Annotated in this window: 116 protein-coding genes, 2 pseudogenes and 1 riboswitch (1 of these 119 running past the window's edge); of the genes and pseudogenes, 72 read left to right on the top strand and 46 right to left on the bottom strand. The window is 64.3% G+C overall.

Annotation, left to right across the window (positions count from 1 at the left end; translation table 11 throughout):
- The 3 genes in view from EDE08_RS23290 to EDE08_RS23280 are tightly spaced (at most 58 nt apart) and all read left to right on the top strand, a layout consistent with a single transcriptional unit that may run on beyond the window.
- Positions 1–2161, top strand: the 3' portion of a protein-coding gene (locus EDE08_RS23290) for a PAS domain S-box protein (protein WP_131871268.1). 665 nt of this gene lie to the left of the window's left edge; the window shows 2161 of its 2826 coding nt (coding positions 666–2826); its start codon lies beyond the left edge, outside the window; its stop codon occupies positions 2159–2161.
- A 58-nt stretch (positions 2162–2219) separates the two neighbouring features.
- Positions 2220–3215, top strand: a complete 996-nt coding sequence (locus EDE08_RS23285; protein ID WP_131871269.1) for a P1 family peptidase — start codon at positions 2220–2222, stop codon at positions 3213–3215.
- 55 nt (positions 3216–3270) lie between these two features.
- Complete coding sequence (locus tag EDE08_RS23280; protein ID WP_131871270.1) at positions 3271–3483, top strand: KTSC domain-containing protein; 213 nt, start codon at positions 3271–3273, stop codon at positions 3481–3483.
- Between the two features lie 13 nt (positions 3484–3496).
- Here EDE08_RS23280 and EDE08_RS23275 read toward each other — a convergent pair whose 3' ends face one another.
- Positions 3497–4282, bottom strand: a complete 786-nt coding sequence (locus tag EDE08_RS23275) for an EF-hand domain-containing protein (RefSeq protein WP_131871271.1) — start codon at positions 4280–4282, stop codon at positions 3497–3499.
- Positions 4283–4532: 250 nt separating this feature from the next.
- Here EDE08_RS23275 and rpe point away from each other — a divergent pair, with 250 nt between their 5' ends.
- The 5 genes from rpe to EDE08_RS23255 all read left to right on the top strand — a co-directional run bounded on the left by rpe (position 4533) and on the right by EDE08_RS23255 (position 6502).
- Positions 4533–5234: a ribulose-phosphate 3-epimerase gene (rpe, locus tag EDE08_RS23270; RefSeq protein ID WP_131871272.1), complete on the top strand. Its 702-nt coding sequence runs from the start codon at positions 4533–4535 to the stop codon at positions 5232–5234.
- Between the two features lie 49 nt (positions 5235–5283).
- Complete coding sequence (locus EDE08_RS23265) at positions 5284–5844, top strand: hypothetical protein (protein WP_131871273.1); 561 nt, start codon at positions 5284–5286, stop codon at positions 5842–5844.
- Positions 5845–5975: 131 nt separating this feature from the next.
- Positions 5976–6110: a hypothetical protein gene (locus EDE08_RS39400; RefSeq protein ID WP_283810567.1), complete on the top strand. Its 135-nt coding sequence runs from the start codon at positions 5976–5978 to the stop codon at positions 6108–6110.
- A gap of 4 nt (positions 6111–6114) precedes the next feature.
- Complete coding sequence (locus EDE08_RS23260; RefSeq protein ID WP_131871274.1) at positions 6115–6294, top strand: hypothetical protein; 180 nt, start codon at positions 6115–6117, stop codon at positions 6292–6294.
- A 25-nt stretch (positions 6295–6319) separates the two neighbouring features.
- Positions 6320–6502: a hypothetical protein gene (locus EDE08_RS23255; protein ID WP_131871275.1), complete on the top strand. Its 183-nt coding sequence runs from the start codon at positions 6320–6322 to the stop codon at positions 6500–6502.
- A 26-nt stretch (positions 6503–6528) separates the two neighbouring features.
- Here EDE08_RS23255 and EDE08_RS23250 read toward each other — a convergent pair whose 3' ends face one another.
- The 5 genes from EDE08_RS23250 to EDE08_RS23230 all read right to left on the bottom strand — a co-directional run bounded on the left by EDE08_RS23250 (position 6529) and on the right by EDE08_RS23230 (position 10883).
- A complete protein-coding gene (locus EDE08_RS23250) occupies positions 6529–7968 on the bottom strand; it encodes a serine/threonine protein kinase (protein WP_131871276.1) in 1440 nt (479 codons plus the stop codon).
- A gap of 5 nt (positions 7969–7973) precedes the next feature.
- Positions 7974–8714, bottom strand: a complete 741-nt coding sequence (locus EDE08_RS23245) for a metallophosphoesterase family protein (RefSeq protein ID WP_131871277.1) — start codon at positions 8712–8714, stop codon at positions 7974–7976.
- 117 nt (positions 8715–8831) lie between these two features.
- The gene (locus tag EDE08_RS23240) at positions 8832–9437 is read right to left on the bottom strand and encodes a hypothetical protein (RefSeq protein ID WP_131871278.1); all 606 of its coding nucleotides are present in this window, start codon (positions 9435–9437) and stop codon (positions 8832–8834) included.
- Positions 9430–10116: a DUF2135 domain-containing protein gene (locus EDE08_RS23235; protein WP_061882936.1), complete on the bottom strand. Its 687-nt coding sequence runs from the start codon at positions 10114–10116 to the stop codon at positions 9430–9432. Before EDE08_RS23235 ends, EDE08_RS23240 begins: the two co-directional genes overlap by 8 nt.
- Positions 10113–10883: a MotA/TolQ/ExbB proton channel family protein gene (locus tag EDE08_RS23230; protein ID WP_131871279.1), complete on the bottom strand. Its 771-nt coding sequence runs from the start codon at positions 10881–10883 to the stop codon at positions 10113–10115. The genes EDE08_RS23235 and EDE08_RS23230 overlap by 4 nt, the downstream gene beginning before the upstream one ends.
- A gap of 199 nt (positions 10884–11082) precedes the next feature.
- On the opposite strand from EDE08_RS23230, the gene EDE08_RS23225 reads away from it, so the two are divergent.
- The 3 genes from EDE08_RS23225 to EDE08_RS23215 all read left to right on the top strand — a co-directional run bounded on the left by EDE08_RS23225 (position 11083) and on the right by EDE08_RS23215 (position 13528).
- Positions 11083–12450, top strand: a complete 1368-nt coding sequence (locus tag EDE08_RS23225) for a sensor histidine kinase (protein ID WP_131871280.1) — start codon at positions 11083–11085, stop codon at positions 12448–12450.
- A gap of 7 nt (positions 12451–12457) precedes the next feature.
- Positions 12458–13111, top strand: coding sequence for a response regulator (locus tag EDE08_RS23220; protein ID WP_131871281.1), 654 nt, complete (start codon positions 12458–12460; stop codon positions 13109–13111).
- 111 nt (positions 13112–13222) lie between these two features.
- Complete coding sequence (locus EDE08_RS23215; protein ID WP_061882940.1) at positions 13223–13528, top strand: hypothetical protein; 306 nt, start codon at positions 13223–13225, stop codon at positions 13526–13528.
- A 60-nt stretch (positions 13529–13588) separates the two neighbouring features.
- Here the strand turns inward: EDE08_RS23215 and EDE08_RS23210 are convergent, their stop codons facing one another.
- Positions 13589–14176, bottom strand: a complete 588-nt coding sequence (locus EDE08_RS23210; protein ID WP_165936127.1) for a TetR/AcrR family transcriptional regulator — start codon at positions 14174–14176, stop codon at positions 13589–13591.
- A gap of 580 nt (positions 14177–14756) precedes the next feature.
- Between EDE08_RS23210 and purB the strand changes: the two genes are divergently transcribed.
- Together purB and EDE08_RS23200 are read left to right on the top strand one after the other, a co-directional pair.
- Positions 14757–16064, top strand: a complete 1308-nt coding sequence (purB, locus tag EDE08_RS23205; protein WP_131871283.1) for an adenylosuccinate lyase — start codon at positions 14757–14759, stop codon at positions 16062–16064.
- A 171-nt stretch (positions 16065–16235) separates the two neighbouring features.
- Positions 16236–17408: a M20 aminoacylase family protein gene (locus EDE08_RS23200; protein ID WP_131871284.1), complete on the top strand. Its 1173-nt coding sequence runs from the start codon at positions 16236–16238 to the stop codon at positions 17406–17408.
- A gap of 193 nt (positions 17409–17601) precedes the next feature.
- Here the strand turns inward: EDE08_RS23200 and EDE08_RS23195 are convergent, their stop codons facing one another.
- Positions 17602–19509, bottom strand: a complete 1908-nt coding sequence (locus tag EDE08_RS23195) for an acyl-CoA synthetase (protein ID WP_131871285.1) — start codon at positions 19507–19509, stop codon at positions 17602–17604.
- A 229-nt stretch (positions 19510–19738) separates the two neighbouring features.
- On the opposite strand from EDE08_RS23195, the gene EDE08_RS23190 reads away from it, so the two are divergent.
- The 9 genes from EDE08_RS23190 (at position 19739) to EDE08_RS23150 (ending at position 27272) form a co-directional block, all read left to right on the top strand.
- Positions 19739–20821, top strand: a complete 1083-nt coding sequence (locus EDE08_RS23190; RefSeq protein WP_131871286.1) for a SecDF P1 head subdomain-containing protein — start codon at positions 19739–19741, stop codon at positions 20819–20821.
- Between the two features lie 256 nt (positions 20822–21077).
- Positions 21078–21884: a Crp/Fnr family transcriptional regulator gene (locus EDE08_RS23185; protein ID WP_165936126.1), complete on the top strand. Its 807-nt coding sequence runs from the start codon at positions 21078–21080 to the stop codon at positions 21882–21884.
- A gap of 108 nt (positions 21885–21992) precedes the next feature.
- Entirely contained in the window at positions 21993–22790 is a 798-nt protein-coding gene (gene murI / locus EDE08_RS23180; RefSeq protein ID WP_131871288.1) for a glutamate racemase, read from the top strand.
- A 63-nt stretch (positions 22791–22853) separates the two neighbouring features.
- Positions 22854–23627 (top strand): HpcH/HpaI aldolase family protein, encoded by a 774-nt coding sequence (locus EDE08_RS23175; protein ID WP_131871289.1) that lies wholly within the window; start codon positions 22854–22856, stop codon positions 23625–23627.
- Between the two features lie 320 nt (positions 23628–23947).
- On the top strand, positions 23948–24715 hold the full coding sequence (locus EDE08_RS23170; protein ID WP_131871290.1) for an acyltransferase: 768 nt from the start codon (positions 23948–23950) through the stop codon (positions 24713–24715).
- A gap of 286 nt (positions 24716–25001) precedes the next feature.
- On the top strand, positions 25002–25619 hold the full coding sequence (rpsD, locus tag EDE08_RS23165) for a 30S ribosomal protein S4 (RefSeq protein ID WP_131871291.1): 618 nt from the start codon (positions 25002–25004) through the stop codon (positions 25617–25619).
- A gap of 68 nt (positions 25620–25687) precedes the next feature.
- Positions 25688–25903, top strand: coding sequence for a hypothetical protein (locus tag EDE08_RS23160; protein WP_245524869.1), 216 nt, complete (start codon positions 25688–25690; stop codon positions 25901–25903).
- Positions 25896–26192 carry a type II toxin-antitoxin system RelE/ParE family toxin gene (locus EDE08_RS23155; protein WP_131871293.1) on the top strand — a complete coding sequence of 99 codons (297 nt, stop codon included), beginning with the start codon at positions 25896–25898 and terminating at the stop codon, positions 26190–26192. Before EDE08_RS23160 ends, EDE08_RS23155 begins: the two co-directional genes overlap by 8 nt.
- A 12-nt stretch (positions 26193–26204) precedes the next feature.
- Positions 26205–27272 carry a threonine aldolase family protein gene (locus EDE08_RS23150; protein WP_131871294.1) on the top strand — a complete coding sequence of 356 codons (1068 nt, stop codon included), beginning with the start codon at positions 26205–26207 and terminating at the stop codon, positions 27270–27272.
- Here EDE08_RS23150 and EDE08_RS23145 read toward each other — a convergent pair whose 3' ends face one another.
- The 3 genes from EDE08_RS23145 to grxD form a co-directional block, all read right to left on the bottom strand.
- Positions 27273–28535: a serine hydrolase domain-containing protein gene (locus EDE08_RS23145; protein WP_165936125.1), complete on the bottom strand. Its 1263-nt coding sequence runs from the start codon at positions 28533–28535 to the stop codon at positions 27273–27275. It lies immediately after the preceding gene.
- 110 nt (positions 28536–28645) lie between these two features.
- Complete coding sequence (locus tag EDE08_RS23140) at positions 28646–29215, bottom strand: O-acetyl-ADP-ribose deacetylase (protein WP_131871296.1); 570 nt, start codon at positions 29213–29215, stop codon at positions 28646–28648.
- Positions 29216–29218: 3 nt separating this feature from the next.
- Positions 29219–29545, bottom strand: coding sequence for a Grx4 family monothiol glutaredoxin (gene grxD / locus EDE08_RS23135; RefSeq protein ID WP_194393118.1), 327 nt, complete (start codon positions 29543–29545; stop codon positions 29219–29221).
- A gap of 237 nt (positions 29546–29782) precedes the next feature.
- Between grxD and egtB the strand changes: the two genes are divergently transcribed.
- Entirely contained in the window at positions 29783–31081 is a 1299-nt protein-coding gene (egtB, locus tag EDE08_RS23130; RefSeq protein ID WP_165936124.1) for an ergothioneine biosynthesis protein EgtB, read from the top strand.
- Between the two features lie 48 nt (positions 31082–31129).
- Positions 31130–32101 carry an L-histidine N(alpha)-methyltransferase gene (egtD, locus tag EDE08_RS23125; protein ID WP_165936123.1) on the top strand — a complete coding sequence of 324 codons (972 nt, stop codon included), beginning with the start codon at positions 31130–31132 and terminating at the stop codon, positions 32099–32101.
- A 9-nt stretch (positions 32102–32110) separates the two neighbouring features.
- Here egtD and EDE08_RS23120 read toward each other — a convergent pair whose 3' ends face one another.
- A complete protein-coding gene (locus tag EDE08_RS23120; protein WP_165936122.1) occupies positions 32111–33304 on the bottom strand; it encodes a low temperature requirement protein A in 1194 nt (397 codons plus the stop codon).
- A gap of 24 nt (positions 33305–33328) precedes the next feature.
- Entirely contained in the window at positions 33329–33565 is a 237-nt protein-coding gene (locus EDE08_RS23115; protein WP_008139419.1) for a BolA/IbaG family iron-sulfur metabolism protein, read from the bottom strand.
- 230 nt (positions 33566–33795) lie between these two features.
- On the opposite strand from EDE08_RS23115, the gene EDE08_RS23110 reads away from it, so the two are divergent.
- Entirely contained in the window at positions 33796–34155 is a 360-nt protein-coding gene (locus tag EDE08_RS23110) for a DUF427 domain-containing protein (RefSeq protein ID WP_131871300.1), read from the top strand.
- Between the two features lie 104 nt (positions 34156–34259).
- Here EDE08_RS23110 and EDE08_RS23105 read toward each other — a convergent pair whose 3' ends face one another.
- Positions 34260–34433 carry a DUF1328 domain-containing protein gene (locus EDE08_RS23105; protein WP_007612121.1) on the bottom strand — a complete coding sequence of 58 codons (174 nt, stop codon included), beginning with the start codon at positions 34431–34433 and terminating at the stop codon, positions 34260–34262.
- A gap of 175 nt (positions 34434–34608) precedes the next feature.
- Here EDE08_RS23105 and EDE08_RS23100 point away from each other — a divergent pair, with 175 nt between their 5' ends.
- Positions 34609–35799: an acyltransferase family protein gene (locus tag EDE08_RS23100; protein ID WP_131871301.1), complete on the top strand. Its 1191-nt coding sequence runs from the start codon at positions 34609–34611 to the stop codon at positions 35797–35799.
- Positions 35800–35937: 138 nt separating this feature from the next.
- Here the strand turns inward: EDE08_RS23100 and purL are convergent, their stop codons facing one another.
- Positions 35938–38148 (bottom strand): phosphoribosylformylglycinamidine synthase subunit PurL, encoded by a 2211-nt coding sequence (purL, locus tag EDE08_RS23095; RefSeq protein ID WP_131871302.1) that lies wholly within the window; start codon positions 38146–38148, stop codon positions 35938–35940.
- 184 nt (positions 38149–38332) lie between these two features.
- Here purL and EDE08_RS23090 point away from each other — a divergent pair, with 184 nt between their 5' ends.
- The 3 genes from EDE08_RS23090 to EDE08_RS23080 all read left to right on the top strand — a co-directional run bounded on the left by EDE08_RS23090 (position 38333) and on the right by EDE08_RS23080 (position 40336).
- Positions 38333–38812: a PaaI family thioesterase gene (locus tag EDE08_RS23090; RefSeq protein WP_131871303.1), complete on the top strand. Its 480-nt coding sequence runs from the start codon at positions 38333–38335 to the stop codon at positions 38810–38812.
- Positions 38813–38888: 76 nt separating this feature from the next.
- Positions 38889–39851 (top strand): DMT family transporter, encoded by a 963-nt coding sequence (locus tag EDE08_RS23085; RefSeq protein ID WP_131871304.1) that lies wholly within the window; start codon positions 38889–38891, stop codon positions 39849–39851.
- A gap of 59 nt (positions 39852–39910) precedes the next feature.
- A complete protein-coding gene (locus EDE08_RS23080) occupies positions 39911–40336 on the top strand; it encodes a GFA family protein (RefSeq protein ID WP_131871305.1) in 426 nt (141 codons plus the stop codon).
- A gap of 76 nt (positions 40337–40412) precedes the next feature.
- On the opposite strand, the gene purQ is transcribed toward EDE08_RS23080, so the two are convergent.
- The gene (gene purQ / locus EDE08_RS23075) at positions 40413–41114 is read right to left on the bottom strand and encodes a phosphoribosylformylglycinamidine synthase subunit PurQ (protein ID WP_131871306.1); all 702 of its coding nucleotides are present in this window, start codon (positions 41112–41114) and stop codon (positions 40413–40415) included.
- 169 nt (positions 41115–41283) lie between these two features.
- Between purQ and EDE08_RS23070 the strand changes: the two genes are divergently transcribed.
- Positions 41284–42300, top strand: coding sequence for a magnesium and cobalt transport protein CorA (locus EDE08_RS23070; RefSeq protein ID WP_131871307.1), 1017 nt, complete (start codon positions 41284–41286; stop codon positions 42298–42300).
- Positions 42301–42310: 10 nt separating this feature from the next.
- Here EDE08_RS23070 and purS read toward each other — a convergent pair whose 3' ends face one another.
- Together purS and purC are read right to left on the bottom strand one after the other, a co-directional pair.
- Positions 42311–42553: a phosphoribosylformylglycinamidine synthase subunit PurS gene (gene purS, locus EDE08_RS23065; RefSeq protein ID WP_025037302.1), complete on the bottom strand. Its 243-nt coding sequence runs from the start codon at positions 42551–42553 to the stop codon at positions 42311–42313.
- A gap of 14 nt (positions 42554–42567) precedes the next feature.
- A complete protein-coding gene (purC, locus tag EDE08_RS23060; protein WP_173015815.1) occupies positions 42568–43335 on the bottom strand; it encodes a phosphoribosylaminoimidazolesuccinocarboxamide synthase in 768 nt (255 codons plus the stop codon).
- 322 nt (positions 43336–43657) lie between these two features.
- Between purC and EDE08_RS23055 the strand changes: the two genes are divergently transcribed.
- A complete protein-coding gene (locus tag EDE08_RS23055) occupies positions 43658–43981 on the top strand; it encodes a DUF1476 domain-containing protein (protein ID WP_061882963.1) in 324 nt (107 codons plus the stop codon).
- A 133-nt stretch (positions 43982–44114) separates the two neighbouring features.
- Here EDE08_RS23055 and cynS read toward each other — a convergent pair whose 3' ends face one another.
- The 4 genes from cynS to EDE08_RS23035 form a co-directional block, all read right to left on the bottom strand.
- Positions 44115–44597: a cyanase gene (gene cynS / locus EDE08_RS23050; protein WP_131871308.1), complete on the bottom strand. Its 483-nt coding sequence runs from the start codon at positions 44595–44597 to the stop codon at positions 44115–44117.
- A gap of 14 nt (positions 44598–44611) precedes the next feature.
- Entirely contained in the window at positions 44612–45535 is a 924-nt protein-coding gene (locus EDE08_RS23045) for an ABC transporter ATP-binding protein (RefSeq protein ID WP_131871309.1), read from the bottom strand.
- Positions 45536–45540: 5 nt separating this feature from the next.
- Positions 45541–46383: a nitrate ABC transporter permease gene (ntrB, locus tag EDE08_RS23040; RefSeq protein WP_131871310.1), complete on the bottom strand. Its 843-nt coding sequence runs from the start codon at positions 46381–46383 to the stop codon at positions 45541–45543.
- 157 nt (positions 46384–46540) lie between these two features.
- Positions 46541–47923, bottom strand: a complete 1383-nt coding sequence (locus EDE08_RS23035) for a CmpA/NrtA family ABC transporter substrate-binding protein (RefSeq protein ID WP_131871311.1) — start codon at positions 47921–47923, stop codon at positions 46541–46543.
- A 160-nt stretch (positions 47924–48083) separates the two neighbouring features.
- On the opposite strand from EDE08_RS23035, the gene EDE08_RS23030 reads away from it, so the two are divergent.
- Complete coding sequence (locus EDE08_RS23030; protein WP_131871312.1) at positions 48084–50018, top strand: sigma 54-interacting transcriptional regulator; 1935 nt, start codon at positions 48084–48086, stop codon at positions 50016–50018.
- Between the two features lie 226 nt (positions 50019–50244).
- Here EDE08_RS23030 and EDE08_RS23025 read toward each other — a convergent pair.
- The 3 genes and pseudogenes from EDE08_RS23025 to EDE08_RS23015 form a co-directional block, all read right to left on the bottom strand.
- Positions 50245–51121: pseudogene (locus EDE08_RS23025) on the bottom strand (sulfurtransferase).
- A 63-nt stretch (positions 51122–51184) separates the two neighbouring features.
- Positions 51185–52297, bottom strand: coding sequence for an acyl-CoA dehydrogenase family protein (locus tag EDE08_RS23020; RefSeq protein ID WP_165936121.1), 1113 nt, complete (start codon positions 52295–52297; stop codon positions 51185–51187).
- 35 nt (positions 52298–52332) lie between these two features.
- Entirely contained in the window at positions 52333–52875 is a 543-nt protein-coding gene (locus EDE08_RS23015) for an OsmC family protein (protein WP_131871314.1), read from the bottom strand.
- 247 nt (positions 52876–53122) lie between these two features.
- On the opposite strand from EDE08_RS23015, the gene EDE08_RS23010 reads away from it, so the two are divergent.
- Together EDE08_RS23010 and EDE08_RS38550 are read left to right on the top strand one after the other, a co-directional pair.
- A complete protein-coding gene (locus EDE08_RS23010) occupies positions 53123–53776 on the top strand; it encodes a TetR/AcrR family transcriptional regulator (protein WP_131871315.1) in 654 nt (217 codons plus the stop codon).
- A 300-nt stretch (positions 53777–54076) separates the two neighbouring features.
- Positions 54077–54226, top strand: a complete 150-nt coding sequence (locus tag EDE08_RS38550) for a hypothetical protein (RefSeq protein ID WP_165936120.1) — start codon at positions 54077–54079, stop codon at positions 54224–54226.
- Positions 54227–54232: 6 nt separating this feature from the next.
- On the opposite strand, the gene EDE08_RS23005 is transcribed toward EDE08_RS38550, so the two are convergent.
- Together EDE08_RS23005 and EDE08_RS23000 are read right to left on the bottom strand one after the other, a co-directional pair.
- The gene (locus EDE08_RS23005) at positions 54233–54619 is read right to left on the bottom strand and encodes a DoxX family protein (protein ID WP_245524867.1); all 387 of its coding nucleotides are present in this window, start codon (positions 54617–54619) and stop codon (positions 54233–54235) included.
- A gap of 242 nt (positions 54620–54861) precedes the next feature.
- On the bottom strand, positions 54862–56070 hold the full coding sequence (locus tag EDE08_RS23000; protein WP_131871316.1) for a TrmJ/YjtD family RNA methyltransferase: 1209 nt from the start codon (positions 56068–56070) through the stop codon (positions 54862–54864).
- A 335-nt stretch (positions 56071–56405) separates the two neighbouring features.
- On the opposite strand from EDE08_RS23000, the gene EDE08_RS22995 reads away from it, so the two are divergent.
- Complete coding sequence (locus EDE08_RS22995) at positions 56406–57617, top strand: NADP-dependent isocitrate dehydrogenase (RefSeq protein ID WP_131871317.1); 1212 nt, start codon at positions 56406–56408, stop codon at positions 57615–57617.
- A gap of 80 nt (positions 57618–57697) precedes the next feature.
- On the opposite strand, the gene EDE08_RS22990 is transcribed toward EDE08_RS22995, so the two are convergent.
- Entirely contained in the window at positions 57698–58924 is a 1227-nt protein-coding gene (locus EDE08_RS22990; protein WP_131871318.1) for a cyclic nucleotide-gated ion channel, read from the bottom strand.
- Between the two features lie 6 nt (positions 58925–58930).
- Entirely contained in the window at positions 58931–61615 is a 2685-nt protein-coding gene (alaS, locus tag EDE08_RS22985; protein WP_165936119.1) for an alanine--tRNA ligase, read from the bottom strand.
- Between the two features lie 223 nt (positions 61616–61838).
- Positions 61839–61927, top strand: a riboswitch (glycine riboswitch).
- 146 nt (positions 61928–62073) lie between these two features.
- Here alaS and gcvT point away from each other — a divergent pair.
- From gcvT to gcvP, 3 genes are all read left to right on the top strand, one after another.
- The gene (gcvT, locus tag EDE08_RS22980; RefSeq protein ID WP_131871320.1) at positions 62074–63222 is read left to right on the top strand and encodes a glycine cleavage system aminomethyltransferase GcvT; all 1149 of its coding nucleotides are present in this window, start codon (positions 62074–62076) and stop codon (positions 63220–63222) included.
- Between the two features lie 10 nt (positions 63223–63232).
- Positions 63233–63601, top strand: a complete 369-nt coding sequence (gcvH, locus tag EDE08_RS22975) for a glycine cleavage system protein GcvH (protein WP_061882977.1) — start codon at positions 63233–63235, stop codon at positions 63599–63601.
- Between the two features lie 162 nt (positions 63602–63763).
- Positions 63764–66631: an aminomethyl-transferring glycine dehydrogenase gene (gene gcvP / locus EDE08_RS22970; protein ID WP_165936146.1), complete on the top strand. Its 2868-nt coding sequence runs from the start codon at positions 63764–63766 to the stop codon at positions 66629–66631.
- Positions 66632–66835: 204 nt separating this feature from the next.
- Here the strand turns inward: gcvP and EDE08_RS22965 are convergent, their stop codons facing one another.
- The 3 genes from EDE08_RS22965 to EDE08_RS22955 all read right to left on the bottom strand — a co-directional run bounded on the left by EDE08_RS22965 (position 66836) and on the right by EDE08_RS22955 (position 70462).
- Positions 66836–67753 carry a hypothetical protein gene (locus EDE08_RS22965; RefSeq protein ID WP_245524866.1) on the bottom strand — a complete coding sequence of 306 codons (918 nt, stop codon included), beginning with the start codon at positions 67751–67753 and terminating at the stop codon, positions 66836–66838.
- Between the two features lie 99 nt (positions 67754–67852).
- Positions 67853–68941 (bottom strand): recombinase RecA, encoded by a 1089-nt coding sequence (gene recA, locus EDE08_RS22960; RefSeq protein ID WP_131871322.1) that lies wholly within the window; start codon positions 68939–68941, stop codon positions 67853–67855.
- Positions 68942–69751: 810 nt separating this feature from the next.
- Positions 69752–70462, bottom strand: a complete 711-nt coding sequence (locus tag EDE08_RS22955) for an SGNH/GDSL hydrolase family protein (protein WP_245524865.1) — start codon at positions 70460–70462, stop codon at positions 69752–69754.
- A gap of 197 nt (positions 70463–70659) precedes the next feature.
- Between EDE08_RS22955 and EDE08_RS22950 the strand changes: the two genes are divergently transcribed.
- The 8 genes from EDE08_RS22950 to EDE08_RS38545 all read left to right on the top strand — a co-directional run bounded on the left by EDE08_RS22950 (position 70660) and on the right by EDE08_RS38545 (position 75914).
- Positions 70660–71892: a hypothetical protein gene (locus tag EDE08_RS22950; RefSeq protein WP_131871324.1), complete on the top strand. Its 1233-nt coding sequence runs from the start codon at positions 70660–70662 to the stop codon at positions 71890–71892.
- Positions 71893–71897: 5 nt separating this feature from the next.
- A complete protein-coding gene (locus EDE08_RS22945) occupies positions 71898–72482 on the top strand; it encodes a protein-S-isoprenylcysteine O-methyltransferase (protein WP_131871325.1) in 585 nt (194 codons plus the stop codon).
- A gap of 197 nt (positions 72483–72679) precedes the next feature.
- Entirely contained in the window at positions 72680–72880 is a 201-nt protein-coding gene (locus tag EDE08_RS22940) for a hypothetical protein (RefSeq protein WP_131871326.1), read from the top strand.
- Positions 72881–72968: 88 nt separating this feature from the next.
- The gene (locus EDE08_RS22935) at positions 72969–73667 is read left to right on the top strand and encodes a hypothetical protein (protein ID WP_131871327.1); all 699 of its coding nucleotides are present in this window, start codon (positions 72969–72971) and stop codon (positions 73665–73667) included.
- Positions 73668–74353: 686 nt separating this feature from the next.
- Positions 74354–74773 carry a Rap1a/Tai family immunity protein gene (locus tag EDE08_RS22930; RefSeq protein ID WP_131871328.1) on the top strand — a complete coding sequence of 140 codons (420 nt, stop codon included), beginning with the start codon at positions 74354–74356 and terminating at the stop codon, positions 74771–74773.
- Between the two features lie 58 nt (positions 74774–74831).
- Positions 74832–75224, top strand: a complete 393-nt coding sequence (locus EDE08_RS22925; RefSeq protein WP_131871329.1) for a hypothetical protein — start codon at positions 74832–74834, stop codon at positions 75222–75224.
- A 165-nt stretch (positions 75225–75389) separates the two neighbouring features.
- Complete coding sequence (locus tag EDE08_RS22920; RefSeq protein WP_131871330.1) at positions 75390–75590, top strand: hypothetical protein; 201 nt, start codon at positions 75390–75392, stop codon at positions 75588–75590.
- 153 nt (positions 75591–75743) lie between these two features.
- The gene (locus tag EDE08_RS38545) at positions 75744–75914 is read left to right on the top strand and encodes a hypothetical protein (protein WP_165936118.1); all 171 of its coding nucleotides are present in this window, start codon (positions 75744–75746) and stop codon (positions 75912–75914) included.
- Between the two features lie 583 nt (positions 75915–76497).
- Here EDE08_RS38545 and EDE08_RS22915 read toward each other — a convergent pair.
- Positions 76498–76767, bottom strand: coding sequence for a DUF2798 domain-containing protein (locus EDE08_RS22915; protein WP_131871331.1), 270 nt, complete (start codon positions 76765–76767; stop codon positions 76498–76500).
- A 317-nt stretch (positions 76768–77084) separates the two neighbouring features.
- Here EDE08_RS22915 and EDE08_RS22910 point away from each other — a divergent pair, with 317 nt between their 5' ends.
- On the top strand, positions 77085–77318 hold the full coding sequence (locus EDE08_RS22910; RefSeq protein WP_131871332.1) for a DUF6894 family protein: 234 nt from the start codon (positions 77085–77087) through the stop codon (positions 77316–77318).
- Positions 77319–77341: 23 nt separating this feature from the next.
- Here EDE08_RS22910 and EDE08_RS22905 read toward each other — a convergent pair whose 3' ends face one another.
- Both EDE08_RS22905 and EDE08_RS22900 read right to left on the bottom strand, forming a co-directional pair.
- Positions 77342–77596, bottom strand: coding sequence for a hypothetical protein (locus EDE08_RS22905; RefSeq protein WP_028181102.1), 255 nt, complete (start codon positions 77594–77596; stop codon positions 77342–77344).
- Positions 77597–77703: 107 nt separating this feature from the next.
- Positions 77704–78000 carry a hypothetical protein gene (locus tag EDE08_RS22900; RefSeq protein WP_131871389.1) on the bottom strand — a complete coding sequence of 99 codons (297 nt, stop codon included), beginning with the start codon at positions 77998–78000 and terminating at the stop codon, positions 77704–77706.
- 382 nt (positions 78001–78382) lie between these two features.
- On the opposite strand from EDE08_RS22900, the gene EDE08_RS22890 reads away from it, so the two are divergent.
- Positions 78383–78847 (top strand): PaaI family thioesterase, encoded by a 465-nt coding sequence (locus EDE08_RS22890; RefSeq protein ID WP_131871333.1) that lies wholly within the window; start codon positions 78383–78385, stop codon positions 78845–78847.
- 122 nt (positions 78848–78969) lie between these two features.
- Entirely contained in the window at positions 78970–79209 is a 240-nt protein-coding gene (locus tag EDE08_RS22885; RefSeq protein ID WP_165936117.1) for a PilZ domain-containing protein, read from the top strand.
- Between the two features lie 180 nt (positions 79210–79389).
- On the opposite strand, the gene EDE08_RS22880 is transcribed toward EDE08_RS22885, so the two are convergent.
- Positions 79390–79614, bottom strand: a complete 225-nt coding sequence (locus tag EDE08_RS22880) for a hypothetical protein (protein WP_131871335.1) — start codon at positions 79612–79614, stop codon at positions 79390–79392.
- 152 nt (positions 79615–79766) lie between these two features.
- On the opposite strand from EDE08_RS22880, the gene EDE08_RS22875 reads away from it, so the two are divergent.
- The 4 genes from EDE08_RS22875 to EDE08_RS22860 all read left to right on the top strand — a co-directional run bounded on the left by EDE08_RS22875 (position 79767) and on the right by EDE08_RS22860 (position 81547).
- Positions 79767–80171, top strand: a complete 405-nt coding sequence (locus tag EDE08_RS22875; protein WP_131871336.1) for a hypothetical protein — start codon at positions 79767–79769, stop codon at positions 80169–80171.
- A 101-nt stretch (positions 80172–80272) separates the two neighbouring features.
- Positions 80273–80596 (top strand): helix-turn-helix domain-containing protein, encoded by a 324-nt coding sequence (locus EDE08_RS22870; protein ID WP_131871337.1) that lies wholly within the window; start codon positions 80273–80275, stop codon positions 80594–80596.
- A gap of 34 nt (positions 80597–80630) precedes the next feature.
- Positions 80631–81101, top strand: a complete 471-nt coding sequence (locus EDE08_RS22865; protein WP_131871338.1) for a PaaI family thioesterase — start codon at positions 80631–80633, stop codon at positions 81099–81101.
- A 116-nt stretch (positions 81102–81217) separates the two neighbouring features.
- Positions 81218–81547: a hypothetical protein gene (locus tag EDE08_RS22860; RefSeq protein WP_131871339.1), complete on the top strand. Its 330-nt coding sequence runs from the start codon at positions 81218–81220 to the stop codon at positions 81545–81547.
- A gap of 75 nt (positions 81548–81622) precedes the next feature.
- Here the strand turns inward: EDE08_RS22860 and EDE08_RS22855 are convergent, their stop codons facing one another.
- The 4 genes from EDE08_RS22855 to EDE08_RS22840 all read right to left on the bottom strand — a co-directional run bounded on the left by EDE08_RS22855 (position 81623) and on the right by EDE08_RS22840 (position 86634).
- Positions 81623–81979, bottom strand: a complete 357-nt coding sequence (locus EDE08_RS22855) for a carboxymuconolactone decarboxylase family protein (RefSeq protein WP_131871340.1) — start codon at positions 81977–81979, stop codon at positions 81623–81625.
- Between the two features lie 10 nt (positions 81980–81989).
- Positions 81990–85214, bottom strand: a complete 3225-nt coding sequence (locus EDE08_RS22850) for an efflux RND transporter permease subunit (protein WP_131871341.1) — start codon at positions 85212–85214, stop codon at positions 81990–81992.
- A complete protein-coding gene (locus tag EDE08_RS22845) occupies positions 85211–86206 on the bottom strand; it encodes an efflux RND transporter periplasmic adaptor subunit (protein WP_165936116.1) in 996 nt (331 codons plus the stop codon). The genes EDE08_RS22850 and EDE08_RS22845 overlap by 4 nt, the downstream gene beginning before the upstream one ends.
- A gap of 128 nt (positions 86207–86334) precedes the next feature.
- A complete protein-coding gene (locus EDE08_RS22840) occupies positions 86335–86634 on the bottom strand; it encodes an ArsR/SmtB family transcription factor (RefSeq protein WP_502700634.1) in 300 nt (99 codons plus the stop codon).
- A 116-nt stretch (positions 86635–86750) separates the two neighbouring features.
- Here EDE08_RS22840 and EDE08_RS22835 point away from each other — a divergent pair, with 116 nt between their 5' ends.
- From EDE08_RS22835 to ccoG, 4 genes are read left to right on the top strand one after another with little or no spacing between them, the layout of a single operon-like run.
- Positions 86751–88037 carry an NAD(P)/FAD-dependent oxidoreductase gene (locus tag EDE08_RS22835; protein WP_131871344.1) on the top strand — a complete coding sequence of 429 codons (1287 nt, stop codon included), beginning with the start codon at positions 86751–86753 and terminating at the stop codon, positions 88035–88037.
- Positions 88034–88477, top strand: a complete 444-nt coding sequence (trxC, locus tag EDE08_RS22830) for a thioredoxin TrxC (RefSeq protein WP_131871345.1) — start codon at positions 88034–88036, stop codon at positions 88475–88477. The genes EDE08_RS22835 and trxC overlap by 4 nt, the downstream gene beginning before the upstream one ends.
- Positions 88478–88502: 25 nt before the next feature.
- Complete coding sequence (locus EDE08_RS22825) at positions 88503–88706, top strand: YgaP family membrane protein (RefSeq protein ID WP_131871346.1); 204 nt, start codon at positions 88503–88505, stop codon at positions 88704–88706.
- Positions 88707–88742: 36 nt separating this feature from the next.
- Complete coding sequence (gene ccoG / locus EDE08_RS22820) at positions 88743–90182, top strand: cytochrome c oxidase accessory protein CcoG (RefSeq protein WP_131871347.1); 1440 nt, start codon at positions 88743–88745, stop codon at positions 90180–90182.
- An 88-nt stretch (positions 90183–90270) separates the two neighbouring features.
- On the opposite strand, the gene EDE08_RS22815 is transcribed toward ccoG, so the two are convergent.
- Positions 90271–91134 (bottom strand): transglutaminase-like domain-containing protein, encoded by an 864-nt coding sequence (locus EDE08_RS22815; RefSeq protein ID WP_131871348.1) that lies wholly within the window; start codon positions 91132–91134, stop codon positions 90271–90273.
- 180 nt (positions 91135–91314) lie between these two features.
- Between EDE08_RS22815 and EDE08_RS22810 the strand changes: the two genes are divergently transcribed.
- Positions 91315–92253, top strand: coding sequence for a transglutaminase family protein (locus EDE08_RS22810; protein WP_131871349.1), 939 nt, complete (start codon positions 91315–91317; stop codon positions 92251–92253).
- A gap of 107 nt (positions 92254–92360) precedes the next feature.
- On the top strand, positions 92361–93530 hold the full coding sequence (locus tag EDE08_RS22805; protein ID WP_131871350.1) for a GNAT family N-acetyltransferase: 1170 nt from the start codon (positions 92361–92363) through the stop codon (positions 93528–93530).
- Positions 93531–93535: 5 nt separating this feature from the next.
- On the opposite strand, the gene EDE08_RS22800 is transcribed toward EDE08_RS22805, so the two are convergent.
- Both EDE08_RS22800 and EDE08_RS22795 read right to left on the bottom strand, forming a co-directional pair.
- Positions 93536–94201 (bottom strand): DsbA family oxidoreductase, encoded by a 666-nt coding sequence (locus EDE08_RS22800; protein WP_131871351.1) that lies wholly within the window; start codon positions 94199–94201, stop codon positions 93536–93538.
- Between the two features lie 71 nt (positions 94202–94272).
- Complete coding sequence (locus EDE08_RS22795; RefSeq protein ID WP_131871352.1) at positions 94273–95094, bottom strand: helix-turn-helix domain-containing protein; 822 nt, start codon at positions 95092–95094, stop codon at positions 94273–94275.
- A gap of 101 nt (positions 95095–95195) precedes the next feature.
- Here EDE08_RS22795 and EDE08_RS22790 point away from each other — a divergent pair, with 101 nt between their 5' ends.
- From EDE08_RS22790 to EDE08_RS22770, 4 genes are all read left to right on the top strand, one after another.
- Positions 95196–95426 (top strand): hypothetical protein, encoded by a 231-nt coding sequence (locus tag EDE08_RS22790; protein WP_124163159.1) that lies wholly within the window; start codon positions 95196–95198, stop codon positions 95424–95426.
- A gap of 39 nt (positions 95427–95465) precedes the next feature.
- Positions 95466–95864, top strand: coding sequence for a hypothetical protein (locus tag EDE08_RS22785; protein WP_131871353.1), 399 nt, complete (start codon positions 95466–95468; stop codon positions 95862–95864).
- Between the two features lie 1431 nt (positions 95865–97295).
- The gene (locus EDE08_RS22775; RefSeq protein WP_245524864.1) at positions 97296–98990 is read left to right on the top strand and encodes a S8 family serine peptidase; all 1695 of its coding nucleotides are present in this window, start codon (positions 97296–97298) and stop codon (positions 98988–98990) included.
- Positions 98987–100336: an MBL fold metallo-hydrolase gene (locus EDE08_RS22770; protein ID WP_165936114.1), complete on the top strand. Its 1350-nt coding sequence runs from the start codon at positions 98987–98989 to the stop codon at positions 100334–100336. The genes EDE08_RS22775 and EDE08_RS22770 overlap by 4 nt, the downstream gene beginning before the upstream one ends.
- Before the next feature lie 8 nt (positions 100337–100344).
- Here the strand turns inward: EDE08_RS22770 and EDE08_RS22765 are convergent, their stop codons facing one another.
- Complete coding sequence (locus EDE08_RS22765; protein ID WP_131871356.1) at positions 100345–100908, bottom strand: SET domain-containing protein; 564 nt, start codon at positions 100906–100908, stop codon at positions 100345–100347.
- Between the two features lie 163 nt (positions 100909–101071).
- Here EDE08_RS22765 and EDE08_RS22760 point away from each other — a divergent pair, with 163 nt between their 5' ends.
- On the top strand, positions 101072–101677 hold the full coding sequence (locus EDE08_RS22760; RefSeq protein WP_165936113.1) for a hypothetical protein: 606 nt from the start codon (positions 101072–101074) through the stop codon (positions 101675–101677).
- A gap of 55 nt (positions 101678–101732) precedes the next feature.
- Here the strand turns inward: EDE08_RS22760 and EDE08_RS22755 are convergent, their stop codons facing one another.
- Positions 101733–102458 (bottom strand): TetR/AcrR family transcriptional regulator, encoded by a 726-nt coding sequence (locus tag EDE08_RS22755; RefSeq protein ID WP_131871357.1) that lies wholly within the window; start codon positions 102456–102458, stop codon positions 101733–101735.
- 105 nt (positions 102459–102563) lie between these two features.
- On the opposite strand from EDE08_RS22755, the gene EDE08_RS22750 reads away from it, so the two are divergent.
- The 7 genes and pseudogenes from EDE08_RS22750 (at position 102564) to EDE08_RS22720 (ending at position 107844) form a co-directional block, all read left to right on the top strand.
- Complete coding sequence (locus tag EDE08_RS22750; RefSeq protein WP_131871358.1) at positions 102564–103955, top strand: carotenoid oxygenase family protein; 1392 nt, start codon at positions 102564–102566, stop codon at positions 103953–103955.
- Positions 103956–103990: 35 nt separating this feature from the next.
- A complete protein-coding gene (locus tag EDE08_RS22745) occupies positions 103991–104257 on the top strand; it encodes a hypothetical protein (protein WP_245524863.1) in 267 nt (88 codons plus the stop codon).
- 75 nt (positions 104258–104332) lie between these two features.
- Positions 104333–104706: pseudogene (locus EDE08_RS22740) on the top strand (hypothetical protein).
- A gap of 12 nt (positions 104707–104718) precedes the next feature.
- The gene (locus tag EDE08_RS22735) at positions 104719–105273 is read left to right on the top strand and encodes an inner membrane-spanning protein YciB (protein ID WP_131871359.1); all 555 of its coding nucleotides are present in this window, start codon (positions 104719–104721) and stop codon (positions 105271–105273) included.
- 205 nt (positions 105274–105478) lie between these two features.
- Positions 105479–105775, top strand: coding sequence for a hypothetical protein (locus tag EDE08_RS22730; RefSeq protein WP_131871360.1), 297 nt, complete (start codon positions 105479–105481; stop codon positions 105773–105775).
- Positions 105776–105787: 12 nt separating this feature from the next.
- A complete protein-coding gene (locus EDE08_RS22725) occupies positions 105788–106714 on the top strand; it encodes an SH3 domain-containing protein (protein WP_131871361.1) in 927 nt (308 codons plus the stop codon).
- Between the two features lie 158 nt (positions 106715–106872).
- Positions 106873–107844: a DUF3616 domain-containing protein gene (locus tag EDE08_RS22720; protein ID WP_165936112.1), complete on the top strand. Its 972-nt coding sequence runs from the start codon at positions 106873–106875 to the stop codon at positions 107842–107844.
- Between the two features lie 45 nt (positions 107845–107889).
- On the opposite strand, the gene EDE08_RS22715 is transcribed toward EDE08_RS22720, so the two are convergent.
- Positions 107890–109545, bottom strand: a complete 1656-nt coding sequence (locus EDE08_RS22715; RefSeq protein WP_131871363.1) for a fumarate hydratase — start codon at positions 109543–109545, stop codon at positions 107890–107892.
- 211 nt (positions 109546–109756) lie between these two features.
- Between EDE08_RS22715 and EDE08_RS22710 the strand changes: the two genes are divergently transcribed.
- Complete coding sequence (locus EDE08_RS22710; protein ID WP_131871364.1) at positions 109757–110230, top strand: hypothetical protein; 474 nt, start codon at positions 109757–109759, stop codon at positions 110228–110230.
- Positions 110231–110420 lie beyond the last annotated feature (190 nt).

Below are 110420 nucleotides of genomic sequence, written 5' to 3'. Positions count from 1 at the left end.
GAGCTTCGCCGCACTGGTCTCGCTCTGGTTCCGCAAGCCGCACACGGTGATCGACGTCTGGCTCATGGTGGTCATGTGCGCCTGGCTGTTCGACATCGCGCTGTCGGCGATCGTCAACGTCGCACGCTTCGATCTCGGCTTCTATGCCGGACGACTCTACGGCCTCGCTGCGGCGACCTTCGTGCTCGCAGTGCTTCTCATCGAGAATGTCCGCCTCCAGGCACATACGGTCGGCCTCGTCGGCAGGCTGCGGCAGCAATCGGCCTCGGAACGCGACTATTACGGCAAGCGGCTCGCGCTGTACGGCGCGGTCGTCGAGTCGTCCAACGATGCCATCATCACGAAATCGCTCGATGGCATCATCACCGGCTGGAACAAGGCCGCCGAACATCTTTTCGGCTATTCCGCTGCCGAGGCCATCGGCAAGCCGATCGACATCATCGTGCCGCCGGATCTCAAGGGCGAGGTCAGGAGCATCCTCAACCGGATCGCCGGCAATGAGTCGATCGCCCAGCACGAGACGATCCGGATCCGGAAAGACGGAAGCCCGCTCGACGTCGTCCTCAACGTTACACCGCTGCGGACCGATGAGGGCGAGATCATCGGCGCCTCCAAGATCGCCCACGACATTACCGAAGAGAAGCAGGCGAGAGAGAAGCTGCGCCGGGAGACCGAAGAACGCCAGCGCATCTTCGAGACGTCGCAGGACCTGATCCTGGTCACCGACGGCTATGGCAATTTCGTCCAGGTCAGCCCGAGCGTGAAGAACATTCTCGGCTACGACCCCGAGGACATGGTCGGTCACAGCGCGACCGAGTTCATCCATCCCGACGATCTCGATAAGACGCGGAATGAGATGCGCGCAGCCCGTCGTGGTGCGGTCAAGCGCAGCTTCGAGGCGCGCTACTACCATTACGACGGTCACGAGGTCACGCTGAACTGGATGGGCACCTGGTCCGAGCCGGTGAAGCGCCATTACTTCATCGGCCGCGACCTCACCGACAAGCAGGCCGCCGAAGCCCAGCTCAGGCAGATCCAGAAGATGGACTCGATCGGGCAATTGACCGGCGGCGTCGCCCACGACTTCAACAACGTGCTGACCGTCATCACGGGCACGATCGGCATTCTCGGCGACGCAGTCGCGGACCGGCCCGAGCTTGCCGCCATCACCAAGCTGATCGACGACGCCGCCGAGCGCGGCGCGCAGCTGACCAGGCATCTGCTCGCCTTCGCCCGCAAGCAGCCGCTGCAGCCACGCGAGATCGACGTCAATGCGCTGGCGCTCGAAGCCGCCAAGCTGCTGCATCCGACGCTCGGCGAGCAGATCACCATCATGCCGCAGCTCACCGAGGATGCCTGGCCGACGCTGGTCGACCCCGGCCAGCTGTCCACCGCGATCCTCAATCTCGCGCTGAATGCGCGAGACGCCATGCCCGACGGCGGCACCCTGGTGCTGGAGACCCGCAACATTTTCCTCGACGACGGCTATGCCAGCATGAATCCCGACGTCGCTGCCGGCAATTATGTGATGATCGCGGTCAGCGACACCGGCAGCGGGATCCCCGCGGAGCTGATCGACCGGGTATTCGATCCCTTCTTCACCACCAAGGAGGTCGGCAAGGGCACCGGCCTCGGCTTGAGCATGGTGTTCGGCTTCGTCAAGCAGTCGGGCGGCCACATCAAGATCTACAGCGAGGAAGGCCACGGCACGAGCGTGAAGATCTATCTGCCGCGCTCGAGCGGGATGCAGGATACCGAGTTCGAGGCGCTCCAGAACGCGCCCATCGCCGGCGGCGACGAGAAGATCCTGATCGTCGAGGACGATGCGCTGGTGCGGCAGTATGTCGTGACGCAGGTCAAGAGCCTCGGCTATACCGCGCTCGAGGCCGCCAACGGCACCGAGGCCCTCAATATCATCGACAGCGACGAGACCATCGACCTGCTCTTCACCGACATCATCATGCCCGGCAACATGAACGGACGCCAGCTTGCCGACGAAGCGGCCCGGCGCCGCCCCGACTTGAAGACATTGTTCACCTCGGGCTACACCGAAAATGCCATCGTCCATCATGGCCGGCTCGATTCCGGCGTGCTGCTGCTGGCCAAGCCCTACCGCAAATCCGAGCTCGCCAAGATGCTCAGGACCGCGCTCGCCGGTTGAGCCTGCGGCATCGCTGCGCTATCGCAGACCGCGAAATGCTCTCAACGACGAGGCCGTCTTGAAAAACCTTCTCACCGATATCGCCGGCGTCCGGGTCGGCCATGCCGAGAATACGGAAGTGGCCTCCGGCACGACCGCCATCATTTTCGACCAGCCGGCCGTCGCGGCGATCGACGTCCGCGGCGGCGGCCCAGGTACGCGCGAGGCCTCGACGCTCGACGTCGCCAATACCGTCGAGCGGGTCGATGCGATCGCGCTTTCCGGCGGCTCCGCCTTCGGCCTCGATGCCGGCGGCGGCGTGCAGGCCTGGCTCGCCGAACAGGGGCGCGGCTTCAAGGTCCGGGACGCCGTGGTCCCCCTCGTTCCGGGCGCGATCGTGTTCGACCTGCTCAACGGCGGCAACAAGGCCTGGGGCCGCTTCTCGCCCTATCGCGATCTCGGCTATGCCGCCGCCGCCGCCGCCGCCACCGACTTCGCGCTCGGCAGCGTCGGTGCGGGCCTGGGTGCGACCACCGCCACCTTCAAGGGCGGGATCGGCTCGGCGTCGGCCGTCACGACGAACGGCGTCAAGGTCGCCGCGATCATGGTGGTGAACGCGGTCGGCAGCGTCACCGTCGGCAACGGTCCCTGGTTCTGGGCCGCGCCGTTCGAGGAGAACGGAGAGTTCGGCGGACGGGGCCTGCCGCCTGCGTTCACGCCCGACATGCTGGCGATGCGCATCAAGGGCGGGCCGGCCGCAAGTGAGCGCGAGAACACCACGATCGGCCTCGTCGTCACCGACGCGATCCTGAGCAAGGCGCAGGCCAAGCGGCTCGCGATGATTGCGCAGACCGGATTTGCCCGCGCGATCTATCCGGTGCACGCTCCGCTCGACGGCGACGTGCTGTTTGCCGCGGCCACCTGCGAGAAGCCGATCGAGCCGCTGGTGGAGCTCACCGAGCTCGGCATGGTCGCCGCCAACGTGGTCGCACGCGCGATCGCAAGCGGCGTGTACAGCGCGACCGCGCTGCCGTTCCCCGGTGCACTGCCGGCGTGGAAGGACAAGTTCGGCTAGGCGGGAAACGAAGCGGAGGACACGGCGTTGTCCCGGCGGACCGAGGTGTTCCGCCATGCCGTCGTCCGTGATCCGCTTCTTTCGATACGCGCCGGGAACGCGCGAGCTGAAGGTCACTTTCGTCAGCGGAAGGATCTACCTCTACGAGGACGTTCCGCCCGAGGCCGCCGCTGCATTCAGTCAAGCGCGCTCAAAAGGGACGTTCTTCAATCGCGAGATCCGCGACCGTTACGTCTATCGTGACATCACGCACGAATATGCGGGTTAGCCTTGGAGCGCGCTTACACGCTCATCGACATTGATGAAGCCGCCCCCGCCGAAGCCTGCGCCTGACGCTGCATCATCTGCCCGAACCAGTCATAAGGCGAATTGCCGCCGCCGTTGGCATTCGAACTGCTGGAAGCGCCAGGCACGGTGGTCGACATCTTGAAGCCGTCGGCATAGGTGACGGTGGTGGTGGTCGAGCCATCGGCATTGGTCGTCGTGGTCGACGTCGAGCCGCCGCCGGATTGCGACGAGGAGTCCGAACCACCGCCCGAGCCGCCGGCGCCCTGCGCCTGATCGCCGTGGCCGCCCCGCAGCGCCTTCGTCATCTCGCCGAGATTGACGTCGCCATCCGCATTAGCGTCCATCTTCGAGAACACGTCGTCGGCCTTGGCCAGATTGGTGCCGCCCGCACCGAGGGCGTCCTCGAACTCGGACTTGGTGATCTTGCCGTCACCGTCGCCATCGATCTGCGAGAACAGGTCCTTCAGCGCATCCTCGGGACTCTTCGATGCCGAAGACGCCGCCCCAGTCGAGGATGAGCTGGTCGCGCCGCTCGTGTCCGTCGACTGGCCCCGCGCCGCGAACAGCGCGTTCATCGTCTCCGGCGATATCTGCGGATATCTGCCCGAATTGACCGACGAGGTGGCGCCAGTGGTCGTGCTGCTGCCGCTGTCGATTGCGAACGGGTTGGTCGCGCCTTGCGTCGATCCCGTCTTCTGCGTCGATGAGGACGATTTCGAGTTCGTCAGCGACTGGATCGCGCCGAGCGCACTCGATACTGCACCAAGGGCGAACAACATTGCACAACTCCAACCGATGCGGCATGCCGCGGCCAATGTTCCGGACTGACGTCAGCAAGCGTCGTGCCATCGTGAAAAGCCCAATGAAATCCGCCTCCGCCGCGCTCGGCACCGCCGGGGAACACCGGCAATTCGTGCCGGTCGCGGCAGAAATTTCCGCCCACAGGAAGCGCGGCTTCCCTGCATTGCCCGCCACGGAGGCCCATGTTAGGCGAGGCCATCTTTCACGGCCGCCACGGGAAAACGCGCCATGACCCAAGCCTTCGCCCCCCGCCCCCTGGCCATCGCGCCCTCGATCCTGGCCTCGGACTTCTCCAAGCTCGGCGAGGAGGTGCGCGCGGTGGATGCCGCCGGCGCCGACTGGATCCATCTCGACGTGATGGACGGGCACTTCGTTCCGAACATCTCCTACGGCCCCGATCTCATCAAGGCGATGCGTCCGCACACCAGGAAGATCTTCGACGCGCACCTGATGATCTCGCCCTGCGATCCCTATCTCGAGGCCTTCGCGAAAGCCGGCTGCGACCACATCACCGTGCATGCGGAGGCAGGTCCCCACCTGCACCGCTCGCTGCAGGCGATCCGCGCGCTCGGCAAGAAGGCCGGCGTCTCGCTCAATCCGGCAACGCCGATCAGCGCGCTCGAATACGTCCTCGACCTCGTCGACCTCGTGCTGGTGATGTCGGTCAATCCCGGCTTCGGCGGCCAGGCTTTCATCCCCTCCGCGATCGGCAAGATCCGCGACATCCGCGCGATGACGGCGGGCCGTCCGATCGACATCGAGGTCGACGGCGGCGTCGGCCCCGACGTTGCCGGCGCGCTCGCAGCGGCCGGCGCCAACGCCTTTGTCGCCGGCACGTCCGTGTTCAGGGGCGGCACGCAGGACGCCTACAAGGCCAACATCGCCGCGATCCGCAACGCGGCGCTGGGGGCCCGCGGCGAGGCCATCTGACCTCCATTCGCGCGCCGAACCGGCCTTATGGCCGCAGCGACCAACGGGAATGGATGAGATCCGCGCCACTCCCTTCCTGGCAGGCTTGAGGCGCCTGCTCGCCGAGACCTTGCAGGACGGCGAGCAGGTGGTCTGGCAGGGCCAGCCCGACGGCGTTGCCCGGATGATCATGTGGCGATTTCTGTGGTGGATCGGCGTCCCCTGGCTGTTGCTGACCGCCGTCGCCGTCAGGAACGATTGGATCGACCAAGCGGCCCAACCTCTCATGATGCTCGGCGTTGCGATGGCTGCCGCTCCGCTGGTGATGCTGCTGCACGACCTGCAGACGCTCTATGTGATCACCGATCGCCGCGCGCTGATCCTGCGAACGGCCTGGGGCAGACGGACCGTCAGCCAGACGCCGTTCCGGGCGATGGACACTGCGTTCGAAATTCTCGACATCGGCAGCGGCACCGGCCATCTGAACTTCGCGTCAGGGCGATCGACCCGTTCGCCCGATACCGACCACACCGGCCGCTACGGGTTTCGCTGTGTTCGAAACGCTCCGCGCGTCCGGGATATCCTCGAGGGCGCACGCGCCGGAAAGGTGCGGCGGTCGCCCGCGCAATAAACCGGAGCGCCTCCAGGCGCTGCAGTGGGCAATTGCTGAAAATTGCAACCTCGTTCCGTACTCCTCCGGACTTCCCTGATTCGCGCAAATCACTGCTAGTGGTTCTTGCCTGTTTTTCACGGGAGCACATCATGACGACGACCCTGGTCTGGACTGGCGTGGCGTTGTGGATTGGTTTCAGTGCGTTTGTTCTGTTCGGCCCTTCGGCCGGACCGGTGCAGGTCCCGGTACGTTCGGCGCGCAGCGTCCGTCGCAACCGGATCTGACGCCGTGCAATTCGCGCTCGTGAAGCGCCAGCCGAAGCGCAGGTGCCGTATCCCGCGTCGTCCGCATCCGGGCCTCGACTTCTTCTTCGGTCGGCTCGAACTCGCCGAAGGCGAGATGCGGGACGATCCGGGAGAGGAAACGGCAGATCTGGACTACCCGCTCCGGTCGCCGAACCGGCATTGAAGATTCTGGATTGGACTCGATACTGATGAAGCCGCATTGCCCGAACTGCCTGAAGGAAATGACCAAGGCGTCCGCGTCGCGTAACCTGTTCAGTTGCGAGCCTTGCCGCGAGATCATCCAGTATTTCGGCGGCGGCGCGGATCACGGCGAACCCGGCCCGGAATTCTCCTGGCCCATCCGCCGCAAGCGCTCCGCCCACGCGGCCTGATCCAAACCTGCAGGACGCCAGGCGGGCTATCCCGGCCTGTCGCCGGAATCTGAGCCGCCGACATTGCCAGCCAGTCGCTGCGGCCGCACCACGGTCACGGTGCAGCTCGCTTCCGCGGCCACCTTGGCCGAGACACTGCCGAGCAGCGTGCGCCTGAACGAGCTCTGCCGTGCGCCGATGATGACGTGGTCGACCTGGTTGGCCTCGGCGAATTCCAGGATCGCGGCGGCGGGATCGACCGACTCCAGCACATGAGCCGTCAGCCGGCTCTCATCCAGCTTGAGCGGCGTCGCCCAATGCCTGAGCGCGACCAAGCGGTCGATATGCTTGTTGGAGCCCTGCTCGTCCAGCGTCCGGTCGATCGCGATCCGGTTCAGCTTGAGCACGTTGACGCAGGCGAGCCGCGCCGACGGCAAGGTGGCGAGGATGCGCTCGGTGGTCACGCGCAACGCCTCGTTCAGCTCCGGTGCGCCCTCCACGGTGTCGAGCGCGACAGCGAGGATCGGGCTCGATGCGATCTGGGCGGCGACATCCGATTTCGCGCGCGGCACCATGACGCCAAGGTTGAAACGACGCCGCCAGGCGACGCTGAGCGGATCACGTTTCACCCGCTCCGAGCGCGCGGTGAGCTTGACCTGGTCCGGATGGGCGAGATCGAAGGCGAGCTGGGACGCCGTCGGGTAGCGCCACACCGGCTCGATCTCGAGACACCGCAACACCACCTCCTGAAGCCAGGGCGGATAATCCGCGCGGATCTTGCGCGGCGGATGCGGGTCGCGCCAGAGCCGGCGCCGCATCGCGCGCAACGTCTCGCCCTCTCCGAACGGCCGCTCGCCGGTCGTGAAGAAATAGAGCAGCACGCCGAGCGAGAACAGGTCGCTGCGCGGATCGTCGCGTACCCCTAATAGCCGCTCGGGTGCCATATAGGGCGCGGTGCCGTAAGGCAGGCGGAATTCCTCCTGCAGGAGATCCGGCAGGTGGTTGTGATGCGACAGCCCGTAGTCGATCAGCACCGCCTCGCCGGAATCGCGGAACATGATGCTGCTCGGCTTGATATCGTGATGGATCACGTTCTGCCGGTGCAAATCAGCGAGCGCAGTTGCGATCTTGGCGACGAGCTGCCGCGCCTCGTCATAGGGCAACGGCAGCTCAGGGAGCCGCTTGTAGAGCGTGGCGCCTGGGATGCGCTCGATCACGACATAGGCCTGGTGGGCGAAATCACCGGTGCCGAAGCAGGCCGGCACGTGCGGACCTGCGAGCCGCGGCAGGATCATCATCTCCATCTCGAAGGAGACGATCGCGGCGGGGTCCTCGCCCTCCGACACCCGCGGGATCTTCATCAGCAAGGGCGCGTCGATGCCCGGATGGGTGACGGCCCACAGCGTCGCCATGCCGCCGGCATGCACGCATTCACCGATGGTGTAGCCGTCGATCTCCGCGCCTGACTTGACCAGGGGTTTCGGCATCGCGGTCAGCGCCCCTGCGACAGCCTGTCGGCCAGCCAGGGCGGCAGTCCGTTGTCGCGGATCCTGCTTGCCGCGGTCGCAATGTCATAGGGTGCGCGGCAATAGGTGATCTGGCATGAGACCGTGTCGAACAGCGCGAAGGACGCCGAGGGATCGCCGTCGCGGGGCTGGCCGACCGAGCCGAGCACGGCGAGCCATTGCCGTCCGCGCAAGAGCTGCACGGGGACATCGGTCTTCGGCACGAAGCTCGTCATCTTGGCCGTCACCGACATCGAATAGAGCGCGGGGCGATGGATGTGGCCGCAGAACGTGACATGGGCGGGCGTCGCGATCAGGCTCTTGGCGGCGTCCACCGTCGAGCGGACATAGTGCCAGCGCTGGGGATGAGAGGCTTCGGAGTGCACGAACAGGCGGCCCTCGTCCTCCACCAGCATCGGCAACTCAGCCAGAAACCGCCGCTGCGCGGTGTCGAGCCGGCCGCGGGTCCATTCGATCGCGATCTGCGCCTCGGCGTTCATGGTCTCGGCCGAGGAATTGACCGCCTGGTCGTGATTGCCGCGAACGGCGACGGCGCCCTGCGCAACGAGCTCCATCGCGGTGTCCACCACCCATTCCGGATCGGCGCCATAACCGACGAAATCGCCGAGCAGGACGAAACGCTCCGCACCCTTCGCACGGGCGATCTTCAAGCAAGCTTCAAACGCCTGCCGGTTGCCGTGGATATCCGAGAAGACAGCGAGAAGCACGCACCCTCCACCCTCAAATTCTTATTCGAGGCCGATGAGGCCAAATTGAGGGAGGTCAACAGGATGCGCCAACATTGGGCCCTTTGCCAGCACTGCTCTGCAGTGATGGTGAAGGGCCTATTGCTCATCCTTTGGCGGCATTCGGGGCGGTGGAATCGGGGTGAACACCGCGCCTTCCGCGCCGGCGGGCGGGACATTGAACTCGCCGGTTGAGGAATCGCCGCCGCTGGTCTCCAGGATGGTCTTCGGGGTCACATATTCCCGAACCATGTCGATCAGGCTGCCGTCGCCGCCGCCGAAATCGGCCGCGCGCCCTCCTTGCGGATGACCGGCCGCGATCTCGTTCTCGGCGGCGTGGGTCTTGTCGGCCAGCCGGTCATTGTAGGGCACACGGAAGGCGCGCGGGATGCCGCTCGGGCGATTGTCCTCGTCCAGCGCCTCGACCCAGAGGTAGATCGAGCCGGGATCGCCCTGAAGCGAATGCGGCTCGACGATGCGGGCCTTCAGGAGCTTGAACGTGGCCGGCAGCCGGTCCGTGCTGGCCCAGCCGAGCAGGCCGCGCATTTCGGTGAAGCTGACGATGTAGAAGGTGCTGGTCACGACCACCGCGACCGCCTTGAGTGACCAGTGCAGCCGTGCATAGACCAGAACGACCAGCAGCAGCGCGCCGATGACGGCATAAGCGACCGACAGCGTCAGGATGACCGTTTGCAGGCTAGTCACGGCGGACCCTCGTAGCGTTCCTGCTCACGCCGGTCCTGGGATCGAGATCGCCGCCGTTGCGCCAGCTGCTGCGGAACGTCTCCAGCAGCGATTTCGGCCGCTGATCGACATCGACGACCTTGCCTTCCGCATCGATCCGGAATCGGACCGCGGTCTTTTCGTCGCCGGTGTGGTCGAGCGTGAACTTGTTATCGAAGATCACCTGCGCGGTCGGATTGAGCTTCTGCACCTTCACACTGGCGGTCACAGGCTCGCCGGTGGTGGCGACGAAATGCGAGACGTTGACGGTGTACTCGCCGGCGACGATGCCGCGCACGGTGACGATCTCCTCTCGGATGGGCGAGGCGATCTTCTTGCCGTTGACGATGATGAAGTCATTGGCTCCGCCGCGATCGTCGCGGTCGAGCGTCAGGAAGCCGGCCTCCCGGTGGCGATACCAGGCGATGTTGCCGGCCGGATCCTGCACGAAGAGGTCGAGATCATCAGGATGATTGTCCGGCCAATCCATCGTAATGATGAACTCCGCCTTGGAGTCGATCTTGCCCTCCTTGGCGTCCGGCGAGACAGCGAGTAGCGCCAGGAAGAACAGGAACGCGATCACCTGGAGCGCCTTGAACAGCATCACGCCGAGCGGATCGAACGGCTCCTCGCGCGGATAGAGACCGAAATCATCCATCATGACGGCGCACCGGAACCTTTGCGCTCCAGCACCGGCGTCACATAGGTCTCCGTCAGCAGCACCGCATCCGAGAACACCCGCTGGGTCGCGGCGTCCAGCATGTAGTACTGGATGCGGACCAGGATCGAGCCGACGAGGCCGGCGAGCGTCGTGTACATCGCGACCGCCATGCCGTCGCTCATCAGGCCCATCGAGGAGCGCATCGCGACCTTGTCGGCGGCATCCAGCCCCGCGATCGGCGCCAGCATGATGATGAAGCCGATGATGGTGCCGAGCAGGCCGAGCTTCATCAGCGTGTCGGAGACGAAAGCACCGAAGCCATTGGAGCCGCGCAGGCGATCGGCGAGGTTTCGCAACAGCAGCGTCTGGTCGACCGGCCGGTAGTCCTGCGCGGCGGCTTTCGTCACCAGGCTCTGGATGTGGTCGCGCACGAGGCCGCGCGGCAGCACCGCCGCGCTCGCATCCAGCGCCTTGCTGCCGTCCGGCGCCGCCAGCACCGCCCGGCAGCGCCGCGCCGCCGCGCCTTCACGCGCAATCGCCCGCGTGCGCAGGAAGCAATGGCCGCAGGTGAGGACATAGAGCGCCGCGATCACGCTCGAGATGTAGGTGCGGTCCGAGGTCAGCATCAGGTGGATCAGGCCGAAGCGCCACAGCAGCACGACGGCGAAGATCGAGAGCCCGGTGAAGATCATCCAGAACAGCAGCGCACTGCGCTCGGACGGGTCGGTCGCAGTCCCCGCGATCGGTCCAATCGTGATCGAGCTCATGCTGCACCGCTCCCGGATTGCAGGCACTGCCTGCAGCGTGTCCCCACCGATTAGATCAAAGCCGCCGTTTCAGGTCCAAAGACGCATGCCCAATCCGGCTTGGGAAATTTGCCCAAGCTGCAATCCACCCCAACCACCACAATTGGCAAGACGCGGCGGCGTTGTTAGGCTGACCTTACCAAACGTCGGGGGTGATCGCATGCGCCTCGTGCTTCAGCTTGTCGCCCGTCTGCTGCTCATCGTCGTGCTCTGCCTCGGAGCCGCGACCGTATGGGCCACCTTCGACGCCTATCGCAGCATCGATCGGGCGACCGCAGCCTCGGCGCAGCGGGTCGCCCAAGCGCTCCAGGCACTGTATTGGCGCGAGCTTTTGTTGCGCAGCAGCAGAGCGCGCGAGCATCTCCTGCCGGTTCCGGACTGGCGCACGCTGGAGACGATGAAGCTGATCTCGCCCGGCGTCTGCGTCGAGTTCCAGCCGGCTGTGGCATTCGAGAAGCCGCTCTGCGGCCAGAGCGAGGGGCTGGGCAAGGCGGCGCCGCGCTGGTTCGCCGCCATTGTGCCCACCTTCCTCGGCAGCCACGCCGAGGTCATCCGGCCCGTCAGCCCCCGCGCGGCGGCTGCCGGCACGGTGGTTGCGACGCCGGACGGCGCGGCGGCCATCTCGCTGGCCTGGGAGTACATCCTCAATGTGATCGATGTCGCGCTGCTCATGGCGGCGGCAATTGCGCTGCTGGCCTCGCTCGCGATCGCACATGCGCTGGCGCCGGCGCGCACGATCGTGACCGCCTTGCAGCGCATGGCGCGCGGTCAATATCGCACGAAGCTGCCGCGCTTCCGCTCGATGGAGCTGGCGATGATCGGCAGCGCCGTCGGCGCGCTCGGCAACCGGCTGGAGGAAGCTACCGAGCAGCGCGCCGCCCTGACGCGGCGCCTGATCGAAATCCGCGACGACGAGCGTCGCGCCCTCGCCCGCGAGTTGCACGACGAGTTCGGGCAGAATCTCTCCGCCATTCTCGCCTTCGCCAACACAATCGAGACAGCGAGCACGAAGGACTGCAGCACCGGAATCGCTCAGGATGCGCGCATGATCTCGCAGGCCACCCATCATCTGATGGCCTCGCTCCGCGATGCACTGAAGCGTCTGCGCAATCCGCTGCCCGAGGAGCTCGGGCTCGAGGCAAGCCTCGTCAATCTCGTCGACAGCTGGCGCTCGCAGAGCGCGGCGCGGCCGACGATCCAGCTCGATCTCAGGGGTGACCTCACCGACATCAGCGGTCAGGCCGCCACCACGGCCTATCGCGTGGCACAGGAATGCCTGACCAACGCGCTGCGCCACGGCGTGGCACGCGAGATCAGCCTGCGCGTTGAACGCCGTGCCGGCGATGACAACGCGCTGCTGATCCGCGTCGAGGACGACGGCGGCGGCGACGCAGCCCGTGTCGCGCAGTCGGCCGGTTTCGGTCTGACCGGCATCCGCGAGCGCGTCACGGCAGCCGGCGGATCGCTGTCGATCCTGCCGGCCCGCGGCGGCCTCAGCGTTGCCGCCACCATCCCGCTCGCCGCGTGAGGCCGGCATGAGCGAGGTTGCAGCAACAGGCATCTCCGTGCTGCTGGTCGACGACCACCCGATCGTCCGGCAAGGCTACCGGCGCGTGCTGGAAAGCCAGGGCGATCTGCACGTCGTGGCGGAGGCCGACAACGCCGCGGACGCCTACAGCGCGTTCAAGGCGCATGACCCAGACGTCGTCGTGCTCGATATCTCGATGCCCGGCGCGAGCGGGCTGGAGGCGATCCGCAACATCCGCGCGCGCAGCCCGCGGGCGCGGATCCTCGTCTTCACCATGCACAACGAAGCCGTGCTGGTGAAGGCCGCCTTTGGCGCGGGCGCCAGCGGGTTCGTCACCAAGAGCAGCGAGCCCTCTGCCGTCGTGACCGCGATTCGCAGCATCGCCCGCGGCGAGCGCGCCATGAGCGACGACATCGCACATGTTCTGGCCGAGGACAGCCTGTCGCCGGGGGGTTCGGCGCTGGACCAGCTGGGTGAGCGCGAGATCGAGATCCTGCGTCAATTCGCCGGCGGCGCCACCACCGAGCAGATCGCGACGCATCTCAATCTCAGCGTCAAGACGGTGCAGAACTATCACTATCTGATCAAGACCAAGACCGGAGCGCGCACGGATGCGCAACTCGTGCGGCTGGCCGCGACCTGTGGGCTGACCAGGATCTAGCAGCCAGGCTGCCGCACTGCCTTATCTCCCGAAGCTTCTCAATCTGCTGAACGAAATTGGAACGGAGCCGATCCGGCTCCTGTTAGTACGCCAGAGAAGGAGTAAAGGGTCATGAGTAAGGGTCACCACAAGGCAGTCGACCATCCCCCGATCATCACGGTAGGCGAGCTCATCGACGAACTTTGCCGTCTGCCGGACACGGCCGTCGTCCACTTTCGCTGCCCCATGTTCGATCAGGAGCTGACGTTCTACCGCCTTCGAAAGCGGTCAAAGGACGCCGTCGAAATCGCCGTCAACGCATATCCGGACAGTCCGCCCGTCGTGCCGTCGCCCGATCATGCCTTCCAAGCGCGAAGACAATCGGCATCCTCGCCCTCGCTTCGCGACGGCGCCGCTCTCCAGAAGACGCGAGGTTGATGAGCCCAGCCTGAATGGGCCCTGCGGCCCTGGAGCATGATCGGGATAAGTCTGCCGCGGTTAGGCCGTCCTCAGCCCGCGCAGCAGCAGAGCGAGCGTCGCATCGACGCGCGCGGAGAGATCGGCGTCCTTCCACTCGTCGGCATGGGCCGGATGATGGAAGCGGACGGTCGCATCGAAGATCGCGCGCGCGGTTGCCTTGACGTCGCCCACGGCGAATTCGCCCCGCTTCACGCCATCGGTCAGGATCGCCGCGATCTGGTCGATCATGGTGTCCTTGTGGCATTTGACGGCCGCACAGGCCTCGCGTGCCAGCGTCAGGTAGGTCTCGAACATTTCGGGATCGTCGAGCACACGCGAACACTTGGCTGCGAACAGCGTGCGCAGCCAGCGGTCGAGCCTGTCGGGCGCCGGCCCCTGCTCGTTGGCGATCGCCAGCAACGGCGCGTCGATGCGGTCCAGCCAGCGTTTTGCAACGGCCTCGCGCAGCGAGGCCTTGCTGGGGAAATGGCGATAGACGCTGCCGTGGCTCACATCGAGCGCACGGGCAACGTCGACCACGGTGGCCTTGGCAAGTCCGTAGCGCCTGAGTACGTCCTCGGTGACTTCGAGGATCCGCTCCGGCGTCAAGACAACGGCTTCATTCATGCCAGCACCATGTTCCCGTTTGGGGCTCAGTTACCCGGCAGTAGGGCTGTTTCCGAAGCGCCCTTGCCGGTCGTTCGGAAAGCCTATGCCTTAATGAGGCAGTTTTGCAGCCTGCGCCGCGATCTGGCGCGCCACCAGCAAATTGAGCCAATGCCCAATCACCCCGGTGAGATTGAGGATTTCGGTCGTCATTGTCGTAAGTCTCCATTCGTCCGCGGTCCCCGTTCTTCAATTCGCCCTACGATCCGAGTTTGTTTCGGATGTCGGGCTCTCCGGGGTTGTCGCGGGACGCCCAATCGGAGCGTCCGGGAACGGATATACACGTCTCGCTGACAGATTTCAACATCTGTCAGTCAATGATCCGTGATTGACCGCTGATTTCTGCGGCCGGGCCGCCCCCTCGCCAGATACCGCTGCCAGCCGAGCCTTGGCGCTGGCTGCCTGCTCGGTCCAATCATCCCCCGCTAGCTTGCGCCCGCCGTTTGTTTAGCCCTCCCCGCTCTGCTAAATCACGGCGTAAAAAACATTTTGGCCGGCACAGCCCCCTTGGGCCGCCCGCCTACCTTGCTGGAGCCTTCAGATGATCCCCCGCTACACCCGCCCGGAAATGGCCTCGATCTGGGAGCCGCAGACCCGGTTCAAGATCTGGTTTGAGATCGAGGCGCATGCGGCGGACGCGCTCGCCGAACTCGGAACCATCCCCAAGGAGGCCGCCAAAACGGTCTGGGCCAAGGCCAAGGACGCCACATTCGACGTCGCCCGCATCGACGAGATCGAGCGCGAGACCAAGCACGACGTCATCGCCTTCCTCACCCACCTCGCCGAGATCGTCGGTCCCGAGGCGCGCTTCGTGCACCAGGGCATGACCTCCTCCGACGTGCTCGATACCTGCCTCAACGTCCAGCTCACCCGCGCCGCCGACCTGTTGCTCGCCGACCTCGACAAGGTGCTGGCCGCGCTCAAGAAGCGCGCCTTCGAGCACAAGATGACGCCGACCATCGGCCGCAGCCACGGCATCCATGCCGAGCCCGTCACCTTCGGCCTCAAGCTCGCTTATGCCTATGCCGAATTCACGCGCGCCAAGGAGCGCCTGATCGCGGCACGCAAGGAAGTCGCGACCTGCGCCATCTCCGGCGCCGTCGGCACCTTTGCGCAGATCGATCCCCGCGTCGAAGAGCATGTCGCAAAGGCCATGGGCCTCGTCCCCGAGCCGATCTCGACCCAGGTGATCCCGCGCGACCGTCACGCCATGTATTTCTCGACGCTCGGCGTGATCGCCTCCTCGATCGAGCGCCTCGCCGTGGAAATCCGACACATGCAGCGCACCGAGGTGCTGGAGGCCGAAGAGTTCTTCTCGGAGGGGCAGAAGGGCTCGTCCGCGATGCCGCACAAGCGCAATCCGGTGCTGTCGGAGAACCTCACCGGCCTCTCGCGCATGGTACGGGCCTATGTGACGCCGGCCCTGGAGAACGTCGTGCTCTGGCACGAGCGCGACATCTCGCATTCCTCGGCCGAGCGGATGATGGGCCCCGACGCCACCGTGACACTCGACTTCGCGCTGGTGCGCCTCGCCGGGCTGATCGACAAGCTCCTGGTGTACCCCGCCAACATGCAGAAGAACCTCGACCGCCTCGGCGGCCTCGTGCATTCGCAGCGCGTGCTGCTGGCGCTGACGCAGAAGGGCGCGAGCCGCGAGGATGCCTACAAGCTCGTGCAGCGCAACGCCATGCCGGTCTGGCGTGGCGAAGGCGACTTCCTCCAGCTTCTGAAGAAGGACACCGAGGTGAAGAAGTATCTCACCGACGCCGAGATCGAGGAACAGTTCGACCTCGGCTATCACCTCAAGCACGTCGACACGATTTTCAAGCGCGTGTTCGGGGAAGCGTAGATCGTAGGGTGGGTTAGCCTTGCGGCCTGCGCGCAGCGCAGTCCGCTGGGCGTAACCCACCTCTTTTCGCTCCCGCTGAGACAAACAGTGGTGGGTTACGCCGCGCAGATGCGCTATGCGCATCTGCAGGGCTAACCACCCTACAAACGACGACAGAAAACGGATCCCCCCATGCCCATCGTCAACCGCGTTGCCGCCCTCTCCGACGAAATGGCCGCCTGGCGCCATGACTTCCACGAGAACCCAGAGCTGCTCTACGAAGTCCACCGCACTGCCGGCATCGTCGCGGACAAGCTTCGCGAGTTCGGCTGTGACGAGGTGGTGACGGGCATCGGCCGCACCGGCGTGGTCGGCGTGATCCGCGGCCGCAAGTCCGCCTCCGGCAAGGCCATCGGGCTCCGCGCCGACATGGACGCGCTGCCGATCATGGAGACGTCGGGCGTGCCCTATGCCTCGAAGGTCCCCGGCAAGATGCACGCCTGCGGACATGACGGCCACACCGCCATGCTGCTGGGCGCGGCCAAATATCTCACGGAGACGCGCAATTTCGACGGCACGGCCGTGGTGATCTTCCAGCCCGCCGAAGAAGGCGGCGGCGGCGGCAAGGCCATGGTCGAGGACGGGCTGATGACGCGCTGGAACATCCAGGAGGTCTACGGCATGCACAACATGCCGGGCCTGCCCGAGGGTCATTTCGCAACCACGCCCGGCCCGATGCTCGCGTCCTCCGACAACATCCAGATCACCGTCCGTGGCAAGGGCGGCCATGCCGGCGCAGGTCCGCACAAATCCGTCGACAGCGTGCTGATCGGCTCGCAGATCGTGAATGCGCTGCAATCGATCGTCGCCCGCAACGTCGACCCGCTGAAGTCAGCGGTCATCTCGATCACGCAATTCCATTCCGGCACCGCGTTCAACATCATCCCGGAGGTCGCCGAACTCGGCGGCACCGTGCGCACGCTCGACCCCGAGGTGCGCGATCTCGTCGAGCGCCGCATCGGCGAAGTCGCCGACAGCATCGCCCGCGCCTATGGCGGCTCGGCCGAGACGAAGTACACGCGGATGTATCCGGTGACGATGAACCATGCCCGCGAGGCCGGCCTTGCCGCCGACGTCGCCCGCGACATCGTCGGCACTGAGCGCGTCAACGACAAGTTCGTCCCGATGATGGGCGCCGAGGATTTCTCCTTCATGCTGGAGGCGCGGCCCGGCGCAATGGTGCTTGTCGGCATGGGCGACGGCAACGAGTGTCACCACCCCGCCTACGTGTTCAACGACAACATTCTGGGTCACGGCGCCTCGTTCTGGGCGCGCCTCGTCGAAACGCGGATGCCGGCGGGATAGAGCCTCGTAGGGTGGGTTAGCCGAAGGCGTAACCCACCACTTCTGTTGCCGCGGAGACGAAAGAGGTGGGTTACGCCGAGCAGATGCGCTTTGCGCATCTGCAGGGCTAACCCACCCTACGCTCTCACGTCGAATAAGGTGGGCATGGCGCTTTGCGCCTTTGCCCATCCTACGAGTGCGAAGCGCCCTTCACCTACGCGTGCACCACCTCATGGCGCATCACGAACGGTGCAAGCAGCTTTTGAACCTCGCCAGCGGCCATCTCACGCCGGTCCTCCGGCACCCCCGTCAGCGTCACGGTCGCGATCGAGCCGTGGCTGCCGTGCGGACCGACCTTCACCCTGCAATCGATGCCGCGCTCGACCAGCGGCGCCAGCACCTTGGTGAACACGCGCTCGGCCGCGTCCCAGCGCAGCTGCGGCTTGAACACTTTTCCGACACCGGTCACCGGCATCGGATCGATCGGGATGACCTGCACCGGGACGGCAGCGCGCTCCGGCGTGCGCTCGCGCACCCACGCTTCCAGCTCGCCCGGCTCGACCTTGGCGCCCGGCTTCAACTGCACGTAGCCCACCGGCAGCTCGCCGGCATAGGCATCGGGTTGGCCAACCACCGCGGCGAAGCCGACCGCGGGGTGACCGAACATGATCTCCTCGATCGGTGCCGGATCGATGTTGTGGCCACCGCGGATCACGAGGTCCTTGGCACGACCGGTGATCCAGAGATAGCCGTCGGCATCGAGCCGGCCGAGATCGCCGGAGTTGACCCAGACCTCGTCGACGAAGGCACCCCTGTTGTGCTCGTCGTTGAGATAGCCGCCGAACACACCGGGCCCGGCCATGATGACGACCCCGATCTCGTCCGGCTTGCAGTCGCGGATCAGGCGTCCCTCGGCATCGAGCTGCACGATGCGCACGCGCGCATAAGGCATGGGAAGGCCGACCGAGCCGAGCCGGATCGGCCGGCCCGGATAGGCGAGCGTATGCACGCTCGAGGTCTCGGTCATGCCGTAGACCTCGACCACCGGCAGATTCAGTTTCTCCTGGATCGCCGAGCCGACCGCGACCGGAATCGCCGAGCCGCCACCTGCCGCATATTTCAGGCTTGAGATATCCGCGTTGCCCGGCGGCACCGCGAGCGTGGCGGCAAGCACCGTCGGCACGCTCGACAGCGCTTCGGGCTTGAACCGCTCGGCGAGTTGCCAGATGTTCTTCACCGCATTCGGGTTGCGCCAGCCGCTCGGCGACAGCACGACCAGCGAGCCGCCGCTCGACAGCGTCGTCAGCACCTGCGTCAGCGATCCACCGACGTGAAACAGCGGCATGCCGAACAGCAGATTGGCGCCGGGCTTGCCCTTCAACAGCAGATTGAGCGCCCAGGCCTGATAGACCTGGTTGGCATGGGTGTGCCGCACCAGCTTCGGCGTGCCCGTGGTGCCGCCGGTGTGGAAATAAGCTGCTATGTCGGCACCCGAGATCTTGCGTCCGCTGACCAGCCGGTCCGCCGGGTGCTGCTTGATTAGGTCGCTGAAGGCGAAGATGCCCTTGGCCGGATCGCCGCCGCCGAACACCTGCACGATGGCCTTTAGATTCTTGAGCTGCGGGCGGATCTGCTCGACCTTCTGCCAGATGTCGGTACCCGGCATCGGTGCGAGCGCCACCAGGATCTTGGTGTTCGCGGCCTCCAGGATCTCGGCGATCTGGTGTGGCTCGAGCAGCGGGTTGACGGGATTGGCGATGCCGGCGGCCTCCGCGCCGAACATCGTGACGAAGGCATCGGGCACCAGCGGCAGCATGAAGCTGATGACGTCGCCCTTCTCGGCGCCAAGCGCGTGAAACATGTTGGCGGCCTGGGTGACGCGCGCGATGAAATCGCGGTGCGTGACGACCAGCGGTGTGTCGGCAGGATCGGCATTTTGCAGGAACTGGATCGCCGCGCCGTCAGGATTGCGCGCCGCACCTAGCCTGATCGCATCATAGGTGCTCTCGGCCGCGACGCGGTCGGCGTAAGGGATCTGCTCGAACGCCCGGACCTCCTCGTCCGTCAACAGATCCGGATAGTCGTTGCCGATCAACCGATCGAGCGCGTGGATACCCGCCATGAATTTCCGTCCTCCCTCAGATGCATGTCCCCGCCCGCGTATCTTCTGACATCTTGGTTCGGCGAGGCCCCGGCCGAGCGCCCGGCCGAGCCGGACCAGAATGATGGATGATTGAGCGTTCGTCCATTGCCTACCGGCTGTGGCGCTTGAACCTCTGCGGCTGATGCGGGGACCAAGAACTGGCACTGAATTCGCTCGTCAGCGTCCTGCCGCAAGACTTGAGGTGATCATGACGATGCCCCTGCGGAATCGCATCACGCGGCTGATCGCCGCGTTCGCGACGGTATTCGCAATCGCTCTGCCCTCTGCCACTCTCGGCGCGGACACCCAGTTCGACAAGATGCGCGCCAAGGTCGCAGCCTTCGTCACCGACAAGATGGAGAAGCTGGGCGGGTCCCGCATCGTCTACAAGGTAGACATTGATGGCTTGCGGGCGGCGGCCGTCACGGACCTGCGCGACGACGTCTACAAGACCCTGCGCGAGGGTCGGATCGCCTTCTCCGGCCTTGCGATCCGCGACGCCGGCGTCGACGTTAAGATCGCGGACGCGAAGGGCCGCGAACAGCTCACGCGCAAACTCGCATCGGCGGCCGAGGGACTGCCGACGCATGCGTTCACCGTGACTGATGGCGGAGACGGTCTGATCAGGCTTGCACCGACCGATGCCGCATCCGCCGAGCGGCTGCGCGACCTCGTCGAAGATTCCATCGCCATGATCGAGCAGCGCCTCAAGGACGCCGGCGTCAAGCTTGCCATCGTTCAAGTCGACGGGACGGACCGCATCCGCATCTTCCTGCCCGGCGTGATGGAGCCCGAGCATGTCACCGCGATCTTCGCCAGGAAGGTCAAGGTCGGATTCCGCCTGATCGATCTCTCGATGTCCGCGGAGCAGGCGCAATCCGGCGCGCCTCCGGCAGGCACCGAAGTCCTGCTCGGCTTCAAGGACAGGATTCCTTATCTCGTCGCCAAGGACAGCGCGATCGAGGGCGGCGACATCAGCTATGCCGGCCCGGGATTCGGCGCAGACGGCAAGGAGCCGATCGCCTCGTTCCGCTTCAACGGCCGCGGCACACGGCGCTTCGCCCACATCACCGCAGAGAACGTCGGGAAGCCCTTTGCCATCGTGCTCGACGACAAGGTGATCTCCGCTCCCGTGATCCGCGAGCCCATCACCGGCGGCTCGGGCCAGATCGCCGGCAACTTCACCCTGGAAGAGGCCAACAGCGTCGCGATGCTGCTGCGCGCCGGCTCGCTGCCAGGCCGCCTCGGCCTCGTCGAGCAGCAGGTCGTGCAGCCCGCCACCAAGCCTTAAGCGACAGGTCGCGCCACGCCCCGGCCGCACCGGCATCCCGGCCGGTCCGCGACGCCGCAGCCCGCACCGGCTGCCCCGAATCACGCCCCGCGCCGTGGCCAGTCGGGCAACCAAGGGGTAATTGCCGAAACGCCCGACCACGCTAAAATTTGCCTCTTGCAGCATGACGGCCGGAAGCGTCATTCAAGCGGTCGTCATTCGATTTCGGCTATACGGGTGCCGACCAGGATTGAAGGCCTTACGCGAGGACCAGATCATGCCGTCCGGCAGCGCAGACATTTCGTCGATCCTCGACCGCATTCTCGATGCGGCAACCGACAACCTCAGGATCGCCAAGATCCTGGTCCAGATGGGCCTCGACCCGAACAACGTCACCTACGACGCGATCTTCAATCGGCTGCTGGAGATCTTTGTCCACAACATCACGCTGGCCAATCTGTTCGCCGCGGTTGGCGCCGGCTTCTTCGTCGCCACCCTCTTGATGCGGACGATGGTGCCGCTGCGCGTCGCCAATATGATCGGCTGCGCGTTCTTCACCGTTTTCGGTGCGCTCTCCGCCAATGTCGCGACGTTCCTGCTGTATCTCCTGCTGCTTCCGATCAACGCCCTGCGCCTGCGGCAAATGCTCAAGCTGGTCAAGAAGGCGCGCCATGCGGCCGAAGGCGACATGTCGATCGAATGGCTCAAGCCGTTCATGACCGAGCGCAAATACCGCCGCGGCGACACGCTGTTCAAGCTGGGCGATCCCGCAAAGGAAATGCTCCTCACGGTCACCGGCAAGTTCCTGGTCAAGGAGATCAACGTCGAGATTGGGCCCGGGGCGCTGATGGGCGAGCTCGGCTTCCTCACACCTGACAACCGGCGCACCGGAACGATTCAATGCATCGAAGACGGCCAGGTGCTGACGATCACCTATGACCGGCTGCTCGAGATCTACTTCCAGGACCCGCAGTTCGGCTATTATTTCCTGGTGCTGACCAGCCAGCGCCTCCTGCAAAACATCGATCGCCTGCAGAAGCAGCTGGCGGCGGAGCGCGCGGCGACGACGAACAGGATCGCGTGACCGTCGCGCGGGCCACGTGGCGTCGCCCTCCGTCCGGGACGTCGCGGGGTCCCGCCGCAAAATCGCCCTAAAAACCGAATGGTAACCATGACGGGCTAGGGTATCGTAGTGACCAATTCTGAGACCATCCTGGTGTTCGATTCCGGCCTTGGCGGGCTCACGGTGCTCCGTGAGGTCGTGGCCGCGCGCCCGGCTGCGCATTACGTCTATGTCGCCGACGACGCCTTCTTCCCCTACGGGCACCACGACGAGGCTGAGATCATCGCTCGCGTGGTGCCGCTGATGGGGGAGCTGATCGGCACGCATGATCCCGACCTCGTCGTCATCGCCTGCAACACGGCCTCCACCCTGGTCCTGTCTCACTTGCGCGCCGCGTATTCCGTGCCGTTCGTCGGCACGGTGCCGGCGATCAAGCCGGCCTGCGCGCAGTCGAGAACCCGCCGCGTCTCGGTGCTCGGCACCAAGGGAACGGTGAAGCGGGAATACACCAAGGCGCTGATCCGCGATTTCGCGCAAGGCTGCGAGGTGACGCTGGTCGGCTCGCCCGAGCTTGCGTCGCTGGCCGAAGCCGAGCTCCGCGGCGCACCGGTCAGCGACGAGGCCCTCGCCGCCGAACTCGCGCCGTGCTTCGTCGGCGATCCCGCCGACGCGACATCGCGCACCGACACGGTGGTACTCGCCTGCACGCATTATCCGCTGCTGCTCGACCGGCTGAGGCGGCTCGCACCCTGGCCGGTCGACTGGATCGATCCGGCCCCGGCGATCGCCCGCCGCGTCTCCGATCTGCTTGGCCCGCGGATCGGCGCACTCGCGCAGTCGGGCGCTGAGATGATCTTCACATCGAACCGCGCACACGGCCTGTCGGCCACGCTGACGCCGTTCTTCGGCGGGCGCGCGCTGGCCTGACTTTGCGCGGCAACGAGCCGCTGCTAGGCTCCGCCGTCGTCATCTTTCCCGCAGGCCATTTCCATGTCGGTCCCGTCCACGCCGCTCAGCCGCCTCCGCCAATTGTGGCGCGAGGGCCGCCCCGCCTTCGGCGCCATTGCGACGATCCCAAGCGTGCAGACCGTGCAGATCATGGCGCGCTCGCTCGACTGGATCATCGTCGATCTCGAACACGGCCCGATCGGATTGACCGAAGCGCATGCGATGATCGCTGCGACGACCGGCACGCCCTGCACCCCCTTGGTTCGGATCGCGGCGAACGAGCCCTGGCTTGCCAAGGCCCCGATGGACATCGGCGCCTTCGGCATCAACTTCCCCATGATCACCACGCCCGCCGAAGCCGAGAAGGCGGTCCGTAGCGTGCGCTACCCGCCGCGTGGCGACCGGCTCTGGGGTCCGTTCCACGCCCCGTTCCGTTGGGGCCAGTCGATGCCGGACTACATGGCGAGCGCCGACGACGAGATGATCTGCATGATCACCATCGAGCATGTCGACGCGGTCAACCGCATCGACGAGATCATGGCGACGCCGGGCATCGACGTCGCCGTGATCGGCCCCGGCGATCTCGCCACCTCCATCAACAAGCGCGGCCGGATGGACGATCCGGAGTTGCTCGAACTGATCGCGCGCGCCGAGGCCGGCATCCTCAGAAGCGGCGTGCCGATCGGGGGCGTGGCCCGCACCGCCGACCAGGCCAACGCCCTGATCGACCGCGGCTACCGCGCGATCGCGCTCGGCTTCGACTGGTCGCTGTTCCAGCGCGGCATCATGGCGGCCTTCGAGGGGATTAAGCGCTGAATCGCCGCAACGCGTGTGGCCGGCCTCACCGGGAACCGCGGCGCTGCTGGGTTCCGCGGTTCAGGGGGAAACGTGCTCAAGGAGACTTTGCTCGCGCTGTTATTTGCCTGCCTCGCCTCAACAGGTCTTGCCTCTGGCGACAAATAATTGAACTCATTAAGGTATTTGAGCCGCCAACAAGACCAAGCCACTTGGCTTGCCGGCGCGCTGAAAGCGACGAACCCAGGGGCCCCAAGCCGGTTGGTTCATGCTAAGCACGCGACGAGCGGTCGACGCGCTCGTTGCACATATTTTGGCCTTATCCCAGGAACCGGAGACCAATGCGCGGGACGCCCAAGACCATTTCGCTGCGGCGCCGCCTGATTTGCGACCTCATGCACGCCTCGATGGGCGTGCCCTTCGTTTCGCTCTCCCGTTCGCTCAGTATCCGCCCCCTGCTGGACGCCCGCGCAGGTACAACGGCGCCCGCCGGCTGGGCCGCGATGTTCGTCAAGGCTTTCGCCCTGGTTGCCCGAGACGAGCCGATCCTGCGCACCGTCTACGTCAAATGGCCGTGGCCGGCCTTTTATGAGCTGCCGAAGAGCGTGGCGCTGGTGGCGATCGCTCGGGTCGAGGCCGGCGAGGAATGCGTGATGCCGCAGCGAATCGCAGCCCCGGAGGCCCTGTCGCTGGCGGCAATCGATGCCGAGATTCGACGCGGCAAGACAGCACCGATCGCTGACGTCCCCATGTTCCGCAAGATCATGCGGGCGACCCGGCTGCCGTTGCCGCTCCGGCGGCTGTCATGGGCCATCGGTCTGAATTTCGGCCGCCAGCGGGGCAATTGGTTCGGCAGCTTCGCGGTGAGTTCGGTGGCCGCCTATGGCGGCGGCGAGCTCCACCCCATCACGCCGGGCCCCTATATCGTCAGCTATGGGCGCGTCGAGCCCGTCCAGACCATCCATGTCGTGATCCGCTGGGACCACCGGGTCACCGACGCCGCCCCGATTGCCCGGGTCCTGACCCGGCTGGAGCAGGTCCTGAACACTGAAATCGCTGCGGAATTGCGGGCGGCCGGCCCCAAGCCGATCCGCGCGGTCGGGACGTAGAAGATACCGTCGTTCCGGGGCGGCGGCTCGAAGAGCCGAACTCGGAACCTCGAGATTCCGGGTTCGATGCTGCGCATCGCCCCGGAGAGAGACAGGCTAATGAATTGACAGCCGGCCCCAAACTCCCCTAAAAGCCGCCTGCTCGCGGGCCGATTTCGGCCCGCGAAGCGTTTCGCGACCCGTGGTCAAATCCCTTAAGCTTTGGGGATCGGACCTGTCGGTGCCGGGCCTGGCCCGTCACACAGGAGGGCGCGTTTCCTCAAACCATGCAACCGAAGAGGACGCGATGACTAAGCGCAGTGAGGCGAAGTACAAGATCGATCGCCGTATGGGCCAGAACATCTGGGGCCGCCCGAAGAGCCCCGTGAACCGCCGCGAATATGGCCCCGGCCAGCACGGCCAGCGCCGCAAGGGCAAGCTCTCCGACTTCGGCGTGCAGCTGCGCGCCAAGCAGAAGCTGAAGGGCTACTACGCCAACATCAGCGAGCGTCAGTTCCACGGCATCTATGTCGAGGCGAGCCGCCTCAAGGGCGACACCGGCGAGAACCTGATCGGCCTGCTCGAGCGTCGTCTCGACGCGGTCGTGTACCGCGCCAAGTTCGTCTCCACCATCTTCGCCGCCCGCCAGTTCATCAACCACGGCCACGTCAAGGTGAACGGCCGCAAGGTCAACATTTCGAGCTACCAGCTCAAGGTCGGCGACGTGATCGAGGTCAAGGAAGCCTCCAAGCAGCTCGCCCACGTGCTCGAAGCCAGCCAGCTCCCTGAGCGCGAGGTCCCCGACTATCTCGAAGTCGACCACGGCAAGATGACCGCGAAGTACAGCCGTATTCCCGGCCTCTCCGACGTGCCGTTCCCGGTGCAGATGGAGCCGCATCTGGTCGTCGAATTCTATTCGCGCTGATATCTCCGCGATCCATCGCTCAAAGGCCCCGGTTTCCGGGGCCTTTTTGTTGTGGTATCCTGCTTTCGATGTCCCAGACGACCGACCAGTTCGCCAACATTACGCCCTCAGCGACGCCTTCCGAGGCGGAGCTTGAAGCATGGGCCAAGCTGCCCCGAGACGAACAGGTCCGTCGCTATCAAGCGCTGTTCGCTCAGCCGGATTGCAACAACTTCACATCGGACACCCCGGACGACATCCTCGCAGCCGCGCGCCAACGCGTCGTCCAGCGCCGCAATGGCTGAGTACCGGCTATCGGAGCGTACCCGAGCCGATTTGATCGACATCTACGACTTCACCGAGAGCCGGTTCGGCAAATATCAGGCCGAGGCTTACTATGCAGGTCTGATCCGCTCCTTCGGGCTTCTCGCCGATTTCCCTCTCATTGGCCAACAGGTGGATGAACTCGCGGCTGGCTATCGGCGTTTCCGCTTCCAATCACATCTGATTTTCTACACGGTGCAATCCAACCACGTCGAAATCCGCGCCATTCTCCACGGTGCGCTAGACATCAGGCCGCAACTGTTCGACTAGACGAGACCAGCCATGCTCTACACCCCTCCCCCGATCGATCCCAAGGCGCCACCTGTCCGAATCAACCTGCTCTCGGACACGCAGACCAGGCCGACGGCCGCGATGCGCGAGGCGATGGCGCGGGCTGAGGTCGGCGACGAGCAGGTCGGCGACGACCCGACCGTCAATGCGCTGTGCGAGCGCGTCGCGGATCTGCTGGGCAAGGAAGCTGCGGTCTACATGCCTTCGGGCACGATGTGCAACGTCACCGCGACGTTGGTGCATTGCCGCCCCGGCGACGAGATCCTGGCGCATGAGACCGCGCACATCATCGCGCGCGAAGGCGGCGCGCATGCCGCGATCGGCGGCTTCCAGGTCACCCAGCTCAAGGGCGAGGGCGGCCAGTTCACACCGGAGACTCTTCGCAAGGCACTGCATCCGCGCACGCGCTACCAGCCGCCGCAGACCGTCGTCAGCGTCGAGCAGACCGCCAATATCGGCGGCGGCACGATCTGGAAGAAGACCGCGCTGGACGAGATCGTCGCGATCGCCAAGCAACACGGCCTCGTCACCCACATGGATGGCGCACGCCTGCTCAACGCCACCGTGGCAAGCGGCATCTCCCCGCGCGACATGACCGCGGGCTGGGATTCGGCCTGGATCGACTTCTCGAAGGGCCTCGGTGCGCCGATCGGCGGCGTGCTCGCAGGCTCGCGTGCCTTCATCGACGCGGTCTGGCAGTGGAAGCAGCGCCTCGGCGGCTCGATGCGGCAGGCCGGGATCTGCGCGGCGGCCTGCATCTACGCGCTCGACCATCACGTCGAGCGCCTCGCCGACGACCACGCCAATGCGCGGGCGCTCGCCCGCGGACTGTCGCAGATCTCAGGCATCGAGGTGCAGGAGCCCGAGACCAATCTCGTGTTCTTCAAGCCGGACGGCGCCGGCATTCCCGGCGACAAGATGGTCGCCGCACTCCGTCAACGCGGCGTGACGCTTGCGATGATGGACGGCCGCATCCGCGCCTGCACCCATCTCGACGTCAATGCGAGCCAGATCGAGGAGACGATCGGATACGTCCGCGAGATCGTGCGCGGCGCCTGATCACCTCCCCATCGCCTGATAGATCAGCGTCTTCAGCTCACGTTGAATCCGGCCGCGCTGCGACGGCGCCTGCGCCATGAATATCCCGAGAAGATCGTCCTCGGGATCGACGAAGAAGAACGTGCCGGCGACCCCGTCCCAGCGATATTCACCTGTAGGCCAGGACGTGCCCGGAGGCACCGAGGTGCGCACCGCGAAGCCGAGGCCGAAGCCCGAGCCCCCACCCGGATAGTACATCTGGTCGCGTACGATCTTCGTCTCGGGTCCGATGTGGTCCGAAACCATCAGCGCAATGGTCTCGGACTTCAGATAGCGACGGCCCTCATAAGTGCCGCCATTCAGCAGCATCTGCGCGAAGCGGGCGTAATCGCCGATCGTGCCGACCATGCCGGCGCCGCCCGATTCCCATCTCACGGGCCGCCTGATGTCGCGGACTTCAGTCGTCGGGCTGATGCTGCGGTCCTCCGGCATCGGTTCGGCGATCCGTGCAAACCTGGCGGGATCGGCAACGTAGAACGCAGTCTCGGTCATGCCGAGCGGATCGAGCAGCCGCTCCTTCTCGAACTGGAGCAGCGTCTTGCCCGAGACCACCTCGACGACGCGGCCGAGCACATCGGTGGCAAAACCGTAGGTCCACATCGTGCCGGGCTGCTCGGCCAGCGGCAGCGTGGCGAGCTTCGCAACGAACTCGGCATTGGAAAGATCGCTGTTGAAGAGGTCCGCCGCGGCATGGAGCTCGCGCACCAGTCCACCGCCACGAAAACCGTAAGGCAGCCCCGCGGTGTGGCGCAAGAGGTCCTTGATCGTGATCAGACGCTGCTGCGGCTCCAGCATCAGCGAAACCTTGCCGTCTGCTGCTTTCCTTTCGATGCCCACCTTCATGCCGGCAAAGGCCGGAATGTATTTTGACACGGGATCGTCGAGCGAAAGCCTGCCTTCCTCGACCAGCATCATCGCCACGACGGATGTGATCGGCTTCGACATCGAATAGAGGCGGAAGATCGTATCCGCGCTCATCGATATCTGGGTGGCGACATCGCGGACGCCGAAATTCTCGTGGTAGACCGGCTTGCCGTGTTGCTGGAGCAGCAGGATGGCGCCGGGGATCTTGCCGGTGGCAACCTCATTCCGGATGTAGTCGGAAACCTTCGCCAGCCCTTCCGTGGAGAGCGTGCGGGCAGCGCGTCCCTCGGCGCCGGCCTTCGCACCGACGACGGCAACGAGGAGAACGAGCCCCACGATGAACGCGCAGCGCCCACGCATGTCATTTCTCCATGGCTTCATAAACCGACTGCTTCAATGTTCGCTGCACGCGCCCCGCACTCGGTCGGGATCTGCCAGGAGGACGAGGAACTTTTCCTGCCTCGGATCGATCACGAAACAGCACCGCCGATCTTGCCGGGGCCGCCGTGTCGCGCAAGCGCCTCGGCATGGAGTTCGGCGCCTGACTCGGCGAAGCAGCAGAACACCACGTGAGCAACGGACGGCGCAGCGGCGAGCGCTTCGATCGTCGTGCGCACCGCGATATCGGCCGCCCGGTCGGCAGGAAAGCGGAAAATTCCGGTCGAAATCGCGGGGAATGCCACTGAGGTCAGCTCGTGCCGACCGCACAGCTCCATCGATCGGCGATAACAGGAGGCGAGCAGATCGTCCTCGCCGAGCGTGCCGCCATTCCATACCGGACCGACGGTGTGGATCACATGTGCAGCCCTGAGCCGATAACCCCTGGTGATCTTCGCGTCACCCGTCTTGCAGCCGTGGAGCATGCGGCATTCGGCGACGAGATCGGGCCCGGCAGCCCGATGGATCGCACCGTCCACGCCGCCCCCGCCAAGGAGCGACGTGTTGGCGGCGTTGACGATGGCGTCGACGCCGAGTGTCGTGATGTCGGCAATGATGACCTCAAGCCTGGCGCCGCCGATCCGGCGCGTCAGCACGGTCACGTATCAGGCCGCGACGACGACCCCCTTTTCGGAGAAGAGCTGCTGCAATTCGCCGGCCTGGAACATCTCGCGGACGATGTCGCAACCGCCGACGAACTCGCCCTTCACATAGAGCTGCGGAATGGTCGGCCAGTTGGAGAAGGTCTTGATGCCGTTGCGCAGTTCGGCGGATTCGAGGACGTTGAGCCCCTTATAGCCGACGCCGAGATGATCGAGGATCTGGACGACCTGGCCGGAGAAACCGCACTGCGGAAATTGCGGCGTGCCCTTCATGAACAGAACCACGTCGTTCGACTTCACTTCGTTGGCGATGAATTCCTCGATGCTCATATCTATGTCCTTCTGGGCCGAGCCCTCACCAATCTTTTCGGGCCGGCTCGACCGATTTAACCCGATACCTACCCATATATGTAGCCCAAACCGTTGTGCATCCAAAGTAAAATGGCGGCGACGAGCCCCTGGCGACAGTGCAGAGCCCAACAGGTCCATAGGCTGATGACATCAATATCATCGCCGGAGAGGACTTTCATACCGTAACGGAGCCCCTATCTAGGACGAACCCTCGTTATGGAACCGGGTCGCGCAAACAACGTTCTCTTGTCCTGTCTGGAGAAAAACGTGACGAAACAAGCCTCAGCTACGGCCGCCCCCCAGCTTTCGTCACCGTCCTCCCACCCGGACGACCTCGCCCAGCGGCTGGGAGAGGCGTTTCTCACCGTCCGCAATGAGACCGAACGGCGGGCAGCGCCGCTGTCACCGGAGGACCAGCAGATCCAGTCCATGCCGGATGCCAGCCCGACCAAATGGCATCGGGCCCATACCACTTGGTTCTGGGAGCAATTCCTGCTCGGCGAGCACGCGGCGGGCTACCGGCCCTTCCACCCCGATTTCGCGTTCCTGTTCAATTCCTATTACGTCAGCGCCGGCCCGCGACATGCCCGCAATCATCGCGGCGACATCACCCGGCCGAGCGCCGACCAGGTCGGCGCCTATCGCAATTACGTCGATGCCGCCATCGTCAAATTCTTCCGCGAGGCTCGCGAGGACAAGCTCCGTGCAATCGCGTCGCTGGTCGAGGTGGGACTTAATCATGAGCAGCAGCATCAGGAGCTGATGTTCACCGACATCCTGCATGCCTTTGCGCAAAACCCGATCTATCCGGCCTACGATCCGGACTGGCGCTTCCCGGCCGCAACGCGCAACGGCGAGGATTGGCTGGCGTTCAACGAAGGCATCCACACCGTCGGCCATGTCGGCGACAGCTTCCATTTCGACAACGAGAAGCCCGCCCATCGCGCCCTCGTCGGTCCGGTCAAGATCGCCCGCAATCTGGTCACCAATGCCGAGTGGCTCGCCTTCATGCAGGCTGGCGGCTATCGAACGGCAACGCTGTGGCTGATGGACGGCTTTGCCGCGGCCAGCAAGGAAGACTGGCAGGCCCCTGGCTACTGGCGCGAGATCGACGGCCAGTGGCACGTAATGACGCTGGCCGGCCTCAAGCCGGTCGATCCGGACGCACCCGTCTGCCACATCAGCTACTATGAGGCCGACGCCTTCGCGCGCTGGTCCGGAAAACACCTGCCGACCGAGATGGAATGGGAGGTCGCGGCCCGCGCCGGCCAGCTCAACGACGCCTTCGGCATCGTCTGGCAATGGACCCGCAGCTCCTATTCACCCTATCCCGGTTACCGCGCCGTCGAGGGCGCGCTCGGCGAGTACAACGGCAAGTTCATGGTCAACCAGCTGGTGCTGCGCGGCTCCTCGCTCGCAACTCCAGAAGGCCACAGCCGTATCACCTATCGCAACTTCTTCTATCCGCACCATCGCTGGCAGTTCACCGGACTGCGGCTCGCCGATTACGACTAAATTTTCCGACGATCAATGCGCGCCGGACAGCGCGTTCAGGAGAGTATCATGAATGTGCACGCCAGCGCTTTGGCCGAAGCCCATCTTCCCGACGAGCAGACTACCGCCTTTGCCCGCGAGGCCATCGAGGACCTCTCGCAGCAGCCGAAAAAACTGTCGCCGAAATACTTTTATGACGCGACGGGATCAGAGCTGTTCGAGGCGATCACGCGCCTGCCGGAATATTATCCGACGCGCACAGAGCTTGCGATCCTGAGAGAGCGCGGGGGCGATATCGCAAACATCATTCCGGAGCACGCGGCGCTCGTCGAATTCGGCGCCGGCGCGACCACGAAGGTCCGCCTGCTGCTCGATCATTGCAGGTTCGCGGCCTATGTCCCCGTCGATATTTCCGGCGACTTCCTGAAGGCGCAGGCGAACGGGCTGAAGCGGGACTTCCCGACGCTCGGCATCTATCCGGTCGCCGCCGACTTCACCACGCCGTTCGAGCTGCCCAAGCAGGTCGCGTCCATGCCGAAGGTCGGCTTCTTCCCCGGTTCGACCATCGGCAATTTCGAGCCGCAAGAGGCCCGGGCCTTCCTGAGGAGCGCCCGCAAGATTCTCGGCAAGGGCGCGCAGATGATCATCGGCGCCGATCTGGAAAAGGACGAGCGGATCCTCTTTGACGCCTACAACGACGCCGCCGGCGTCACCGCGCGCTTCAACCTGAATGTGCTGGTGCGCATCAATCGCGAGCTCGGCGGCAATTTCGATCTCTCCGCCTTCACCCATCGCGCGATCTACAATCGCGAGCGGCACCGGATCGAGATGCACCTGATCAGCAAGAAGAACCAGACCGTGCGGCTGCTCGGCACCAGCTTCTCGTTCCGCCCGGGCGAGAGCATCCACACCGAGAACAGCTACAAATACAGTATCGAGCGTTTCGCCGCGCTGGCGCAGGGCGCGGGCTGGCGCGTCCGCGAGAGCTGGACGGACGCGGCGAGCATGTTCTCGGTGCACGCGCTCGAGGTGGCGGAGTAGCGCCGGGGCTCAATGCTCCGCCGCTTCTTCCGGCTCGGATCCCAGCGACACCGACTCCCACACCGCCACGACGATCATGATCGTCGTGGTGGCGACCGACAGCCAGAGCGGCGAGAGGTCGGCTGCGAACCACCATAGCACCAGCAGCAGGGTGATGCCGATGCCGTGAGAGAGCTGGAGGAAGCCGCGGATCGCGTACTTGAAAAGGATAGTGCCGACCAGGAACACCAGGGGGCCGCCAACCGTGCTCACGATGGTGCGGGTGTCGGAATGGCCGCTCGGGTGCTTCAGCACCAATTCGTCCGAGACCGCGGTCAGGATGATGCCGGCCACGATCGGCGTGTGCAGATAGGTGTAGGCGAGCCGGGCCAGGCGGCCGGATTCGGCGGACTTCGAGATGCGCTTGGCTCCGGCCTCCTCGCCCTTGTGAAAATAGATCCACCACATCGCGATGGCGCCGACCAGCGCCGAGACGAAGGCGAGAATATTGCTCGCGGTCCACTCCAGTTCAGCGAAGGTTGCGCCGTTGACGACGATGGCCTCGCCAAGCGCGATGATGACGAACAGACCGCAACGCTCGGCCATATGGCCGCCTTCGACGGCCCACGCCTCGAGCGAGGAGAACCCGAGCTTCGGGACCCAGAAGCGTGCCGCCGGCGAGATGTATTCCCAGGTCACCGCCGCCATCCACAGCCACAGCCGCGTATCTCCCTCGGACAGGCCGCCTGCGATCCACAGGACCGCGGAGATCGACAACCAGGTCAGGATGCGGATCGCGTTGTGCCGCACGGCCGTTCGATGCCGCGGCGTTGCGAGCAGCCAGAACGCGGTACGTCCGACCTGCATGGTCGCGTAGGCAATCGCGAACCACAGGCCGCGCCCCTCGAACGCGGTCGGGATCGTGGTCGACAGCACGAGGCCGCCCAGCATCATCGCAAAGAGCAGGAGGCGGACCGGCGTCAGTTCGGGATTGAGCCAGTTGGTGACCCAGGCGGTGAAGACCCAGACCCACCACACCGCGAGAAACAGCACCGCCACGTGTACCGCGCCGAGCGGCGTGAAATGATGCAGCAGCGAGTGCGAGATTTGCGTGATGGCAAAGACGAAGACGAGGTCGAAGAACAGCTCGACAAAGGTGACGCGGCTGTGCTGGTTCGGCACGATAACGCGAAACATCGCGCCGCGAGGATTGTCCGCAGCCATCATCGCCCCCGTGGCACGATCAGGTCAGGTGCCGGGCACGCCGGTTTGCAGCGCCAGCGCGTGCAGGACGCCCCCCATCTGGCCCTGCAGGGACTGATAGACGATCTGGTGCTGCTGGACGCGCGACTTGCCGCGGAAGGATTCCGAGATCACGGTCGCGGCATAGTGGTCGCCGTCGCCGGCGAGGTCACGGATGGTCACCTCGGCATCGGGGATCGCTGCCTTGATCATCGCCTCGATATCGTGGGCGTCCATGGGCATTCTGGTCTCGCTCCTTCTGGTCCAAGCGTATCTGGTCCAAGCGTCTTCCGGTCTAAGCGTCTTCTGGTCCAAGCGTTCAAATCGCTGCCGGGGTCCCCTCGCCGGCAAGCGCAAACTTAGCGTGAACGGCCTTCTCCGTCACGCCTTCCGGCACTATATCCGTGATCCCATCAGGATAAAGGCACGACAAAGTGCCGCGCGCGGCAGATTGATCGAAAAGGCGTGAAATCATGAAGCTTCCAGGGCCCGACCACCCCATCACCATCACCCCAAATCCCCGGCGCGTCCGGGTGACCGCAGGCGACATCGTCATCGCCGAGACCAGCAAGGCGCTGACCCTGAAGGAGGCCAGATATCCGGCGGTGCAATATGTGCCACGAGAGGACACCAACATGGCCCTGCTGGAGCGCACCGACCGTGTCACCCACTGCCCGTACAAGGGGGACGCGAGCTATTTCAGCGTCAAGGCCAGCGGCAAGATGCTGGATAACGCAATCTGGACCTATGAGACGCCCTTCCCCGCCATGACGGAGATTACCGGCCATCTCGCCTTCTATCCGGACAAGGTGAAGATCGAGGAAGTGGGGTAGTTCTTGATCCTGTCGTTCCGGGGCGGTCCGCAGGACCGAACCCGGAATCTCGAGATTCCGGGTCTGGTGCTGCGCACCATCCCGGAATGACCAAAGGACAACGGCTACGCCCTGAAGATCGTCAGTCCCAATATCAGCAGCACCAGGAAGATCACGACGAAGACGTAGAACAGGAAGCGGGCGATGTCGGCCGACGCGGCCGAGATGCCGGTGAAGCCGAGCACGCCGGCCACGATCGAGACAAGCAGGAAGATCAGCGCCCATTTCAGGATCGTCATCGCCAGCTCCGAAATTGCTGCCGCCTCTTGCGGCCCCTCAAGCTCTTTTCGCGGGTGCTAACTGCGCTATGCTGAACCGGTTCCTAACCGCATCAGAGCCCGCGGCGGCTCTCACTCTTGCTGAATCAGGTTCCCGGCGGCAGAGTCCGACCGAGACAGAAAGTGTGGGGCGGCCATGATGACGATGTCACATTCAGCGACGATCGGCGCGGACGTGCATGCCGCGCCCACGAGCAAGGTGCGCAATATGGCGATTGATCGCGCCCGCACCTTCCTGACCCTCGTGGTGCTGCTGCATCACGCGGTGATCCCCTATACCTATTTTGGTCACACCGATCCGAAGTACTTCTTCGGTTTCGACATGATCGTACTCGCCACCGACAGTTTCTTCATGGCGATGTTCTTCTTCCTGTCGGGACTATTTGCCTGGTCTGGCATCGCCCGGAAGGGAGTGCGGAGCTATTTGGCAGATCGCCTGCTTCGGCTTGGCCTACCCTTCGCGATCTGCGCATTCACGGTCATTCCGCTCGCCTATTACGCCATCTCCCTCCGGCACCATCCCGAGATCAGCTTTTCGGAATACTATTGGAATATGATCACGAAGGGCCCGTGGCCGAGCGGGCCGATCTGGTTTCTCTGGGTCTTGCTCGGCTTCGACCTGATTGCCTGCTTGCTGTACCGGCTGTCGCCCAATCTACTCGATCCGATCAATCGGCTCTCGCTGCACGGCCGCCGCCGGCCCGCGGTGTTCTTCGCAGTCATGCTCGCCGTCACCACGGCGTTCTATGTTCCCGGGCTGATGCGTTATGGCCAAAGCAGCTGGTTCGAATTCGGCCCATTCTCGGTCCAGCACGGACGCGTGATGCTCTATGCGAGCTACTTCTTTTTCGGGGCCGGCATCGGCGTTGCGCAAATGGATCGCGGGCTGCTAGCTGTCGACGGCCGCATGGCAAAGGTCAGCTGGGAGTGGATGGTGCTGGCGATCGTTCCGTATTGCCTCTTGTGGGTGCTGATCTTCATCAAGCGCGAAATACTGGGCAATCCGTCGCCGTTGCCGGACTGGTATGAAGCGCTCTATGCCATCTGCTTCACTGTCTTCAGCGTGGCCATCATGTTTCTGATCCTGGCCTTTTTCCAGAGGTTCAAGCAATCAGGCTCAGCCAAGCTGCTCGATCCAATGCAGAGCGACGCGTACGGCATGTTCCTGCTGCACTATCCATTCGCACTGTGGCTGCAATACTGGCTGTTCGACTATGACCTGCCGGCGATCGTCAAGGCCACGATCGGCTTTGTACTGACAGTCGCGGCGAGTTGGGCGCTCACGCGAGCGTTGCGGCAGATCCCGGGCGCCTCGCGCGTATTGTGAGGCATGGCCTCTCGTCACTGTGAAATCCGTAGCCCGGATGGAGCGCAGCGCAATCCGGGGTCTTGCCACAAGCAATAGCGGTCCCGGATTACGCTTATCGCTCCATCCGGGCTACGAGTCTGGGTCCGCGGGAGCGACTTACGCCACCTTCCCGCCCATATACTCCGGCAGCCAGCGCTCGAACGATTTGCTCAAGCTGTCGATCGACACCGGCGCCTCACCGGCGATCGCGATCGCATCGCCCCCGGTGGTGCCGATCCGCACGCACGGCACTTCGCAGCCACGCATCTTGGCGAGCACGCGGCCGGCTTCGGTTTCGGGCACCGTGACGAGGTAGCGCGCCTGGTCCTCGCCGAACCAATAGGCGTGCGGCACCAGCGCGGTCGGTGCAGCGAGCAGTTTTGCGCCGATACCGCCCGCCATCGCCATCTCGGCAAGGGCGATCAGGAGGCCACCGTCGGAAAGGTCGTGCACGGCGGTCGCGGTGCCCGCATGGATCATGCCGCGCACGCAATCGCCGTTGCGCTTCTCGGCGGCGAGATCCACCGGCGGCGGCGCGCCCTCCTCGCGGCCGCAGATGTCGCGCAGGTAGACGGACTGGCCGAGCCAGCCATGGGTCTCGCCGACCAGCAGGATCGCCTCGCCCTCGGCCTTGAAGGCGAGCGAAGCCGACTTGGTGAAATCGTCGAGCAGGCCGACGCCGCCGATCGAGGGCGTCGGCAGGATCGCGCGGCCGTTGGTCTCGTTGTAGAGCGAGACGTTGCCGGAGACGACCGGGAAGTCGAGCGTGCGGCAGGCTTCCGAGATGCCTTTCAGGCAGCCGACGAACTGGCCCATGATCTCGGGCCTTTCAGGATTGCCGAAGTTGAGATTGTCGGTGATCGCGAGCGGCTTGCCGCCGACCGCGGTGATGTTGCGCCAGGCTTCCGCCACCGCCTGCTTGCCGCCCTCGAACGGGTCGGCCTCGCAATAGCGCGGCGTGACGTCGACGGTCAGCGCGAGGCCCTTCGGCCCGTCCTCAACGCGCACCACGGCGGCATCGCCGCCCGGACGCTGCATGGTGTTGCCGAGGATAACGTGGTCGTACTGCTCCCAGACCCAGCGCTTGGAGCACATGTCGGGCGTTCCGATCAGCTTCTCCAGCGCGGGCCCGAGGCCCATCGGCGCCGGCACGTCGCGGGCGTGCACGACCGGCAGCGCGTCGGAGGGGACATGCGGGCGGTCATAGACCGGCGCCTCGTCGCCGAGTTCCTTGATCGGCAGATCGGCCATCACGTCGCCGCCATGCTTGACTACGAAGCGCTTGCTCGGCGTGGTGTAGCCGACCACCGCGAAGTCGAGGCCCCATTTCCTGAAGATCGCCTCAGCTTCCTTTTCCTTCTCGGGCTTGAGCACCATGAGCATGCGCTCCTGGCTCTCCGAGAGCATCATCTCGTAGGCGCTCATGCCGGTCTCGCGGGTCGGCACCGCATCGAGATCGAGGTCGACGCCGAGATCGCCCTTGGCGCCCATCTCCACCGCCGAACAGGTGAGGCCCGCCGCGCCCATGTCCTGGATCGCGATGACGCAGCCCTTCTCCATGATTTCAAGACAGGCCTCGAGCAGCAGCTTCTCGGCGAAGGGATCGCCGACCTGCACGGTCGGGCGCTTCTCCTCGGACTTGTCGTCGAACTCGGCCGAGGCCATCGATGCGCCGTGGATGCCGTCGCGCCCGGTCTTGGAGCCCAGATAGACGATCGGCATGTTCACGCCGGAGGCCGCCGCATAGAAGATCTTGTCGGCATCGGCGAGGCCCACCGCCATCGCGTTGACGAGGATGTTGCCGTCATAGCGGGTGTGGAAGCGGACTTGCCCTCCCACCGTCGGCACGCCGAAGGAATTGCCGTAGCCGCCGACCCCCGCCACGACGCCGGACACGAGATGCCGCGTCTTCGGGTGCTCGGGCGCGCCGAAGCTCAGCGCATTGAGGCAGGCGATCGGACGCGCGCCCATGGTGAAGACGTCACGCAGGATGCCGCCGACGCCGGTGGTCGCACCCTGGTACGGCTCGATGTAGCTCGGGTGGTTGTGGCTCTCCATCTTGAAGACCACGGCCTGTCCGTCGCCGATGTCGATCACGCCGGCGTTCTCGCCCGGGCCCTGGATCACCCAGGGCGCCTTGGTCGGCAGGCCACGCAAATGGATGCGCGAGGACTTGTATGAGCAGTGCTCGTTCCACATCGCCGAGAAGATGCCGAGCTCGGTGAAGGTCGGCTCCCGCCCGATCAGCTTCAGGATGCGCTCATACTCGTCGGGCTTGAGCCCGTGGGCGGCAACCAGTTCGGGGGTGATCTTGGGTTCGTTCTTCATGGATTCGAGGCTTTCGGCGGCGGTTTGGCCGTTCTTAGGAACATCGGACGGCTTCGAAAAGCCCTTTATGGCGCATTTTCCCGCTGTCCCACGTTTTGCAGGCGAGGCCGGCGGGAACAGGAATTGCACGGCGCGGACGGATCGGATTTAAGGGCTCCACACCCGCAATTGAAGGCCTATTTCCTTGCACGAATTGACCGCAGCGCCCCCGCCTCGCCGCCCCGACCTCCACGTCGCCACAGAGGGCGAATTTGTGGGCTGGCGGACCTGGATTCGCGACAGTTTTGAGTCCCATGTCGGCCCCTTCTGGCACCGGATCGAGGCGGACGGCAGCGTCAGCTGCGCGTTCCGGGTCGAGAAAAAGCACCTCAACGGCTCCGGGAACGTCCATGGCGGCTGCTTCATGGCCTTTGCCGACTACTCCCTGTTTGCGATCGCCACCCATGTCCTGGACAGCCGGGCGGTGACGACCAACTTCGCCTGCGAATTCCTCGACGCGGCACGCGAGGGCGAGCTGATCGAATGCACCGGCGAGGTCACCCGCGCCGGCGGCTCGCTGATCTTCCTGCGCGGCAAGATGACGTCCGGGACGCGCGTGCTGCTCACCTTTTCCGGCACGATCAAGCGGATGAAGCGGAAGGCGCTCCCTCAGCCAAACGCATAGCTCGGCGGCTTCCCTTTTCGCGCGCCCTCGCCCAGACTTCCCGGCAAGCGCGTTCGCGCCGGGGAGCAAGCAAAAGGTGCCGCAGAGCACATCGGAGGCGGGTCGCACGGCGGCGTCCGCATCAACGCCGTTGCCGTCCATCGCCACCGGCGCACGCGACTGGCGCGACTATGCGCTGCTGCTCGCGCTCGCCTGCTGCTGGAGCTCGACCTATCCGCTGACCAAGCTGGCGCTTCCCACCATCCCGCCCATCACCTTCATCTCGGCGCGCTCGCTGATCGCAGCCGCCTTCCTGTTCGCGATCCTGTGGATGCGCGGGATCAGGATTCCGACAGACGCGAAGGCCTGGAAGCTGTTCGCGACCCAGCAATTGATCAACTCGACCTTCCCGTTCCTGATCATCACCTGGTCGCAGCAATATGTGCCGGCGTCGAACACGGTGGTGCTGGCCTCGACGACGCCGATCTTCGCCTTCCTGATCACCTCGCTGATCACGCGGCACGAGCCGGCGACGCTGCTCAAGCTCGCCGGCGCGATCCTCGGCCTTGCCGGAACCATCGTTATCGTCGGCCTCGATGCGCTGCGCGGCCTCAGTAGCGAGATCATCGCAGAGATCGCAATCCTGCTCGCCACGATCTCCTTTGCCTGCGCAACGATCTTCGGCCTCAGGCTGTCCGAGTACGACCCGATGGTGGTGGCGGCCGGCTCACTGCTGTTCGGCGGCATCATTCTGCTGCCGCCCTCGCTCCTCATCGACCAGCCCTGGACGCTGCAGCCGACGCCGACGGCGATCGTCGCCACCATCGTCATGGGCATCGTCTCCAGTGCCTTGGGCTTGATGCTGTTCTATGTCTGCCTCGGCCGGCTCGGCACGCTGACCACGAATGCGCAAGGCTATCTGCGCATCCCGATCGGCGTCGGCCTGTCCGTGCTGCTGCTCGGCGAGAGCGTGCCGTCGAACCTCGCGCTGGGGCTGCTGCTGGTGATGGCCGGCGTCGCCGCGATGACGGTGCCGGCGGAGAAGCTCAAGCTGCACTAGGGTCTGGCCTCAGCAAAGCTGTGGCCGTAGAAGCAATCTGAACAGGAGAAACAGACAACATGGTGAGCGACACGAACGTTTGGGCCGGCCAGTGCCATTGCGGTGCGGTGCGCTTCGAGGCGACGCTCAGCGACGGCTTCAATTCGATCCGCCGCTGCACTTGCTCTTACTGCCGGATGCGAGGCGCCGTCGTTGTCATGGCGGAAATGGGTGGGATCAAGTTCCTGCAGGGCGAGGACGCGCTCACAACCTACCGCTTCCATACCGGATCGGCGCAACATTTCTTCTGTTCTCGCTGCGGAATATACACGCATCATCAACGGCGATCTGACACGACATCATATGCCGTCAACGTGGCCTGCCTGGACGGGGTAAGCCCATTCGACTTTGCCGAGGTGCCCGTCATGGACGGCGTCAATCACACCAACGATACCGGCAAGCCAACGCGTCGAGCAGGCACGCTCCGGTTTATCCCGGCTGACTAAAGCGGAATGGCCTTCGCAGCGGTCGCGAACGACACCGCCGCAATCGCGGCGAGCGGCCGCTTCAACACCGGCAGGATCACGCAGCCTTTTCCAGGTGCTGGACGAGGCCGGCGAACAGGCCGCGGCCGTCGGTGCAGCCCATGATGTCTTCGACGTGGTTTTCCGGATGCGGCATCATGCCGAGCACGTTGCCTCTGTCGTTGACGATGCCTGCGATGGAATGCGCCGCGCCGTTGATATTGGCGGCCTCGTCGACCACGCCGTCGGCGGAGCAGTAGCGGTAGAGCACCCGCCCCTCGCCTTCGAGCCGCTTGATGGTCTCTTCGTCCGCCTCGTAATTGCCCTCGCCGTGCGCGACGGGCACGCGGATCACCTGCCCGGCATTGTAGCCGCGGGTGAACGGCGTGTCGGAACGCTCGACGCGCAGATGCACGTCATGGCAGATGAATTTCAGCCGCGCATTGCGCATCAGGACGCCCGGCAGCAGGCCGGATTCACAGAGGATCTGAAAACCGTTGCAGACGCCGAGCACGAGCCCGCCCTTGGCCGCATAGTCGCGCACCGCGTCCATCACCGGGGCCCGCGCCGCGATCGCGCCACAGCGCAAATAATCGCCATAGGAGAAGCCGCCCGGCACCACCACGAGATCGGTGCCCGCAGGCAATGACGTCTCGGCGTGCCAGACCATCGCCGGCTCGCTGCCCGAGATCAGCCTCAAGGCACGCGCCATGTCGCGCTCGCGGTTGATTCCGGGAAAGACGAGGATGGCGGCTTTCATGACAGAGGTTCCGACGGTGGGCGGGAATCGGGGCTGGCCAAAGGGCCAATTCGTGAAGAGACATAACCATTTGACGGGGATTTTACCAGTGCTAGCCTTGGTTGAGCGCCTTGTACACAGCCGATAGTCGCATGCCGATCGGCCAGTCGTTTCGCCCGGGATTGAAGCCATGAACGTCCCGTCGCTGCCCGCATCCCCCTCCGAGCCGGTGCCCACCGAGGGCGTCGTCGCCGCCGGCGCCTATGTCGACGGCCGGCGCGTCGCCAATATCGCCATTAGCGAGGCCTCGAGCTGGCGGGCCAAGCCCGGCCACGTGGTCTGGATCGGCCTGCACGAGCCGGACATGACGCTGCTCGGCGCGGTCCAGAAGCAGTTCGACCTGCACGAGCTCGCGATCGAGGACGCCAACCACGCCCATCAGCGACCCAAGATCGAGCAATATGGCGAGGCCCTGTTCATCGTGGCGCGCACCGCGCAATTGATCGAGGGCCGGATCGCCTTCGGCGAGACGCACATCTTCGTGGGCGAAGGCTATCTGGTCTCGGTGCGCCACGGCGCCTCGACGTCCTACACACCGGTGCGCGAACGCTGCGAGAGCTGCCCGCGGGCGCTCGCCCGCGGCGAGGACTACATCCTCTACGCCATCCTCGATTTCATCGTCGACAATTACTCGCCCGTGCTCGAGAGCATTCACGAGGAGGTCGAGGGCATCGAGGACGACGTGCTCTCCAAGCCCCTCAGCAAGGCGCAGATCGAGCGGCTCTACATGCTGCGCCGCGACCTGCTGCGGCTCAGGACCGCGATCGGCCCGCTGGTGGAGGTCTGCCGCCGGCTCGAGCATGACGAGCTGTCGATGGTGCGGCAGGCCATGCAGCCGCTGTTTCGCGACGTCACCGACCACGTCCGCAACATCCAGGAGCGCATCGATTCCATGCGCGAGGTGCTGGCCTTCGCCTTCGAGGCCAGCCTGCTGGTCGGCCAGGCCCAGGAGACGGCGGTATCCAAGAAGCTCGCCTCGTGGCTCGCGATCATCGCGATCCCGACCGCGCTCGCCGGCATCTACGGCATGAACTTCAAGTACATGCCGGAGCTGGAATGGGAGTACGGCTACTACATGCTGCTCGGCGTGATGCTGACGGCATGCGGCTCGCTGTACTGGCGTTTTCGCAGCGTCGGATGGCTGTGAGCCATCCTGCTCACCCGAGCAGCTCGACCCGATAATTCTCGATCACGGTATTCGCCAGCAGCTTGTCGGCGGCCTCCTTCAGCGCGGCTTCGGCCTTGGCCTTGTCGGCGCCGGCGAGCTCGATGTCGAACACCTTGCCCTGGCGCACGCTGGCGACGCCGTCGACGCCAAGCGACTTCAGCGCGCCTTCGATGGCCTTGCCTTGCGGATCGAGGATGCCCGTCTTCAAGGTAACGGTAACGCGTGCCTTCACGTCAAAAACCTCTCTCAGCTCTTCACCAGCACCGGGCCGGAGCCCTGCGGACGCTCGTTCTCCATGAGGATGCCGAGACGCTTTGCGACCTCGGTATAGGCCTCGAGCAGGCCGCCGAGATCCCTGCGGAAACGATCCTTGTCGAGCTTCTCGTTCGACTTGATGTCCCACAGACGGCAGCTATCCGGCGAGATCTCGTCGGCGACGATGATGCGCATCATCTCGTTCTCGAACAGGCGCCCGCACTCCATCTTGAAGTCGACGAGGCGGATGCCGATGCCGAGGAAGAGGCCGGTGAGGAAATCATTGACGCGGATCGCGAGCGCCATGATGTCGTCGATCTCCTGCGGCGTCGCCCAGCCGAAGGCGGTGATGTGCTCTTCCGACACCATGGGGTCGTTGAGCTGGTCGTTCTTGTAGTAGAATTCGATGATCGAACGGGGCAGCTGCGTGCCCTCCTCGATGCCCAGGCGCTGCGACAGCGAACCGGCGGCGACGTTCCGCACCACCACCTCGAGCGGCACAATCTCGACCTCGCGAATCAGCTGCTCGCGCATGTTGAGCCGGCGGATGAAATGGGTCGGCACCCCGATGTCGTTGAGGTGCTGAAACAGGTACTCCGAGATCCGGTTGTTGAGGACACCCTTGCCCTCGATCACCTGATGCTTTTTCGCATTGAACGCGGTGGCGTCATCCTTGAAGTGCTGGATCAGGGTACCGGGCTCGGGGCCTTCGTAAAGAACCTTTGCCTTGCCTTCATAAATGCGACGCCGACGGCTCATGGGGATGTACCGTGTTTTGTTGAAATCCATGAATTTGGTGTGCTCCGGTTGATTAGGATTACGACCCACAGCGGAGCTGCCGTGAACGGCTGGGAACCCATCCATAAACCCTTGGAAACAGAACGGGAACCAAGCCTTCAGGCAACCTATCCGATTGGCTGTCCGAGCACAATCGATCCGGCCGTCCGGCGCCAACTTATACCATCTTGCCTGCGGCTTAACGGCCCGTTGTTTTGCCGATTCGTGCTATCTATGTAGGCATGCAGCCGGGTCGCCGCAACGGAAGGCTCCCGCGCCATTCAGCAGGAGATTTGGAACAGGCATGAGCGAGTTCGACAAGCGCCAGGAAGGCTTCGAGAAGAAGTATGCCCTCGACGAGGAGCAGAAGTTCAAGGCGGAGGCCCGCCGCAACCGGCTGCTCGGCCTGTGGGCGGCCGAAAAGCTCGGCATTACCGGTGACGCCGCCACCGCTTATGCCAAGGAGGTGGTCGCGTCGGATTTCGAGGAGGCCGGCGATGCCGACGTCCTGCGCAAGCTGACGGCCGATTTCGCCGCCAAGAACGTCGCGGTCACCGAGCAGGCGATTCGCGCCAAGATGAGCGAACTGCTCGCAGTGGCGGCTGCCGAGGTGAAGGCGGGGAAATAAGCGCCCGTACGTCTCCCCCACGCACCGTCATTCCGGGGCGCGCGCCAGCGCGAACTCTGGTGCGCAACTGCGCACCTGAGAATCTCGAGATTCCGGATCGCCGCTGACGCGGCGTCCGGAATGACCCCAAACCTCACTCTTCCTTGAAGCCGTATTCCGGCACGTTGCCGCTGGCGCCGTAATATTTGTACGGCAGGAACTTGCCGCTCATGGTGATCTTGACGCGATCGCCCTTCGGGTTCGGCAGGCGCTCCATCACCATGTCGAAATCGATCGCCGACATGATGCCGTCGCCGTACTCCTCCTCGATCAGCGCCTTCCATGCGGGGCCGTTGACCATCACCAGCTCATAGAAGCGGTAGATCAGAGGGTCGGTCGGCGGCATCGGCATGCCGCGCATCGGCGTCTCGTTCAGCATGGCAACTTCGGCCTTCGACAGGCCGAACAGCTCGCCAGCATTGGCGGCCTGCGGCTTCGTCAATTTCATCTGGCCGAGGATCGCGCCGACGATCAGCACTTCGGAATAGCCGCCGATCTGCTCGCAGATGTGCTTCCAGCTCCAGCCCTTCTCGCGCTTGATGTCGAGCAGTTTTTCGATGAGGTCTTCGCGTTTCATCAGGGGTCTCCGTGTCAGGCAGTCAGTCCGGGACTGGTCCCGGAGGTCCAGGTCTGTCGTTGCTCTTCGCCGTTCGAGGCGATCGTCAATCCAGGCTTGCCGATCTGCACCATCGGCACGTTGCGTGGATCGTGATCGGGGGTCTCGGCGACGAAGGTCTTGCTGCGCGTCACCAGGAAATCGATGATGTGGTTGCGCAAGGCGTAGTAGAGCGGATGGCGGTGCAGATCGGTGCGGCCGCGATCCCGCGGCAGCGGGTTCTCGACGACCTCGGCCAGCACCGCGCCGGGACCGTTGGTCATCAGGAAGATCTTGTCGGCGAGATAGATCGCCTCGTCGACGTCATGGGTGATCATGAACGCGGTCTGCCCGGTCTCCAGGCAGATGCGCCGCACCTCGTCCTGGAGCGTGCCGCGCGTCAGCGCATCCAGCGCCGAGAACGGCTCGTCCATCAGCATCATCTTCGGCGTGATCGACAGCGCCCGCGCGATGCCGACGCGCTGCTTCATGCCGCCCGACAGCTCCGACGGCCGCTTGTGCTCGGAGCCTGTGAGACCGACGAGATCGATGAAGGTCTGCGCATGCGCCCTCACCTTGGCGCGATCCCACCTCCGCCATTTCGAGCTGACGGCATAGGCGACGTTGCCGAGCACGGTGCGCCAGGGCAGAAGCGCGTGGCTCTGGAAGATCACGGCGCGGTCGAGGCTGGTGCCCGAGATCGCCTGGCCGTCGACGATGACGGCGCCCTCGCTCGGCGCATCGAGGCCGGCGAGGATGTTGAGCACGGTGGTCTTGCCGCAGCCGGAATGGCCGATCACGCAACAGAACTCGCCGCGCGCCATCGAAAGCCACAGGTTTTCGAACACCGTTGTCGTCGCGCCGCCCGCACCGGGATAACGCTTGGCGATGCCTTCGATGGAAACGAATTTGTTGGTCACTTGCCCTACTCCGGAAACGTGACCATGCGCGTGAAGCGCGCGAGAATCTGGTCGAGCAGCATGCCGACGACCCCGATCAGCAGGATCGCGATGATGACGTTGGTGATCGAGAGGTTGTTCCACTCGTTCCAGACGAAGTAGCCGATGCCGGTGCCGCCGACGAGCATCTCGGCGGCAACGATCACGAGCCAGGCGATGCCGATCGAGATGCGCATGCCGGTCAGGATCGTCGGCGCCGCCGCGGGCAGGATCACCGTGAAGGCGCGCCTGACGGTCCCGACCTCCAGCGTCCGCGCGACGTTGATCCATTCCTTGCGCACGCTGGCAACGCCGAAGACGGTGTTGAGCAGCATCGGCCAGATCGAGCAGATGAAGATGACGAAGATCGCCGAGACCGAGGAATCCTTGATGGTGTAGAGCGCGAGCGGCATCCAGGCCAGCGGCGAGATCGGCTTCAGCACCTGGATGAAGGGATCGAGCGCCTTGCTGAGCAGCGGCGACATGCCGATCAGGAAGCCGAGCGGAATCGCGACCAGCACGGCCAGCAGATAGCCGATGCCGACCCGCGCGATGGAATAGCCGAGCTGGATGCCGAGCCCCTTGTCGTTCGGCCCGTTGTCGTAGAACGGCCGCTTCATATGCTCCCAGAGCTTGGCCCCGACGTCGAGCGGTCCGGGCATCGCCGATTTGCCTTGCGTTGCGGTCAGGCCCATCAGCTTGGCGTATTCGGGGCTCATCGTCGCCGTCGTGCCGGTCGAGCGCGTGGCGAGATGCCAGATGCCGAGAAAGGCGGCGAGCAGCACGATGGAGACGAGGCCGGCGCGGAGACGGAGGGAGGTGTTGTTCATCTCCCTCTCCCCGTTCTTACGGGGAGAGGGTTGGGGTGAGGGGCCTCTCTCCACACGTGAGATCGTCGAGGGACCTGTACCCCCTCACCCGGATCGCAAGAGCGATCCGACCTCTCCCCGCAAGCGGGGCGAGGTGAAGACAGAGCGCGGCCCTTCCTCACGACTGCTTCCTGATCTTGAAGCTGGCCAGATAGTCCTCGGGCTTGGCCGGGTCGAACGTCTTACCCATCACCGCGAAGGATTTGTAGGCGGTTGCCGGCGGCGACAGGCCCATCTCGGTCATCAGCTTCTTGGTGTCGGTGGCGAGATAGACCTGCTCGGCGATCGCCTTGTAGTCGACGTCGCCCTTGATCTGGCCCCAGCGCTTCATCTGCGTCAGCATCCACACCGCGAAGGACTGCCAGGGAAATGGATCGAAATCGACCCGCTTGGGATCGGTCTTCACCCCGCCGAGGCCGTCGGCATAGGTGCCGGTCAGGACCTGCTCCAGCACCGTGACCGGCGCGTTGATGTAGTTGGCCGGCGCGATCGCCTCCGCGATCTGCTTGCGGTTCTCCGCCTTCGACGCATAGGCGGTGGCATCGACGATGGCCCGCGTCAGCGCCGCAAAGCTGTTCGGCGCCGTCGTGATGAATTCGCGGCTGGCGGCGAAGCTGCAGCAGGGATGACCGTCCCAGATCTCCTTCGACAGGATGTGCATGAAGCCGACGCCGTCATAAATCGCGCGCTGGCAGATGTTGTCGGGCGCGAGGAAGCCGTCGATGTTGTCGGCGCGCAGATTCGCCACCATTTCCGGCGGCGGCACCGAGCGCAGCTGCACGTCGGTATCGGGGTCGAGGCCGTGCTCGGCGAGATAATAGCGCAGCAGATAATTGTGCATGGAATAGTCGAAGGGAATGGCGAACTTCATGCCCTTCCAGTCCTTCGGGTCGCGCTTGTCCTTGTGCTTCATCGCAAGCGTGATGCCTTGCCCGTTGATGTTCTCGATCGCAGGCACCGCGAACGGAATGGCATTGGCACCCAGGCCGAGCGAGATCGCGATCGGCATCGGAGCCAGCATATGCGCGGCGTCGTATTCCTTGTTGATGGTCTTGTCGCGAACCACGGCCCAGCCTGCCGTCTTCACTACTTCGACATTGAGGCCGTGCTTGGAATAGAAGCCGAGCGGAGCCGCCATGATGATCGGCGTTGCGCAGGTAATGGGAATGAAGCCGACTTTGAGGTCCTTCTTCTCGGGCGCGCCGGTCGCGGCGAAGACCTCCGTCGCCGTCTTGAGCGGGAAGAATTGCGACAGCGCCGCGAGCGCGGTCGACGCACCGACAGATTTCAGGAAGGCGCGGCGCGCCACGTCCTGCGGAAACATCGCGCGCATCACGGCGGAGGCGACGACGCCCTCGTAGCGCTTCTCCTCGCTTTCGATGGGTTCGCAACGCAGCGCCGTGGCTGCCTGGTCATGCTCTGCCGCGGATCGGTGCTGGCCACAGGCACAGCCGGCCCGAAGGTTGCGGTCGGGATCAAACGGATTGTCGAACGTGGACATCAGCCCTCCTGCGCGTCGTTGCGAGGAAGAATTACGCAAGGAGCATGCCACGGCCTCCAGATCGGCCAGCGCCTTGACGACGCAGCACTTTCGATCGAGCTTGGTCACTACGAAAATTCGTGATAAACGAGATTTCGTAGTTCAATTACGAGATTTCGCAATGGCAACGACGCCAATGCCCGTCCACGACGACGTGGCTCCCCCGATCGATCCGCGCATCGCAGCGTTCGAATCCTCGGTCGAGGCGACACTGCTGGTCGATCCCTTCAGCGACCAGATCGTCGATGCCAATCCCGCCGCCTGCTCCCTGCTCGGCTATGACCGCGCGTTGCTGCGGCAGACCAGGCCCAGCACACTCCACGCCGGCGAGCTTCCGGCCCTCACCGTCTTCACCCAGGCCGTCCTGCACAAGGGCGCCTACTGGACCACGGCACTCACGCCCCGCCACGCGACGGGGCAAGATCTCCAGCTCGAATATGCAGGCTGCGTGCTGCCGCATGACGGCCGCACGCTGCTGCTGCTCACGCTGACCGATCTCGACGCGCGCCGCCGGCGCAATGTCGATGCCGCCGCCGAGGATCACATGCGCAGCGGCATATCGACCTGGCAGCGGGTCGAGCGCGTCTTTCAGGACATCGAGCGCGAGAACCAGCTGATCCTGCGCGCCGCCGGCGAAGGCATCTATGGCGTCAACGCGGAAGGAAAGACCACCTTCGTGAACCCCGCGGCGGAGCGGATGCTGGGCTGGACCGCCGAAGAGCTGGTCGGCAAGGAAATCCACCCGATCGTGCACCACACCCATCACGACGGCCGCCATTATCCCGATCACGACTGCCCGATCTATGCGGCGTTCCGCGACGGCGCCGTGCATCAGGTCGACGGCGAGGTGTTCTGGCGCAAGGACGGCTCGCCGGCCTGGGTCGAATACACCTCGACCCCGATCCGCGACCGCGGCGTGGTCGTCGGCGCGGTCGTCGTGTTTCGCGACGTCAGCCAGCGCCGCGAGGCCGACGAGAAGCTGCATGCGGCGCTTGCCGAAGTCGACCGTCTGCGCGAGCGGCTCGAACTGGAAAATGCATACCTGCAGGAGGAGATCCGCATCGAGACCAATCCGCGCGGCATCATCGGTGGAAGCGAGGCGATCCAGAAGACGCTGCGCCAGGTCAAGCTGGTGGCGCCGACCACGGCTGCGGTGATGATCACCGGCGAATCCGGCACCGGCAAGGAGCTGATCGCGCGCGCCATCCACGAGGACTCGACCCGCAGCGACCGGCCGCTGATCCGTGTCAACTGCGCCGCAATCCCGCGCGAGTTGTTCGAGAGCGAGTTCTTCGGCCATGTCCGCGGCGCCTTCACCGGCGCAATGCGCGACCGCATCGGCCGCTTCGAATTGGCCGACGGCGGCACGCTGTTTCTCGACGAGGTCGGCGAAATCCCGATCGAGCTCCAGGGCAAGCTGCTGCGCGTGTTGCAGGAAGGCCATTTCGAGCGCGTGGGACAAGAACGCACGCGCGCGGTCGACGTCCGCGTCATCGCCGCGACCAATCGCGACCTCAAGCAGGAGGTGCAGCGCGGCCGCTTCCGCGAGGACCTCTATTTCCGCCTCAACGTGTTCCCGATCGAGACCGTCCCCTTGCGCGAACGGCGCGAGGATATTCCGTTGCTCGCCCAGCACTTCCTGACGCGCGAGGGCAAGGCGCTGAAGTCGAACCTGCGTCTGTCCGAGGGCGATGCGCGGCGACTGACCCGCTACGACTGGCCCGGCAATGTCCGCGAATTGCAGAACGTGATCGAGCGCGCTGCCATTCTGTCCCAGAACGGCCGTCTGCGCATCGATCTGCCTGACGGCTCCGGCGCGCAGGTTCTGACCGGCGCCGCACGCCCGAAGGCCGATGCGCGCCCGGCGGTCTTGACCTCATCCGAGATGCGCGAGCACGAGCGCGCCAACATTCTCGCCGCGCTCGAGGCCTGCGCGGGAAAAGTCTTTGGCCCCGGCGGCGCGGCCGAATTGCTCGATATCAAGCCGACCACGCTGGCCTCGCGGATCAAGGCGCTCGGGATTGCGCCTCGTCCGCGACCAGGCTTGAACAGTTGATCAAGGTTGAGCTTTGGTTGAATCGATGCGAGCCGAGGCGACACCTCTCCCGTAGGGAGAGCTCGGATCGCATCGAAAGATGCGGTCCGGGTGAAGGGTTACAGGCTCACCGAACGCTGCGGCCCCTCACCCGGATTGCTCTGGACGATGCTGCGCATCGCCAAGCGCAATCCGACCTCTCCCCGTCGGGGAGAGGTGAAGCCAGCCTACGGTCGACGCGCAACACTCACGCCGCCTTGGTCGTGACGTCAGCTGCAATCGGCAAGCCCTGCTCGATCGGCAGCGACGGATCGCGCGACCACTCGTTCCAGGAGCCGAAATACATCCGCACGTCCTTCACGCCGGCATTCTTCAGCGCCAGGAACGTGTTCGAGGCGCGCGCGCCCTTGAAGCAGTAGAGATAGACCGGCGTGGTCTGCGAGATGCCGACGGTGGCGCATTCCGCCAGGATCTCGTCCTTGGACTTGAAGCGCGGGCCTTCGCCGGTCGGCTTCATCATGCGGTACCATTCCAGCCACACCGCGCCGGGAATACGGCCCTTGCGCGGGCAGAAATCCTTCCCATAAGGAGACGAGCTGTCGCCGATCCACTCGTCGACGTCGCGCACGTCGAGGATCGCGATCCCTGGCTTGCCGACGGCGGCGAGCATGGTCTTCGCATCGATCAGGATCTCGCCGGCTTCAGGCACGATCGCGAACGAAGCCGCGGCTGGGGTCGGGACATCCTTGGTCACCGGGAAGCCCGCGGGACCAGGCATCGAAGCCGCCGTGCAGCACCTTCACCTTGGGATAGCCGAGCATGGTGAGGAGATAATAGCCGCGGCAGGACTGACCGAAGCCGGAATTCATCGACTGCTCGTAGATGACAGCCGTCTCCTTGCCGGAAAGTCCGGCGCCGCCGAACGCATCGGCGAACTTGGTCTTCAGCTCGGCCATACCCTCGGGCGTGGAGGTCGCCAGGAACGTGAAAATCTCGTGCACGTTGACGGCATTGGGCAGATGGCCGGCGGCGTAGGCGTCGGGATTGCGAGTGTCGATGACGACACACGGCTCAGTCTTCAAGAGATCGGCGAGTTCGACGGCAGTGATCAGGACGTCAGTCATGGCAGCCTCTCCGTTGAGGTTGGGGGTCTTCGGGTGGACTCGTAGAACTCAAGAACCTGGAACTCAGGACTCGGCGAGCATCTTGCGCAGCTGCTTGGTGGCCGGCGTGACGATCGCGACGAAATAGGCCTCGCGCATGCGCCGCTGCGCGCGGTGGCTCTTGAGGTAGCCGCGCGCGCCACAATGCAGCATCGCTGCATGGGCCGCCGCGACGCTGGCCTCGCCGGCGCGTAGCCGCAGCGCGATCACCTTGCGCCAGTAAGTTTCCTCCTCGTTGTAGGGATCGCGCGCCAGCGCCATGGTCTCGGCCTCGAGCTCGGCGGCGAGATCGCGGAAATGCACCGGCTGCTGCGGCAGATAGCGGTTGATATGGCCGAGGGGGCTGTCGACCTCGTCCATGATGTTGATGCAATCCTTGATGAGGCCGAGCGCCATGCCGGCCTGGAGCAGGATGAAGCCGGCGCGGATCTTCTTGACGAAGGGCCCGGCCGGATCGGCCAGGATCAGCTCGTCCGGCACGAACACGTCGCGGAACTGCACGCCATAAGTGCCGGTGCCGTCCATGGCGAGGAACGGCTTGCACGGCGTCAGCGTGATCGCGGGGTCCGAGCAGTCGGCCAGGAACATCACGGTCCCTTGGTCGTCCTCACGCTCGAAGATGGTGCCGAAATAATGGTCGGGACCGAGATTGGAGACCCAGGGCAGCGCGCCGCGCACGACATAGCCGCCCTCGACCTTGCGCCCCTTCAGCTTCAATTTCTCGATGCCGAAGAAGCTCTTCATGGGGTTGGAGAGCCCGGTGCCGCCGAGCACGCGCCCGGTCGAGAAGGCATCGCCGAAGCGTTTGGCGAGCTTGATGTTCGTCGAGTTCGCCGCGTACCAGACCAGCGTGTCCTGGCACCAGGCCATGAAGGCCGTGGCGCCGCAGACTTCCCCGATCGCGGCCATCGCCTGGATGGCGCAACGCAGATCGGCGGGGCCTTCGTGCGGCACGTGACTGCCCCACGCTCCGACCGCGCCGAACTTGCGCAGCACCTCGGCCGGATAGACCGTACCGTCGTCGATGCCGGCGGCGAGCGGCGCGAGCTGCTCGCGCGCGATCCGCGCCACCTCGCCCGCAATGGACGGTGCGGGCTGATCCAGAACTGCGGCCCGCGATAAAGCCAGTGAACCCATGATCGTCTCCCGCACCTTGTCCTGATTGCCGTCTGCTAGATGCCGACCTCGAGATTGACCGGCCGGGTGAAGGTGTTGGCGACCGGCGACCATTTCTTCACATGGGCAACCAGCGCATTGATCTCGTCCTGCGAGACGCCCTCGCATTCCATGTCGATCTTGACGCGGACATCGGTGAATCCGACCGGCTTGTCGGAGGTGTCGCCTGTGCCCCAGACCGCCGTGATGTTGAGATCGCCTTCGAGCTCCAGCTCGAGCTTGTTGACGATCCAGCCGCGATGCACGGCATTGGCGTGCAGGCCGACCGCGAGGCAGGAGCCGAGCGCGGCGAGCGAGGCTTCGGACGGATTGGGCGCGGTGTCGTCGCCCAGCAGCCCCGGCGGCTCGTCGACGATGTAGGGCGGCAGGTTGCGGATGTAGTTGGCGTGGCGGAACTTGCCTTCCGCGACCGTCTTGCACTTCAAGGTCTTGATGACCTTCGGATTCGCCTTGCCGTTGGCGATCAGCTGCTCGAGCCCATTCTTGTCGATGGGCGCGAGGCACCCCGTCAGCACTGTCTTTTGAACGACGGCAGTCATCAGTCTTCTCCCTGGCAGAAGTGGAAATCGGTAGGATACCGAACGGTCTGTTTCCTTGCATGGAGCGTGCCAGAAGCGGCGAAAAGCGAAATGCGAAGCATTGGAGCCGCTTAAGCGTCGCTGCCTGCCGATTGGTCAGCCCCCTCCTGCTCAAAGGCGGAGCAGATGACCGAGCGGATGCGAATCTTTTCAGCGCTGGACAGATGCGGCTTGCTGATGCGATGCAGCTGCGATTAAGTTGCAGCCCATGGCAAAGACGTCATCGAAGAAGAATTCGAACTCGCCCCACGCCGGCGCAGGCGACGACGAATCCGCGCGCGGGCGCCTGCTCAGTGCCGCGACGCATCTGTTCTGCAAGAACGGCATCAACGCCACCGGCATCGATGCGATCATCGAGGAAGCCGGCACCGCGAAGACCACGCTCTACAAATTGTTCGGCTCCAAGACCAATCTCGTCAACGCCGTGCTGGAAAGCGAAGGCAAGCAGTGGCGCGAATGGTTCATCGGCGCCATGGAGCAAGGCGGCGGCGATGCGCAGGCGAAGCTCACGCGCATCTTTCCCGCGCTGAAGAGCTGGTTCGCCGAGGAGCGCTTCTACGGCTGCCCCTTCATCAACGCCGTCGGCGAGCACGACAAGGACGCCAAGCAGTTCCGCAACATCGCGCTGAAGCACAAGAAGATCGTGCTCGGCCATATCGAGAAGCTCGCCGGCGAGCTCGGCTCGACCGAGCCTGCGGTACTCGCGCATCAGCTCGGCCTCCTCATCGATGGTGCGATCGTCGCAGCCATGATCTCGCGTGACCCGGGCGTGGCCGATACGGCGGCCCTCACGGCAGGCCCCCTGCTCGGCCAATCCAAGCCGAAGAAGAAGCGGGCGACGGAGCAACTCGAGGCGGTGTGAGTCCGTAAGGGCGGCGGGGAAAACGCATCCGATCCCGTCCCTTCAGCGGTCACGCAGGTCTTCGAATGAGGGTGCGCACTTCCAGTGGGTCAGCGAGGCTTACCGGCTCTCCGAACCTCGCACGCGTCGTAGCCGACGAAGGCAGCCTTCTTCCATTGGGGGTGCCCGCAACCAGTAAGGTGCTCCGAGAGCATATTGCGCGTGTTCCGGCGCTCTGCCACTTAGAAGACGACTTGCCGTGCCGGCTCCTTTGGGCGACACTGGCCATATTTCAGAGAACGTATTTTTCGAGAGGGCGTCATGCCCGAGATACTGGAAGTCATGCTGTGGTGTGCCGCGCTTGCGACGTGGCTGATGCTTCTCGTCGCGTTCCTGGGCGATGCCTTGAAGCCGCTCACAAGGAGCATCCGTCGAGCGATCGAGGACGCATTCAAGCCCCATGTGAAGTGATGCCGCCTATGTCGCCCGGTCCAGGCTGAAGCGGCCTGGCCCGGTGACGAAGATCAACATCGCGCCTCCCATGATCGAGATGTTCTTCAGGAAATGGTTGTATTGACCAATTTGCTGCGCGCCGGCGGGATATTCCCAGTAGCGGTGCGCGATCACTGTCGCCATCAGCACGAACACGAACATCAGAACTGCGCAGTAGCGCGTGCCGAGACCGAATATCAGACCAAGGGATATGATGATCTCGACCGCTATGTTGATGATGGTGAACAGCTCAGGTGCTGGAAGGTTCAACGATCTGAAATAGCCCACCGAGCCGCCGAAATTGGATAGCGCTCCGTACGCGCTTCCGACGAACACCCACGCAAGCAGAATGCGGCCGATCAAGATCAGCACGTCCGCCTTCCTTGAGGCGAACTCGTCGAGCGCCCGCGACTCAAAATGGGATTTCACTAAAAGAATCCCCCTTGCTGTCCACGACCGCCTGAACACGTCCACGGCGAGAGCCAGCCTAGCATGATTGGCGGATCGCACGAAACGCTCAGACCGCGCGCAGGCCGAGCCGCCGCTCACGAGTGTCAGCGGAGTTGACGCACATTCGGGGACGTAGTGGAGTACGACGCGCCCTGAGCCTGCTGCTACGGAGCGCTCGATCCTTCGGCCATCATCCCCGCAAGCCGCGCCAGCTCCGCCTCCAGATCGCGCTCGACGTCCGCCGCCCGCATTTCCATCACCCGATAGTCCCGCGCCTCCAGCCAGGTCCGCCGGCCCGCGCGGTCGACCGCGATCGCCTCGCCCTCGCCCGGGTTGACCAGCTCGATCGCGATCCGGTGCGGGAACGAGACGAAGTCCGGGATGTGGCGCCCGACCGGGGTCTGGCGCTTGAACTGGCCGGCGAAGCGGCGATCGCGCGTCAGCGCCTGCCACAGCAGGCGCTCGGCGTCGGTCGGGTTGCGGCGGAGCAGGCGGGCGAGGCCGCGCACGGTCGAGCCGCTGTCGGGGACGCCGCCGCCCTGCCCGTGCTCGGCCAGCAGCGCGCGCAGGCGCGTGGCCTGCTCGCCGTCGAGCACGCCGCCCTTGGCCGGGCCCTTGCGTCCCTCGGCGATCGCCATCACCACGCCGTGCAGGGTGTGCATGTCCTGCTTGGTCGGCTCCATCCGGGTGAAGATGTTGCGCAGGTTCACCAGCATGGTGTCGCGCTTCTCGGCCGGGCGCAGGAATTCGACCTTGTCGAGCTCGCGCACGAGGTTGTCGAAGAAGGCCTGCATCTGGTGCTGCGAGGCGCGCTCGGAGCGCTCCGGCAGGGCGTGGGGCAGCGCGCCCGAGGTCGCGCGCTTGAACCATTCGTAGCCGACCAACAGCACGGCCTGGGCGAGGTTGAGCGAGGCAAAGCCCGGATTGACCGGGAAGGTGATGATCCGGTTGGAAAGCCCGACCTCCTCGTTGGTCAGGCCCCAGCGCTCGCGGCCGAACAGGATGCCGCACCTGCCGCCGGTCGCGACGTGCCCGGCGATCTCGCTGGCTGCGGCTTCCGGCCCGACCACGGGCTTGGCCTGGTCGTGGGGGCGCGCCGTGGTGGCGAACAGGAGGTCGAGGTCGGCGACCGCCTGCTCCACCGTGTCGAACAATTCGACCTTTTCCAGGATGTGGTCGGCGCCGGCCGCGGCGCGCTGGGCCGCGATATTGGGCCAGCCGTCCCTGGGGTTGACGATGCGAAGCCGGCCGAGAGCAAAGTTGCCCATGGCGCGCGCGGCCATGCCGATGTTCTCGCCGAGCTGCGGCTCGACCAGGATGACGATGGGACCGTCGAGGGATAGACCCGCCTTGCTCTTGTCAGTCCCCGACATCTCGCTTCGCTTTCACACTGTCTCTCAAGGCCTTGGCCAGGCGCTCTCAGGAATTGATTCAAGCCGCGCCTTCCGGCCGGCCCTGCCCGCCTGTCGTTTGCCTGTCCTGACGAAATTCTCAAGGGAAATAACGACTTGGATTCGACTTTTGAATCTCGCTGGGAACGCGAGCCCGGGCCCGACTGCGGCCCGGCCGGCCGCTCCCCATCTGCGGAAGCTTGATGAGCTAAAAGTGCATAATCCCTTGGCTTTCGCCCGCCGCGCGGCGATGCTAAGAGGCGGCGGATATTCCCGTGGCGCGCCAAAAGCGCCGTTCCCAAGAGGCTTCCCCGATCATGGCAAAAATCAAGGTATCCAATCCCGTCGTCGAACTCGATGGCGACGAGATGACCCGGATCATCTGGCAGTACATCAAGGACAAGCTGATCAACCCGTTCCTGGATGTCGAACTGCTCTATTTCGACCTGGGGATGGAATACCGCGACCACACCAACGATCAGGTCACCATCGACGCCGCCGAGGCGATCAAGAAGGTCGGCGTCGGCGTCAAGTGCGCCACCATCACCCCGGACGAAGCCCGGGTGAAGGAGTTCAACCTCAAGCAGATGTGGAAGTCGCCGAACGGCACCATCCGCAACATCCTCGGCGGCGTGATCTTCCGCGAGCCGATCATCTGCAAGAACGTGCCGCGCCTGGTTCCCGGCTGGACCAAGCCGATCATCATCGGCCGCCACGCCTATGGCGACCAGTACCGCGCCACCGATTTCAAGTTCCCCGGGAAGGGCACCCTGTCGATGAAGTTCGTCGGCGAGGACGGCACCGTGATCGAGAAGGAAGTGTTCAAGGCCCCCGATGCCGGCGTCGCGATGGGAATGTACAATCTCGACGACTCCATCATCGACTTCGCCCGCGCATCGTTCAATTACGGCCTGCTCCGCAACTACCCGGTGTACCTGTCGACCAAGAACACGATCCTCAAGGTCTATGACGGCCGCTTCAAGGACATCTTCCAGGAGATCTTCGACAAGGAGTTCAAGAAGGACTTCGACGCCAAGGGCCTGACCTACGAGCACCGCCTGATCGACGACATGGTCGCCTCGGCGCTGAAATGGTCCGGCGGCTATGTCTGGGCCTGCAAGAACTACGACGGCGACGTGCAGTCCGACACGGTCGCACAGGGCTACGGCTCGCTCGGCCTGATGACCTCGGTGCTGCTGACGCCCGACGGCAAGACCGTGGAAGCCGAAGCCGCCCACGGCACGGTGACCCGGCACTACCGCGAGCACCAGAAGGGCAAGGAGACCTCGACCAACTCCATCGCCTCGATCTTCGCCTGGACCCGTGGCCTCGCCCACCGCGCCAAGCTCGACAACAATGCCGAGCTGGCGAAGTTCGCCAACACGCTGGAGAAGGTCTGCGTCGACACCGTCGAGGCCGGCTACATGACCAAGGACCTCGCACTCCTGGTCGGCGCCGACCAGCGCTGGCTCTCGACCACCGGCTTCCTCGACAAGGTCGCGGAGAACCTGACGAAAGAGCTGGCGTAAGCCGCCGGCAATTCCGCCCGTCCGGGCCGGACATCATCACGGGCTGCGCCTCAAAGCGCGGCCCGTTTGCTTTTCAGGCCTCAGCGGTCCGTGCCTTCCTTCTCCGCCTGCGCGAGCTCGGCGAGCGCGAGATCGCCGGTGTCGGCGAGCCTTGCCTTGGCGGTGGTATGGACGTGGTCGGCGAGCGTCGGCATGCGCTCGATCAGCGCGTGAAAATCCTGGGCGTCGAGCACCAGCAGCCGGGTCTTGCGGGTCGCCGTCACCGTGCCGCTGCGCTTCGTTTTGTGCAGCAGCGCGATCTCGCCGAAGAAGGTACCGTCGGCGAGCCGCACATGCTGGCTCGGCAGCGCGATCTCGACCTCGCCGGCGGTGATGAAATACATCGACGAGGCGACATCGCCCCGCCGCACCAGGATCTCGCCCTGCTCGATGGTGCGCGCGCGCAAGAGCCGCATGATGTCGGCGATCTCCGCCGCCGACAGATGCGAGAACAGCGGCACCCGCGCCAGCATGCCCCAGGTGACGACGAAATCGCGCCGCTTCACCTCTTCCGCGAACGCGGTCGAGATGATCGCGACCGGCAGCGCGATCATGGCGAAGCCGGCGATGATGGCGAAGGTGGAGACGAATTTGCCGAGCGGCGTCACCGGCACGACGTCGCCATAGCCGACGGTGCCGAGCGTGACGATCGCCCACCACATCGCCTGCGGGATGGTGCCGAGCTTGTCGGGCTGCACGTCGCGCTCGATGGCGTAGAGCAGCGATGCGAAGGTCAGCACCGCGCCGATCAGGATGACGATACAGCCGACCAGCGCCCGCCGCTCGGCATGCACGGCCGCGAGCAGCGAGCGCATCGCCGGCGAATAGCGGATCAGCTTGAAGAACGGCAGCACGCCGAGCGCGGCCAGCGTCGCATGCCCGCCGGTGGCGAGCACGATTGCCGCCGGCAGGAACGCCATGAGATCGATGATGCCGAGCGCGGAGAAGGCGTAGCCGAGCCGGTCGGCCAGCGCGGAGCCCTTGCGCTGGGTGTGCCCCGCCACGGTCCACAGCCGCGCCGCATATTCCAGCGCGAACACGATCACGGACAGGACGGTGATGCCTGCGAACAGCGTGCCGAACTGCGCATCGAGCTCCGGCAGCGAGGCGAGGATCATCGCGGCCACATTGAGCACGATGACCCCGATGATCAGCTGGATGAAGCGCGACCCGACCGAATAGGCCAGCGGATCGTGCTCCAGCAAATCGTAGAGGCGATCCCGAAATTCGGGATCGCGAAGCCCACGTCCGCGCGGAACGGGGGCCATGGCGACTTAAGCGCCCGCCATCGCTTTTTCGATCGCGGTGAGCGCGGCCGCCGCCTTGGCGCCATCGGGACCGCCGGCCTGGGCCATGTCGGGCCGGCCGCCGCCGCCCTTGCCGCCGAGCGCCTCGGAGGCGATGCGCACGAGGTTCACGGCGTTGAAGCGCGCGGTGAGGTCCTGCGTGACGCCGACGACCACACCGGCCTTGCCGTCCTCGGTGACGCCGACGATGGCGACGACGCCCGAGCCGATCTGCTTCTTGCCGTCGTCGGCAAGGCTCTTGAGATCCTTCATCTCGATGCCTTCCACGGCACGTGCCATCAGCTTGACGTCGCCGACCTCGCGCACGCTTGAGGCTGCGCCGTTGCCGGCGGAGGCGCCGCCGCCCATCGCGAGCTTCTTGCGGGCGTCGGAGAGCTCGCGCTCGAGTTTCTTGCGCTCCTCCATCAGCGCGGCAATGCGGGCCGGCACGTCGTCGAGGGAGGTGCGCAGCTCGTTCGCCGCGGTCTTCGCCAGCGCCATGGTGTCGTTGGCGTGCCTGCGCGCGTAATTGCCGGTCAGCGCCTCGATGCGGCGCACGCCGGATGCGACCGCGCTCTCGCCCGTCAGCGTGATCAGGCCGATATCGCCGGTGCGCTTGACGTGGGTGCCGCCGCAGAGCTCGACCGACCAGCCGAGCGCGTTGGCGCCGCGCTCGCGCGCGGTCCTGCCCATCGAGACGACGCGGACCTCGTCACCGTATTTCTCGCCGAACAGCGCGCGTGCACCGGCCTCGCGGGCCTCGTCCACGCCCATGATGCGGGTCGTGACCTCGTCGTTCTCCAGCACAACGTCGTTGGCGATGTCCTCGACGCGGGCGAGCTCCTCCGCCGTGATTGGCTTCGGATGCACGAAGTCGAAACGCAGGCGGTCGGGCGCGACCATCGAGCCGCGCTGGGCGATGTGGTCGCCGAGCACCTGGCGCAGCGCCTCGTGAATGAGATGCGTCGCCGAGTGATTTGCGCGAATCGACGAGCGGCGGACATGGTCCACTTCTAAGCGGACAACGTCTCCACGCCTTATCGGGAACCGCTTCATCTGGACATTGTGCACGATAAGATCATTTGCCTCTTTATGGCAGAGCATAACATCCGCAAGGATCTCACCGTCGGAAATGCGCCTAATCCAGCCCTTGTCGCTGACCTGGCCTCCCGCCTCCGCATAAAATGGTGTCTGATTGAACACCAACTCGCCAGCCCAACCGGCCGGCAATTCGTCTAACTCAGGGCCCCCCTTAATAACGGTTTGGACAACCGCTTCACTCACTTCAAGGTCGTACCCGAGAAACTCCGTTGCGCCGTACTTCTCGCGCATCGGGAACCAATAATCTGCAGTCTTCGTATCACCGCTTCCTGCCCAAGACGCGCGCGCCTTCTCGCGCTGGCGCTCCATCGCATCCGTGAACGCCGCCTGGTCGACGCCGATGCCGCGCGATTTCAGCGCGTCCTGCGTCAGGTCCAGCGGGAAGCCGTAGGTGTCGTAGAGCGTGAAGGCGACGTCGCCGTCGAACATGTCACCCTTCTTTAAGGAAGCGCTCTTCTCGTCGAGGATGGCGAGGCCGCGCGACAGCGTCTTGCGGAAGCGGGTTTCTTCCAGCCGCAGCGTCTCCTCGATCAGATTCTCCGCGCGCATCAGGTCGGGATAGGCCTGGCCCATCTCGCGCACCAGCGCCCAGACCAGCCGATGCATCAGCGGTTCTTTCGCACCCAGCAGCTGCGCATGCCGCATGGCACGGCGCATGATCCGGCGCAGCACGTAGCCGCGGCCCTCGTTGGAAGGCAGCACGCCGTCGGCGACGAGGAAGGCCGAGGAGCGCAGATGGTCGGCAATGACGCGGAACGAGGCCACGGTCTGCTCGTTCGGCCCGGTGCCGAGCGCGGACGCCGTCGCATCGATCAGGTTCTTGAACAGGTCGGTCTCGAACACGCTCTCGACGCCCTGGAGGATGCAGGCCATCCGCTCCAGGCCCATGCCGGTGTCGATCGAGGGACGCGGCAGCGGCTGGCGCTCCTCCTTCGTCACCTGCTCGAACTGCATGAACACGAGATTCCAGAATTCGAGGAAGCGGTCGCCGTCCTCCTCCGGCGAGCCCGGAGGCCCGCCCCAGATGTGCTCGCCGCGGTCGATGAAGATCTCCGAGCAGGGGCCGCACGGGCCGGTGTCGCCCATCGCCCAGAAATTGTCCGAGGTCGGGATGCGGATGATGCGGTCTTCGGAGAAGCCGGCGATCTTCTTCCACAGGCCCGCCGCCTCGTCGTCGGTGTGGTAGACCGTGACGAGCAGCTTGTCCTTTTTCAGCCCGAACTCGCCGGTGATCAGCTTCCAGGCAAGCTCGATCGCGCGCTCCTTGAAGTAGTCGCCGAACGAGAAATTGCCGAGCATCTCGAAGAAAGTGAGATGGCGCGCGGTGTAGCCGACATTGTCGAGGTCGTTGTGCTTGCCGCCGGCGCGCACGCATTTCTGCGAGGTGGTGGCGCGCTGATAGGGCCGCTTCTCCACGCCGGTGAAGACGTTCTTGAACTGCACCATGCCGGCATTGGTGAACATCAACGTGGGGTCGTTGCGCGGCACCAATGGCGAGGACGGCACGATCTCGTGGCCGTTCTCGGCAAAGAAGTTCAGAAAGGTCGACCTGATCTCGTTGACGCCGCTCATGTTCATCCAATCGGGTGTGCTTGGACCCGCTTCCTGCCATCCAAACCAGAGGTTAGGGCTGATATCTGCGGGCCAGAGCGCTTTTAGACAAGGCCTGCTTCAGTGTCCAGAAACTGTGCAAGGAGATCAGAGGGTTGCCGCAGGCGCGCAATCCCGGTTGAAAAGGCGAAACCGCCGCGTTGACAGGCTTGGCCGCCCTGTGGTCTGTAACCATCTATATCGTACGGCCACGTCGGGAGAGACCGGCTTTACTGCCGGCGCCGAAGGAGCAACCGCCCCGGAAACTCTCAGGCAAAAGGACCGCGTGGCTTTGATTGCATCTGGAAAGAGGCGCCGACGGGCCTAACAACCCGGGTGGCACCCGCCGACGGGATAATACTCTCAGGCACAGCGACAGATGGGGCTTCGACAGGTTGGCCCGGGGAATCGTCCCCGGGGAACCGCCGAGGACCCCTGTGATGCCAGTACCCGACGACCAGAAATCGCTCCGACAGACGCCCCTCCACGCCCTGCATGTGTCCCTCGGCGGCAAGATGGTGCCGTTCGCGGGCTACGACATGCCCGTGCAGTATCCTGCCGGCGTGCTGAAGGAGCACCTCCATACGCGCGCCGCGGCCGGCCTGTTCGATGTCTCCCATATGGGGCAGCTCGCGCTCCGGCCGAAGTCCGGCAAGGTCGAGGACGCCGCCCGCGCGCTGGAACGGCTGGTGCCGCAGGACATCGTGGCAATCGCGCCGGGACGGCAGCGCTACGCCCAGTTCACCAATGCGGACGGCGGGATTCTCGACGATCTCATGGTCGCCAATTTCGGCGATCACCTGTTCCTGGTCGTCAACGCCGCCTGCAAGGACGCGGACGAGGCGCATCTGCGCGCGCACCTCGCGGACGACTGCGTCATCGATTCTCTTGCCGACCGCGCGCTGATCGCGCTGCAGGGCCCGAAGGCGGAAGCGGCGCTGGCGAAATTGTGTGCAGAGGCGCCGTCCATGACATTCATGGATGCCGGCCCGCACGAGGTCGCCGGCATCAAATGCTTCGTCTCGCGCTCCGGCTATACCGGCGAGGACGGGTTCGAGATCTCCGTTCCGGCTGCGGACGCCGAGCGCCTGACCAGGACGCTGCTCGAAAACCCGGACGTGCTGCCGATCGGCCTCGGCGCCCGCGACAGCCTGCGGCTGGAAGCCGGGCTTTGCCTCTACGGCCACGACATCGACACTGCGACGACGCCGGTCGAGGCCGCGCTGGAATGGTCGGTGCAGAAGAGCCGCCGCAACGGCGGGATTCGCGCCGGCGGCTTTCCCGGCGCCGAGAAGATCCTCGCGCATTTCGATAACGGCGCATCCCGCCGCCGCGTCGGCCTACGCGCCGAAGGCCGCGCGCCGGTGCGCGAGGGCGCGCCGCTGTTTGCGGACGCGGCCGGCGGCGAGCCGATCGGCAAGGTCACCTCGGGCGGTTTCGGCCCGAGCCTGAATGCGCCGGTCGCGATGGGCTATGTGCCCACGAATCTGAGCGAGCTCGGCACCAAACTCTTCGCCGAGGTGCGCGGCCAGCGACTGCCGCTCGCAGTCGCCGCCATGCCCTTCGTGAAAAACACCTACAAACGCTGAGGATAAGACAATGACCACGACGCTGTACACCTCCGACCATGAATGGCTCGCGATCGACGGCGACGTCGCCACCGTCGGCATCACCGATTACGCCCAGCAGCAGCTCGGCGACGTCGTGTTCGTCGAACTGCCCAAGGTCGGCCGCAGCTTGAAGAAGGCTGAAGCCGCCGCGGTCGTGGAATCGGTGAAAGCCGCCTCCGACGTCTACGCGCCTGTTACGGGCGAAGTGCTCGAGGCCAACGAGGCGCTCGCCGCCGAACCGGCGCTGGTGAACTCGGATGCGCAGGGCGCGGCCTGGTTCTTCAAGATCAAGATGGCAGACAAGAGCGAACTCGGCAGCCTCATGGATGAAGCCGCCTACAAGGCCCATACGGCGTGAGATGACGAGGACAGCCGCCTCATACTCAGTGTCATCACCCGCGAAGGCGGGTGATCCAGTACGCCGCGGCCTCTCGGTTCAATCCGCGCTGCTGGTGAGTACTGGATGCCCCGCCTTCGCGGGGCATGACACCGACAGCCAAATCTAAAGCGAGGACCCATGATGACCGCGCACCGCAAGACCAACGGCGACACCGCCGCAAGTTTCGTCCGCCGCCACATCGGCCCCTCGGCGCGCGACGTCACCGCAATGTTAGAGGCCGTCGACGCGAAAAGCGTCGACGCGCTGATGGCGGAGACGCTGCCGGCTTCGATCCGGCAGGCCGCTCCGCTCGATCTCGGCAAGCCGCTCAGCGAAACCGAGGCGATCGCGCATATGGGCGAGCTCGCAGCCCAGAACCAGGTCTTCACCTCGCTGATCGGTCAAGGCTATTCCGGCACGATCCTACCCGCGGTGATCCAGCGCAACATCCTCGAGAACCCGGCCTGGTACACGGCCTATACGCCCTACCAGCCCGAGATCAGCCAGGGCCGGCTGGAGGCGCTTTTCAACTTCCAGACCATGATCTGCGACCTCACCGGGCTCGACGTCGCCAACGCCTCGCTGCTCGACGAAGCCACCGCCGCCGCCGAAGCCATGGCGCTTGCGGAGCGGCACTCGCAGGTCAAGGCGAAAGCGTTCTTCATCGACAGGGACGTCCATCCGCAGACGCTGGCGGTGATGCGCACCCGCGCCGAGCCGCTGGGCTGGACCCTGATTGTCGGCGATCCCCTCACCGATCTCGCCGAGAGGGACGTGCTCGGTGCGTTGCTGCAATATCCGGGCTCATCCGGCGCGTTGCGCGATCTCAGGCCCGCGATCGCAGCGTTGAAGGCCAAGGGCGCGCTTGCGATCATTGCCGCTGACCTGCTGGCGCTGACGCTGCTGGCCTCGCCCGGCGAGCTCGGGGCCGACATCGCGATCGGCTCAGCGCAGCGCTTCGGCGTGCCGATGGGCTATGGCGGACCGCACGCGGCCTATATGGCGGTGCGCGATGCGCTGAAGCGTTCGCTGCCCGGCCGCATCGTCGGCCTCTCCGTCGATTCCCGCGGAATGCCTGCCTACCGCCTCGCGCTGCAGACCCGCGAGCAGCACATCCGCCGAGAGAAGGCGACTTCCAACATCTGCACCGCACAGGTGCTGCTCGCCGTGATCGCCTCGATGTACGCGGTCTATCACGGCCCCGAGGGGCTCTCGCAGATCGCGCGCAGCGTCCACCGCCGCACCGCCGTGCTCGCGAGCGGCCTGCGCAAGCTCGGCTTTGCGCCGCAGTCCGACAACTTCTTCGACACGCTCAGCGTCGATGCCGGCGCCGGGCGCGCCGAGATCGTCGCGCGCGCTTTGGCCGAGAAGATCAATCTCGGCATCGGTGACACCGGCTTGCGCATCGCGCTCGACGAGACCACGACGCCTGCGACGGTGGAAGCGGTCTGGCGCGCCTTCGGTGGTACCTTCGCTTATGCCGAAATCGACGCCGGGACGCGCGAGGCGCTGCCGGAGACGCTGAAGCGCACCACCCCGTTCCTCACCCATCCGGTCTTCCACGCGCATCGCTCGGAGACCGAGATGCTGCGCTACATGCGCAAGCTCAGCGATCGCGATCTCGCGCTCGACCGCGCGATGATCCCGCTGGGATCCTGCACCATGAAGCTGAACGCGACCACCGAGATGATGCCGCTGACCTGGCCGGAGTTTGCGACACTGCACCCGTTCGTGCCGCGCGAGCAGGCCGCCGGCTATCACGCGCTGTTCGCCCGGCTTTCGAGGTGGCTGTGCGACATCACCGGCTATGACGCCATCTCGCTGCAGCCGAATTCGGGCGCGCAGGGCGAATATGCCGGGCTCCTCGCGATCCGCGGCTATCATGCATCGCGCGGCGAGAGCCACCGCAAGATCTGCCTTATCCCCTCCTCCGCCCACGGCACCAATCCGGCTTCGGCCGCGATGGTCGGCATGGACGTCGTGGTTGTCGCCTGCGAGAAGAACGGCGACGTTGACGTCAATGACCTCCGCGCCAAGGCCGAGAAGCATGCGAACGATCTCGCCGCGGTCATGATCACCTATCCCTCGACCCACGGCGTGTTCGAGGAGCACATTCGCGAGATCTGCGACATCGTGCACGGCCATGGCGGCCAGGTGTATTTGGACGGCGCCAACCTCAATGCGCAGGTCGGCCTGTCCAGGCCCGGCGATTACGGCGCCGACGTCAGCCATCTCAACCTGCACAAGACGTTCTGCATTCCGCATGGCGGTGGCGGCCCCGGCATGGGCCCGATCGGCGTCAAGGCGCATCTCGCCCCGTTCCTGCCGGGTCATCCGTCCACGAATGCTGACGCTCCGGTCGGTCCGGTCTCGGCCGCGCCGTTCGGCTCGGCCTCGATCCTGACCATCTCCTACATCTACATTTTGATGATGGGCGGCGACGGCCTGAAGCGCGCCACCGAGATCGCGATCCTCAACGCCAACTACATCGCAGCACGTCTCGATGCGCACTTCCCGGTGCTCTACAAGAACGAGAAGGGCCGCGTCGCGCATGAATGCATCGTCGATCCGCGCGCGCTGAAGACGACCTCGGGCGTCACCGTCGACGACATCGCCAAGCGCCTGATCGACTACGGCTTCCACGCCCCGACCATGAGCTTCCCGGTGCCGGGCACGCTGATGATCGAGCCGACCGAGTCGGAATCCAAGGCCGAGCTGGATCGCTTCTGCGATGCCATGATCGCGATCCGGAAGGAGATCGGCGAGGTCGAGGCCGGCCGCTTTGAGATCGCAGCCTCGCCCCTGCGCCACGCCCCGCACACCGTGCACGACATCGCCGACGACGATTGGAAGCGCGCCTACACCCGCAGCGAAGGCTGCTTCCCCGACGGCGTCTCGCGCACCGACAAGTATTGGTGCCCCGTCGGCCGCGTCGACAATGTCTACGGCGACCGCAACCTGGTTTGCTCCTGCCCGCCGGTGAGCGACTACGCGGAAGCCGCGGAGTAGGATTTGTAGGGTGGGTTAGCGGGCGGTCGCGCGAAGCGCAGTCCGCGAGGCGTAACCCACCTCTTCTGTCTCCACAGATACGAACAGTGGTGGATTACGCCTTCGGCTGATCCACCCTACGAAGCCGACCTAAGGCGCAATCAACAACCGGCGCTCGCCATCCCACCGCCACAGCCGTTCATTGGTGAGAAGAGTGCCGCCCCATCAGCGTTTGATCGGGTTGTGACGGCGAAAATCTTCCCGGCCGGCCAGGACCGCTTCGCCAAACTCCGTCAGCGACAGCCGGCTGCGGCGAAAGGCGGCGTTGCGGCCTCTCGCATTGTCCGGATCGAGGGTCGCCAGCTTGCTATCCAGACCAGCAACGGCTGGCGCCGGGCCGAACGCGAGTCCTTCGAGCAGCGCGCCCAGCTCCCACTGATCGAACATGCACGTTCCCAAAGCGCCCGGCCGAAACAGCTCATCGGTGCGATTGTGTCCGCTTGCAATCCGCTCGAGAAGCCGCGTCTCAGTCGCCCCCAGTCCCGTCGCCGGCGACGGCAGTTCTGCGAGCAGGTCTTCCATGGCCGGCTTAAGGAAAGACAGCTTGCCGAGCGGCCTGCCGAGCAGCCCGGCGCAAAGCTCGGGCGTCGGGGCCCGGTAAGCTTCCCAGACCATGCTGGCGATCCCAAGATCGCTTTCCACGATATCGACCTGCCGAACGTCACGATGACGAAGTTCCGAGGGATCTGCTTCGCGCAGATTGAAATCGACGCGTCGCAGTCTCAAACTTCCTGTGAGTGACGGCTCGGAGCGCAAATAATCGAGGATCCAGATCAACTGCAATTGACTGTTGGGTTCAGGATCGAACCACAGTTCGATGAAATCGACCCCGTAAGTTTGGCAGACCCAGAGCAACCCACCCGCCCGATCCTGGCGCCTGAGAAGGGGCGATTGATCGACCCTGACGCAATCCGACCAGTGCATTTCATGAGACGGCCACCTGGCGCCGAGATAATCGATGAGGTGGTGAGGCGTGGGAAGCGGCCCCGAAACGAAACGATAGATGAACGGGACGACCATGTCGGCGCGATCGGCGAGAGCAAGACCGACGCCCGCCGAACTGGTCAGGATCACACGCTTCATTGCCGCCGCACCCACCCTCAAAACGAAACGGGCACCGAAGACGTCGGCAACTCAACGTCCTCAGTGCCCGCTCCTCGCGAAAAACTTCCGCGTTAAGGCTTACTCGTCCGCCGGCTCCTCGCCGTCGGCGTCGCGCTCGGGCGTGCCGGCGAGAATCTGCTCGGCGATCAGGCCGGAGTTCTGGCGGATCGAGGTCTCGATCTTGGCGGTGATATCAGGGTTGGCCTTCAGGAATGCCTTCGAATTCTCGCGGCCCTGGCCGAGGCGCTGGCTGTCATAGGAGAACCAGGCGCCGGACTTCTCGACGATTCCGGCCTTGACGCCGAGATCGAGGATCTCGCCCATCTTGGAGACGCCCTCGCCGTACATGATGTCGAACTCGACCTGCTTGAAGGGCGGGGCCAGCTTGTTCTTGACCACCTTGACGCGCGTTGTGTTGCCGACCACCTCGTCGCGCTCCTTGATCGCACCGATGCGGCGGATGTCGAGGCGGACGGAGGCGTAGAATTTCAGCGCATTGCCGCCGGTCGTGGTTTCGGGCGAGCCGTACATCACACCGATCTTCATGCGGATCTGGTTGATGAAGATCACCATGGTGTTGGACTTGTTGATGGAGGCCGTCAGCTTGCGCAGCGCCTGGCTCATCAGGCGGGCCTGCAGACCCGGCAGCGCATCGCCCATCTCGCCCTCGAGCTCGGCCTTCGGCACCAGCGCCGCGACCGAATCGATCACCATCACGTCGACCGCTCCCGAACGCACCAGCGTGTCGCAGATTTCCAGCGCCTGCTCGCCGGTATCCGGCTGCGAGATCAGGAGCTCGTCGATGTTGACCCCGAGCTTGCGGGCATAGACCGGGTCGAGCGCGTGCTCGGCGTCGATGAAGGCGCAGATGCCGCCCTTCTTCTGCGCTTCCGCCACCGTGTGCAGCGCCAGCGTAGTCTTGCCCGAGGATTCCGGCCCGTAGATCTCGACGATGCGCCCCTTGGGCAGGCCGCCGATGCCGAGCGCGATGTCGAGCCCGAGCGAGCCGGAGGACACCGCCTCGATGTCCATGGACCGGTCGTTCTTGCCGAGCTTCATCACCGAGCCCTTGCCGAACTGACGCTCGATCTGCGAGAGCGCGGCGGCCAGAGCTTTACTCTTGTCCATGGAAGATCCTTCGACGATACGCAGGGCAGTTGCGGACATTGGGTCGTGCTCCTTATGGCGAGGATTCGCGTGAGGGACAAACAATTGGCGAGGCAGCTCGGCGATAAAAGCAATGTACCCTATTTGTTCCAGGTTCGCAATATGTTCTTTTGCGGAGATCAGGACTGTCCGTATTTAACTCCCAGTGTCCTAAGTTGAATTTTGGAGTGTCCTAGATTGGACTTTTGGTGCTGGGAGGGCTGGAGAAACCCCGTTTGCGCTTTTTACAACGCCCCAGCTGATCGCCTCGCCAAGTCAAAACTCTCCCGGCTTGGCTAAGGCCAACCGCGTTCTACCTTTGGCACGAACGAAGTTCGAAACTGCCAAGAAGTAAGGCCGCCTCAGTTGGCTCTGGTAATGTCTAGCTACTTGCGTGGTTGTCCCCTGAAGCGGAACCACAAATGACCGATCAGTGACAGGACTATGGCGGTCAGAGCTATCGGGAGCCAGATCGACGCGGTTATGATGAACAAGGATATGATGACCACACGCCCAAAGACCGATTCGCTGACCGGATGCTTAAGACGTGCGAAATAGGCGTAGACAATAAAGATGGTGGCCGGCGCCATCCACGCGGCGACAAGCACCAACAACAGGTCAATGAGTTGGCCGGCATGATGGGGTATGAGCGCACCTCCTGACAGCGTCGGCGCGAATTGATGTTACCGCTTCGAGAGACTCGGCAATTGCCGAAGAGAATTGGTCTGCGCGCGCGTTCGCGTGCATCCATACGCTCGGCACCGCCGTCCCTGGGCGGTACCCAAAGTCATCCGAGACCGCACCGCATGCGAATCGCTGTTCTAGAGCTTTTCAACGCGCGCTCGTTGAGATGGCTCGCGCAAGAGCTCGTCCAATGCAATCATAACCATCACTGGTGTTGTGCAATCCGTCCCACGTCACAAGCGCGCTTTGCGGAACTCCGGCATTGATCGAGTTACGCATCAGCGCAAAACGAGAGAATAGACCGACCCGTTCCTGCTTCGCGACATCGGCGATGATGCCCTCCATCGTTGAGTAGCTCGCGGAAGCGAGCACCTGAGGTGCATATTGCAGATCCATCAGCACGACATCGGCAGACCCCGCCTTAAGTGCCCTTACCCCTTCAAGAACGCTTCTTTTGAGCCCTTGGTCCGGCCGGCCACCCCAGGCGACGTCATTAGTACCCAATTGCCAGATAACGAGATCGGGAGTGTGCGCGAAAACGTCACGCTCGAACCGCGCGATGTTGTTCGGTATCGTATCGCCGACTCGACCGCTGTTGATGACCTCGATCGTTGCTTTGGATCTAAGCCTCGAGAGTTCTCGGCGCATCACCTGCGGATACGTGGCCGCGGACCGAAATACCCAGAGCCCCACCGTCGACGATGATCCGATCGCGACAATCCTTAGCGGCTCACCAGATCTCAAACGCGCCGCTGTGCGGGGCAGTTGTGCGCCCAGCGAAACATCCAGATTTGCAGCAAGGCATCTCTCGCCGGATGATGCCTCGTCCTGCGCTCGAGAGGGCGCTGTGCTGGACAAACCGACAATCACGGCAGCAGCGATCGACGCTATCGTTCGAGCGGTTCGGCTTATGCATGGCAGAACAAATCGACCCATGTCCCCCAATAACCGGTCGATTCTCTCTTGACAACCCTTGGCTTCAAACGTCTGTTTTTGATTGCAGGGCAATTGACGCGTGGGGAGCGAGCAGCACGCATGAGTCCGGAGATGAGACAATGTCCGGCAAGCCTGTAGCGAAACGGTTGGTATTCCATATCGGCGGTTATGATCCAATCACGTCGCATCCCAGCGCGCAACGACGCTTTGTGCGCGAAATTGCGAGGTTCCAACGCACCTGGTCAGTGAAAGCGACCGTTGACGATTTGCATGATACCGCCGACCAGATACGATGGAATGTGACGACAGCCGGCCCCGATTGGCTCGTCGAAACCGATTACCGTCTGGTCCGATGGCACGACGTAATTGAGGCCTTCGGGCGTCGAAGCATCGTCTCACGCATTTCCTTCGGGACTCTTGCGTTTCTGGATTTCGTTTTGACCGGCACTCTTTGGCGGTACTTGCTGACCAACTGGCGCTATGCACTGTTCTTTCTCTATCCATTGGTCATGTTCGGACTGCTCATCGCTGCCGCCTTTTTGATTGGCGCAGTTGCATTCAAGATCACTGGATCCATTCCTATCGCTGCCGGTGGCGGCTTCTGCGGAATCGTAGCCGTTTTGGCCGGCCCGTGGCACTGGCTCCGCCTGGGCGCCCTGTTCGATGATTGGATTTTTTCTCGCGAGTATATTCGATGCGGAAATACGGAAATTGAGCAGAGACTGGACAGATTGGCCGCCGAGCTCGTGGCCGCGGCGAGCAGCTCTGCCGCAGACGAGATTTTGGTCATAGGGCACAGTCTTGGCGCGGTACTTGCCGTTGACCTACTTGATCGCGCCTTGAGGCTGGACCCTGCGCTCGATTGGAACAAAACTCCCGTGACATTCTTGAGCGTTGGATCATCCATACTCAAGATCGGCATGCACCCTAAGGCAACTCGCTTTCGTGCGGCTATGGAACGCGTCGCCAATTCACGCGCGATCTTCTGGGGCGATTATCAGGCCCTCATCGACCTGTTGAATTTTTACAAAAGCCGGCCGATGGCCGAAATGGGATTGTCGACAGAAAACGAGGCGATCGTCAGGATCGTGAGACTTAGTCGAATGCTTGACGACGACATGTATCGACGGATCCGCTTCGACTACTTCCGCTTGCACTGCCAGTTTGTCAGCGGAAATGATAAGCGAGCATCGTATGACTACTTCATGTTGACTTGCGGACCTGTTTCAGCCCAATCCCAGACGCTCGCGCCGGATGGCGCCGTTTCGATGATAGCTGACGACGGAGGACTTATTGCAGGCGCGCCGCAATCAGGAAGCGAACTGCCAGGTATTCCGGGCGCGGCAGCCTAGTTCAAATGACGCCCACCACTTCGAAAATCATCTTCGTTGCATTGGCGATCGGCTGGTACCTCATACGCTATAAGTACGCGCGACGCTCCCGCCGTGCGAGGATTGTGCGGAGCGCTCGCGGCCCCCTGGAAACCGCGCTCCTGCTAATATCTCTTTCGGGCCTTGGACTTGTTCCGCTCGTCTACGTGGCGACGGGAATACCTCGTTTCGCAGATCACAGCTTCTATCCCTCGCTGGCTTGGCTGGGGTCTCTCTTTGCGATTGCGGCTTTGGGCGTGTTTCACCTGACTCACCGTGCACTCGGCCGGAACTGGTCGATAAGTCTCGACGTGCGGGAGAACCATGAACTCGTGACGGAAGGGATTTACCGGAGAGTTCGACACCCGATGTATTCGGCATTTTGGCTGTGGGCGATCGCCCAGGCATTGCTGCTGCCGAATTGGATCGCCGGTTTTGCAGGCGTTGCCGGCTTCGGGGTTTTGTTCTTTGGCCGCGTTGCAAGGGAAGAGCGAATGATGCTGCAGACGTTTGGCGACAGCTACCGCGAGTATATGGCGCGAACCGGCCGGGTCTTCCCGCGGATACTCTGAGGTAGGTTAGGGCACGTCTGTTGTGCCCACGAGAGTGATTTGGAACCAGGCGCCTCAATTTGCGTGCCATTTCCGCAACATACGGTAGAAAAAGCTGTCGGAGCCGCGGACTCCCGTTGGAGTCGTGGCGAGTGTCGGGTTATTTCTATGCGTACCAGGTGAATTCCAATCGCTCCCCGAACAAATGGAGATATCCGATGTTGAAATTCGTTGTACTTGGAATTGCTTCGCTGGCCTTCGTGGGAACCGCAGTTGCTGCCGACCTGCCACGGCCTCAACCGGTTGCCGCCGCCCCCGCACCGGTTGGCAAAGCTCCGATCGGCAAATATCCCGTGGGTAAGAGCCCGGTGGGCAAATATCCGGTTGCCGCCCCGGCCCCATTGGTGACCAAGGGTTGATCTGACTATCTATTCGTACGCCAGCGGCGTTCGTCTGGGGTCGCAGGCTACCTGTGGCATCGGATCTTGGATCCAAGAGGATTCGTAGATGGCGGGAGTGATTCGGAAATATCCGGGTCTGGAGCTGTTTGCAAGGGCCGCCATGCTGGCGGCCTTTGTGGGCTTGGGGACCGGGATCAGTAGCGCGCAACCACTCGTGGCGCGTACCGACCAGCAGCAACGGGACGCTCTCCCCAGTTCGGCGACGAAGTATGCGCAGAGCATGGCTGCTGCGCCGGGAGCCCGGCCGACCACATCAGATGTAAAGCCAGTTCGAAGAGCTGCCGTCACGGGCCCCTACTACGTTGATTTTCGTGCCCGAACGGCAGCAACGTACGGTCATGCATTCGTGTGGTACGGAAAGACGAGCGAAAAGCAGGTCGAGGTCGCTGGTCTGGCTCCGGCCGGCGACGAGATACCCTACCTCCTGGGACACCTCATATTTGTCCCCTCTGAGACGGGTGCGAGCTATGGTGATCTTGACGAGCAATATCTGACGGCCAGCTATCGCGTTTATTTGAATGAGGCCGATGCCAAGAAGGTCTTTGCTCATATCAAGCACCTGCAGGAGACTTCGCCAGTGTGGAACGCAGCAACGACCAACTGCACTGCTTTCCTCGGCCGCATAGCGACTTTCATGGGCCTCAACGCTCCGTTTCATCTGCTAAAGCCTGAGGAATACGTCAACAAACTCAGAGAGCTGAACGGGGGGCGAAAAACGGTGCAGCTTGAATCGGGTCGAGGCTAGAATCCTCGGGCCGCGTTCATCCGGTTTCCCTTGCGCCAGGATAGGGGTGAGGTCTTCAAGAAATTCAAGCGAGCTTGTTTCTTTGAGGATGCGGTTCGATACGACCAACATTCGTGCGCTGCCTCGCTTGTTTGATGAATAGGCCGGGAGATCATGAGAACGTCCGGGGCGCTGCGCAGCCAGGCAGTTCGACCTCCACATGGCCATGGCTAAGCTCTTGTTGGAAACCGTTCTGAGGATGAAGTCCTCCTTGGCGTAGTTGAGGAAGGTTCGCAGAACTTGTCGTCGCAGGCGAAATTCACCGCTTAGGCAATGGTTCTGCGTCGAGGCCGAGCATCAACATCAATCGACCTGTGCACGTCGCGTACACGGCCGGATAATAGACGCACTCCGCGCCGGATCGGACCTGTATCATCAGCACGCTTGTTGATCTGCGATCATGATTGCGGCGTAGCCGACCTTTGCGGCGGTCACGGCGCGTAAAGCTGCGTGTTGTCAAGTCGACGAGCGCTCTTTCGGCTTTGTGGAAATGGAAGAGCTGAGTTCACGTCGCTCGTATTGAGCGCGGTGGATCAGACGGCTTTTTTGAGCTAAGCCGTCTGAGCCGCCTGGAACGGCGCGGGCGGCCACTCTATTGCGGCATACTGAATGCAGTAAGCTATCGCGCCGCTGTTCGGGGGACGCGGATGCGGGTTCATGTTATCGTTGCCGGCCTAATCCTAGCGGTCATCGGGAAGGCCAGCGCCACGGTTGTCGATAAAGCAACCGACGCGCAAAAGTCTTGCGAACTGCTCGTTCAGAACTCGTTCCGCAATCAGGACGAAGCTCGATCCGCCGGCGTATGTGAGGGAATGATCGAGACTGCGATGCTCTTTTCACCAAATCTGCCAGCCAACGTGCGTGCATGCCCCCCCGCGCAAGGCAGCCCCTTGCAAAGTGCCAAGGTTTTTCTGGGGTATCTTGATAACAATCCGGATCGAGCGAGTGAGCCGGGGATCACCGTCGCCATCGAAGCATTCAGAGATGCCTGGCCCTGCCATGGGGACGATGCCGGGTCCTCCACCGGAAATGGACCGAAGAAGCGTGCCCCCAAGAAAACCAAATAGAACGCGTATCTGCGGCCAGTGATGCTGGCCTTACGGTCTGCGACGTTCACGTCAGGCAATGCACACCGTTGAGGTGCGCGAACTGAACCGCAGTGCACACCTCCACAACCAGCACTCAACGCCTTATCAGCAAGCGAAGCGCGCCTGGAACAACCGTTCTGGTCGCGAGGTACGCAGGGTGCAAAAGCAGCCGATCGAGGAAGAAGACAAGCTTGGCCGAGATTGCGCTCAACTCGCATTCGTCGAAGGCAGGGCTGAAACATGCCGTGCGCCCGCCGACCGGCAAAGGCGATTGATGGATTCATTCGCCCCTGGTTCGGACGATTGGGTGCAGGCCGAAAGGCTGCTCGTCAATTTCGAATCGCCTGCCCGGTTCGTCGAGAGCTTCTGTCACCGAATGCGCCGCAGAGTGAACGATCATCCTCTTCGAGAGCGGCCGGAGCCGTATTGACGGAGTTCCGAGATTCATTTCGGCTTCCCAATGCGCCTTGTGCGCACAACTGAACAGACGCGGATCCGTTTATGGATCCTAATGGATCATCACCGCGCGGATCCCCGGGCACTATCGGTGACGCCGATGGCGCTCCCGCCTTCCTCGCATGGATATGAGAACGCCATGTTCAAGCGGCGACGTTTCAAGCAACAGCTGACCCTCCAGGACCGGCTTTCCGCATGGGTGAAGCAGGTCCAGCAACAGGCCGCCAGGCTTCCACCGGGGGCCGAGCGAGATGCCCTCCTGAAGAAGGCCCGCCAGGCCGACGTCGCCAATCATCTGCACGACTGGGTCAAATCACCCGGGCTTCAACCACCGAAATAGCCGGCAATCGGTGTTGCTCTTCGGGAGCGAAGGCTGCCGCGCATCAAGGGCGCGGCCGGTGCGCCGTCATGTTTCCGCAATCCTGCGGCACCGAACCTTTTCGCGGTCTCCAGCCTTCTTTGGGACGGGACCGCAACTCTGGGGACCTCGGCCATGACGGACAACGACACGCAGCACGATTCGATCAGACGCAATCCCCTGCTGGAGGCAGCGCAGAAGGAGATGGTGAAGTTCGAGCGCAAGGAAAACGAGTTCCGCAGAAAGGACCGTGAAGAGCGCGCCGCCGAGCTCCGCCTGCCCTTGAACGAGATCAGGATCCACTAGAGCCCGATCGGAAAAGTGCGCGGCGGTTTTCCGAGAGGATCATGCTCGAACAACGACCGAAGGCCGGCTGTCCCCTATCGGCAGCCGGCGCCGGTCGGTCGGTCCGGGGCGACCGCCTGCCGGTCTCGATCCGGGCATCGCGGTTGCGCGGCCGGTGAAGGCGCTGCGCGCAAGCTAAAGGTATCTAAATACTACATATACGCTATTGGCGTGTCGATGAATTTCCGGGCACCCTACTGTGCATGGGGTTGTTTTCCAGCTTTTGAAAGTCGAGGCATGCCTGGTGCCATCCACCGGATGGGCACGGCCTCCGTCCGGCACGCAAACCCGCCTACAGAAGCGCCAGCAGCACCAGCCCAATCACCAGCACGACGAAGCCAGCCGCCGTCGCGGCGGCAAATGACCGCTCTACGTTATCCATGATGCCACCCCGTTGTCGGCGGGCCACGTTTCCCCCATGGCCGCGCCGAACGGATAAAATCTTGCCGACGGGTGTGTCGGCAGTGGTGCGAACGGATGTCGAAATTGGGACGGGTACGCGGTCAGTCTGCGGCCGTTCGAGTGCGACCTCACGCGCCCAGCGTTACGGGGCTTTTTCAAGCCTGCCGGCCGGCTCTCGGTCCCTCTCCTCCCGGGTCAGGCGCAACGAGAAGGCGCGGATCGCGGGCGCCGCCAGCAGGACGACAGGCAGCATGGCCGCCCAGGCGATCAGCCACGACACCATCCAGTGCCGAACGAACATCATCGGGCTGCCTGCGGGCAAGCTGGCGATTCCCGTTGCGACCAGCGAGGTCAGTCCGGACTGGATGATGCCGAAGACGAAATGGGAATAGCGGCGGGGAATGCCGAGCATGAGGTATCCATGGGTGCTTGGCTCATCAGGCAAGCAAGGCACATGCCGTCACCCGGTCGGGATCTAGAAGCCTCACCGGGAACCAGCGTGCAGCCACGCCTTGCCCCGGCGCCCGGTGCAAGCCTGAACGGAGTTCAGGAACTCTGTTCATGGTCGGAGAACCACGGAGCACGCGAGCGCCCTTTCGCGCGCCGCAGCCCGCCAACGGTCCCGCGTAGTCCGTAGCCGCCCGGGATTGATCCGACGATGGTTTGGGATTGGACTGCGCGCGCCCAGGGCCTTGGGGGGCGAGGCTCCATGCGCGATCGGTGCCTGCCATGCCGCTCTATTTCTTTCGAATCCGCAACGGCCGCTATTCCGGCTGCGCCGACCAGGCGACGGAATTTGCCAATCGCGATGCGGCCTGGAAGGAGATGACCAGCGTCTGCGCCGACATGACCGCCGGCATTGCCCGCAAGCTCCAGGAGAATTCCGAATGGCAGATGGAGCTGCTGGACGAGGCCAAGGAGCCGGTGTTCCGGATCCGCATCATTGCCGAAACCTTCGACTAGCAAGGACCTCGGATCTGGCCGCGTCAGTCCGCGCTGGGCAGCCGCCGCATGGTGAACTCGATGTCGCCGCCGGGCAGTTCGCGCCAGGTCTCGACCGCACTCATGTAGCCGGCCTTGGGGTAGCGGGCGAAGAAGGCCTGCGCCCTTTCCCGCGCCGCCGCGCGCGGCAGCGTGAAGGTCTCGCGCAGATAGCCGTCGCCGGCCGCCTGGCCCGGCTTGCCGGCCATCTTGCGCCGGCGCGCCATCCGCTCGGCGAGATCCCGCGGACGATCGGCCATGTCCTGCCCTCCTCTACGCGTTCCGCTCTCAGCCAAATGTAGGGCGCGGGCCGGATCAAGAGGAGTCCTGTCCGAAGGCGTCGTGTCGCCCCCGAACGGGGCTGCGGTCAGTTGGCGGCGGTGCCGCTCTTGGTCTTCTTCGGCGTACCGGTGACGGCCGATGCTTTCGGTCCCGCCTGCTGCTTCGGCGGATCGGAGCGCATGCCGCCCCAGGGATCGTTGGACGCCTTGGAATCCGGAATCTTCTTCAGCGTTTCCTTGTAGGCCTTGTCGCGCTCGGCTTCGGCGGCCTTCTCCTCCGGGGTCTTGCTCGGCGCATCCTGCAGCAAATTGAGATTGGGCATTTGCGCGTAGGCAGGTCCCGCCAGCACGGCCAGCACCGCGGCCAAACGGAAAAGCTTCATCATCTACTCCTTGATCATCCAGGCGCACGGATAGCCCGCGCCGTATCATCCTTGTCTCAGCCCCGGTCGCAACCTGAGGCCGCTCAAGGCCGCGTGGGCCCGCTAGAGCCGATCCGATCTGCACGATTTGGGGGCATGCAGCCAGTCGTCCCAGATCGGGCCGCATTTGGTGCACCCGCTCAGCGCGAGACCGAGCGCGACCATGCCAAAGACGAGGACACACCGACGCAACATCATCCACCCGTACCCAAGCAGGGCATCATACCGGGCCAAGTCAGGCAATTTCAAGCCGAGGCGACCGGCGCGAGACCGGGTGACTTTGCCGCGCCGATGCGCGCACAATGAGGCGAAACATCCGGCAACACAGGAGAGCGCGACAGCAATGCAAATGCAGCCAGAAGCCGAGTTCGGCCTCGCCGACGCCCGCCGCATCCTGGGCGAGGTTTTTGCGCCCTGGGTCCAGGATCTCAACCTCGCGGTCGAGCGCATCGAGCACGCGCAGCCGGCAGACGTCCCGGACTGGCAGCCGGGCGCGCTCCTGCGCATGCCGTTTTCGGAGCGGCTGTGCCGGAACGGCGGCGTGCTCTGCGGCCAGGCCCTGATGGCGCTTGCCGACACCGCCATGGTGATCGCGATCCTCGCAGCCAACCGCGGCTACCGCCCCATGACCACGGTCGACCAGACCACGCATTTCATGCGCGCGGTCTCCTCAATGGACGTGCTGGCGGACGCGCGCGTGGTGCGGCTCGGGCGCACCATGAGCTTTGGCCGCGTTACGCTGCTCTCCGCCGCCGACAGCAAGCCGGTCGCGATGGTGTCGAGCGCGTTCGCGATGCTGCCGGGGTGAACGCGCTCCGCTTCAACGTCGTAAACAAAGTCTGAAACGCTGTGCAAGTAGCGCCAGTATTGAGTTTAGTTCAATGTAATTTCTATGCACTAGTTCACAATCATCAGCAGGACCTGACGCGAATGATCGAGAAGCGCACATCGCAACGTCACCGTGTTTTCAAAGGTGGAACGATCACCTTCGAAAACGGCGGCATCGCTTGCACGGTGCGAAACATGTCGGCAGGCGGCGCGGCGATCGATCTGGACGCCCCCGTCATGCTGCCGCAATCGTTCAAGCTCTCGATCGCGCGCGACCGTTTCGCACGGCATTGTCGCACGGTCTGGCGCAGCGACAAGCGCGTCGGCCTCGCCTTCGTGTAGTCGTGCAGACGGTGTGAAAGACCGTTCGCATCGCACGCGCGCTGCCGCAAGAAGTCGTCCGCCGGGACGATCGATCATGCGCGACCAAGGCGACGGCGCCTCGCGGCTTGGCTGCGCTGCAACAATGGAAGTGCGAGCCGGCCGAAATCAAACCGGCAGGTCCACAAGATCGGCCTCACTTCATTTCGGCTTCTTGGCAGGTTCGCTCGGGCGGGCGCCGCCCCACGGGTCGTACTTGTCCTTGGGCTCGGGAATGCGCTCGAGCGCGGCCTTGTAGGCCTTCTCGTCGACCTTGAGCGTATTGTCCGCCGGCTTGGCTCCGTCGTTAGGCTGGCGCCGGCCCTGCGCCTGCGCCGAGGCAGCCGTCAGTGCCAAGACCGCCGCCGCTATGACCAAAATCCTCATCGGTGCAATCCCCCTCATGTGGGGTGCAAACTAGCCGGCAATCGCGGAATAGCAAACGCCCACGGCTCCGCCCCTTCAGCAAGTTTTGATTGGCGCGGACTTCGTCGGATCGCATTCGTGCCTATTTGTCGGTCCGCAGGGGACCTTCACGGATGTTGCGGATTATTTCTCATGCAGCGCTGCTCGGTGGCGCGCTTGGTCTCGGTGCTTGCGGCTTTGCCGACAGCCGTGCACCGGTACCGGAATTCATGCGCATGAAGGAGACGGAGCAGCCGCCGCCCGAAGCGCCTCCCGACGTCAAGCGCTTGGTGCGCGAGCAGATCGACGTCGTCTTTCTCGCAACATCCTATCCGCGCGAGGTGCAAGTCGCCCCGCCCCGTCGCGAGGTGCGAGGACCGGGCTGGACGGCGTGCGTCCGCGCGCAGCTCACCTCCGCGACCGGCACGCCGCTCGGTGCCCAGACCCACATCGTGACGATATCAGGCGGACGCGTTGTCGACCGCCGACGCGCGGAAGAGGACGACATCTGCGGGACCGAAACTTACGAACCGATCTAGTCTAGGCGCGCCCTGGTCAATGTACGTCCGCCCCGGTCGTTTTCGGACACGGTCATCGCATCGGACTCGCACTGCTGGAATGTAGACGCTATAGCGGCGCCATGCTCGACTTCGACGCCCACTACGATGCCCTCCGCCGCCGTGACGCAACGTTGGACGGCGTGATATTCGTCGCGGTGAGAACAACGGGCATCTATTGTCGCCCCGTCTGCCCGTTCGCCCGACATCTCGATGCGTCTCCACTGCAAGTGGCGCTATCGATCCGTGTACGGCGCGCCAAGCGGCTGCTTGACGCCAGCGATCTTCCGATGGCCGCCGTCGCGGAACGCGCAGGCTTTTCGAGCACGCGACGCATGAGCACCGCATTCACGCGACTCTACGGCCGCCCGCCATCGACCTTCCGGAGAAAGGCCGAAGCTTCGTGAGTCCAACACGGGTGAGTGCGATGAGGAGATTCAGATGACCGCGAAGAGCTATGGAACAGTCGACGTCGAACGACAGAAGCAGATGAGTGGGCTGGAGTTCGTCAAAGGCCTTGCCGACGGAACCCTGCCTCTCAACACGATCGCCCAAACACTGGGTTATGATGTGGTGGAGGCTGAGCTCGGCCGCGTCGTCGTCACGATCGTGCCCACCGGCGCTCACCTCAACCCGGCAGGCACTGTGCACGGTGGCCTCACGGCCACCTTGCTCGACAGTTGCATGGGACTCGCGATCCAATCGACCCTCGACAAGGGCACCGGCCAGACCACGCTTGAGTTCAAGGTTTCGCTGCTGCGACCGATTACGCCGGAGACCGGCCTGATCACGGCCGAGGGCAAGGTTCTGAATTGCGGTCGCCGCATCGGAACGGCCGACGGACGCGTCACGGATGCCAAGGGGCGATTGCTCGCTCACGGCACGACCACGTGCCTCATCTTCCCGACTTGAGATCAAGGGAACAAGCGCCCGACAAAGTGCCAGTTCCGGGAAAAACCAGCATCGCGGCGGGGAACGATCACAGCCTCCCCTTCTTGTTACCGCCGAGGGCAGTCTCGGAGGAGGACATGATGAGGACGTTTACGATGGCGCTGTTGGCGGGCGTCGGTGCCTTGGCAGCCGCGTCGGGTGCGAAGGCTTCCGATATCTACACGACCAGCGAATACACCAATCCGGATCTCGTCCAGCAGGTGCGGCTCGTCTGCGACGACGACGGCCGCTGTTATCGCACGCGCGGCGGTTCACGCGTGATCGTACGCGATTCCTACAACTACATGCCGCGCGACCGCTATTACGAGCGCCGGACCTATCATCGCCATCGGGACGACGGCCCGCGCGCCGGAGTCGGCATTCGTGCGCCCGGCGTGAGCGTCGGGGTCGGTGTCGACCGCTGGTAATCGATCAACGATGGGCGGGACCGGACGAGATGAAGCGCCCGGTCCCGTTCGCATGATCGTGTCAGGCGACCGGCGCTATACGGCGGCCGATTGCTGCTGGAACTGCTCGTAGGCCGCGATCGCATCCGCGGCGTACATCAGCGACGGCCCGCCTCCCATGTAGACGGCCATGCCGAGCGTCTCCTCGATCTCCTGGCGCGTCGCGCCGAGCCTCACCAGCGCCTCGGTGTGAAAGCCGATGCAGCCGTCGCAATGCGCGGCGACGCCGAGCGCCAGCGCGATCAATTCCTTGGTCTTCTTGTCCAGCGCGCCGTCGCGCGTGGCGGCCTGAGCGAGCAAGGCAAATCCCTTCATGGTGTCGGGAATGTCGCTCCGCAGCTTCTTCAGGTTGGCCGAGATGTTCCTCGTGATATCGACGTAGTTCTTGTCCATCGGTCCCTCGCTAGCTGGATCTGGCTGTGGTCGGAGCCGCCTCGCGCGGCGCGCGCAAGGCGATGTAGATCGCGGGAATCACCAGCACGGTGAGCAGCGTTGACGAGGCGAGCCCGAACAGGAGCGAGATCGCCAATCCCTGGAAAATCGGATCGAGCAGGATTGTTGCGGCGCCGATCATGGCCGCAAGCGCGGTGAGCAGGATCGGCTTGAAGCGGACGGCACCGGCTTCCAGCACCACGTCGCGCAGCGACTTGCCCTCGGCGCCGCTGTGCCGGATGAAGTCGACCAGCAGGATCGAGTTGCGCACGATGATGCCGGCCAGCGCGATGAAGCCGATCATCGAGGTCGCTGTGAACGGCGCACCCAGCAGCCAGTGCCCGATCAGGATGCCGATCAGCGTCAGCGGGATCGGCGTCAGGATCACGAGCGGCAGACGGAAGCTCCTGAACTGGGCGACGACCAGCACGTAGATGCCGAGGATGGCTGCGCCGAAGGCCGCACCCATGTCGCGGAAGGTCACCCAGGTGATTTCCCATTCGCCGTCCCACAGCAGCGTCGGACGCGACTCGTCCGCCGGCTGGCCGTGCAGGCTGATCGCAGGCTTCGGCAGCTTGCCCCAGTCATGCGCATCCACGCGATCGGCGACCGCGAGCATGCCGTAGAGCGGCGCCTCGAAGCGCCCGGCAAGCTCGGCCATCACCATGTCGGCAAAGCGGCCGTCGCGGCGGAAGATCGTCGGCGACCCCTCCTCCATGGTCGCCTTCACGACCTGGCCGAGCTCGACCACCGTCTTGCTGCCGGGCAATGTATTGGCTGGCACCGGCGTGGAGGCCAAAGCCTCGTCCCAGACCAGGTCGCGCTTTCCGAGATGCACCGCGATCTCGATCGGGTTGCGGTCCTCGCCGCGATGCGAATAGCCGATCGAGGTGCCGCCGAACAGCGTCTGGATGGTGTCGTAGACGTCGCGCTGCTCGACGCCGAAGAATTCGAGCCGGTCCTGGTCGATCGAGAGCCGCAGCCGTGGCCGCTTCTCGCCGATGGAATCGTCGATGTCGACGATGAACGGCACGTCCGCGAAGATCTTCTTGAGCTCGGCCGTGACCGCCCGGCGCGTGGTCGCATCGGGACCGTAGACCTCGGCGAGCAACGTCGACAGCACCGGCGGACCGGGCGGCACTTCGACCACCTTGATGCTGGTGCCCGCGGGCGGACCGAGCGCCTTCAGCTTCTCGCGCAGCTCGAGCGCGATATCGTGGCTCGCGCGCTTGCGCTCGCCGCGCGCAGTCAGGTTGATCTGCACTTCGCCGAACTCGGGCCTCTCCCGCAAGTAATAGTGCCGTACCAGGCCGTTGAAGTTGAAGGGAGCCGGCGTGCCGGCATAGGATTGCAGCGACGTCACCTCCGGCAATTGCCGCGCAATCTCGGCCGCACCGAACAGCGTGCGCTCGGTCGCCTCCAGGCTAGCCCCTTCCGGCAGGTCGACGAGAACGGCGATCTCGGACTTGTTGTCGAACGGCAGAAGCTTGACGGTCACCGACTTGGTCGCAAACAGCGTCATCGACAGCAGCGTCGCGACGCCGACGCCGAGCAGGAATATCCAGGCCGACCGCTTGTTCCGCACGATCGGCGTCGCGAAGCGCCGGTAGAGCCGGCCGAGTCGGCCTTCGTCGTGGGCCGCATGTGTCGGGGCGATGTCGCCCTTCGGCGCGAGCTTGAGCATCAGCCAGGGCGCCACCACCATCGCCACGAAGAACGAGAACAGCATGGCAGCCGACGCATTGGCCGGGATCGGCGCCATATAGGGGCCCATCAGGCCCGACACGAACAGCATCGGCAACAGCGCCGCGACCACGGTCAGCGTCGCGACGATGGTGGGGTTGCCGACCTCCGCCACCGCCTCGATGGTCGCCTGCAGGCGCGGCCGGCCGTCGCGCATGGCCCAGTGCCGCGCGATGTTCTCGACCACGACGATGGCGTCGTCGACGAGAATGCCGATCGAGAAGATCAGCGCGAACAGGCTGACGCGGTTGATGGTGTAGCCCATCAAGTTTGCGGCGAACATCGTGAGCAGGATCGTCGTGGGAATCACGACGAAGGTCACCAGCGCCTCGCGCCAGCCGATCGCCATCGCGATCAGCACGACGATCGAGATCGTTGCGAGCCCGAGATGGAACAACAGCTCGTTGGCCTTCTCGTTGGCGGTCTCGCCGTAGTCGCGCGTCACCGTCACCTGGATATCTTCGGGAAGAAGGCGCGACTTCAGTCCTTCGAGGCGTTCGGCGATGCTCTCGGACACGACGACCGCATTGGCGCCGGCCCGCTTGGCCAGCGCCAGGCTGACGGCAGGCGTGCGCGTCCACTGTCCGGCGCTGTCACGTGATTCGGTCCAGACCCGATGCTCGACGGTGCTCGGGCCGACGATGACGGAGGCGACGTCCTTGACGTAGACCGGCCGGCCGTCGCGGCTCGTGATGAGCAATAGTCCGATATCGGGAACGCCGGACAGCGTCTGGCCCGCCGCGACGCTCCGCACGATGCCGGCATCGCGGACCTGGCCCGCCAGGAACGAGCGGTTGGCGTCCTTGACCTTGGCCACGAGCTGCTGCAGCGTGATGCCGAACAGCGACAGCTTCTCCGGATCTGGCTCGACCCGGATCTGTTGCGCCGCGCCGCCGGATATGTAGGTCAGGCCGATATCGTCGACCTTCATCAGTTCCGCACGCAACTTGTCTGCGAGCTCGTAGAGGTCCTTGTCGGTCCAGCGGCTGGCAGCTTCCGGCTTCGGCGACAGCGTCAACACCGTGACCGCGACGTCGTTGATGCCCCGGCCGACGATCAGCGGCTCGGGAATGCCGACGGGAATGCGGTCGAGATTGGCGCGGATCTTCTCGTGCACCCGCAGGATGGCGTCCTCGGACTTGGTGCCGACCAGGAAACGTGCGGTGACCATCACGCGATCGTCCTCGGTCTGGCTATAGACGTGCTCGACGCCGTCGATGCCCTTGACGATCGATTCCAGCGGCTTGCTCACCAGCTCCACCGCGTCCGGCCCGCGCAGGCCGTCGGCATTGACACGGATGTCCACCATGGGAACGCTGATCTGCGGCTCCTCCTCGCGCGGGATCACCACGACGGCGATCAGCCCGACGACGAGCGCCGCGAGCAGGAACAGCGGCGTCAGCGGCGATGCGATGGTCGACTTGGTCAACCGTCCCGAGAGCCCGAGATTCACGGCCGCACCAATTGGTCGCCGGCTGAAATGCCGGACAGGATCTCGAGCCCGTCGGGGTGCGCCGGCGTCGGCAATTCGCGGCCACGCTGCACCGGCACGTCTATCGTGCCGCTGTCCTTCTGCAGCCGAACATAGTCGATGCCGAACCGGCTCGTCACGTAACTCGAAGGGATGACGAAGGCCGGTCGCATGCCGCCGGAGATCCAGACCCGCAAGCGGTCACCGACGAAATATTCCCCGAGGCCTTCGACGGTCGCATCCGCGATGACGCGCCCCTCCTCGATCTGAGGATAGACGAGGTCGATGACGCCCGACTTGGCGGCTTCTCCGACGAACTCCGCGCCATCGACGCGAATCCTGTCGCCCGCCTTGAGTAAGCGCGCATGCCGCTCCGGCACGCGAAGCCGCAGCTTGAAGTTCTGTTGGGCGACGGTGACGATCGGATCGCCCGCGAGCACGACGGATCCTATCGTGATCAACCGCTTCAGCACGCGACCATCCGCCGGCGCGAGCACCTGACCTTGGTTGAGCTGCTCGTTGATCACCGCACGTTCGGCCGTCTTGGCACGCAGGCCGTTCTCGGCGACGTTCAGCGCGGTGCGCTGCTCGTCGAGCTTGATCCGGGGCAGAATACCGCGTTCGACCAGCCCTTCGGTCCGGCTGAAGTCGAGCTGCGCCTGGTTCGCCTGCGCCTGCAGCGCCTCGATCTGCGCGTCGAGCGATTTCATCTGCAGCACGAGCTTTTCGTCGCCGATGGTCGCGATTGCCTGGCCGGCGGCGACGCGATCCCCTTCCCTGACCTTGAGCTGAACCACCGTGCCGCCGATGCGTCCGCGCGCCGGCACCACGCTGGTGCTCTCGACCGTGGCGAAGACCGCCTTTTCATCGGCGATCGATTGCCGTGCGACCACAAGCGTTTCGGCCGCCGTCGCCGGTGTTCCAGACAAGCCTATCGCCGCGAAAGCAGCCAGCAGGCCAAAATAACTCGCCATACATCGCATGGGACTCTTCCGTGTCATGACCAAAGCATCACCACGCCGCTGCGCAGCTCATTTCATCTGCATCGGAAAGGGGCGTGTTGATCCTGGTCAAGGCGCCCTCCTCCGAACTCTCCTAGGTTTCATTTGGTCCTGGCGGACTTCGGCGCGCAGAACGCTTGGTAGAGCGTCTTCAGCACTTCGCGTGCCGGCTCGCTCGCGATCGAATAGAAGATCGTCTGCGCCTCGCGCCGGGCAGACACCAGACCATCCTTGCGAAGGAGCGCAAGATGCTGGGACACCGTGGAGTCCCGCAGGCTCAGGAATTCGGCGAGCTCGCCCACCGACCGCTCGCCATCGATCAACTGGCAGATGATCAGCAGGCGATGCCGGTTGGCGAGTGCCTTCAGCAGCTCGCTCGCCTGATCCGCCGCCCGCTCCATGACTTCAACGTTCATCTTCATACTTGCGTATATACGCAATTACGAATATATAGTCAAGCGCTGCACGACAGTCGGAACTGAACCGGCGGAGCGGCTTGGTCCAACGGAGGTAACCCATGGCGGAAGTTGTCGTAATCGGAGCTGGTCTTAGCGGAACACTGATGGCCTATGAATTACTGCCGCAGTTGAGAAAGGAGGATCGCCTCAGCGTCGTCTCGCAAGGCGCCGTCTATCATTTCGTCCCATCCAATCCTTGGGTCGCAGTCGGCTGGCGCAAGCGCGAAGAGATCGAGATTGATCTGGCGGACGTCATGAAGCGCAAGGGCGTACGACTGCTGACGCAGGGCGCAAGGCGCGTCCACCCGACCGAGAACCGTGTCGAGCTCGGCGACGGCACGTCGATCGACTACGATTACCTGGTCGTCGCGACCGGCCCCGAACTGGCGTTCGACGAGATTCCGGGTCTCGGGCCCCAAGGCCATACCCAGTCAATCTGCCACGTCGATCATGCCACGCATGCGCGCGAGGCCTTCGAGAAGCTCGCGGCGAACCCCGGCCCGGTCGTCATCGGCGCCGTGCAGGGCGCCTCCTGTTTCGGGCCGGCCTACGAATTCCTCTTCATCCTGGAAACGGAGCTGCGCCGGCGAAAGCTGCGCGACCGGGTCCCGATGACGTTCGTCACCTCGGAGCCCTATATCGGCCATCTCGGTCTCGACGGCGTCGGGGACACCAAGGGTCTCCTGGAAAGCGAGATGCGGGAGAAGCACATCAAGTGGATCACCAACGCCCGCGTCGACAACGTCGCCCCCGGCCTGATGTCGGTGGAGGAGTTCGCCGACGACGGCTCGTCTCGCAAGGCCCACGAGCTGCCCTTCGCCTATTCGATGATGTTGCCCGCCTTCCGCGGCGTCGAGGCGGTGCGCGGCATCGAGAAGCTGACCAACCCACGTGGCTTCGTCGTCGTCGACAAGCACCAGCAGAATCCCGCCTTTCCCAACGTTTTCGCGGTCGGCGTCTGCGTCGCGATCGCGCCGGTCGGTGCGACGCCGGTGCCGGTCGGCGTTCCCAAGACGGGCTTCATGATCGAATCCATGGTGACGGCGACGGCGATGAACATCGGCGCCCTGCTTCGCGGCAAGGCGCCCACGGCACAGCCGACCTGGAACGCGATCTGCCTCGCCGACTTCGGCGACTCCGGCGTCGCCTTCCTTGCGCAGCCGCAGATCCCGCCGCGAAACGTCAATTGGTCCTCCAAGGGCGAATGGGTGCATCTCGCCAAGGTCGCCTTCGAGAAATACTTCCTGCGCAAGATGCGGCGCGGCGAGAGCGAACCGTTCTACGAGCGTTTCCTGCTCGACCGGCTGAACATCGCCAAGATCAAGGAGGTCCGAACCGGCACATGAGCACGACACGCCAGATCGTCTGCGGACATTGCGGGCGCATCAATCGCCTGCCGACCGAACGCGCACCGCACGGTGCGCGCTGCGGCGCCTGTCACCAGCCGATGTTCACCGCTCATCCGATCGAGGTGGACGAGGAGGCCTTCAGCCGCCATGTCGCGAGCAGCGACATTCCCGTGCTGGTCGACGTCTGGGCACCGTGGTGCGGCCCGTGCCGCGCCATGGCACCGATGTTCGAGCGCGCCGCGCAGCAGCTGGAGCCGAACGTCCGGCTGTTGAAGCTCAACTCGGACCATGCACCTGCACTGTCGTCGCGCCTCAACATCAGCGGCATCCCGACCCTGCTGTTGATGCGCGGCGGCCGCGAGATCGCCCGCCATTCCGGCGCGATGGATGCGCGCAGCATCGTCGCCTGGACCGAATCCAACCTGACCCGTTCGTAAGTCGCCAGATAAAAAGGAGCCTGTCATGAATGTCGATAAAGCCGTCCTCGCCTTTGCGGGATTCGTCGTCCTGCTCGGTCTCGTACTGGGCACCTATGTGAATGCGTATTGGTACCTGCTGACGGCGTTTGCCGGGCTGAACATGTTGCAGGCCTCGTTCACCGGCTTCTGCCCGGCGGCGATCGTGTTCAAGAAGCTGGGCCTGAGCAGCGGTTGCGCGTTCTCCTGAACGCGCAACCCGGCCTGTGATGCGGGGGAATTTGCCATGACCGACGACGCCTTCATCGAGGGACCTCTCTACGAGAAGCGGAGGAAGGTCTATCCGCAGTCGGTCCACGGCCCTTTCCGCCGCATCAAATGGGCGATCCTCTGCGTCACGCTCGGGACCTACTATCTGTTGCCGTTCGTGCGCTGGGATCGCGGACCCGGCCTGCCCGACCAGGCCGTGCTGATCGACTTCCCGCATCGGCGCTTCTACTTCTTCTTCATCGAGCTGTGGCCGCAGGAAGTCTACTACTTCACCGGCCTGCTGATCATCGCGGCCATGACGCTGTTCCTGATGAACGCGGTCGCCGGCCGGCTGTGGTGCGGCTACCTGTGTCCGCAGACCGTGTGGACCGACCTGTTCTATGCGGTCGAGCGCTGGGTCGAAGGCGACCGGCGCGAGCGCATGCAGGGCGACAAGCGTTACTGGACGTTCGATCACATCCGGAAGGTCGCACTCAAGCACTTCCTCTGGATCATGATCGCATGGTGGACCGGCGGCGCCTGGGTGCTCTATTTCGCAGATGCGCCGACGCTGGTGAAGGAGCTTGCGACCGTCCAGGCGCCCTTCATCGCGTATCTCTGGATCGGCATTCTCACCGCCACCACCTACGTCTTCGCCGGCCACGCCCGCGAGCAGATGTGCATCTACATGTGTCCATGGCCGCGGATCCAGGCGGCGCTGACCGACGAATGGGCGCTCAACGTCACCTATCGCCGCGACCGCGGCGAGCCGCGCATGTCGGTGAAGAAGGCGGATGCTGCCCGCGCGCAGGGCAATCCCGCCGGCGATTGCGTCGACTGCCATCAGTGCATCAACGTCTGTCCGACCGGCGTCGACATTCGTCACGGCATCCAGCTCGGCTGCATCCAGTGCGGCCTGTGCATCGATGCCTGCGACAACGTCATGAGCGAGATCGGACGGCCCAAAGGCCTGATCGGCTACGACACCGACATCAACATGCAGCGCCGGCGCGAAGGCAAGCCGCCGATCTACCGCATCATCCGTCCGCGCACCCTGGTCTATGCCGCAGCCATCGCCGTCGTCGGCAGCATCATGCTGTATACGCTCGCCACGCGCGCGACGATGGACGTCAACGTGCTACACGAGCGCAATCCGCTGTTCGTCCAGCTCTCGGATGGCGGTGTCCGCAACGACTACACCGTCCGCATCCTCAACAAGGGCCCGCAACGATCGTTCGCGCTCGAAGTCTCGGGCCTGCCCGGCGCGACCCTTCGCGTTGCGGGCATCGCACCGAGTTCCGACGGCAAGCCCGTGGTCGAGGTCGGGCAGGATCAGACCAGCGAAGTCCGGCTGTCGGTGCAGGTCGGCCCGGCCGATCTGCCGAAGACCTCGCGCGACATCGATATCGCGATCACCGACACGGTCAGCGGCGAACGCGCGGGTGCCCGTGACCATTTCGTCCCGGGTGACAAATAGCCACCCGGTGAGACATCGCCGGCACAGGGGAGGAATGGACGGCCAGGCCGCTCACGACCGCAACTGGAGACGCCAGGCGTCCGCCAACTCAAGCGAACAGCCGCCGCTCCCGCGCCAGCGCAGGTCGGGTCGGAATGGCATCGCAGTCCCGCACCTCGTTCGTGATCACCTTGAAGCGCACGAGTTCCGCCTGGCCAAAGGCGGTCGAAATGGCGACGTCGGCTGCATCCCTGCCGCGTGCGATCACGACGCGGCCGATGCGGGGATGATTGTGGCGCGCGTCGAACGTGTACCAACGTCCGCCGATGTAGGCTTCGAACCAGGCGCTGAAATCCATCGGCGCCGGATCCGGCGGCACGCCGATATCGCCGAGGTAACCGGTACAGTAACGGGCCGGGATGTTGATGCAGCGGCACAAGGTGACGGCGAGGTGCGCGAAGTCCCTGCAAACTCCGATACGCTCCTCGTGGCCTTCGGAAGCCGTCCGGTCGCTTCGCGCAAATTGATAGCCAAACTTGATATGGCCGTGAACATAATCGCAGATCGCCTGGACGCGGTGCCAGCCGCCGCTGATGCGGCCGAACGTCGACCAGGCCAGCTCCGTCAGGCGCTGGGTGTCGCAATAGCGACTGCCGAGAAGATACACCAGCGCTTCGTCGGGCAGCCGGTCCAACGGGATCTGTTCGGCTTGAGGCGCAACCTCGTCGGGCAACCCGCTATCCTCGATGATGAACTCGTTTCGAATGTTGATCTGACCGACAGGGGCGACGAGCCGCGTGCAGACGTTGCCGAACCCATCCTTGTAGTCCCTGAGCGCAACGTTCGGCGACACCCGGATGGCATGGTCGGTCAGAAGGTCGCCTTGCCTTGACGGATGAACGGTCAGCATCAGCACCATCGGCACGTCCTGAAAACAGTTGAACGCAATGTCGTAGCCTGCCCGGATCCTCAAGATCGTGTCCTCTCGCATCGCCATTGATGTCGATCGACAAGCCCCTTGGGGAACATTGGTTCCGCGTGCGCTACCGCGAACCTGCTGAAATGCAAGGCACTTGTGCGGTGTGCACACACAATTGGGCTCTTGGAACCGACGCAGAAGCAGGCTCATATGGTGCGAGCCTGAGTACAACAGATGCCCCTCTATTCCGTCCACCACAGCACGACCTACCGCTACCGGCAGCCCGTCAGACTTGGACAGCACCAGTTGCTGTTTCGTCCGCGCGACAGCTTCGATCAGCGTCTGCTCGCATGCCGACTCGCAGTGCGCCCCGAACCGTCGGAAATCCGCTGGATCCACGATGTGTTCGGCAATTGCATTACCCTCGTCGATTTTACCGCCCGGACCGACGTGCTGGAATTCGAGACCACGATCCGGCTGGAGCACACACCCGAGAACGCGCCGGATTTCCGGATCGAGCCATACGCCCGCGAGCATCCGTTCGCCTACGACGAGACCGAGTTGCCGGATCTTGCACCGTACATGCTCCGGCATCATCCCGGCGACGTCGCCGTCGACGACTGGTTGTCGAAATTCATTGCACCCTCGGCGAGCCGGCCGACGGGGCAACTGCTGATGACGCTCAACGAAGCGATCGCCGAAGGCTTCTCCTATCGGAGGAGAACCTCGCACGGCACGCAAACCCCCGCCGAAACGCTCGAGCTGCAGCAGGGAACTTGTCGCGATTTTGCCCTGCTGATGATGGAGGCCGCCCGATCGCTCGGTTTTGCGGCCCGCTTCATCACCGGTTACGTCTACGTGCCGGACCGCGACGGGCCGGCACGGCTGGGCGGGGGCTCGACCCACGCATGGTGCTCGATCTATGTGCCGGGCTCGGGCTGGGTCGAGTTCGATCCGACCAACGGGATTGTCGGAAACCGCGATCTGATCAGGGTCGGAGTTGCTCGCACGCCGGCGCAGGCGATTCCGCTCTCGGGGTCCTACTGGGGGGAGGCGGACGACGAACTCGGAATGGAGGTCGCGGTCAACGTGAAGACGGAGACCGGGCCGGAGCCCGAGGAGACGGGCACGGCGGCACCCGATCGGGCTGCGGTATCCTCAACGGGACGCTAACAGGACCGCTCGAATTGATTCTGCGGCCCAACGCTATTTTTCCAATCTTTGCGCTAAGGATGATCCTGCTGGGACGGGCTTTGCCTGCGTAGACGGGGACGACGGACGTGGTCGACATCGCGCATCAGACAGCGATCAATCCGGCATCGGCAAGGGATGCCGGCGCCGCGCGCGCGCTCGTTCCGCTCACGGCGGTCGACCCCGGCCAGTGGCGCGCACTCGCGCAGCGCGCGGTCGAGCCGAACGGATATTACCTGCCCGCCTGGGAGCTGGCTGTCAGTGCGACCGCACGCGGCCGCAGCAATGCCTCGGCCCTGCCGGCATTCGATGGATCTTCGACGCGGCTGATCGGACTGATGCCGGTCATCTCGCTCTGGCGCGCCTGGAAGATCCCCCTGCCCGCGCTGGCGAGCGCGCATCCCTACGGCACGCTGTGCAGCCCGCTGATCGACGGCGATGCGCCGATCGAGGCCGCCACGCAGCTGTTGCAGCAGGCGCGCGAGGCCGGTGCGCATGCGCTCGTGCTGACCGACGTCGCGCTCGACGGTGCGGCGATGAATTCGCTGAAGCAGGTCCTGGATCGCGCCGGCCTGAAGCCGCGAATCCTCTCCTCCTACATCCGCGCCAGCCTCGATGCGACACAGGATGGCGAGACGCTGCTGCGCGAGGCGCTCGGCGCCAAGAAGCTCAAGGAGCTGCGGCGCCAGCGCCATCGCCTGGAGGAGCACGGGCCCGTCATGTTCGAGGTCGCGCGCAAGCCCGACGAGATCGGGCCGGCGCTCGAGACATTCCTGCAGCTCGAAGCCGGCGGCTGGAAGGGCAAGCGCGGCACCGCGCTGATCCAGCATGCAGGCGATGCGGCCTTCATCCGCGGCGCCGTCCCCGCGCTGGCAGAGACCGCGCAATGCGAGATCGTCACGTTGCGCGCCGGCACCACGGCGGTCGCCGCCGGCATCGTGCTGCGCCACCAGGACCGTGCCTTCTTCTTCAAGCTCGGCGTCGACGAACGCTTCGCAAAATATTCGCCGGGCGTGCAGCTCACCCTCGAGCTCACCCGCCACCTCTGCGCCGATCCCGCCATCGCCAGCGCGGACTCGACGGCGAGCGCCGATCACCCCATGATCAATCCGATCTGGCGCGGACGCTTCGCGATCGGTGACGTGCTGATCCCGCTGCGCCGGCACGATCCGGTCGTGACGCTGGTTCACGCGGCGGTCGCGGCGCACGGCATCGCGTATGCAGCGGCGCGCCGCGCAGTTCGTCTACTTCGCAAATAGACCAGCTACTCCGCCGCCTGCGCGTTGATCTCCGCCGAGACCTGGCGGATGGCGCGCGCGAGCAGGTTCGGATCCTGCGCGCCGGAGACGGCGTATTTCTGCGCGAAGACATAGGTCGGAACGCCGGAGATGCCCTTCTCGGCGGCTTCCTGCGCATCGGCCGAGACGCGCGCCACGTCCTCGTCGGTGGCGAGGCGCTTGCGCACGTCGTCGGCATCGAGACCGACATCGGCGGCCGCCTGCACCAGCACGTTCACGTCGGTGAGATCGCCGCCATCGCGGAAGTACAGCTCCATCAGGCGCTGCTTCATCTCTGGCGCCTTGCCGATCGCTTCGGCCCACAGGATGAGGCGATGGCAGTCGGTCGTGTTGGGCTGGCGCGCCACCAGCTCGGGCTTGTAGACGAGACCCTCCTCGCCCGCGGCCGCGACGACGCGCCCCGCAATGCCCTTATAGGCCTCGACCGAGCCGAACTTCTGGGTGAGATAGTCCTCGCGGCTGATGCCCTCGCGCGGCACCCAGGGATTGAGGAAGAAGGGACGGAAATTGAGCTTGACGGGAACGTCGGGCACGAGCGCCAGCGCGCTCTCGATCCGGTGCTTGCCGATATAGCACCAGGGGCACACCACGTCGGAGACGACGTCGATCTGGAGCGGTTTCAGCGTGCTCATGTCAGGCGCCTCCTTCGGGCAAGTCACGGGTTCGCCCAAAGATAAGCAGAACCCGCCCCGAGGCAAGAGCGCTAGGTCATGGCTGCCGCGATCTGCTTCAGCCGTTCGGCCGTGCGCTCGTCCGCCGGAAAGAACGTCTCCAGCGCCAGCTCCGACAAGGTGATGTCCACGGGCGTGCCGAACACCATGGTGGTGGAGAAGAAACTAAGTATCTCGCCCTCGTGCCGCAGCTTGAAGGGGATGGCGACATTGTCGCTCGACAGCGGCGCCGAACGCGCCGGAATGGGATAGCTCTTCAAATCATTGTAGAGCTTGATCAGCTCGGGATCGGCCGTGGCCTCGCATTGGCGGTGCAGCCGCTCCAGCAGATGGCCGCACCATTCCGCGAGATTGACCGTGCGGGGCGCCAGCGCCTCGGGATGGAAGGCCAGCCGCAGCACGTTGAGGGGCTGGCCGAGCAGATGCGGCGGGACGCCTGCGAGCAGCGGCGGCACCATGCGATTGGCGGAGACCAGGTTCCAGTGCCGGTCCACCGCAAGCGCGGGGTTGGGCTCATGTGCTTTGAGCACCAGGTCGATCGCCCGGCGGGCTGATTTCAAGGCGGGATCCTCCAGCGTGCGCTGCGGGAACGCCGGCGCGTAACCGGCGGCGACCAGCAGCACGTTGCGTTCGCGCAAGGGCACGTCGAGGCGCTCGGCGAGCCTCAGCACCATGTCGCGCGAAGGCGCCGCACGGCCGGTCTCGACGAAGCTCAGATGCCGCGCCGAGATCTCGGCTTCGCCCGCGAGATCGAGCTGGCTCATGCGGCGGCGCTGCCGCCATTCGCGCAAATGGTCGCCGATATGGACCGGCTGGCTGCGTTCGGTACGTGCCGTGGAAGCATGTGCGTTCATGGTCGAAAACCTAGCATGCGGATTTCGGCCCTTCCATTACCCGCGAGGTAATCGAATTGGGGCGCGGCCGCGCGCATCTTTGATCGCAACAGGAGATGACCATGATCGCACTGCTGCTCTACCGCACCGTTGCAGACCACGTCCTGCCCTGGGCCATGGCATTCGCAACCCGGATGCTGGCGCGCAGCCTCAACATGCCGGAGCCGCTGGTCCATTCGACCGGCGACTATGTCGTCGCCCGGGTCATCGCCTTCGAGCACGGCGTCGGCAGGAGCCTCTGCCCGTTCCGCCTCGCCCGCCTGCTCCGCGCCTGGTGGCGCGGTCGGCGTTGAGTTCCACCCCGAGCCCACCCCAACCCAGGAGCCCCCAAGATGATCGAAGCCTCCACCTTCCTGCGCCGCGCACTTCTCGCCGACGCCGTCTTCAGCGGCATCGCCGCGCTCGGCTTCACCTTCGGTGCAGGCGCGTTCGCGACACTGTTCAATCTGCCCGAAGCATTGCTGCTCGAAGCCGGCCTGTTTCTGATCGCCTACACCGCGCTGGTCGGCTGGCTCGCCTCGCGCGCTTCCGTGCCGAGACGGCTCGTCCTGCTGGTCGTCGTTGGCAATGCGGCCTGGACGGTCGGCAGCATCGCCCTGCTGCTCTCTGGCGCGGTGTCACCGAACCTCGCCGGCGAGCTCATGGTTGTGGCGCAGGCGATCGCGACCGGCGTGTTCGCCGAGCTGCAATATGTTGGATTGCGCAGGAGTGCGGGTGTCGCGGCGGCGTGACCTTCTCGTGCCCCGGACGCACTGCAGCGTGCAACGCTGCGGCGCAGAGCCGGGACCCAGCACCGCATGCCGCGCCGATGCGTGGGCCCCGGCTCTGCAGCGCTTCGCTCCCGGGGAGCGCTGCGCTGCGTCCGGGGCACGAGAGCGACGCATTGTCGCCGCTGCGCTCGCCATGACGACGAAAGGTGCATTTGCTTCGCCTCTCCGCTGAAATCAGAATCGCAGACGCGCGCTTCCCTTCTCGCGGCGGATTTCGCCCGAGCTTTGCTTCGTTGCTTGCGCCTTTCGATTGCCGGAGGGCGCAGGGAAGACCGGGCGCCGGCGGCACCCGAGTCCGTGTACAAGGAAATGCACACGGGGTGGACCACAGGTGTTGCCGGTCGCCCGGCCTTCCCTGCGCGGATGGTTTTAACGGTGTCCTTCGTGCTCTCCTCGGGGAGCGTTGCACTATTGCCCCCGTCGCCTTACGGCTTTCTCTGATGCGCGCACCCGGTTGGGCCGCCGCATCACCGCAAGCCTTGACGCCAGAACCCCGGGCGTCGGGACCACACGACTTCTCCGTCCGCGGACGATTTGGCCTCAGCGCCCGGGGCTTAGTGTGCGCACCCCAGACCATCGACCAAACCGCTGTGACCGCGCCGTGTCGTATGCGCATCGCCTGAGACTCACGGTTGCCCGCCCTGTCCTCACGCAAATCGCGCCGGCGCTACCGCGTCCACCGCACCCCGGCCCGCATCTCGTGACGATCGCGAAGCGCCCCTCTGGCAGGGTCGGGATGGCGGACATATGCCATAAATCCGAAATTCGGAAAAGCGATATATTTTCGTACGACGAGATTGACAGACTTTAGGTGTTTTGCCCGACGCCTCGCCGTTCCGCTATTGGGACAAGCCCCGCGACGAAGCAACGACCGAGGAGCGGTAGAGCACCAATCCTCATGGGAGCCATCACATGACCGGTATCGTCGCAACTTCGTCCGAAGAAGCCGTTGCTTCTACGGTCACTAAGACCCCTACCGAGCAGCTTTACACGCCCCCGGCAAAAGGACGCAGCCGGTTCCATCTGGTAGAAACTTCAAAAATTTCGTGCCATGGTTGTTAGTGGGAGGTAACAACCATGACCGACAGTTACGAGTCGCTAGCGCGACGGCGGATGCATCCGAAGCTTCGTGTCTTGGCCAACAGCGATGCGCGAGTGAACGCTGCCAAAGCTGAAATACAGGGCTGTCTCAAGGTGACCTCCACCCTCGCCGCACAGGCTCCGAGCCTCGGAGCCGCAGTTGCACCCGGGCAGATTTCCAAAAGTAAAACCGCGGTCAAAGACCTGAATACCGCCGACCGGCGCGAAAATGTCGAGGTGAATGTTTTCGTCCGCTCGACCGAGCCTTTAAAACCGGGACCGCACGTTCGCGCTCAAGGCCGGCTCGCCGCAATGCGGCTCGGGCTTGAGGAGATCGAGAACCTCGCCGGCGACGCCAATATCGTCATCATCGAGCCGGCGGAGACTTTGAAACCGCCGCGGCCGCTCAAGGGCAGCGCGACCACCAGTACCCCGACGGCTCGCGTGGTCGCCAACGAACGCAAGAAACATGGTGACGGTGCCGGCGTCATCATCGGGGTCATCGACGTCGAAGGATTCGATTGGGACCATCCCGATTTCCAGGACCAGGCCGGCAAATCGAGGTTCGTCAGCATCTGGGATCAGGGCGCTAAGAACGGCACGCCACCGACTGGGTTCGATTACGGCCGCGTCCTTACTTCCGCCGACATGGCGCAGGCGGTTGCGGGGGCCAAGCAGGTGCATGTGTCGCCGCATGATCTCGAGCCGCAGTCGCAGATGGTCGTCGGCTCGCACGGGACGCATGTGGCCAGCATTGCGGCCGGCAATAGCGGCGTTTGCAGCAAGGCCGACATCGCCGCAGTCCTAATTTCGCTTCCGGACGAAGACCTCGAGCGCAGAACCTCATTCTACGATTCGACGCGGCTGCTCGATGCCGTGATCTACCTGCTTGATCTCGCCGCCGGCCGACCGATCTCGATCAACATCAGCCTCGGAACCAACGGGCATGCGCATGACGGCTCAAGCGCACTCGATCGGTGGCTCGATGTCCTGCTCGCCGAACCCGGCCGATCGATCTGCATTGCGGCCGGCAATGCGGGCCAGGAACGACCCGAAGCTCCGGACGACCTCGGATACATGCTGGGCCGCATCCACGCCGGCTCGCGCATCGCGGCGCAGGGGCTCGATCACGACCTTGAATGGGAAGTGGTCGGAGACCGCATCAAGGATGCCTCGGAAAACGAGATGGAGCTTTGGTACGAACCGCAGGACCGCTTCGCGATCAGCGTCCGCCCGCCGGACGGAAAATGGATCGGGCCGATCGCGCCGGGCGAATTTCTGGAGAATTTCCAGCTCGCCGACCGCACCATGTTGAGCATTTACAACGAGCTGCATCATCCTGCGAACGGCGCCAACTACATCGCAGTCTACTTGACGCCCTTCATGGGTAACGTCGTGGTCGGCGTGAGGGCAGGAACCTGGCTCGTTAAGCTCCACGGTCTTGTCGTCCGCGACGGCCGCTTCCACGCCTGGATCGAACGCGACGATCCGGTCGATATCGGCGACGGCGCGCACTACTGGCCGTCGTTCTTCTCGCCGCGATCAAACGTCGATGCCTCCTCAGTGAGCGCGCTTGCCTGCGGCCAGCGCGTCGTCTCGGTGGCGAATCTCCACGAGGCGCGCCGCAGCGCGCATATCACATCGAGCCAGGGGCCGACCCGCGACGGCCGGCCCAAGCCCGACATCGTGGCACCCGGCACAGACATCGTCGCCGCGAACGGTTTCGGCGATCCGGCTGAGCCGTGGATACCCATGACTGGCACCAGCATGGCGAGCCCGTATGTGGCGGGCGTGATCGGATTGATGCTCGCAGTCGAGAAGACCCTCACGGCGGCGCAGATCCTCGGCATCCTCAAAGCGACCGCGCAACCGTTGCCGGGCGGCACGTTCGAATGGGTGAACGATTGTGGCTTCGGAGTGATCATGCCGGAAGCCTGCCTCAGGGAGGCGGGCCACGTCACGACCCGGCGCGACGCGAAGGATCGTTTCAAGGGGCACGTGTCATGAAGATCACGTTGCTGCCCTCGGAGAAGGGCGATTGCTTGCTGGTCGAATCCGACGACGTCGCGATCCTCGCGGATGGCGGCATGCCCGGCTCTTACGCGGCCGAGGTACGACCCTTTCTCGGACGCTTCGCTGCGGCCGGTGGCGAGCTCGATCTCGTGTATGTCTCGCATGTCGACCAGGATCACATCGCCGGCGTCCTGCAGCTCCTCGAAGACACGGTCCAGTGGCGCGTGCACAAGCACAAGGTCGCGAACAATCGGCCTTCGACCAAGCCCAAGTTTGATGAGCCGCCGGCCGTCAAGCGCATCTGGCACAATTCCTTCAAGGCACTGGTTCCGGAGAATGCCGGCGAAATCGGCACCATGCTGGCGGCGCGGGCCAACACTCTGTCGAGTTCGGGCAATCCCTCCGCGATCAAGCTTGCGGCCGCCTACAGCAACATCGCCAACTCCATCCCGGAGGCGATCAAGGTTTCGCGGCGCATTGCGGCCGATCAGCTCGACATCCCCTTGAACGGCGAGTTCAACCACCTGCTTGCCATGGTGCGTGGCAACAACGCCATCAAGCTCAAACCTGGAAGCAAGCTGTCGATCCGCGTCATCGGGCCATTCGAGAAGGATTTGGAGATACTCCGGGACTATTGGAATGCATGGCTGAAGGACGTGAAGAACGCCAATGCGGTAAGAAGCCTGAAGGAGTGGCTTGAAAATAACCGCGCGGGTCTTCCCGCCGGGACGCTCGGCCTGTCAATCGACGACGAGATTGGCCGGCGCGCGAAGGTCACGGAGCCGAATCTCGCCTCGCTCATGTTGCTGCTGGAGGAGACAAAACCCGGCGGCGGCGTCACGCGCGCCATCATGACCGGCGACGGCCACCACGAGGACGTCCTGGCCGGGCTGGAGCATCACGGCCTCCTCGCAAACGGCAAGGGACTTCATGTGGACCTGCTCAAGATCCAGCATCACGGCTCGGAGCACAACCTGGACCGGGATTTCGTCAAGCGTATCACCGCCGATCACTACGTTTTCTGCGCCAATGGAGAGCACGAGAATCCCGACCTGCGGATCATCGAGGTGCTGTTGAAGTCCCGCCTCGGAGAGGACGACGAGCTCTCGCCCAATCCCGAAGCCGGCCAGTCCTTTACGGTGTGGCTCAACTGCTCAAGCCAGTATCTCAAGAAGCAGATCGAAGCCAAGGAGGAAGCCGGCAAGTCGACCACGAAGCTGGAGAAATCGCTCGAGCATTTCCTGCTGGTCGAGGAGGCACTGGCAGAAGCGAAGGCCGAGAGCGGTGGCAAGCTCAAGGTGAAAACGCTGAAGGCCAATCCGCTTGTGCTGGAGATCTGATCGCTTCGCTACGCCTTGGCGCGACCGACCTTGCCGGCGAAGTGCTTGCCGTTCAGCTTCTTCTTTTTCGTCGACCCGACCTTCGCATCCACTTTCTCGGCCTTCTCGGCCCTCGCCTTCACCTTGGCGCGTTCGGCCCGCGCCTCGGCGCGCAGCTTCTTGCGCTTCTTCTCGCAGGAATCGCATTTGCAGCCGATCGGCTTCAGATAGGCTTTGAAATAGTCGGTGCCGTAATCGTAGTTGATCTCCTCGCCCGGCTCGATGTTCTTGATCGCGCGGATGAAGACCTTGCGCTCGCGCGGCCGGACGTCGGATTCGGCGTTGGGCCGGCAAGAATGGTTGATGTAGCGGGCGAGGTTCTTGCGCACCGACCCGTCGATGGTCCAGCGGCCGTTGAGCTCGAACAGATATTTGTTCTCGATCTCGTCCTGCTCGGGAATCCTGGAATCCAGGATCGGTCCGAAATAGCGGATGATCCGGGTGCCCTTCTTGATCGGCTTGGTGGCGAAGAGGCCGAGCCCGGTCTTGGAACGGCCGACGCGATAGGGTTTGTTCGAGGATGTGGCTGGCATGATCAGGAGTACGAAGGCGCGAACGAGGCTGGAGGAGCCCAAGCGAAGCCGCTCTTCTAGAACGATTCCGTGCCGCTGTCAGGTGCCTGGCGGTGCTGTTTGAACCTTGCCCACAATCAAGGCGTCTGATGGTACGAAGTTCCGGCTGCCTCGAAGTGTCATCATGATCCGCTTGACCGCCCCGTCGCTCACCGCGCTGCTGATCTGCGCCGGCCTCGGCTGCGCCAACGCCCAATCCGTGGGCAGCAGCTACACCTCGACGGCGCCGAAGGACTGCCGCCAGATCGGCAAGCCCAGCGACCTCGACGGCAGCACCACGCGGGTGTGTCCGGGCAAGGACGGACTCGTGGTGCTGATTGCCGAGGATGATCTGCGCGAGATCGTCTCCGTCGGCCGCAATCGCAGGCAAGCGGCGGAGGAACCGGCAGCCGACGTCTGGTTCGCGCCGTTCAACTCATCCGACAGCACCGTCGAATGGCGCACTGCCGGCGAAAAGCCGTTTGCGATCATCCAGCGCTGGCACATCGCGGACAACGCCGATCCCGACAAGCAGGGACGGCCGAAGACCAAGGCCATGCTGGTGGTGACCCGGCTGCCGCCGGGCCCGGTCTGCCACGTCGCCTATGTCGACGCGATCGCCAACCCGACCGCCAATGAGCTCGCTCGCAAGGCTGCGGACGATTTCGCCCGGGGCTTCACGTGCGGAAAGGACAAGGTGAAGATCATCGGCACGAGCGGGCGCGCCGTCGAGCTTGCGACGATGCGCTAGCCTCTCGCCCTGGCGCGACGATGGACGCCTCACAATGGCGAGAGTTGCGTTGGGATCAGGGGCCCGTCGGCTTGCCCGTGATCGGCGCCGTCAGCATCGCCTCGAGCAGGCGTTCGGCAGTCGTCCCCTCGGGCAAGCGACCGAGGATGTCCTCGAGCCGCCCGTCGAGCAGCAGCATCGTGAAGCCGTGCACCATCGACCAGGCGCGCGCGATCGCCGCGCCCTGGGTCAGCGTCAGCGCGTCTTCGCTGATCTGCTCCTGCCGCATCATGCCGATCGCATTGGCAAGCCCCGCGAAGGAGGCCTCGGCGGCCTCGTGCAGCGAGGGTCTCGAATAGTCCAGCCGCTCGGTGCGGAACATGATGCCGTACATGCCGGGATGCGCCTGCGCATAGGCGACATAGGCTTTCGGCCTCGCCAGCGCGCGTTCGAGCGGCGTCGTGGCGGCATCGCAGGCCGACGCCATCGCGGCGTTGAACTGGCGGAAGCCGACAGCGGCGAGCTCGCTGAGAAGCCCCGTGAGATCGCCGAAATGATGAGTGGGCGCGGCATGCGAGACGCCCGCCTCGCGCGCCACCGCGCGCAATGTCAGGCCGGCGAGCCCGTCGCGCTCGAGCACCCGTTCGGCGGCCCTGAGCAGCGCCTCGCGCAGGGCCCCGTGATGATAGGGTGTCTCGGTCCTCGCAGCCGCCGGGCGCCGCGCGGGACGCGCCTGCGCCTTCGCCGCCGACGATGTCTTTTTCGGAGTGCGCGGGTTACGCGCGGTTTCGCTCTTGCCCATGGGACAAGCTATATGACGCAATATTGACAGTGTAAAGATTTCGCTTGACCGGAACGGCAACCGGTACTACTTGATCTTTACGATGTAAAGATAGGGAGCAACGCCGTGGAGCAGGTCGCCGAGCGCCGCAACAATATCGCACCGATCCCATTCGAGGCCGACGCACCCTTCCTCAAGATCATCGGCGAATTGCCGCGCGAGCTGAACGGCACGCTCTACCGCAACGGTCCCAATCCGCAGTTCGAATCGCCTGGCGCACACTGGTTCGTGGGCGACGGCATGCTGCACGCCTTCCATCTCGAAAACGGCCGCGCCAGCTATCGCAACCGCTGGGTTCGCACGCCGAAATGGCTCGCCGAGCACGATGCCGGCCGGGCCCTGTTCGGCGGCTTCGGCCGCAAGCTGCCGGATGCACCGGCCAACCTCACCGATGGTGGCGTCGCCAACACCAACGTCATCTTCCATGCCGGCAAGCTGCTCGCGCTGGAAGAAGCGCACCTGCCCACGGAGATCGAGCCGGGCACGCTGGCGACGCGCGGCTATCACAACTATCAGGGCCACGTCGCCGGCAGTTTTACCGCGCATCCGAAGATCGATCCCGTCACGGGCGAACTGGTGTTCTTCGGCTACAATGCCGCGGGACCGTTGACGCCTGCCCTCTCCTACGGATCGATCGACGTAACAGGCAAGGCGACGCGCTTCGAGCGCTTCGAGGCGCCCTATGCCAGCATGGTGCACGATTTCATCGTCACCGAAAACCATGTGCTGTTTCCGATCCTGCCGATCACGGGCAGCATGGAGCGCGCGATGAGCGGACGGCCGCCCTATGCCTGGGAGCCGGACAAGGGCGCCTATGTCGGCGTGATGAAGCGCAGCGGCGCCGCCAAGGACATCGTCTGGTTCCGTGCCGAAGCCTGCTACATCTTCCACGTCATGAATGCGTGGGAAGACGGTGACCGCATCGTCGCAGACGTCATGCAGTTCGAGGAAGCGCCGCTGTTTCCGCATCCCGATGGCCGCCCCACCGATCCGGAGAAATCGCGGGCCCGCCACTGCCGCTGGACGTTCGATCTCGCAGGCAATACCGACCGCTTCCAGCAGACCTATCTCGACGATCTCACCGGCGAATTCCCCCGCATCGACGACCGCCGCGCCGGACTGAAAAACCGACACGGCTGGTATGCCTGCGCCAATCCGAAACTGCCGATGTTCGACGCGCTCTCCGGCGTCGTCCATGTCGACGGCAACGGAAGGCGGCTCGGCCATTATGCGCTGCCCGCCGGCGACACCATCTCCGAGCCTGTGTTCGTCGAGCGATCGAAAGATGCGGCCGAGGGCGACGGCTGGCTGCTGGCGGTGATCTGGCGGGCGCGCGAGAACCGCAGCGACCTCGCCGTGTTCAACGCCACCGACATCGAGGCCGGCCCCGCTGCATTGGTGCAACTCGGCCACCGCGTGCCCGACGGCTTCCACGGCAACTGGGTCGGGGCGGCGTAGCGGGCGGAACGACATCGCGAATGCAGAGATCTCCCATGTTCATGTCCCCGATCACCTCCCAGATCACCGTGGGCTGCTTCGTCCTCCTCGCCCTGACCGGCGCTGCGGGCGCATTCCAGATGATCCGGCTGCGGCGGAGCCGCCATACAGTCTTCAACGGCGGCATCTTGCTCAGCCTTGGTCTGTCGACCGGTGCCGCACTGCCACTCCTGCCCTGGGGCGAAATGGTCGAGATGGCATTGGACCAAGCCGTTGCCGTTCTTCAATTTCTGGAGGTCACTTACGTAATTTTGACGCTGTAAAGATTGCGCTTGACATTGCGTCGTGCACGCATCATCTATCTTTACATCGTAAAGATCGGCTTCACGAGGCGGCCCATGGCGATTTTCCTGACCCTCGCGCCCCAAGGCGCCTTCGCCTTCCTGATGCTGGTGACGTCAGCCGTGATCAGTGTGCTTGCGGCATTGGTAATCTGCTTCGCCACCGCTGCAATCGACGTCGCGCGCGGCCGCTCGGTCAAGATCCTGGCCTGGGCTCGGCGATCGTGTTGCTCAATGCCAATTACGTGATCACCGGCGCCTGGACCGCGGCCGCGCTGCTGCTGCTCTACGCCCCCGGCCTGCCGCTCTGGTCGAGCCTTCCGGTTGCTTTTGCCGCCCGGAACAGTGCGATATACTTCACAAAGTGGTATCCCGAGTATTGCCGGATCAAGTACGCTAGGCCTGCCCGCGCATTGCTCAGCGCACGCTGAACAGGATTGACGATGAAGGACGTATTCGCCCGCCTCGCCTCCGACCTCTTCTCCGCCATCCTCTTCCTGGTCATCTATCTCATCACCGACAACGTCATCCTGGCGACGTCTGTGGCGATCGCCGGCGCGTTCGCACAAGTGGTCTACGCCCGCATCAAGGGACAGCAGCTCAACTACATGACATATGCGAGCCTCGCGCTCGTCGTCGGATTGGGCGCGATCACGTTGCTGACCAATGATCCCCGCTTCATGCTGGCGAAGCCCGCGATCGCGCATTTCGCGATCGGCCTCATCATGCTCAAGCGCGGCTGGATGCTGCGCTACATGCCGCCGATCGTCACCGAGACCATTCCGGAATACGTGACGGCTGCGGGCTATGCCTGGGCCGTGCTGATGTTCGTCATCGGCGCCGGCATGATCGCTGTCGCATCGACCGGCGATTTGAAGCTGTGGGCGTTCTACCTCACCGTGGTCGCAGGCGGCGGCAAGATTCTGGCCTTTGCCGTTCAATATGTCGTTCTGCGCCTCATCGTCACCAGCCGCCGGCGTGCCGCCGCCCGCGCCTAAATGCCCTAAGTACGATGCGATTGGGATGAATCGTCATCGCGCTTTAGGTCGTTGTTTAAGCATGATCTTTTCGGAAAGCCGCTCCGCACTTTTCCGGGTCATGCTTTGGGGCAGGGTTAGGCAGGAGCTGCAAGTTGGGCTATAGCCTCGCTCCGGACGGGCCGCGGATCGTCGCGGACCGCCGGAATCTGTTCGGGAGACGGGAATGGCCGTGGACGGCAATTGGAATCTGACCATGACGACGCCGATGGGCGAACAGCAGGCGACGCTGAGCCTGAAGGCTGCGGGCGGCACGCTCACGGGCACGCTGGGCGCGCAAGGTAACACCACCGAGATCTTCGACGGCACCGCCTCCGGCGACAACGTCTCGTGGAAGGCCTCGATCGACAAGCCGATGCCGCTCACCCTCGAGTTCACCGGCACGGTCTCCGGCGACAGCATCAGCGGCGAGATGGGCATCGGCCCCATGGGCAGCTTCCCGTTCACGGGCGCACGGGCGTAACGCTCAGCTCAAATGAGCAGGCGTGGGCTCCGTCTCATCGCGGCGACGATCCTGTCTGTCGCGGCACAAGCAGCGCGCGCGGATGACACCGAACCGGCGTGGCGCGCGACCGCGCTCGCCCTGGTGCCGGCAGGCTATGTCGCCGGCACCGCCTATCGGACCGAGGGTTCGACCGGCTATCTCGCGGTCTATCCCGCGACATCGGACGATCCGAAGACACCGGGAAGCGTCCTTGCTGCGCGCCAGGCTCTGGTCGTCACGCTGACTTTGGACGCGATGCGGGCGACGTCAGCCGAGCTGCAGCCACGCACCGAGCCGAATCCCGACAACGACGACAGCGAGTTCGCCAGGCTGCACGCCGAGCTGGCCGCCAAGCGCGCGACGCTGCCTGCTGGCACCGAGCCCTGCGATCTCGGCGCCTGGTCGATCGACAAGGACCCTAGCGGCCTCAACGTGCGCGCCGAGCCGTCGGTCAAGGCGCGCGTGCTCGGCACCTTGCCGCCGCCCTACCGGCTCAAGCTCGGCGGCGCCGAGAACACGCCCGAGGGCGGCTGGCTGACCGAATTCCGCATCATCGGCTACAGGGACGGCTGGTTCCTGATCGAAGGCGCGAGGCCGCCGGGCAAGGATTACGAGGACGAGAAGCGATATCCGCGCAGCGCACCGAAGCCCTATGCCGGACGCGGCTGGATCGCCTCGAACAAGGTCGGCGCGGCCTATGCCAATGGCGGCACGCGCATGGGCGGACTGTTCCAGGCGCCCTTCGTCGATGCGAAATGGATGCCGGCACAGCGCGAGCTCGGCGGAGCGCTCGACACCGACGGCGGCCCGAGGCGCCTCTTGGCCTGCAGCGGCTTGTGGGGTCTCGTCGAGAGCCACGAAGGCGTCCGCGGCTGGTGGCGCGCGCTGTGCTCCAACCAGGTCACGAATTGCAGTTAACTAGGCGAGCGCGCCGCGACATTCTCTCCCTTGCCTTTTATGCAATTCAGGATTGTATCCGGGGATGACGCCCGGAGGCAACAATGTCCGATAGCATCGCGCGTTCAGCTCACCGATCAGTGTCCGCCGCGTTTGTCTGCACTCTCTTGGTAGTAACCATGCCGGTCGCGCGCGGCCAGCATTGGCCGCCGAAGATTACTCCGGAGGCAACGACCTGGAAGCCCGCCTCGATCTTTGAAAAAGACAGCAACGACGAGCCCAAGAAAAAGCCGCGCACGAACCTGAGCGGCGCAGCGTGCGTCCCGACCACGCCCAAATTCACGTCATGCCTGATTGCCAATGACGAGAAGAAATATGCGCAGTTCTTCTCGATTGAAGGCAACGTGCTCGTTCCAAAAGATCTCATCCGGCTGTCGGACGATGACGACGATCCCGATGCCGAGGGCGTCGCCTATGACGAGGGCTTCTTCTATGTGACCGGCTCGCATGGCCGAAGCCGACGCGGTGACGAGAAAAACCTGTCGAGCTACACCGTGTTTCGAATCGCCGTGGATCCGAAAACCGGAGTTCCCAAGACCAAGCCTAACGCCGAAACCGTCGAGGGCGTGGAAGCGAGCCCACGGCTGCGCAAAGTGCTCAAGAAAGACGACGACGTCGAGGCGTATTTCAACGAGCCGCTTGCGAAGGGCGGCATCAACATCGAAGGAATTGCGGTCAGGAACGGCCGCATGTACTTCGGGCTGCGAGGCCCGTCGGTGAAACGACGCGCCTACGTGGTCAGCGTCAATGCCGATGCGCTCTTCGTCAAGCACGACGATCTCAAGCCCACGACCACACCGCTCGAACTCGGCAAGGATACCGGGATTCGGGACCTCGCCGCGGTCCGCGACGGCCTCTTGATACTCGCGGGCCCGACGCGCGAAGAAGACGTTCCCTATACCGTCTGGCTGTGGGACGGCAGCAGCGAGACTGCGAAGCCCATGGCGACGCTCGATCTGAGCAAGGTGAAGCAAGGCGCCAAAGCGGAAATCCTGCTTCCTCTTGAGGAGGACGCCACCAGCATTCGCGTCCTCATCATGTTCGACGGTGTCGAAAATGGCGGCGCCGTCTCGTTCAGGATCAAGCGCTGAACGCACGTCCGCCGGCCAGGGACCGGCGGACGCAACCGGACCAGGTCAGCCCAAATTCAACTCCTTGAAGAAATCATTCCCTTTGTCGTCGATGATGATGAACGCCGGGAAGTCGACGACCTCGATGCGCCAGATCGCTTCCATGCCGAGTTCGGGATATTCGAGCACCTCGACCTTCTTGATGCAGTGCTCGGCGAGATTCGCGGCGGCGCCGCCGATCGAGCCGAGATAGAAGCCGCCGTACTTCTTGCAGGCCACGCGCACGGCCGGCGCGCGGTTGCCCTTCGCCACCATCACCATCGAACCGCCGGCGGCCTGGAACTGGTCGACGAAGGAATCCATGCGGCCCGCGGTGGTCGGACCGAACGCGCCGGAGGCGTAGCCTTCGGGCGTTTTGGCGGGACCGGCGTAATAGACCGGATGGTTCTTGAAATAGTCCGGCAGCGGCTCGCCCTTCTCCAGCCGCTCGCGCAGCTTGGCATGGGCGCTATCACGCGCGACGATCATGGTGCCGGTCATCGAGACGCGGGTCTTGATCGGGTATTTCGAGAACGTCGCCAGAATGTCCTTCATCGGCTGGTTGAGGTCGATCTTGACGACCTCGCCGCCGAGCGACTGCTCGACCTCAGGCAGGTACTGCGCCGGGTTGTGCTCGAGCTCCTCGAGATAGACGCCGTCCCTGGTGATCTTGCCGAGCACCTGGCGGTCGGCCGAGCAGGACACGCCAAGCCCGATCGGCAGCGATGCGCCGTGACGCGGCATGCGGATCACGCGGACGTCGTGGCAGAAATATTTCCCGCCGAACTGCGCGCCGACGCCGAGCGACTGCGTCATCTTGTGGATCTCCTTCTCCATCTCGACGTCGCGGAAGGCGTTGCCGTCGGGCGAGCCGTGCGTCGGCAGCGCATCGAGATAGCGCGCCGAGGCGAGCTTCACCGTCTTCATGCACAGCTCGGCCGAGGTGCCGCCGATCACGATGGCGAGGTGATAGGGCGGGCACGCGGCGGTGCCGAGCGTGAGGATCTTCTCCTTGAGGAAAGCGAGCAGCCGGTCCTTGGTCAGCACCGATGGCGTCGCCTGGAACAGAAAGCTCTTGTTGGCGGAGCCGCCGCCCTTCGCCATGAACATGAACTTGTAGGCGTCATCACCTTCGGCGTAGATCTCGCACTGCGCCGGCATGTTGTTGGCGGTGTTCTTCTCCTCGTACATCGAGAGCGGCGCGACCTGCGAGTAGCGCAGATTGCGACGCAGGTAAGCGTCGCGCGCGCCTTCCGACAGCGCGGCCTCGTCATCACCGTCGGTGATGACGTTGCAGCCCTTCTTGCCCATGATGATCGCGGTGCCGGTGTCCTGGCACATCGGCAGCACGCCGCCGGCCGCGATGTTGGCGTTCTTCAGGAAGTCGAGCGCAACGAACTTGTCGTTCGGGCTCGCCTCGCCGTCCTCCAGGATGGCGCGGAGCTGCTTCAGATGACCGGGCCGCAGGTAATGGTTGATGTCGCCAAAAGCCGCCTCCGACAGCGCCCGTAGCGCCTCGCGCGACACCACCAGCATGTCCTTGCCGAGCACCTTCTCGACCCTGACGCCCTCGGACGAAATCTTGTTGTAGGGCGTCTCGTCCTTGCCCAGCGGGAACAGCGGGGTGTGCTTGTAGGGCGGAACGGGCTTGGACTGGTCGGGGAAGGCGGTGGGAGCGTTCATGGGGCAAATCTCGGGGTTTTGGGGCCCTGGCGGGCTCTCAGCATAGAAGCGTTCTAAGCGCATTTTGGCCAGAAAAGAAAGGGAGCGGTGCGCATGGGAGAGGCAGGCCGGGCTGGGGAAGGCATTGGCACAGCTCGTGGAAATGCCTCTGCCCGCCCTTGCGCTTCGCGTCCGCCGACGCTTGAATGCGCGCCCTAAGGGGCTTTTCATCATGACATTGAAACTGAACGTCCGCGGCGCGATCCTGGTCGCCGCCGCCATTGCCGGTCTTGTGGCCCTCGCCTCACCCGCGCGCGCCGACCGCTGCGACGACAGCGCCAAGGAGCTGGCGAACCAGGTCGATCGCCTGAAGGTGAATTTCCGGGCGGCCAACGTCGTCTACATGACGCATCCGGCGGCCAAGGAACTGTCCGTCGCCTGCCGCGGCGACAAATATTCGATCGAGCTCTATGCCAAAGGCGATCGCAAGCCCAAGCCGGAGTTCTATGCGCTGGTCGGATCGATGGCCGCGATCGTCTTCACTGTGACGAAGGACGACACGACGACGGGCGCGACACGCTGCCTGAAGCGGATGGGTCTGCTCCGCGGCGACAAGGTCAGCATGCGCTATCGCCGGCTCAACATGGAATGCACCCGCAGCAAGACGGAGGCTTCCATCGCGATCACGCGCGGCAAGGACGAATAGGGCGGACTTCCTTTCGTTTCGCTGCCGATATGTATCTCATCCGCGCGGTGCAAACCGAGACGACGAGGCCTCGCCCCGTCATTGCGAGGAGCCCTTGCGACGAAGATTCCATGGGGTAGTGGATAGCGAGCAGGTCTGAGGCCAGACTGAGGTTGCATCCATTCAACCTGGAGACAATCGATGTTGCTCG

This window comes from Bradyrhizobium sp. R2.2-H (assembly GCF_004346455.1).
Taxonomy (GTDB): domain Bacteria; phylum Pseudomonadota; class Alphaproteobacteria; order Rhizobiales; family Xanthobacteraceae; genus Bradyrhizobium; species Bradyrhizobium diversitatis.
The sequence above is the reverse complement of the archived record's forward strand: the minus strand, read 5'-3'. Positions and strand labels throughout refer to the sequence as shown.

Bases quoted from the DNA above. Each gene is read 5' to 3' on its own strand.
- EDE08_RS23280 (WP_131871270.1), top strand. From the start codon at position 3,271: ATGCCGTCGTCCGTGATCCGCTTCTTTCGATACGCGCCGGGAACGCGC.
- EDE08_RS23275 (WP_131871271.1), bottom strand. From the start codon at position 4,282: ATGTTGTTCGCCCTTGGTGCAGTATCGAGTGCGCTCGGCGCGATCCAG.
- rpe (WP_131871272.1), top strand. From the start codon at position 4,533: ATGACCCAAGCCTTCGCCCCCCGCCCCCTGGCCATCGCGCCCTCGATC.
- EDE08_RS23265 (WP_131871273.1), top strand. From the start codon at position 5,284: ATGGATGAGATCCGCGCCACTCCCTTCCTGGCAGGCTTGAGGCGCCTG.
- EDE08_RS39400 (WP_283810567.1), top strand. From the start codon at position 5,976: ATGACGACGACCCTGGTCTGGACTGGCGTGGCGTTGTGGATTGGTTTC.
- EDE08_RS23255 (WP_131871275.1), top strand. From the start codon at position 6,320: ATGAAGCCGCATTGCCCGAACTGCCTGAAGGAAATGACCAAGGCGTCC.
- EDE08_RS23250 (WP_131871276.1), bottom strand. From the start codon at position 7,968: ATGCCGAAACCCCTGGTCAAGTCAGGCGCGGAGATCGACGGCTACACC.
- EDE08_RS23235 (WP_061882936.1), bottom strand. From the start codon at position 10,116: ATGATGGATGATTTCGGTCTCTATCCGCGCGAGGAGCCGTTCGATCCG.
- EDE08_RS23230 (WP_131871279.1), bottom strand. From the start codon at position 10,883: ATGAGCTCGATCACGATTGGACCGATCGCGGGGACTGCGACCGACCCG.
- EDE08_RS23225 (WP_131871280.1), top strand. From the start codon at position 11,083: ATGCGCCTCGTGCTTCAGCTTGTCGCCCGTCTGCTGCTCATCGTCGTG.
- EDE08_RS23220 (WP_131871281.1), top strand. From the start codon at position 12,458: ATGAGCGAGGTTGCAGCAACAGGCATCTCCGTGCTGCTGGTCGACGAC.
- EDE08_RS23215 (WP_061882940.1), top strand. From the start codon at position 13,223: ATGAGTAAGGGTCACCACAAGGCAGTCGACCATCCCCCGATCATCACG.
- EDE08_RS23210 (WP_165936127.1), bottom strand. From the start codon at position 14,176: ATGAATGAAGCCGTTGTCTTGACGCCGGAGCGGATCCTCGAAGTCACC.
- purB (WP_131871283.1), top strand. From the start codon at position 14,757: ATGATCCCCCGCTACACCCGCCCGGAAATGGCCTCGATCTGGGAGCCG.
- EDE08_RS23200 (WP_131871284.1), top strand. From the start codon at position 16,236: ATGCCCATCGTCAACCGCGTTGCCGCCCTCTCCGACGAAATGGCCGCC.
- EDE08_RS23195 (WP_131871285.1), bottom strand. From the start codon at position 19,509: ATGGCGGGTATCCACGCGCTCGATCGGTTGATCGGCAACGACTATCCG.
- EDE08_RS23190 (WP_131871286.1), top strand. From the start codon at position 19,739: ATGACGATGCCCCTGCGGAATCGCATCACGCGGCTGATCGCCGCGTTC.
- EDE08_RS23185 (WP_165936126.1), top strand. From the start codon at position 21,078: ATGCCGTCCGGCAGCGCAGACATTTCGTCGATCCTCGACCGCATTCTC.
- EDE08_RS23175 (WP_131871289.1), top strand. From the start codon at position 22,854: ATGTCGGTCCCGTCCACGCCGCTCAGCCGCCTCCGCCAATTGTGGCGC.
- EDE08_RS23170 (WP_131871290.1), top strand. From the start codon at position 23,948: ATGCGCGGGACGCCCAAGACCATTTCGCTGCGGCGCCGCCTGATTTGC.
- rpsD (WP_131871291.1), top strand. From the start codon at position 25,002: ATGACTAAGCGCAGTGAGGCGAAGTACAAGATCGATCGCCGTATGGGC.
- EDE08_RS23160 (WP_245524869.1), top strand. From the start codon at position 25,688: ATGTCCCAGACGACCGACCAGTTCGCCAACATTACGCCCTCAGCGACG.
- EDE08_RS23155 (WP_131871293.1), top strand. From the start codon at position 25,896: ATGGCTGAGTACCGGCTATCGGAGCGTACCCGAGCCGATTTGATCGAC.
- EDE08_RS23150 (WP_131871294.1), top strand. From the start codon at position 26,205: ATGCTCTACACCCCTCCCCCGATCGATCCCAAGGCGCCACCTGTCCGA.
- EDE08_RS23145 (WP_165936125.1), bottom strand. From the start codon at position 28,535: ATGCGTGGGCGCTGCGCGTTCATCGTGGGGCTCGTTCTCCTCGTTGCC.
- grxD (WP_194393118.1), bottom strand. From the start codon at position 29,545: ATGAGCATCGAGGAATTCATCGCCAACGAAGTGAAGTCGAACGACGTG.
- egtB (WP_165936124.1), top strand. From the start codon at position 29,783: ATGGAACCGGGTCGCGCAAACAACGTTCTCTTGTCCTGTCTGGAGAAA.
- egtD (WP_165936123.1), top strand. From the start codon at position 31,130: ATGAATGTGCACGCCAGCGCTTTGGCCGAAGCCCATCTTCCCGACGAG.
- EDE08_RS23120 (WP_165936122.1), bottom strand. From the start codon at position 33,304: ATGGCTGCGGACAATCCTCGCGGCGCGATGTTTCGCGTTATCGTGCCG.
- EDE08_RS23115 (WP_008139419.1), bottom strand. From the start codon at position 33,565: ATGCCCATGGACGCCCACGATATCGAGGCGATGATCAAGGCAGCGATC.
- EDE08_RS23110 (WP_131871300.1), top strand. From the start codon at position 33,796: ATGAAGCTTCCAGGGCCCGACCACCCCATCACCATCACCCCAAATCCC.
- EDE08_RS23105 (WP_007612121.1), bottom strand. From the start codon at position 34,433: ATGACGATCCTGAAATGGGCGCTGATCTTCCTGCTTGTCTCGATCGTG.
- EDE08_RS23100 (WP_131871301.1), top strand. From the start codon at position 34,609: ATGATGACGATGTCACATTCAGCGACGATCGGCGCGGACGTGCATGCC.
- purL (WP_131871302.1), bottom strand. From the start codon at position 38,148: ATGAAGAACGAACCCAAGATCACCCCCGAACTGGTTGCCGCCCACGGG.
- EDE08_RS23080 (WP_131871305.1), top strand. From the start codon at position 39,911: ATGGTGAGCGACACGAACGTTTGGGCCGGCCAGTGCCATTGCGGTGCG.
- purQ (WP_131871306.1), bottom strand. From the start codon at position 41,114: ATGAAAGCCGCCATCCTCGTCTTTCCCGGAATCAACCGCGAGCGCGAC.
- EDE08_RS23070 (WP_131871307.1), top strand. From the start codon at position 41,284: ATGAACGTCCCGTCGCTGCCCGCATCCCCCTCCGAGCCGGTGCCCACC.
- purC (WP_173015815.1), bottom strand. From the start codon at position 43,335: ATGAGCCGTCGGCGTCGCATTTATGAAGGCAAGGCAAAGGTTCTTTAC.
- EDE08_RS23055 (WP_061882963.1), top strand. From the start codon at position 43,658: ATGAGCGAGTTCGACAAGCGCCAGGAAGGCTTCGAGAAGAAGTATGCC.
- cynS (WP_131871308.1), bottom strand. From the start codon at position 44,597: ATGAAACGCGAAGACCTCATCGAAAAACTGCTCGACATCAAGCGCGAG.
- ntrB (WP_131871310.1), bottom strand. From the start codon at position 46,383: ATGAACAACACCTCCCTCCGTCTCCGCGCCGGCCTCGTCTCCATCGTG.
- EDE08_RS23035 (WP_131871311.1), bottom strand. From the start codon at position 47,923: ATGTCCACGTTCGACAATCCGTTTGATCCCGACCGCAACCTTCGGGCC.
- EDE08_RS23030 (WP_131871312.1), top strand. From the start codon at position 48,084: ATGGCAACGACGCCAATGCCCGTCCACGACGACGTGGCTCCCCCGATC.
- EDE08_RS23020 (WP_165936121.1), bottom strand. From the start codon at position 52,297: ATGGGTTCACTGGCTTTATCGCGGGCCGCAGTTCTGGATCAGCCCGCA.
- EDE08_RS23015 (WP_131871314.1), bottom strand. From the start codon at position 52,875: ATGACTGCCGTCGTTCAAAAGACAGTGCTGACGGGGTGCCTCGCGCCC.
- EDE08_RS23010 (WP_131871315.1), top strand. From the start codon at position 53,123: ATGGCAAAGACGTCATCGAAGAAGAATTCGAACTCGCCCCACGCCGGC.
- EDE08_RS38550 (WP_165936120.1), top strand. From the start codon at position 54,077: ATGCCCGAGATACTGGAAGTCATGCTGTGGTGTGCCGCGCTTGCGACG.
- EDE08_RS23000 (WP_131871316.1), bottom strand. From the start codon at position 56,070: ATGTCGGGGACTGACAAGAGCAAGGCGGGTCTATCCCTCGACGGTCCC.
- EDE08_RS22995 (WP_131871317.1), top strand. From the start codon at position 56,406: ATGGCAAAAATCAAGGTATCCAATCCCGTCGTCGAACTCGATGGCGAC.
- EDE08_RS22990 (WP_131871318.1), bottom strand. From the start codon at position 58,924: ATGGCCCCCGTTCCGCGCGGACGTGGGCTTCGCGATCCCGAATTTCGG.
- alaS (WP_165936119.1), bottom strand. From the start codon at position 61,615: ATGAGCGGCGTCAACGAGATCAGGTCGACCTTTCTGAACTTCTTTGCC.
- gcvT (WP_131871320.1), top strand. From the start codon at position 62,074: ATGCCAGTACCCGACGACCAGAAATCGCTCCGACAGACGCCCCTCCAC.
- gcvH (WP_061882977.1), top strand. From the start codon at position 63,233: ATGACCACGACGCTGTACACCTCCGACCATGAATGGCTCGCGATCGAC.
- gcvP (WP_165936146.1), top strand. From the start codon at position 63,764: ATGACCGCGCACCGCAAGACCAACGGCGACACCGCCGCAAGTTTCGTC.
- EDE08_RS22965 (WP_245524866.1), bottom strand. From the start codon at position 67,753: ATGAAGCGTGTGATCCTGACCAGTTCGGCGGGCGTCGGTCTTGCTCTC.
- recA (WP_131871322.1), bottom strand. From the start codon at position 68,941: ATGTCCGCAACTGCCCTGCGTATCGTCGAAGGATCTTCCATGGACAAG.
- EDE08_RS22950 (WP_131871324.1), top strand. From the start codon at position 70,660: ATGTCCGGCAAGCCTGTAGCGAAACGGTTGGTATTCCATATCGGCGGT.
- EDE08_RS22945 (WP_131871325.1), top strand. From the start codon at position 71,898: ATGACGCCCACCACTTCGAAAATCATCTTCGTTGCATTGGCGATCGGC.
- EDE08_RS22940 (WP_131871326.1), top strand. From the start codon at position 72,680: ATGTTGAAATTCGTTGTACTTGGAATTGCTTCGCTGGCCTTCGTGGGA.
- EDE08_RS22935 (WP_131871327.1), top strand. From the start codon at position 72,969: ATGGCGGGAGTGATTCGGAAATATCCGGGTCTGGAGCTGTTTGCAAGG.
- EDE08_RS22930 (WP_131871328.1), top strand. From the start codon at position 74,354: ATGCGGGTTCATGTTATCGTTGCCGGCCTAATCCTAGCGGTCATCGGG.
- EDE08_RS22925 (WP_131871329.1), top strand. From the start codon at position 74,832: ATGCACACCGTTGAGGTGCGCGAACTGAACCGCAGTGCACACCTCCAC.
- EDE08_RS22920 (WP_131871330.1), top strand. From the start codon at position 75,390: ATGTTCAAGCGGCGACGTTTCAAGCAACAGCTGACCCTCCAGGACCGG.
- EDE08_RS38545 (WP_165936118.1), top strand. From the start codon at position 75,744: ATGACGGACAACGACACGCAGCACGATTCGATCAGACGCAATCCCCTG.
- EDE08_RS22915 (WP_131871331.1), bottom strand. From the start codon at position 76,767: ATGCTCGGCATTCCCCGCCGCTATTCCCATTTCGTCTTCGGCATCATC.
- EDE08_RS22910 (WP_131871332.1), top strand. From the start codon at position 77,085: ATGCCGCTCTATTTCTTTCGAATCCGCAACGGCCGCTATTCCGGCTGC.
- EDE08_RS22905 (WP_028181102.1), bottom strand. From the start codon at position 77,596: ATGGCCGATCGTCCGCGGGATCTCGCCGAGCGGATGGCGCGCCGGCGC.
- EDE08_RS22900 (WP_131871389.1), bottom strand. From the start codon at position 78,000: ATGAAGCTTTTCCGTTTGGCCGCGGTGCTGGCCGTGCTGGCGGGACCT.
- EDE08_RS22890 (WP_131871333.1), top strand. From the start codon at position 78,383: ATGCAAATGCAGCCAGAAGCCGAGTTCGGCCTCGCCGACGCCCGCCGC.
- EDE08_RS22885 (WP_165936117.1), top strand. From the start codon at position 78,970: ATGATCGAGAAGCGCACATCGCAACGTCACCGTGTTTTCAAAGGTGGA.
- EDE08_RS22880 (WP_131871335.1), bottom strand. From the start codon at position 79,614: ATGAGGATTTTGGTCATAGCGGCGGCGGTCTTGGCACTGACGGCTGCC.
- EDE08_RS22875 (WP_131871336.1), top strand. From the start codon at position 79,767: ATGTTGCGGATTATTTCTCATGCAGCGCTGCTCGGTGGCGCGCTTGGT.
- EDE08_RS22870 (WP_131871337.1), top strand. From the start codon at position 80,273: ATGCTCGACTTCGACGCCCACTACGATGCCCTCCGCCGCCGTGACGCA.
- EDE08_RS22865 (WP_131871338.1), top strand. From the start codon at position 80,631: ATGACCGCGAAGAGCTATGGAACAGTCGACGTCGAACGACAGAAGCAG.
- EDE08_RS22860 (WP_131871339.1), top strand. From the start codon at position 81,218: ATGATGAGGACGTTTACGATGGCGCTGTTGGCGGGCGTCGGTGCCTTG.
- EDE08_RS22855 (WP_131871340.1), bottom strand. From the start codon at position 81,979: ATGGACAAGAACTACGTCGATATCACGAGGAACATCTCGGCCAACCTG.
- EDE08_RS22845 (WP_165936116.1), bottom strand. From the start codon at position 86,206: ATGGCGAGTTATTTTGGCCTGCTGGCTGCTTTCGCGGCGATAGGCTTG.
- EDE08_RS22840 (WP_502700634.1), bottom strand. From the start codon at position 86,634: ATGGAGCGGGCGGCGGATCAGGCGAGCGAGCTGCTGAAGGCACTCGCC.
- EDE08_RS22835 (WP_131871344.1), top strand. From the start codon at position 86,751: ATGGCGGAAGTTGTCGTAATCGGAGCTGGTCTTAGCGGAACACTGATG.
- trxC (WP_131871345.1), top strand. From the start codon at position 88,034: ATGAGCACGACACGCCAGATCGTCTGCGGACATTGCGGGCGCATCAAT.
- EDE08_RS22825 (WP_131871346.1), top strand. From the start codon at position 88,503: ATGAATGTCGATAAAGCCGTCCTCGCCTTTGCGGGATTCGTCGTCCTG.
- ccoG (WP_131871347.1), top strand. From the start codon at position 88,743: ATGACCGACGACGCCTTCATCGAGGGACCTCTCTACGAGAAGCGGAGG.
- EDE08_RS22810 (WP_131871349.1), top strand. From the start codon at position 91,315: ATGCCCCTCTATTCCGTCCACCACAGCACGACCTACCGCTACCGGCAG.
- EDE08_RS22800 (WP_131871351.1), bottom strand. From the start codon at position 94,201: ATGAGCACGCTGAAACCGCTCCAGATCGACGTCGTCTCCGACGTGGTG.
- EDE08_RS22795 (WP_131871352.1), bottom strand. From the start codon at position 95,094: ATGAACGCACATGCTTCCACGGCACGTACCGAACGCAGCCAGCCGGTC.
- EDE08_RS22790 (WP_124163159.1), top strand. From the start codon at position 95,196: ATGATCGCACTGCTGCTCTACCGCACCGTTGCAGACCACGTCCTGCCC.
- EDE08_RS22785 (WP_131871353.1), top strand. From the start codon at position 95,466: ATGATCGAAGCCTCCACCTTCCTGCGCCGCGCACTTCTCGCCGACGCC.
- EDE08_RS22775 (WP_245524864.1), top strand. From the start codon at position 97,296: ATGCGGCTCGGGCTTGAGGAGATCGAGAACCTCGCCGGCGACGCCAAT.
- EDE08_RS22770 (WP_165936114.1), top strand. From the start codon at position 98,987: ATGAAGATCACGTTGCTGCCCTCGGAGAAGGGCGATTGCTTGCTGGTC.
- EDE08_RS22765 (WP_131871356.1), bottom strand. From the start codon at position 100,908: ATGCCAGCCACATCCTCGAACAAACCCTATCGCGTCGGCCGTTCCAAG.
- EDE08_RS22760 (WP_165936113.1), top strand. From the start codon at position 101,072: ATGATCCGCTTGACCGCCCCGTCGCTCACCGCGCTGCTGATCTGCGCC.
- EDE08_RS22755 (WP_131871357.1), bottom strand. From the start codon at position 102,458: ATGGGCAAGAGCGAAACCGCGCGTAACCCGCGCACTCCGAAAAAGACA.
- EDE08_RS22745 (WP_245524863.1), top strand. From the start codon at position 103,991: ATGTTCATGTCCCCGATCACCTCCCAGATCACCGTGGGCTGCTTCGTC.
- EDE08_RS22735 (WP_131871359.1), top strand. From the start codon at position 104,719: ATGAAGGACGTATTCGCCCGCCTCGCCTCCGACCTCTTCTCCGCCATC.
- EDE08_RS22730 (WP_131871360.1), top strand. From the start codon at position 105,479: ATGGCCGTGGACGGCAATTGGAATCTGACCATGACGACGCCGATGGGC.
- EDE08_RS22725 (WP_131871361.1), top strand. From the start codon at position 105,788: ATGAGCAGGCGTGGGCTCCGTCTCATCGCGGCGACGATCCTGTCTGTC.
- EDE08_RS22720 (WP_165936112.1), top strand. From the start codon at position 106,873: ATGCCGGTCGCGCGCGGCCAGCATTGGCCGCCGAAGATTACTCCGGAG.
- EDE08_RS22715 (WP_131871363.1), bottom strand. From the start codon at position 109,545: ATGAACGCTCCCACCGCCTTCCCCGACCAGTCCAAGCCCGTTCCGCCC.
- EDE08_RS22710 (WP_131871364.1), top strand. From the start codon at position 109,757: ATGACATTGAAACTGAACGTCCGCGGCGCGATCCTGGTCGCCGCCGCC.